A 115,343-nucleotide genomic window follows, 5' to 3' on the forward strand; every position below is an offset into this window, starting at 1 on the left:
AACCCTAACGTGGGGGTGGGTGCTTATTTAAAGCATGAGAAATACTATATTTCTCTATCGGCCCCAAAGATCCTCGAAACTAAGCGGGCACGAGAAGAGGAAGGCATAGTAACTACGGCGGCAGACAGGGTGCATATGTACTTAAGTGGAGGATATGACTTCAGGCTGAACAGCACGTTGGAATTAAAACCTTCTGTTATGCTGCGATATGTGCATGGCGCCCCCGTTTCGGTAGATTTTACAGCCCTTATGAACATTCATAACAACTTTGAGATTGGAGCAGCTTACAGGACCGATGAGGCCATTAGCGGCCTTGCCCTGATCAAGGTGATCGACTGGTTTGACTTTGGTTACGCCTATGAATCTTCCCTGCGTTCGGAATTACAAAATGCCAGCAATGGCACCCATGAGCTGTTTGTTAGGTTTACACTGAAGGATTAGTAGAAAGTTTCTGATCTTGATTAAGCTTCAGGATTTATTTTAGAAATAATAAAGAAGAATCTGCTGTGGTAGAAATACCCGGCAGATTTTTGTTCTTTAAGGCTGAAGCAAAAAACTTCCGAAGAAAAAAAGCTGCCCGATTTTGACATTTTTGATACCTTAACAAAATCATAAAAAATGTAATATTGTTATATGATAAAAGCAGTAATCATTGATGATGAGCTTAATGCCCGTGATTTGCTGGAGAAAACCCTTGACAGGTATTTGCCTAACCGGGTCAATATTGTGGAGAAATGCAATTCGGTAGATTCGGGGGTGACGGCAATTAGGAATCATGCGCCAGAGCTGGTTTTTTTGGATATTCAAATGCCCGAAAAGAATGGTTTTGAACTCTTCAATTATTTTGATAAGATCAATTTTGAAGTCATTTTTACCACGGCTTTTGATAGGTTTGCTATTAAAGCAATAAAACGCAGTGCGCTGGATTATTTGCTGAAGCCAATAAATCATCTTGACCTGGCTGAAGCTTTAAAAAAATTTGAAAAGAAAAACGAAGGCAACGCTGCACAGAAAAAACTGTCTTTACTGCTGGAGAACCTCAATGTCAATGACCAGAATGTGAGTAAAATTGCATTCCCTACGCTTGAAGGTTTTGAACTGGTGCACACCAATCAAATTCTCTATTGCAGGGCCGAAAGCAATTACTGCAACATAAAGAAGATTGACGGCAGCACAAAAATGGCTTCAAAGACTTTAAAATACGTAGAAGGAATACTTCCGGAGCACGCTTTTAAGAGAATCCACAAAAGCTATGTGATCAACCTGAATTATGTGGTGAGGTATCACAAAACGAATAAGGAGATAGAATTAACAAATGGAGAGAAACTTCCGGTTTCCTTTCGAAAAGAAGAAGAGTTTATAAATGCCATTTTACAGAACCACTAGGTCTTTCTTCTTACTATTCTTGTGGTGTAATTTAGCGCTCTCTCAAAATTATCCTGTAAAACACTTTACCTCGGCAAATGAGCTGCCCAATAATGCCGTGCGATCGCTACTTGTAGATAGTGATAAGGTGCTGTGGATTGGTACCGAGAACGGCGTGGTTAAAAAAGAAAATGGTGTCTTAAAATACTATTTTGAAGAAGATGGCTTAGCTCTCAACAGCTGTTGGGCCATTGCTGAAGACAAGAACGGCAATTTGTGGTTTGGCAGTTACGGCGAGGGGATCAGCATCTATGATGGCTTCGATTTTAAGCTTATTTCTGAAGAAGACGGGTTGATCCACAATGAGATCACCAAACTTTTTTCTTGCCAAGACCAGGTTTTTGTGGGGACCAGCGATGGGGTTTCCATGATTGATATCAACACTTTTAAAGTAGTTTCCATGGAAAATCCGCCGGGTAAAGAACTTTTTAGGGTACAGGATTTTTTTAGCTACAACAATGAGATCTATGTAGCCACGTACAATTTAGGCATCTTCAGAATTGATGAGCAGCAGGATGAAGCGGCTCTTGTGAAAGTCAGTGATCACAAGTTTATTTACTCTGTTCTGGTAGATAATGACAGTATTTACAGCAGTAACAAAGAATTCTTTACAAAGCAGAAGCTGGCAAACTATGTACAGGAAAAGGATCTTGCTGCCGAAAAATTGGGCACTTCCATCATCTGGGATTATGTAAAAACCGGGCAGGACAGGATCTTCGCGGCGGCCTGGGGCATATATGATACCAACGGTGGGATCTATGAAATAGTAGGAGAGCGGCTGGTCTCAAGAGCATCCGAATTCAATATTACCAGCAAGGAAGTTATTTCCCTGGCCTACGATCCCGATTTTGAAAAGCTGTACGTGGGCACCAGGAACGACGGACTCTTCGAGATTGCACTAAATCCGCCAATCACTTTTCATGAATCTGCCGGCAAAAGAACTTTGGGGTTTGCCAGAACAAAAAATGCTTCTGCAGTACTGCGGGATGATGCTATTCTTGTCAAAAATGGCAAAAATGAACAAACAATTAGCTTGCTTCAGCTTAAAGAATGGCAGGAGGATTATGTGCAAACCACCAGCCTGCCACTTCCCAGGCACGAAGATCATTTTTACGAACTTGATTATTCTACAGTAGCTGAAGACATTAAGTTTTACGACATCAAAGTTCACCAGGATATGTTTTGGGTGAACACCAATATTGGGGTGTTTGCAATCAAGGCTTCAGGAGAATTGGAGCGCTATTTACCCCTGCATTCCGAAGAGATCAATTTTACGCCTGAAGGCAAACTTATAGAAACCAATCCGTATGGTGGGGTGAGGGTCTACAGCGACCTGGATGGGTTTAAGTACACCAGGTATGATCAGGAAGACAGGCATACCCCTACCATGATTGTAGGTAGCCTCCAAAAAGGGCAAAAAACTTATATGTTGTCCATTTTTTCAGGGCTTTATACCTGGCAAAATGGCCACTTTCTTTCCTATTTCAAAAAAGGCATATGGAAAGAGAAAAAATTAAAACACATTACCCAGTTAGGTGAAAACCTGGCGATTTCAAATGAATTTGGAGATGTTCTTATTGTAAATGATGCAGCTGCTTTCAAGGTCTTAAAGAAGATCCCGCGGGCTAAGATTCAGGGGAATACCATTTCTTTCCTGGAGAATTACCGTGGAACACTTATTATTGGCACCGAAAAAGGACTCAATCTTTACAAAGATGAACGGTTTATTTTTGTAGACCGGGAGCAGGGGCTCGAGCAGCCATTGTTGAGTGCTGACGTGAGAGAGAATGTGCTTAGCATTGGAAGCGACAACGGGTTTTATGAGCTGGATCTCGATGTGCTTATTGAACCAAAGATGCTGGTTGATGAGATTGAACTGAAGGAAGTTTTTGTTAATAACCACAAACTTGCACGGTTGCCGGTAACAATTGAAGACAGGATACAACTGGCCCATAATGAGAATACGCTGCTGCTGAAGTTTAGTACAAAAGCACATCCCTTTCCTCATAAACTGAAGTACAGGTACCGGTTGAACAAGAATGCCTCCTGGAGCCTTGCCACTTCAAAACCCGAAATATTTTTGCCTTCCCTGCCTCACGAAAATTACAGTATTGAAGTACAGGTTTCAGATGAAAGTACCGGGATCAGTTTCACGAGGCCTTTGCTGAACATGTCTATATTTCCCCCTTTTTGGAAGACCTGGTGGTTTGGTGGCCTGCTGGTGCTCATTGCCGGAACGGGAATTATGGGGATCTATAAATTTCAGATAAGGCAGAACAGGAAGTTTGAAGCGCAAAAAGGCCTTATTCAGAAGCGCCTGGAAGAGACTAAAATGGAGGCCCTGCTTGCACAGATGAATCCGCATTTTATCTTTAATGCCATGAATTCCATTCAGTACTACATCATGGACAATGATATAGAGAAAGCCACTGAATTCCTGGGAGATTTTTCGAAATTGATCAGGTTAAACCTCGACCATTGTACCAGGCCCAAAATCCTGTTAATTGAAGAAATTGAATACCTGCAGGCCTACATCAGGGTTGAAAATACAAGGTTCAATAATGCCATTCAGGTAATCTTTGAGGTAGATCCTTCGATTGATGCTTATGAGCTAGAAATTCCTACCATGTTGCTGCAGACTTTTGTAGAAAATGTCTTTGTACATGCTTTCCCACAAAGCATTAAAAATCCGCTTTTAAAAGTTTCCTTTGAATTGCTTTCAGAGGGTTTGCTGCAGTGTAAAATTGAAGATAACGGGATTGGTTTTTCAAGCGGCCAAGGCAACAGGTTGCATGAATCTAAAGGGGTCAATTTGGTCAGGGAGCGGGTGGCACTTCTGGGTTACGAGGTGGAAGAGACTTTACAGGTAACTTCAGTGAAAAATGAAGGCACTTTGATACTCCTTAAATTAAAAGTTTAACGCTTACGTTCAAATTCCATACGTTTACTAAATGCTTTAATTCCCTCTTGCTAAATCCTTTAGTTTTGTGGTGAATTAAGGAAAGATACAGTTGCTGTTCCCGGGATTATTATAAGTAGGGGTTGTAATTTTTTTGGAACATGCGAACTGTTCTTTTCCTAATTTTTAAAACTTCCTGTCTACAACATTACCAACTACATTTTTTTTTAATAGTCAGCATAACTGAAGCCTCTTATTGCCCATTAGAAATTGGGGAATCGTACTCAATCAGTTCTTGACTATATGCGAAGAAAGGGTTCAACTTTAGGTAAAAGTCAAACCCCGGTATTTTGAAACTTACACAGTTTACGAGATAGTGTCTATCTTGACAATATTTCCTTCACTTTCTGTTCAATTCCTTTATCTGCCTTAGTCAAAGCATTTTTAGCTAATGCGACATTTATCCGATGATTAGAAAGATTGGTAGCATTAGCCAGCCAATCTTCCATTCTCATTTTGCCTTTGGATTGATTAATTGAACGCAAAGTAACGGCTACGTTTTCAGGACAATTTACCACCTCTGCAATTTCCGCATTGGTTAAGCGGTCGCTATATGCCATAAATACAGATTCTGATGAACGAATGTGTTCGTAATCATAGCGATCACCACCACGCAAAGTTTCCCCTGTGTAGCAATCGGTATAAAGTGCTCTACCATCTCCTCCTCTTATCAATGCTTCCTGGTGCATTTGTGCCTTTACTTTAGAGAATAACAAATCTATTTCCGTACGGTGGTATGGGCGGGAGGGGTTGTGCATTTTATTTACCTTGTTTTTTTGCGCTTTTATCTTCTCTTTAAATGTTGTCAATAACATTAATCTTCGAAGCTTCTGCAATGACCACTACAATTATCTCTATGCTTAATCTTATTTTTAAGCTCCTTCATATAGCGGAAGTAACACCACTTCCTCCCCCTCCTTTTTAATACTTTTTAAAATAATTTTTGGTGGCCCGGGAATTGAAGTGGTGGCAGTAAAAAATGTCTATATAAACAGTTTAACTATGAGATCGGAAGTAGTAACTTAAGATTAAGATTTTTCCAATCTCTTTTTTCTGAGGATAACTGATCCTTAAATTCTTGAATAACATCCTTTACTGAATACATCGGAATTTTATTTTTAAAAGTAGGTGCAAATCCGTCAAGAATAAACATAATAACAGCCGGTATGATGCTAACAGGCAATAGGGCCATCATCGCAGCGTTCACGGCAATCTTTCCAAAGACTGTTTCAGCTTCATTTTCCTTCTGCTCTTCCAGATGAAGAGAATATTTCAAATCAGCCGCCAAATCAACCTCAACGGTATTTACTATGGTATTCTTATAGAATTTTTCTGCTTCTGTCGTTATCCTCGCCAGTTCCTCCGAAAAAATTTGGTTTTCACTTTTTACTGTTTTATTCAAGGAATTTTGAACAATATCTAAATCTTCTTTGGATACGTGTCCTAAAAAAGACTTTTTTTCAAGTTCGTATGCCAGAGTATTAATAAGCCTTTTCTTAAGAGCCTTCCTCTTTTCTAATGTTTTCGAGTCCATGAGAAATGTGATCCGGTCAGCTAATGATTCAGCTGTGGAGCGTTTTATTTGCTTGATCAGGGCCTTCTTGCCAAACGGTTTTTCGACGCTTTTTAATGCTGCAAAGCCTTTCGTTTTTTCAACATTATTTACCAGAATTGATTTCACTCCAAGTATACGATTCACTTCCTCAGAAAATTCCTTGGCACCTCTGGAGTCTCCCTTGGTGATCACGATGACAGGTTTTAATTTTTCCTGTTGAATTGCTTTTATGGTATTAATTTCATAATCTTCAATTCTCTTTCCTTCTCCTGAGATACAGTAGACAACGGTATGAAGCCATTGTTTCACATCCTTTTCCCGCTGCTTATCTTTTTGAAATTCCTCGAATTCATTTAACCATGTTCTTTCTTTCCCAGCTTCAAGGCCCCAAGAGTCATAAATATTAACTTTGTGCCCAGAAATTTCACCTTGTTCTAAATGAAAACCTTTAAGAGTTACAGGTTTTCCGACTCCAACCGCAGCTTTATTTATTCCGAAAAGATAATTAAGGAGAGAACTTTTTCCAACGCCAGATTTCCCAATAATCGAAATATTATATCCCTCCATTATTATTTGATTTTTTCTTAAAAAATTCCTTGAAAAGTTCAGCGAAAATGGTGTCAAAATTCTCCAACAAATTGTTCGCTTTTGTAGTGTCTCCATTTAGGATTTGCTTATTTAACCTAAACATCAATTCAGAGGTCGCTTTTCCCATTGCGTAAGTAATCACAGAAGCTACTGCGGCGTTAATCATTCCTCCAAGTACAGTTCCTATTCCTGGAATTAATTTTATGAGATTTCCAGCCAAACTACGGCCAAGATTCGAAATTACTAAGGAGGCACCGGAGGTCGCCATAAAGTTTTTGGCAATATCTTGGTAATTACTGAAATCGTATGCGTAAAGAATTCGCGCAATCATTCCAGCCTGGCTGGCAATTAGTACTGGTGCATCTGAAAACGGTATAGGACTCATGCCTACAAATGCATTTCCTGTGGTATGTTGTAAAATAATTGAATCAGCTTTTCTGCGCTTAGCATCTATGTTGATCAATTGAGCACTAATAAAGGCGAGTTCAAGTGATTTAGATAAATTTCTAGAGGACCAGTCCACCACTTTGGAAAGGTTTAGGTTCTCTTCCGCTTCGAGAAATTCTTTCTTATCAGTGGTGAAAAATGGCGACTCAGTAGAAGAATATGCAATTTTAAAGTTGAGGCGGTTGTCCATTGCCTTTACCATTGCTTCTAGATCCTCCTCATTAACTTCATCACATTTGCTAAAAATAAGAGCCACGGGTATACCATAACCCTGAAGTTTCTGGTGCAGGTCTTTATCATAATCAGTAATTCTAGCTGAACTGGCAGAAATAACATGCCAAATCAAGTGGATTTGTTCTTCAACCGGTTTATTAATGTTCTCCTTAACAAAGTTTAGGATGGTATTTTGAAATTTTTCATCTGCGCCTATTTCAAAACCTTCTGTATCGAATAGGTTTATTGGCTTCCCAGGAGTTTCGATTTTATGGATTCCTCGTGTTACAGGTTGCCCCGCTCCAACGGGTGCAGTTCCTTCTCCAAAAATTTGATTTACAATTGTACTCTTGCCTACACCTGTGCAACCAACGATTAAGATGTTAGGTCTTTTTACTTCCTGTTCTATTTTTTTAAACTCTTCCTCAAATTTGGCGGAAATTTCCTTTTGACTGTCTGCTGTGACCATAATCGTTTGTTTTTATTAGTTTATAATTATTGATTCTTTTTCTATCTATTTATATTTCTTCTTCAGGTTTTAAACAATACCAAAGGAGCTTTAAAGATGGATTTCCCCTCAATTCTCTGCCACAATTTATATTCTGTTTTCAGCGTGATTAAATTTTATTAAATTCAAAAAAGCCCGTATTCAAATAACCTTCTGTCTTCAAATCCAGCCCGTGTACTCTAATAAATGCATTTTGCATTTTCTCTTTTTCCTCCAGAGGATTTGAAAACATGGAAGTTACTTGTATGGTAAGACCTCCATCTATATACTGTCCTCTAACATTGATGGAATGTTTAGTTTTTATTTCAAATGTTGCCATTTTTTCAAGCTGCTTAATTTATGGTTCCGACTTTTTTTGCAGTTGACCATGTGGAATGTAAAGCACCTATGATCTCTTGCTTTCCAATTATACTCCCCTGATTCCTCTTATATCCCAGCACCTTCATTCCTTCCGGAACTTCAAAGGATCGAAGATTCTCTTCCTTGTTAAATTTTATTTTCTCAGGAAACAGGACCTCAACCTCATCAAAAGCTTTAAATCCTTCTGTGATTATTATCTCCGGTTGAAGAGCTTCTATTAACTGCTTCATCCACACCCTTGCTAAGTGAAAAATATTTTTGCTTAATTCTTCAGGAAGTATCTTCAGTAGCCGTTTGAAATCAGCAACATTGTCTGTCGCCCAATAGTAAAAGTTCGTTTTGACCGTGTGGTATTGCAGATCCTCTTCCCTGCCTGCCTGCCGGAAAAGAGATTTCGTCTGCTCTGCAAGCGCATGAGTATTGAGATAATATTCCAAAGCTTCCATAGGTTGAAACCCTTCTACTATCCTGCCATGCCAGTTATAATATCCTCCTCCGGGATTAAATCCTATCAACATGATCTTGGGCTGCTCAATCAATGGACTGAACAACAGCTGGCAGCCTTTGTATAAGGATTTAATTTCGGGATTGTTCTTTGCGGCTGCAAGAATTTGTTGATGCACAAGAATAGCCCCTTCAGAAATCTCTGAATAATAAAGTTCCATAGAAGTAGGTTAGGAGATATTAAGGTAGGGGCTTAAAATCATGTTAATTATAGATAAAATATCAATCTTTTTAATTTGTTTATTATCTCAAATATCCATTTATAAAGCTGTTGTGGCACAGCTTAGCTATTGATCATAAACCTAAAAATTATGTTAAAGTAAAAAAATCTCGTTTAGTAAACGTGCGGTATTTAAATGTTATCGTAATTGAAGATTCCTCCGTCGTCGGAATGACAAAGCTGATTTATTGATTTCCATTAAGAAAATCACTATAATTCTTCAATAGGCCTCTTATCTGCTCCGCCGCCACAGGGTTTGCAGAATGGACTTTGAATTTCTGTTTACGAAGATCCAAACCCGATTCATAGACCAATCATTTAGCTGCGGCATAACCATCTGGTGCCACTTCTCCATTTTCATTCAGCCCCAGGTCATTGTCGAAACTAATAAAAGAGGGCAGGCCATTTTCCTGAATATATTTTACAAATTCAGTATAGCTCCTCACCACAAAAAATGCAGCGGCTGCAGGTTCAGCATAGATCATGTCGGGAGACCGCAGGTCGTCTAGGAACAACTTTGACATAATAGCTTACTAAACATTATTCATTATACCTTATACATTAAACAATTATTTAAACCCTACCACCTTCCGCACCGGACTCTTATACTGCTCTTCTTCGCTAATGTTGTAGATCTCTGCCAAAGTTATTTCTTTATCGGTAGTGTATTCTGAATTTTGTTCTTTGAATAAAAGATTTGCTTTTTCGGGAGCCAGGGCTTTGAATTCATAAGCCGATTTTAAGCGGCCTTTTCTTTTTAGAGCAGGATCTATGTTTTGAACATCGGTATTAAAAGTGGCAATTATTTGTATTCCCAAAGATTCTCCTAAAATACCGTCGGTAATATTCAGGATCATGGCCAGGTTTGAATTGCGTTGCCGGTCACGGGAGACAATCAATTCTTCTGCATCTTCAATAACGAGGATGGAGTTTGGATTGTCTATAAGGTATTTGGTCATGGCCACATTATCGAGGTTCTGCGCCATCTGCCCGGGCAGGAAGACTATTTCTTTTTTGATGAGTCCGCACAGGTACCTGATGTAGGTGCTTTTACCTGTTCCGGGTTTGCCGTACAACAGGTGAAGTCCGCTTTTGTTATCCTCCTGTAGGATCTTCAGCATCCTTTCATGAAAACCGGGAAAATCATGGTTGTAGCTTAGGTTTAGGTTGAGATCTGGCTTGGCAAAATCTATCTTTTTATTGTCCAGCCCATGGGGTTGCATGATGATGAGGTTGATTTCGGCTTTGTGCGGTTTTTCCTTTTTAAATACTTTAATAAAATCTATTAACTCAAGCAGGAGAGAAGCATTCTCATTGTGGAAATACACGGTGACTTCGTCTGCATCCTGCTTAAGCATAATCTGCTGCTTCAGTATAAATATAACATCAGCTTTATACTCCTCTTTTTCAAAGTTTCGCATAAAGTGCTTTCCCAGAATTTGCTCTTTAAATTTTGCCTGGAATTCAGGATAAAATTTTTTAATATCGCATGCCGAAAAGCTGTAATAGCTGGGAACTTTTCCGAAGTAACCCAGGTACATCTTCGGTAAATGATAGAAGTTCATCAGGTGATTCACATGCTGCAGGTTGAAATCGGGTAAGAATTCAGGCTCGGTTTTATTTCCGTAGTTCATGGCTATTGGTGTTTAAGATAATTCCGTCTCCACAACCTTCCGAAGTCCCCCTACATTCCCGCAGAATTTTAGCAGAGACGGATTATATTTTAAAAGAACCTGCTGTTCTTTGATACAAAGATGATGGGAAGCGACGCCAAAACATGACGCTCAAAGATGTCATTTATTAATACCTTTTTAGAGCCTGCTGTAATTGAGATTTGATTTCTTCCTTTAATTTTTGGGGTTTAAGCACCTTAACCTGGTCACCGTAAGAAAGAATTTCCATCCTAAAATCGTAAGTGGGCCTGATATAATACCTGAACCTCATCTCCCTGTCATTCTTTAACAACAACTCCTGACTGTGATGCAACGGGAGGGATTGCACATATTGGCCTTCGCGGGGAGTGAAAGACAACAGCACTTCTTCAGCAGCTTCATTGGTGCCATTAATGATCCCAAAACTATCGCGGAATTCTTCGTGTACGTTGTAATCTATGGCCAAAAATCTATGTTCGGTAATGATCAGCTTCTTCATACGGTCAAGAGCAAAATTCTTGACCTGCTCTTCATCTTCAGCTATTAAATACCAGCGGTTTTTGGCTTCTTTTAGGGCAATGGGTTTCACACTCCGGCTGCTTACGGACTCATCCCAATACTTGTAATAATCAAAATTTACAACAAGCTTGTTCTGGATGGCGTGGATTAATCCTGCCATATGTTCTGTACCCAAAGATTTCCGCTCCTCAAAAAGGAGGATTTCAGCAAAGCCTTTAGACAGACGAATGGCATTAACGATCTCAAAATTCTCCCGGAGTCGGCGGGAATGCATACCCTCTATGTCATCCTGTATAGAATATTTGTTGGTGCTTTTATCTGAAGCTATCGTAATATCATAAACCCTCTCAATATTCTTTATATCCCTTTGAAAGGTGCGGTGAGAGGTAAGTAGATTTTCTTCTAAGGCATCACGGGCCTTGCCTATCTCTCTTTGCACCTCTTCATAACTCATAGGCCTTATTCTCAAAACAGAAATGATCCTGTTGTACCGTCTAATGGTTTGGGCTAATGACATAATTTAAGAACAGATTTTTGAAAAGAAAGAGGCTACCTGTTCCTCAAACAAATCTACAGGAATGCGATGTCCCAGTAACGGATCAATCTTGATCTCCAGTTCATGATCCTGCAGGTGCCTGCCCAAAAAAGCCAAAGTTTCCTGCGGATTCACAATCTCATCCCTGCCGCCAAGCAGAAGTTGCTTTGAAGCATTACCTCTGCGGAATTTTGCTTCCGGAAGCATAAGGCTCCACGGGTATTTCGACAAAGGCGGATTAAATAAGAGGGCCGGCCTGCCAATCCAGTTGGAAATAATGTATCCGTTCAAAGCTCCCATACTGCTGCCTATAACCACATTGAATTCAGTTTCAGGGTAGGGCTGAAGGATCTCGATTGGCTGAAGGTGTTTTTGGGAATAATTAATATTGGGTGCGTGAACCTTGCCATACCTCTCTAAAATGGCATTTTTAGCCTCGCTTAATTTGCTGTTCAATCCGTGTAGATAAAGAATGTGCATAGGTGTTAGCTTGTTTACTAATGTAAATAAATAAAGAGAAGACGACAAAAAGTGTCGTGAGTAAAATTTTTTCTGAAAATTAAGCTATTTAGCCTCTGCTGAATTTATTTATAATCCCCTAGAATTTGTTAATTCTATTAACTTTTGAGTAAGCTTTTTTGATATATTTGATCTGAAATAACAGAATAGGCCCTACCTATCCTTCTCAAAACTACGCACATGCATAATCTAATGTTTACCTCCTGTTACAGGAGGAACGTCGCGCGCATCTTCTTATTTGTAGGGCTCATTTTAGTTGCCGGTTGTTCTAAGGATGACGACGAAATTTCTGAAACCGGAGATCTTTTTTATAAAGATGCATTGACTTCTGCCAGCATGCAGCAATTGAATGGGGTATGGGCTATTTATGAAGTAGCATTTGAAGGCAAAACTGCAGGTGTGCCTGCAAATTATGAGGAATGCGGTCGGGATTTTTTTCAGTTTACCACCAATAATGTCTACCGCGATTACTATCATATCTCCAGCTATGAATGCGAAAAAGAGGTGCAGAACCTGAGCTATGACCTGGAAAAGGGCGTGATCAAGCTGCGTAATGACTGGGGCTCTTCCGAAGAAATGGTTATTACCCAGCTCACTGCCGATAAACTGGTGTTTAAGATGAAGGTGGAAATAGATGATGACCCTGAACTTGAGATAGTCAGTTTTATGGCACGTAAATATTCCCCGCCCAATGACATCGACCTGTATTCCTACACTTTTGGGAATGAACTTACCGACGAAAACCGGAACGAGATCAAATATACCTGGCAGGCCTATGACGGCTTCTATAAGTTTGACAGTTATGAGATCTATAGAAGTGCAGCGGGCTGTAGCAAAGCCAATGCCCAACTGGTAGCGACGATTAAAGACGGGGCTCAAACTTCTTTTATAGATGTAAATCCGCCTGCATCTCAGGAGATATGTTATTATATCAAGATCTTTAATGAAAAAGGTTTGCTGGGGGAGAGTGGCTTGGTTGAATTTTTTACCAAGAACCTTCGACCTTCACAGGTAAATTTTGTGAATGCCGAAGTGCAAAATGGGGAGGTGAAACTTGATTGGGAGCCGTTTGAAGGGAATTATTTTTCACATTACAAAATAGCCGTTCGTAACTATGACGGCGGTTCAGGTTATGCTTTTCAGGAGTATCCTGTGGGAATAATTGAAGACAGGGAAGTGACGAGCTTTATAGACAAAACCCCTCCTCATCTTAAGGAGCCTGTATATGCCATTTATGCCTATGATATCTTCGGAAATGTGAGTTCAGAACAATATTCCGATAAAAATAAATGGAAGCTAAGCTGGTCGCACCCTGAAGTTATGGATTTCGATAACATAAAGTTTGCAACCCCTGCTCCAAATGCTTCCGAAATATATTTCTACGGAAGATCGGAGACCGGCCAGAGTCAACTAATCAAATACAATTATCGGGACCATGTAGTTACAGCCACCGCCAATAAACAACCCGAAGCAATGACCAGCATACATATGCAGGTACATAACAGCGAAACCGGGAATGAGCTGTTTTTTGCCCAGGGAAATGCACTTGCTGTATATGACGCCAGTAACCTTTCTTACAAGTATGAACTGAAGCTTGAAGGCATACCTTTCTTCTTTGATTTTGCGTATCTGGGCAATGGTATTTTCAGCTTTACCAATAGCACAGATATCTACACGTTTAAACGTACAAATGGTAGCATGGAATTAATTTCCCAAAAGTCTCACTTTACAACGCACTTCGGAAATACAGCTTACCACCTGTTGCCTCTCAAAAATGGCGAAATTCTGGTAGGGCATTACCAGGAGCCCAAAAGTTATAAATTTTCTATCGATGCCCAGGGCAAAATCTCTGATGGGCAGCTTGTGAATATTCCTATAACATCACGCCCACAGAAGACAACTTTATACAGTCCCAATCAGAATTATGTGATCAACTTACTGGAAAACAAGCTTTTTTCTACGCTGAATTTTGATGTGCAGGAAACATTTGAAACCCCATACTTTCCGTCAGGAATAAGCAGAGATGGGAATCTGATCCTGGGCTCAAATAATGATCCGCAGGAAAATATTTCAACCGAATCTATCCACGAAAAGAAAGCCAGGATCTATAACCTCACTACAAATAAAGTGACTACTGTAGAAACCAAGGGATATCCACATTTAATTTTCGAGAACCACCTGGGGCAGATCATTAGTATCTCCTCCGGTTTCAAAAGAGAAGACCTTGAAAGTACCGCACCTAAACCAGATATTTTTGTCGAGATACTGGAATTTTAGTGGTCAGTGATCGGTATTCAGTAATTAGAATTTAGTATTGAGAATTTAGTATTGAGTATTGAGTGAAGTGTCAAATTCCGATGGCGCGGATTTGTAATCCGTGACGTGTGCAGTTTATGTAGTGATTAGTAGTCGTTGTTCAGTAATGAGAATTATGTATAGAGTGATTTTCTGGGATTAAAATTATCTCTCATTTTTCCTTTTATCTGCCAAAATCAGCGAAATCTGCGGGAAACAAAAGTGTCAAATTCCGATGGCGCGGAATTGTAATCCGTGACGTGTGCAGTTTATCTAGTGATTAGTAGTCGTTGTTCAGTAATGAGAATTAAGTATAGAGTGACTTTCTGGGATTAAAATCATCTCTCATTTTTCCTTTTATCAGCGAAAATCAGCGAAATCTGCGGGAAACAAAAGTGTCAAATTCCGATGACGCGGATTTGCAATCCGTGATGAGTCTAAAATTTAGTAATCAGTTTTCAGTATTCAGAAAAATCAACAGAAGCTCAATTTGTGCTGAGGTGTCAAAAATGTCATTTTGAAGAAGTTTTTTTAAGCTGAGAATTTTGTGTTGAGTATAGAGTATTTCTGGGATTAAAAATCGTCTCTCATTTTTCCTTTTATCTGCGAAAATTAGCGAAATCTGCGGGAAACAAAAGTGTCAAATTCCGATGGCGCGGAATTGTAATCCGTGACGAGTCTTACAGTTTAGTGATCAGTGATTAGAAAAAAGAAGAAGCTCAATTTGTGCTGAGGTGTCAAAAATGTCATTTTGAAGAAGCCTTTTTTAAGCTGAGAATTAAGTATAGAGTGACTTTCTGGGATTAAAATCGTCTCTCATTTTTCTTTTTATCAGCGAAAATCAGCGAAATCTGCGGGAAACAAAAGTGTCAATTCCGATGGCGCGGAATTGTAATCCGTGACGTGTGCAGTTTATGTAGTGATTAGTAGTCGTTGTGGGATTAAAATCATCTCTCATTTTTTCTTATAGCTGGAATCCTTCCTATTGACATAAATAATGGCAATGAATTTTTGCCCTTTTTGAAAGGCAATTAAAATTTGTGGTGGGGAATCCAGGGGCATAGGTAAATCTTGAAAAACACTTCTTCTCCTTTAGCTTTACGGGCAAAACAACTTTATCCTAATCGGGTTTATTTCCTTCTTCCGGGTTTTTAGATCTCGCTCATAAATATTTCTAGATTAACTGCTGATTAATAATGGCAGGATAGTTGTAAAGCCTCTATTTAAAATAGTAGTTCTTTTATATTTGAAAGTTTTACTATTAATTTGCAGAGTAAAAATTTATATATGAAGCACTTACTATCTCAAATTAAAATTGAGGTCAATGATAAGCTTTACCTTAAAGACCCCGAATCTACAGACCTGGGCAGGAGAATTATTCAACATAGTATCCTGCTTATTGATCGCATGGGCTTTGAACAATTCACCTTTAAAAAGTTAGGAAAAGAAATTAATTCTAACGAAAGTTCGGTTTACAGGTACTTTGAGAATAAACATAAACTACTCTTGTACCTTACTTCCTGGTATTGGGCATGGAAAGAATATCAACTGGTCTTTTCTACCGCCAATATTGTTGATGCCTCTGCAAAGCTCCAAAAGGCCATGCAGGTACTCACCCGGCAGGTAGAAAAAGATGCTGTGATATCTCATATAGATGAAGTTGTGCTTAGCAGGATAGTAGTGAACGAATTTTCAAAATCCTATCTTACCAAAGAGGTAGACAGGGAGAATAAAGAAGGCTTTTTTGCAGTTCACCATCGGCTTGTGTTAAGGCTTAGGGAGATGATCCTGGAGGTGAGAAGCGATTATCCTTATCCTTCTTCTCTTGCAAGTACAATTCTCGAGGGTTCTCTTCACCAGTTTTTTCTGAAAGAACACTTTCCTTCATTGACAGAGTGTAGTGAAACTATTCTGCCTTCAGACTATTTTACTCACATGGTTCTAAATGTTTTAAACCTGAAAAATAATGGCTAAAGAATCAGCCTCTCCTTTAAAGCGACTACAGGGATTACTCAAACTTGATAGAAGGGATATTTTACAAACCTTCTATTATGCCATTTTCGCCGGACTACTCAACCTCTCGGTTCCACTGGGAATCCAGGCTATAGTTAATTTTATTCAGGGCGGAAGAATAAGTACTTCCTGGATAATTCTCGTGGTGCTCGTAACTGTCGCAGTGGGTTTTGTAGGGGTTCTTGAACTCATGCAGCTCCGGATTGTTGAGAACATTCAGCAAAAGATATTTACCCGTGGCTCTTTTGAATTTGCCTACAGGTTTCCGAAGATAAAAATGAACGAGTTTAAGAATTCGTATCCGCCAGAGCAGGCCAATCGTTTTTTCGATATTCTTTCAGTTCAAAAAGGAATTTCGAAGTTATTACTCGATTTTCCTGCGGCCCTGGTTCAAATCGTTTTCGGGCTCATTCTGCTGTCGCTGTACCATCCTCTTTTTATCATTTTTGGACTTCTGCTGGTAAGTCTTATTTACCTTGTGTTTAGGTTTACGGCTCGCCGCGGCATGGAGACCAGTCTTGAGGAATCAAAGAGCAAGTATAAGGTGGCGCACTGGCTTCAGGAAATCGCGCGTTCTCTGCTCAGCTTTAAACTATCGGGTAATACCAGTCTTTCACTTGTCAAAAATGACAAATATACCATGAAATATTTGGCGGCCCGCGAAAGTCATTTTGGGGTGCTGCGCATTCAGTATATTAAAATGATCGTATTTAAAGTGCTGGTAACCGGTGGCCTTCTTGCAGTGGGAGGGCTCCTGGTACTTAATCAGGAAATGAATATTGGGCAGTTTGTGGCAGCCGAGATCATCATTCTTTTAATAATGAGCTCTGTTGAAAAACTTACCCGCGGGCTCGAATCTATTTACGACGTGCTCACTTCTCTGGAAAAACTTGGAGGGGTGCTGGATATGAAAATTGAGAAACAAACGGCAGAGAATTACCTTTCTCAGGATGAACCGCTTTGCATTGAACTTTCTAATGTTGATTATCGGGCTGAAGATTCAGACCTGGTTATTCTGAAGGATATCAACCTGAAGATACTTCCGGGGGAAAAACTTATTGTGTCTGGTAGTAACGGAAGCGGGAAAACCAGTCTTTTAAAGCTGATTTCGGGTGTAACCGAAGCCTCTTCAGGCCATGTTTATGTTAATGATCTTTCAATTAAAAGCCTTCATATCAATGGCTTTAGAAGCAGGGTGGGAGTTTACTTTCCCGAAGAAGTACCCTTTGAGGCAAGCCTGCTTGAAAACCTCAGTTTTGGCAGCCCAGGTGTAAGCGAAAAGGAAGTGATGGAGGTGATAAAGGTGGTGGGGCTTTCACAATTTCTAAAGCTGCAGTCAAACGGCCTCAACAGTGTGATCTATCCTGAAGGAAAATTTATGTCAAACCTGGAGCGAAAAAAGATCATCCTGGCACGGGCTATTCTTAAAAAACCTGAACTCCTTATTCTGAAAGAACCTCTTGAGCTTTTCAATAAAGAAGAGGCTACCAGGCTTATTGGGTTTTTAGCCGATAAAAAACACAAAAGGTCTATAGTAGTGGCCAGTAGAAATGAACTTTGGGAAAATGTATGTAGTAGAAAGATCGTACTGGAAAACGGAAGGATCAAAGAAACAATAGAGTTAGAACATGCTTAATATATCAAAATATCCTGTAGGCAATGAGGTAGACCTTAAGAAGTTTGAAGCAGGAAAAAGGGCACTCCACAAAAGGCACTATAAATACTTCAATAGGTTTTTGTTAGCCGCTTTTATAGCCTTGTTGATCATCCTCTTTCTGCCCTGGACGCAAAATGTAAGTGGCAAGGGCTATGTCACCACTCTTATGCCCGAACATCGGCCTCAAACCATTCAATCCCCAATTCCGGGGAAGATTGAAAAATGGTATGTGCAGGAGGGGGAGTTCGTGCAAAAAGGAGATACAATTCTTCATATTTCCGAAGTAAAAGGGGAGTATTTTGACCCTTTACTGGTAGAAAGAACTGCCGAGCAGCTAAACGCAAAATCGGGTTCTGTAGAGTCCTATTCCGAAAAAATTAAGGCGCTTTCCTCTCAAATTAATGCGCTGGGAAATGAAAGGGAGTTAAAAAGACAGCAGGCTTTAAACAAACTGCGACAGGCCCGGCTAAAGCTGGAAAGTGACAGTATAGATCTTGAAGCTGTAAGGGCTAACCTCGATATTGTGCAGGCTCAGTTTGAACGAACCCAACAGTTGCAACAGGAAGGGCTTAAAGCACTGCCCGATGTTGAGGAAAAAAGGCAAAAGTTGCAGGACTCCCGGGCAAAACTAATTTCCCAGGAAAATAAACTGCTGGCGAGCAGGAATGAAGTTATCAATGCCGAACTTGAAATTAACAGGATAGCCGCCGAATACAGTGATAAGGTTTCTAAGGCGCAAAGTGATTTGCATACGGCGCGTTCCAACCAGTATGATGCTGCGGCCCAGGTGAGCAAGCTCCAAAATGACTATAGCAATTACTCTATTCGCAACCAGATGTACTATGTGCTGGCCCCTCAAAAAGGTAATATTAATAAGGTCTTAAAAGCAGGTTTGGGTGAAACTTTTAAAGAAGGAGAGAGGTTGGTGGAGATTATGCCGGCCGATTTTGATTTGGCAGTAGAGACTTATTTGAAACCGCTTGATGTGCCTCTAATGCACGAAGGTGAGAAGGTAAGGGTGCAATTTGAAGGCTGGCCTTCAATAGTGTTTAGCGGTTGGGAAAACCTTTCCTACGGAACTTATGGTGCAAAGATCGTTGCCGTAGATAATTTTATAAGTCAGAATGGAAAGTACCGTGTTTTGTTGGCACCAGATCCCGAAGATGAGCCCTGGCCTAGAGGGGTGAGAATTGGTTCGGGGGCAACAACCCTGGCCCTGCTTGATGAGGTGCCTATCTGGTATGAAATATGGAGAAACCTTAACGGCTTTCCACCAGATTATTACCAGCCTGAAGTAGTTGTTGAAAACCAGGAAAAGCAGAAGTGATGAGATTTATTTTGGCCATTGCATTATTCCTGCAAGTTTTTGTTTTAAAGGCACAGGAAACCACAACTCAGGTTTTGAGCTATCCAGAATTTTTAGCTTATGTGAAGCAGTATCATCCTATGGTGAGACAGGCAAACCTTCAGCTTGAAATGGGCGAAGCCGAACTTTTAAAAGCAAGAGGTGCTTTTGATCCCAAGCTGGAAATAGACTACAGCCGCAAGGAATTTAAAGGCACCGAATATTATGATCTCTTAAATTCCACTTTTAAAATTCCCACCTGGTATGGCGTAGAATTAAAGGCCGGCTTTGAGCAAAATGAAGGTGTATATCTAAATCCTCAACGCACAGTTCCTCCCGAAGGCCTGTTTGCTGCCGGTGTATCATTATCTATCGCCCAGGGCTTGATTATGGACAAAAGACGGGCGGCACTTCGTTCAGCCAGGGCCTTAAAGGAGCAAACAGAAGCAGAACAAAACCTCATGATAGCCGAAGTACTTTTTGAAGCTTCCGTGGCATATCTCAATTGGGCAAGGCTCCAAAAAGAACTTGAAGTGTACCAGGAATTTGTGGTCAACGCCCGGCAAAGATCAGAGGGTATTGGGAAAAGTGCTGCCTTTGGTGAGATCGCAGCTATAGATACTGTTGAAGCAGGTATTGCGCTTCAGGAACGCCTGCTTCAGTTAGAGCAGACAAAGGTTAAACTGCTAAAACAAAAGCTTGAAGTTTCCACATTTCTTTGGCTCGATAATAATGTGCCGGTAGAATTACAGCCTGGAACTGTACCTGAAGTTGACTTCTTACATGACCAAGTTCTTGAAGTGCAAACAAAAAAAGGTGTGAAAAATGCCATTTTTGAAGGGCATCCAAAATTAAGGGCCCTGGAGGCAAAACTGAAATCGCTAAGAGTGGAGCAACGTTTGAAGGTTAACAACCTTTTGCCAAAAATAGATTTGGAATATAACTTCATTACTCCGGAACCTGAACTCATTGATAATTTTGATACTTCAAACTATAAAGCCGGTTTAAATATAAGTTTTCCACTTTTTCTTCGGAAGGAGCGCGGCGAGCTGAAGTTGGCCGAATACAAAATTGAAGATGCTTCCCTTGAACTGGAATTGAACCGCCGGCAAATAGAAAATAAGGTCGACGGATTAATGCAGGAGCTGGATTCTTATGTAGAGCAAATAAGGTTAACTTCAGAAATGGTAGAAAATTATGAGCGACTGTTAAATGCCGAAGAGCGAAAATTCAGTTTTGGAGAAAGTTCCCTTTTTCTGATCAATTCAAGGGAGACAAAGCTAATACAAGCCCGTTTAAAACAAACTGAGCTCTTTACAAAGTTTCTAACCACTAGGGCTGAACTATATCGCAGTCTTGGGGTAATACCGGATATGGATGCAGAAATTCAGCAATAATAAAAAATGGAATCTGGAAAATCATAACATTGACTTTCCGGATTCCGTTTTAATTTTTCAAGAGCCAGATGCAATGCTCTGAATGCAATCAATATAATCGTGCTTCTGAATCTTAAAATTTATTCAACTCGTACCTTAATCCTAAATTGAACCAACGCGTAGGCATAGGTACAGCGCCTGCTTCGGTATATTCAGCATCAAAAAGATTAGTTACCTCTGTAAATAAGAGAAGCTTTTGCCAGTTGTAATTCACACGTATATCTGTAACGTTATAAGCATTAGCGAGTTCCCGCTGTAGCCATCGGTTTTCTACCTGTAGGGACAGGTTGTCAATTCTGTAGGAAATTCCTGCAATAAATTGATGTTTTAGAGACTCCAGGACATATTTTGACTGGATCCCTTCTGAACTTCTAATGCTTGGGTCCAGATAATTATAACTTAAGCGGTACCCCAAAGACTGGTTGTTTTTCAGGTAAAAATTCTGTTGTATCCTGGCATAAACCCCCTGCGTGTTGTTCTCACCAAAGTTTACCGGGGAATAGGGCTGTGAGGTATCTTCTCTTACCCAGTCTATGAAATCGTTAATCTCCCGGTAGAAGTATCCCACCTGCAGGTTTAAATTCTCTTTCTGGTAATGAATGTTACCTTCGTAATTCCAGGCGTCTTCGGGTTGTAGCGAAGCATTTCCTATATTTCCGGGGCGCTGGTCCAGGTAGAGATCTGTAAAGGAAGGGATTCTTTGGCCGGACCCTATGCTGGTAGAAAGTTTCCAGTGATTATTGATGAGATAGGCCAGGTCTAATCCGGGATACAGTTGCCAGCCAAAATCGGTGTTGTAATTGGCGTAAACTCCCGCCGTTCCTCTAATCTTCTCTCCAAGGCGGCTTCTTATTTCGGCATAAGCACCATGGTTATCACGCTTATGTTCCCCAATGTTTGAACTGTTGATTGTTTCCAGTCGGGATTCCCAGCCAAAGCCAAGGGTGCCCAAGTTGGTTACAAGACTGCTGTTAAGTTCAAGCATGAGGGCGTTGGTGTAGTGTATGGAGCGGCCTTTGCTAAGGTCATCTTTAAAATACCGGTAGTCGTCTTCACCATAGCGATTGCTTATTCGGGGTGAGATCATAAAGTCGCCCCACTGGTGCCTTGAAGAAAGGCTGAAAATAGACGATTTCACAAGCTCTTCCGAATTACGGTCACCGGGGGCGGCGTAAAAGCCATTGGCGCCAAATTGGCTGTCTGCATAACCCGCCATAGCCTGCAGTTTGTTGTTAATATCAAGGTCAATTTCACCGTTATAAAAAAGTCGGGTGTTTTTTGAAGCCGAATTATAACGCTGCCCGTTGTAGTTGGTCTGGGCCAGGGATAAAAGGTGTCTTTGATTTTCATTTCCGAAGTTAGCGGTAACTTCTGCACGCCCCCCGGCATAAATACCAGATCCGTCGCCCTCTTCTTTTTGTTTAAAAGAGCTTCCCGCCTGCGCAATAGCAGTGATCGAGGAATGGCGTTCTTTTTTGGTGACAATATTAATGGCACCCGTGAGGGCGTTGATCCCGAAAACCCTTGCCGCCGCACCTCTAAGCACCTCAATATGGTCTATTGCGCTTAGCGGAATGGGGATATTCATCATGTTGTGGGCAGTTTGCGCATCAATCATTTTTACGCCATTGATAAGCAGTATGGTTTGTTCGGAAGTGCCGCCGTCAATAGAAATGTCGGTTTGAGTACCGAAAGGACCGCGCTGCCTTACGTCAACTCCGCTGATGTAAGACAAAACTTCATTGATAGATTTTGCAGGAAGCATTTTAATTTGTTCCTGGGTGACCACCTGTATATCCCGTGCGGCCTGGCTAAAAGGAATCCTGATCCTGTTTCCGTGTATTACTACTTCCTTTAGCTCATTTTCTGGATTTTCCTGATTCTCGTGTTCAGGAGATGTCTCCTGTTGTTGTGCAAATACAGGGAGGCTGCATAAGACACCCACTGCAAAAATTATTTTTTTCATTTAATTATATTCAATTGGGGTGCAAAGATTAAGGTTTAAGGGGTAACTTTGCTAGTCCGATTTAAAAATAATGAGTAGTCCGGTTAACATTGCTTTCCATTCCTTTGTCAAAATAGATCGCAGTAAAAAAGATCCGGTCTATATGCAAATAGTGTATCAATTTATTAATGCGGTTAAAACAAACCTTCTGGAAGATGGCGATCAACTTCCCGGAAGCAGGAAAATCGCAGAAGACCTGCAAGTTCACAGAAAAACAATTATGGCCTCCCTGGTGGAGCTGCAAGAGCAGGGGTGGATAAATAGCATTCCCAACATAGGTACTTTTGTGAAAAATGCGGAGCTATCTTCGGTGGCGGCCATCGGTTCCGGAGCTTTTAGGTCACCCCCGGAAAAGGCTGCCTTTACTTTCAGGAAACAATTTATTCTGGATACTCCTTTATTAGAGCATCGTGAAGATCTTTATTTCACAGATGGAACACCCGATTATGGGATCATCAAAGGGGAGGAATTAGCTCGTTTTTTCGCCTCGGTACTTAGAAAGGCCAATTGGTTCAATGAATTGCAGCAGGCAACCGGAGGTAATCTGTTTTTTAGAGACCAGCTCAGTTATTACCTGAATATCACCAGGGGATTTCATCTTTCCAGAAAATTTTTGTTGCCTATTTCGGGAAGAGAGCAGGTTTTTTCCATCTTATCGCGGTTACTTATAAAAACCGGGGATATTATTTTGGTGGAGAACCTGAGTTATTTTCTGCCAAATATGATTTTTGGTCAGGCAGGTGCACAGTTAAGGACGATTCCTGTGGATGAGGACGGGATGAGGGTTGATTATATCAGGGAGCACTTTAAGGCCGGTGATATTAGGGCCGTTTACCTCAACCCTCGTTGCCAATACCCCACTACAGTTCCTCTTTCTGAAGAGCGAAAGGCAGCTTTGCTCCAATTAGCAGAACAATACAACTTTATTGTGATTGAAGATGATGACGACTTTGAATTTTCCCTCCCAAAAGACAGGTCGGCATCACTCTATAGAAAGGACGGCGGAAACCGGGTTATCTATATCGGAGCATTTGGAAGGTTCCTCACCCCCGGATTTCAAATGCACTTTTTGATCGCCCCAGAAGACTTTTTGGAAGAAGGAAAAAAGTATATTAATATTTTTGGCAGACCCAATTTCTTAATGGAAAAGACGCTGGGAGATATTATTCATCAAGGGGATGTACATCGGTATCAAAGGAAATTTCACAGCGTAATTAGTGAAAGAAAAAAAATCTTTGCCCAATTACTCCATACCCACTTTAAAAGCGAAATTACATTTAGTGTACCTTTATCAGGCCTGGCTTTCTGGGTCAAGTTTAATCGATCATTTTCATTGAATCATCTTCAAAAAAGAGCAAGAAAAAAGGGCCTCCTCATTCCGGGTATATGTCTTTATCAAAATCAAAATCTTATTGCTTTAAGATTGGGATTTGGCCATCTCAGCAAAAAGGAAATGGGAGAAGCTGTAAGATTACTTGCTGAAGTATATGGAGAATTGGTTTCTGAGGCTTCGTTGCAAGGATGAATGAATAATTGGAAGTTTCAAAAGGCCAGCGCCTTCCCCTATGTTTTAGAACTTTTGTTTTTTCTAATAAAATTGTAAATCAGATTGAATGGACTTTCTAAACTGGTGTCAGGATTTTGTTAAAGCAATTAAAAAGATTTCATCGGCCTCACCCAGTTGAGCACAATAGTTGAAAAGCGGGTAAATAAGAATACCAAAGCCCCAAAGAGCGTAGGCAGCATAGTAAATTTAAGACCTTGAGCGAAATCCCGCGGGGTGGTATCTTCAAAAGAACTAAGGTAGTCAAGGGTTTCAATAAGCTTGACCAATTGTCCAAAAACTCCCAGTACAAGGGCAAAAAGTCCGATAGAGTTAAGCAGGATGATCGTCCTCGCAATTTTAGGATCTTTTTTTCTCGCTAAATATATTCCTCTGGCCAGGAGAAAGATTCCCAGCATCCAAACGATTAGGATAAGCATCATAATGAAAAAACCACCTTCTTCGAACCTGTCTCCAATAAGTCCAAAAAATCCTTGTTGCGCCTGCTGTTGTACTGCTAATATCATAAATTTAGTTTTTTTATTTGTCTATAGCCAAATCTACTGCTTATTCCCGGCAGAGTTTTTCTAAAGATGCCAATTACCGGTTTCCCGCCTTTTTTAGCAGATTTTATACCTCTTGTGGTAGTGATGTCAAGTATCAGAGTTAAATCGGGCAAAAAACCTGCTGTTCATCGCAGGAGTCTAAAAGATATCTGAAATTAATCGGATATTGTAAAATCTATGACAGCCAAAACCATTGCATTTATTTTATGGAGAAAAATTTTGCTGCACGGCCTTTTCTGGTTTCTGGTGCTTATTTTTTTCTCTTACTTCCTTGGTACGACAAATGATCAAGTTAAATTTTTAGGCTCTTTTGGGATTTTCCTCCTACCGGTAACTATAGCCACCACCTACACTACCATCTATTATCTCATCCCAGGCTTCCTGCTGAAAAAGAAATACCTGTTGTTTAGTCTTTATAGTTTATATACTCTGGTGCTTTCTGCTTTTGCCATTGTGATCTCCATTTTTTATGGATTAGTTTTTATCATGGATATGAATTACAGCGGAATACCTGCTCCCGGGCGTAGTCTATTATCTATGATGGTGCTTGTATATCTTGTGGTGGTATTGGTGAGTGCTTTTACTCTGTTGAAGCAGAATTATTCTTCTATAGCTGAAAACTGGGCCCTGGAGAACAAGTTTCTCCAGGCGCAGTTAAAGCTTAAGGAACAGGAGCTGCATTACCTGAAATTACAGGTGCACCCTCACTTCCTATTCAATACCCTTAATACGCTCTATGGTCATGCCCTCAAACAAAGCGCAGAAACTCCCGATATGATCCTAAAACTTTCCAACCTGCTTGATTACCTGTTGTATCAGGCAGATAAACCTCTGGTAAGCCTTCATAGCGAAATTGAGCATATAAAGGATTATATCGCCCTGGAGCAAATAAGGTTTCGCAGTAATTTACTCATAGATCTGGATCTACCGTCTCCCGTTAAAAATATTGATATAGCTCCTATGCTGCTTATTCCGTTTGTGGAGAACAGCTTTAAACATGGGGATGTGGTCGATGGGAAACTCTGGATCTTAATAAGTCTCAAAGCAGATGAGCAACAATTGAGCTTTACCATAAAAAACTCGGTAACAGGTAATAAGAATGGACTGGGATTGAAAAATTTAGAGAAACGTCTGCAGTTGTTGTATCCCGACCGGCATTCCTTTTCCGTAGAGAAAAATGATAACACTTTTCAAGCTCATCTCTCTTTAATTCATTCTAAGGTACAACGATATGACTAAAAAAATTTCCTGTATCATAGTAGATGATGAGCCCACGGCCAGAGAGGTAATTACCACACATTTGGCGAGGATCGAACATGTGGAAGTTCTTGGTTCCTGTGAAAGTTCCGGGGAAGCTTTTGGTTTAATAAACATCCATAAAGTAGACCTGATCTTTCTGGATATTAATATGCCTGAGATTTCAGGATTATCTTTTGCCCGTTCCATAAATCCTGAAATTAAAATTATTTTCACCACCGCCTATCGCCAATATGCCGTAGACGGTTTTGATCTACAAGCCGTGGACTATCTATTAAAACCAATCTCTTTTGAACGATTATTTAGAGCTGTTAATACCTTTTCCAGTATTTATTTTAGCAGAGGTGAGCAGCAACTTTCCCAAAAAAATGAAGTGTCGAAGGATTTTATGTTTGTACGGGCAGACCGGAAGATGATCAGGATCAATTACGAAGACATTTGTTATATAGAAAGCTTAAGCGATTATTTAAAGATCCATACCCGCAGCGGCTCTACAGTAATTCGAGAAACTATTAGCAACATAGAAAAAGAACTTCCAAATCCCGATTTCATAAGGATCCACCGTTCTTTTATTGTCTCCCTTGCGGCTCTGGATTCCTATACAAATGAATACTTGGAAGTAGCCGGCAAAGCTCTGCCGATTAGCAGAAGCTACAAATCTACCGTACTTGAGAAACTGGAAAAGTGGGCGATGGAATAGTTGCACATGAAGGTGATTACGTATGTCAGGAAATCTTCAGGTTCAATGGTCGCAAGTGTGAAGATACTTCTTTAAACGAAAAAAACCTGCTCAAGCAAAATGCCTGGCAGGTTTTTCCTGTTTTAATCCGCAGCTTAGCTGCGCCTGATTGTGGAGTCGGAGGGGTTCGAACCCTCGTCCAAACAAGCAATTCAGAAGCTTTCTACACGTTTAGTTTTCGCTTATTTTTCGATGTACAGCCGGCCGAAAACCACCAACTGCACACTTATCCTCAATTAAGTTTCAAAACTGCATCAAGGTCCTGCAGTCTCTATATTTACTTTGTCGGTGCCTCTGGTGTGAGTGCCGTAAATCAAGGCCCTCACGAGACATCTTGGCTCCCTACCTTGTAGGGACTAGAGTAATCCTACTATGATTCAGATTATGCTGCCAAGGCGTAGTTATTCTCGCCGTTTAAAAAGTGTGAAAAATGAGATTTACGAGCTATTTCCCAGCGCTCGACGTGCTTACAACTCAATTAGACTCGCTGTCAAAACCAAGTCGACCCCATTATGTAAAGAACTTCTGCAGTAATATTGCATATTTCATGCCAAACCTATTAGTCGTAGGTTGAGCATAAGAGTAACAAAAATAGACATTTTAGATTACAAATAACATGATTCGCTCTTGTTTCTGTTTCCTTTCAAATCTTTCGGGGGTTTATTGTCAAAATAAGTGGAAGAGGAATGTGGAGATACAAGATTATTTATTGTTTTTGCCTATTAGTAATGCCAGATGTTTCTTATATAGTTTACTCTTATGGCCTGTTAAATGATTCATTCCTGCCTCTTGCAGCGCAGCTTTCTATTATCTTTTTCCCACTCCTAATAATTCCTATCTTTGAGAAAATCCAAACATTTTAAAAAGCTATTTCAGTATGATAAAATTTGCCCTTATAAAAGAGCGAAAAACTCCCCCAGATCGTCGTGTGGTATTTTCTCCTGAAGAACTCAGGGAAGCTGTGAAGCAATTTCCTGATATCCAGTTCAAGATAGAAAGTTCAGACATCAGGATCTTTACAGATGAGGAGTACAGGCAGGCAGGTTTTGAAGTAACTGAAGATATTTCTGACTGTGATATCATGCTGGGGGTTAAAGAGGTGCCACTACCTTATTTAATCCCCGATAAAAAATACTTTTTCTTCTCTCACACCATTAAAAAGCAGCCCTACAACCGGGATTTATTGCGGGAAATTCTTAAAAAGAATATAGAACTTTATGACCATGAAGTTATTATAAATGAAACTGGCGGCCGGCTCATTGGCTTCGGAAGATATGCAGGGATTGTAGGAGCTTACAATGGATTTAGAGGCATAGGTCTCAAAAATGGCATTTTTGAACTCCCTAAAGCTGAAAGTCTGCCAAACCTCAAAATTATTCAGGATGAACTTAACAAAATTTCTATCCCGCCCCTTAAAATTGTGCTTACAGGCAGTGGGAAAGTGGGGGAGGGAGCTAAGGAGATCCTCGAACATTTAAAAATACCAAAGGTGGGTGTAGAGGAATTCCTCAATTCCGAATATACCCATCCCGTTTACTGCCAGATTGACGTGCTGGACTATAACAGGCGTAAAGATGGAGCCCAGGGCAGTAACAGGGAATTTTACAACCACCCAGAACTTTATGAAAGTAATTTCAAAAAGTTTGCTAATGCGGCAGATTTTCTAATAGCCGGGCACTTCTACGGGGAAGGTGCCCCGATCTTTTTTACTGCTGAAGATGCAAAATCCCCAGATTTCAGAATTAAATATATTGCGGACATCTCCTGTGATATTGACGGTCCCATTCCCAGCACTATTCGTCCTTCTACCATCGTCGAACCATTTTACGGTTATAATAAACAGGAAGAAAAAGAGGTTGATTTTAAGGATGAAGATGCGATCCTGGTGATGGCTGTAGATAATTTGCCGTGTGAATTGCCCCGGGATGCCAGTGAAGGTTTTGGGCAAATGTTCCTGGAAAATGTACTCCCCGCTTTTTTTAACGGTGATAAAGACGGAATTTTACAACGGGCGCAAATGACCAAAAATGGCAGTTTGACCCCCCGGTTTAGTTACCTCAAAGATTACGTAAAAAGAGAAGAATCAGAAATATGAAAAAATATACCATGAGCCTAATGATCCTGCTGTTCGCAGCAATCCCGGTAAAAGCCCAGCTACAGGTGATGAGCTATAATATTAAGTATGCCAACGAGAATGATGGAGAGAACAGCTGGTCAAACAGAAAAGATGATCTGGCGGCCCAACTCAGGTTTTATGAGCCGCATATCTTTGGAGTCCAGGAGGCGTTGCAGGGGCAGCTCGAATTTTTAGAAAATGAACTCGATAACCAATACCAATTCTTCGGAAAGGGACGTGACGATGGGGCTCAAAAAGGGGAATTTAGTGCCATATTTTTTAAGGCTGATGATCTTGAACTTTTGAAGGAGGGAACCTTCTGGCTTTCTTCAACGCCCGAAACTCCCGGAAAAGGTTGGGATGCCGCATATCCAAGGGTGTGTACCTATGGGAAGTTTAGAGTGAAAGATTCAGGAAAAGAATTCTGGGTTTTTAATACACATTTTGATCACGTAGGGAAAGAGGCAAGACGGCAGAGCGTTCGATTAATCCATAACAAGATCTCAGAATTAAATAAAAAGAAATTGCCGGTAGTATTAATGGGAGACCTCAATTTGGAACCTGACACAGAAGAAGTAAATTACCTGGCTTCTCATTTTAAAGATTCTAAAAAAGTCGCAGATCACACTTTTGGACCCGAAGGTACTTTTAATGCGTATAAATTCCATGAACCCGTCACCACGCGAATAGATTATATTTTTACCGACGGTGAAGTGCAGGTGAAGAAATATGCCGTATTGAGTGATTCAAAGGATTTACGTTATTTTTCAGATCACCTTCCGGTAATGGTAGAATTGAAATTAAAATAAATATCCGGTATAAATAAAAAAGAGGGCCTTTGAGGGCCCTCTTTTTGTTTGTGTGATGTTCATTTCTGAAATAGCTTCAGAAGAAGCTTCAAAAATGACATTTTTGACAACTATTTTCCTATTAAGTCGGATTAATAGGATCGTTTGGTCCTGCACCTGCCGGCCCGTTTTTATCAGGATTTCGGGGAGGATTGGGTTTTGAAGGATTAGATCCCGAATTGTCACCTGGTTTGTCACCTGAAGTATCCCTGGAAGTTTTCGGGGTACTGGCATTTCCGGCGCCGGTACCTTCTGGCGGAAATTTCCTTTCGGTGTTTCGCACATCAGGGTTGTCCCGGTTTGTGTCCCGGGCATCGGCTGCTTCGCTTCTAAACTTCTGAATAATATCTCTAAAATGCTCCCCGGCTGCCTCCCGGCCACCAAGACCGTAACTTAAAGCTACTGCAACGGCTATGGCACCAAGTATCAATCCGAAGGCAAGTTCTACAATTTCATTGGCAATCCCCATGGTTCGTAAGGCGATGGCAATGAAAAGAGCGAGTGATGACCAGCGAATAACGCCTGCAATAAAGTGATTCTTGCTTGAGCGCGTCATCGTGTTATATATAAGGAGAGAAATATAATTTCCTATAGCAAGAATGACAAGACCAAAGAGGATTTGACCCGTGATCTCCAAAATTTGATGAAGTATTTCAGTAAGTCTCGAAAGTCCTAAGATCTCTACAGCGGTAATAATTCCGAAGAAAACCAGGAAGAAATAAATGAGGTTTGCCACGAGTTTTGAAAGCGATTGTCCTGCTCCTATCATGTTATGGATCTGGATCTTTTCAGCCGTGCGGTCCAGCCCCATGCTTCTGAAGAGATCTTCCAGGAAATTGGCGAGATATCTACCACCCCAAACAAATACCAGTAGAATGAGGGCAGCGATCACTATTTCTCCTATAAGTTCTGTAAAGCCATAAAGGATGTCATTGGCGGGTTCGGAAATGGCATCCAGGCGCAGGGTGTTGAAAGCCTGAATGAGAAATGGAATAAAGATGATTATAAATACCAGTTTGCGAAGTATGTTCACAAGTTGGTCTGTGTCTTTAAACCCGGTTTTATCTATCATCCTGTCTAGCAATCCGCCGCCAATGTGAACAAGATTGGCAACAAATTTTGCCAGCACATAACCAATAAATCCAATTAAAAGGGCTCCAATTAAATTGGGAATAAAGAGCAGGAACTCGTTGAGCATATTTTCAAGGGGTGCAAGCACCTCACTTATTCCTAAAACCTCTAAAGCGATTAGGAGAACAATGATCATGATTAAATAATAGAAGATATTCCCAACAAAAACATTGGTGTCATCTATATTATCCCCACCAAAAATTTTTTCATCCCAGGAGGTTTTGCGAAGCAATTTCACCACCATAACTTTAATGCCTTTAGCAATAAGCCAGCCAATGAGAAGTACCAGCAGCGCCCCCAGGAGGTTGGGCAGGAAATAGGCAATGCGGTCTCCTATGTTTTCTAATTGTGTGTCCATAATTTATTGTTTTTTTAAGATAGTTAGTATTTGAAGGTAGATTAAAAAGAGCTTATGCCACAGTTACTTAACAAGAGTTTAAAAAAAATTTTACGGTTGTTGTTAATATTTTTTTACCTAAAATATGAAGAGATAGTAGAGACGAAATTAGGAGTGGTAAGGGCTGAAAGGAAATGCCAGATTTCAGAAAAAATCTCAAATTTTTTTTCAACAGTCTTTAGTTAATAAGAAAGCTGCAGGCCCTCTTTTAAAACTGCTGAATTAAAATAACTTTACTCCTCTTTCAAGTTAAAACAAAAACAAACGGCCATGGTTGAAGAATTATTTAGTACCCAGACTTATACCTATGATGAGGTACTGCAAGCATGTTTAAAATATTTTAAAAATGATGAGCTTGCAGCCACTACCTGGATAAATAAGTATGCAGTAAAAGACAAAAAAGGAAAATTTTTTGAGTTGACTCCCGATGATATGCACAGACGTATGGCGAGGGAATTTGCCCGGATGGAGGCAAAATATGCCGATCGTGTAGCGGGAAAAGAGAACCTTTCTGAATACGGAAAGACAAGAGAATTCTTAAGTGAAGAACGTATTTTCCAGCTTTTCAAGGATTTTAAATACAGCATTCCGCAGGGTAGTGTCATGGCGGCCCTTGGGAATGACCAAATGATAGCTTCTTTGTCTAATTGTGTGGTGGTACCACCTGTTTACGATTCTTACGGCGGAATTTTACATACAGACCAGCAGTTGGTGCAATTGTTTAAAAGGCGTTGCGGGGTAGGTGTTGATCTTTCTGGTTTACGCCCCAATAATGCACAGGTCTCAAATGCAGCCGGAACCACTACCGGAGCAGTTTCTTTTATGGAGCGGTTTTCTAACACCACCAGGGAAGTAGCTCAAAATGGCCGACGCGGAGCTTTGATGCTAACTATTGATGTAGCGCACCCCGATGTTGAAGATTTTATCACCATAAAGCAGGACCTTAAAAAAGTAACCGGAGCCAATATTTCTCTAAGGCTTTCAGATGAATTTATGCAGGCGGTAACCGATGATGCCGATTTTACCCTGCGCTGGCCAATTGACAGTCCGAACCCTAAATACACTAAAAAGGTTAGGGCTAAAGAGCTTTGGGATACCATCATAAGATGTGCGCACAATACTGCCGAACCAGGATTGATCTTTTGGGATAAGCAACATACCTATTCAACATCTTCCTTCTATCCCGGGTTTAAAAACAGTTCTACAAATCCATGTTCAGAGATTGCCATGCAGGGAGGGGATTCCTGTAGATTGATCGCCGTTAACCTATATAATTTTGTAGATAATCCTTTTACTGAAAATGCTTCTTTTAACCATGAGAAGTTCTATAAAGTGATCTATGAAACCCAGCGTTTGATGGATGATCTTGTAGATCTTGAATTGGAAGCGGTAGAAAAGATTCTTGCTAAAATTGATAAGGACGAAGAGCCAGATTTTATTAAGAAAAATGAAATAGATACCTGGAAGTTACTTGCTGAAAATGGCAAAAACGGAAGACGTACCGGTTTAGGATTTACTGCCCTTGCCGATGCAGTTGCTGCCCTTGGAGTGAAATTTGATACCGATGAAGCTCTTGAAGTAGTTGACAAAATTATGCAGACAAAGCTGAAAGGAGAATTTGACAGTAGTATCGATATGGCGATCACAAGAGAACCATTCAAGGTTTTTGATCCTGCTATTGAAGAGAAGTCAGACTTCGTGCAGATGATGAAGAGAGAATTCCCGGGGCAATATAACCGCATGATGCAGCACGGAAGAAGAAACATTTCTATTAGTACCGTAGCTCCTACAGGAAGTCTTAGTATGCTCGCTCAAACTTCTTCAGGAATTGAGCCAGTTTTCATGTTGTCTTACAAGAGAAGAAGAAAAGTCAATGCTTCAGAAAAGAACGCGAAAGTGGCCTTTGTTGATGATACCGGAGATGCTTTTGAAGAATTTACCGTATATCACCCAAAAGTAAAGACCTGGATGGATGCTTCAGGCAAAGAAGCTATTGAAGAAAGTCCTTATGCAGGTGCCACTGCTTCAGAAATTAACTGGCAAAAACGTGTAGAAATGCAGGCTTTGGTACAAAAATATACCACGCATTCTATAAGCTCTACAATCAACCTTGCCAGTGATGTGACTACAGATAAGGTAAGTGATATCTATATTGAATCCTGGAGACAGGGACTAAAGGGAATTACAGTTTATCGCGATGGTTCCCGAAGCGGTATCCTTGTTTCTTCAGATGATAAAAAGGATAAAAAAGCCGATGCAGTTCAAAATGTATTTGCTGAAACTTATGCCCCAAAACGTCCTAAGAAACTTGAATCAAGGATCATTCGTTTCAATAACGAAAGTGAAAAATGGCTTGCCGTTGTCGGGATTCTGAATGATCGTCCTTACGAGATCTTTACCGGTAAAATGGAAGATGTTTTCAACCTGCCAAATTGGGTAGAAAAAGGATATGTGATCAAAAACAGGGATGAAGATGGAAACTCAAGGTACGATTTTCAGTTCTGTGATAAGCACGGCTATAAAGTGACCATTGAAGGATTGTCAAGATCTTTTAATGAAGAATACTGGAACTATGCAAAATTGATTTCCGGAGTGCTTCGTCACGGAATGCCAATCCCATACGTAGTTGACCTTATTAACAACCTTAACCTGCTTGACGAAAGCATCAATACCTGGAAAGCAGGAGTTGTACGTGCTCTTAAGCAATTTGTCCCCGATGGTACACCTGCCGCCGACAAAGAATGCGGCGAGTGTGGAGATCCTGACGGAATCATTTTTTCTGAAGGTTGCCTGGTTTGCAAAAGCTGTGGCTACTCTAAATGCGGGTAAGGATTTAATTTTGTCCCCCGGTAAATAGGAAAACCCCGCTTCTGAAAAGGAGCGGGGTTTTTGTTTTATAGATCTAAATGAAATTGTAAGAAACCTCACAGGTTTTTGAAACCTGTGAGGTTTAAAAAGTTTCTCAAGATGGCACGGATTAGCAATCCGTGCCGATGTCCTGTACTAATGAATTCAAATTGTGAATATTCTAACCGGGAACTTAAAAAGAATAATAAGAGTATTCTTAACAAAAAGACCTAACAGGTTTTTCAAAAACCTGTTAGGTCTGAAGAATCTCTTAGATGGCGCGGATTTGCAATCCGTGCCGATGTGTAATCCGCGACGAGATTAATCTTAAAAAGAATTTATGGTCTTTCTAATCGCTGTCAGGTTGCTTAACAATCTCTCTAAATACTGAATGTCCAGCATATTGGCCCCGTCACTCTTTGCGTTGGCAGGATCAAAATGAGTTTCGATAAAAATTCCGTCGGCTCCGGTTGCAATTCCCGCACGGGCAATAGTTTCGATCATGTCGGGCCTTCCGCCTGTTACGCCGCTGCTCTGGTTGGGCTGTTGCAGGGAATGCGTTACATCAAGAACGGTAGGCGCAAACTGGCGCATGGTAGGTATTCCCCGGAAGTCAACGATCATGTCCTGGTAGCCAAACATGGTCCCTCTGTCGGTTACCATCACCTGCTCGTTATTGCATTCCTGAACTTTGGTGACTGCATGTTTCATACTCTCCGGACTCATAAACTGGCCTTTCTTCAGGTTCACTACTTTTCCTGTCTCGGCGGCCGCCACTACCAAATCGGTTTGGCGTACCAAAAATGCAGGAATCTGCAGTACATCCACATATTCTGCAGCTAAAGTAGCATCTTCGCGTTCATGAATATCTGTAACAGTAGGAACACCAAAGGTTTCAGAAACTTTCCGAAGAATTTTCAGGGCTTTTTCATCCCCAATCCCGGTAAAGCTGTCAATGCGGCTGCGGTTTGCCTTTTTGAAGGAACCTTTAAAAATATAAGGAATTTGCAGTTTGTCGGTAATGCCCACAATGGTTTCGGCTATGCGCAAAGCCATATCTTCACCTTCAATAGCACAAGGGCCGGCAAGCAGGAAAAAATTTCCGGAGTCGGTATGTTTTATCTGAGGTATCTTATCAAGTTGCATAGAAAAAATTTTACTGCAAAGATACCTTTTTTAGAACGTTATGTGGAAATGCCTTTTTTAAGACCCTTTTTTGCTTCCGTCTATTTCTGCGGAAGGATCTTCGCTCTCTTCTTCCTCGAACGGCGGCTGAATTTCATAACCCAAAGCTCTTATTATTTTATTGTTGTCATAATAAAAATGAGCTGCACTTACCTTATTTCCCTCAAATTTGAGAGCTACATGGTATGGAAAGCTTATAGTTTCTCCATTGGGGTAGCTAAGGGTGTTGGTACCCCAATGCAGTACCCAATTTCCCTTCCTGGCACCTTCGGCTATAGACACTCCCAGCCACACACCATCTTCGGATAATACAGGAGTGGCAGATTCCCGCCCTTTTTTCCAGTACTTTATGGTCTGGTCAATTGTTAAGCTGTCATAACTGCCAAGGTTGTGAAAAATGGCATTTTCAGTAGCGTCTTGCCTAAGGGTTTCCCAGTTTCCGGTTTCATAGGCTTTCACAATTTCTTTCGCTGTTTTCACCAATTGATCCTGCATGGGAAAATCAAGACTTGGCTGGCCATCTACCTGCGCCATACCGGGCTGCACATTGGCAACTGCTAAGAGCAGGCTAAGGCATAACAGCAGTATTCTCTTCTTCATTCTTCCTTTCGTTCTCATAGCTTTTGTTTTAGGTTATACCTTTTAATTAATATGCTGAATACTAATCACTTAAATTTACTGAATTATACGCTCAAAAGGAATTTCATATTCTTAAAATATGAGAAAGCTCAGTTTTAGGGCATGTCTGGGGCAAATCCTCAACCTCTTCTACACGCTTAAGATGTATAAAATCTACAATAAGTTGCCTAACTTTTTAGTAGACAGTTGTTTATGGTTTTTATAAATAAAAATTTAATTCAAAGCACAGCTGTTTTAAATGGAAAAAATAAACGTACCTTTGCAGCCTTTAAAAATCAGGCGTTTATATGACAGCTATCAAGAATATCGCGATCATCGCACACGTTGACCACGGAAAAACCACCCTGGTGGACAAAATAATGTACCACTGCAGGCTTTTCAGGGAAAACGAAAATACCGGAGACCTTATCCTGGACAACAATGACCTTGAAAGGGAACGGGGCATCACTATTACTTCCAAAAACGTATCTGTAGTTTACAAGGATACCAAGATCAACATTATTGATACTCCTGGTCACGCCGACTTTGGAGGAGAGGTAGAAAGGGTGTTGAACATGGCAGATGGCGTACTACTTTTAGTAGATGCTTTTGAAGGGCCTATGCCGCAAACCCGTTTTGTACTTCAAAAAGCAATTGACCTTGGATTGAAGCCATGTGTGGTGATCAATAAAGTTGATAAAGAAAACTGTACACCCGAAGAAGTTCATGAAAAGGTTTTTGACCTTATGTTTGAACTTGGGGCCGAAGAATGGCAGCTTGATTTTCCTTCAGTATATGGTTCAGCCAAGAATAACTGGATGAGCGACGACTGGAGAAACCAAACCCAAAATATTGAACCGCTTCTTGACATGGTGATCGAACATATTCCTTCTCCAAAAGTTGAGGAAGGTTCTCCACAAATGTTGATCACTTCTCTTGACTTTTCTTCCTTTACCGGAAGGATCGCCATTGGTCGCCTTCAACGTGGGACTTTAAAAGAAGGTATGCCTGTTGCCCTTGTGAAAAGGGACGGCACTATCAAAAAGACAAGAATTAAAGAATTACACACTTTTGAAGGTCTTGGCCGTAGAAAGATAGAAGAAGTACACGCCGGGGATATTTGTGCTATTGTGGGGCTTGAAGGATTTGAGATTGGAGATACTGTAGCCGATTTTGAAAATCCTGAAGGTCTTAAAACCATTGCTATTGATGAGCCAACAATGAGCATGCTCTTCACCATCAACGATTCTCCTTTCTTCGGAAAAGACGGAAAGTTTGTTACTTCAAGACACATAAAGGAGCGCCTGATGAAGGAGCTTGAAAAGAACCTTGCCCTTAGGGTGCAGGAGACTGATAGTGCCGATAAATTCATGGTCTTTGGCCGTGGAGTTCTTCACTTATCTGTGCTTATTGAAACCATGCGTCGTGAAGGTTACGAACTTCAAATTGGTCAGCCACAGGTAATCATCAAAGAAATTGATGGTGTGAAGTGTGAGCCCATTGAAGAGTTGACTATAGATCTTCCTGAAGATGTTTCAGGAAAAGCAGTAGAGATGGTGACCATGAGAAAAGGGGAGATGTTGAGTATGGAAGGAAAAGGAGATAGGATGACTATCCAGTTCCAGATCCCATCCCGCGGAATTATTGGTCTTAGAAATCAGCTATTGACTGCAACTGCCGGAGAAGCTATTATGGCACACCGCTACAAGGAATATCAGCCGCTTAAAGGTGGTATTCCTGAGCGCCAGAATGGTTCTTTAGTTTCTATGGAAAAAGGTAAAGCAATTCCTTACTCTATTGATAAACTTCAGGATCGTGGAAAATTCTTCGTTGATCCGGGAGAGGATATTTATGAAGGGCAGGTAATTGGAGAGAACTCACGCCAGGATGATATGGTAGTGAACATCACCAAAACCAAAAAACTTTCGAACGTACGTTCATCGGGAGCCGATGATAAAGCGAAGATCGTTCCTGCAATAAAATTCTCTTTAGAAGAGGCCTTGGAATATATTCAGAAAGATGAATATGTAGAAGTAACACCAAAGCACCTGCGCCTTAGAAAGATTTATCTTACAGAGAATGATCGTAAAAGAAATAAGACTATTTAAGATTAAATAATTTTATATCTTAAGGCCTGTCAAAAACGCGATTTTTGACAGGCCTTATTTTTTTATAGAACTCCTCAATCTAAGCATCATTCAGGAATGGAAATTTTAGGAATATCGTATATAGAATGGATTGGATACCTGGCATCTTTTTTTCTGCTGCTGTCCTTCCTAATGAGAAATATAACCACCCTTAGGTACATCAACAGCCTTGGATGTTTGTTCTTCGTTGCTTACGGAATTTTACTCGATTCCTGGCCGCTCATCATCACTAATGGTGCTATTGTACTAATCAATATCTATTATCTTTTTATTAAACCGAAGGAAAGTTAGAAGAACGAAGGTAGACTTACGAAGTACGATTTTTAGAAGTGCGAAGGTAGACTTACGAAATTAGACTTACGAAATATGATTAGAATTATGAATTTATATGACCTCTCAAAAATGTCATTTTTGGAAGGTGTTTAACTGATTTACTCTGAAGCATTTATAATAGTAAATAACAAAAATGGTAACTTTAATATAAAATAATAAGTGATGACTTCAGGAGATTTGAGAAATAAGGTAAGAGAATATGTTGACACAGCAGATGTAAGACTTCTAAAAATGCTTGAAGCTATAGCGGAAACATATGAAAATGAGGTGAATGAGCCTATTCTTGATGAAGATCAATATCAAATTTTAGATTCACGGAGAGAGGCGCATCTAAAAGGCGAAAGTAAGTCCCTTTCCTGGGAAGAAGTAAAGCGAAAAATTAAGTCTGCTAATTCCTAAATGGAATTTCATTTAGAAATAAAAGAAGAAGCAGCACTTGAAATAGCGAAAGCTTATCTCTACTATCAGGATAAACGATTGGGTCTGGGGGAAGAATTTTTAGATCATTTAAATATTTATTTCAATAGAATTGCTTCTCACTCTGAGCATTTTCCGCAGAAAAGAAAGCCGTATAAAGAAGCTTTCCTGAAACGATTTCCATTTCTGGTTGTTTACGAAATTATTGAGGACAGGATAATTGTATATTCTGTTTTTAATACATGGCAGGATCCCCGGAAAAAGAGGAAATAAAGACGAGGTGAATTAAAAATGCACCATAAGGTTCAAAGTAGAAGGATTACTACAGTCGCTCTACGAATCCCACTAAACAGGTTGGGTTGTATTATTCAAATTTAAAATTCAGTCACTGGAATCTGGTACTATAAAACAACCTTGAATTTTGCACCTTAAACCTTAAACCTTGAGCCTTTGAATTATACAGTTTTCTGAACCACCTCAAACACTTTTTGCCCGTCGCACTTCAGGGTTTTTGAAGGGTATTTAAGCAGTAATGCATAATCGTGAGTGGCCATAAGTATGGTCTTTCCGTTTTTGGAGATTTGCTGCAGTACTTCCATAACTTCTACAGAGGTCTGCGGATCGAGGTTTCCGGTAGGCTCATCGGCCAGGATAAGTTCGGGGTCATTGAGCAGGGCACGTGCAATGGCAATACGTTGTTGCTCCCCACCAGATAACTGGTACGGATTTTTAAAACCTTTGGTACCCATCCCTACCTTTTTTAGCACCTCTTCGATCTTGGCATCCATGGCAGCTTTGTCTTTCCAGCCGGTAGCTTTAAGTACAAAGAGCAGGTTGTCATTTACATTGCGATCATTCAGTAGTTTAAAATCCTGAAACACCACTCCCAGCTTTCGGCGTAGAAAGGGAATATCTTTTTCGCGCAGGGTGCGCAGGTCGTAATCTACAATACTTCCTTCTCCTTTGGTAAGTGGCAGATCGCCATAAAGGGTTTTCATGAAGCTACTTTTCCCTGTCCCGGTCTTTCCTATGAGGTAAACAAATTCCCCTTTTTCAATCTCGATATTTACTTCAGAAAGAATAAGCGTCTCCCGTTGGTAGATCGCAGCGTCTTTTAGGTATAGAACAGTATTTGACATGAAAAATGACATTTTAGAGAGGTAAAAGTAAGAAAGAGAACGTAAATATGAGAGCTTGAGTTGCTTTTCTTCTATTGAATTTTTTTCAGCTAAATTTTAGGTTTCATTTAACTAGAATGCATAATTTATCTTACAATAAAGGCGTTATTACCTTAGAGTTTCTTATATCTTTGAATCATCAACAAAATAAAATCTACGAATGAAACATTGCAAAATCTGCCTTTTTGTTGTTTTTGTTTTCTTTTCAGTTTCCGGTTTTTCACAACAATCTGCCATTCAAACAAATGCATTGGCCGATTATAACCGCGCTCTGGAATTATACAACAATGGGCAATACCTTGCCGCGCAAACCCTCTTTGACGAAGTACAGGATGAAGTGGACGATGAAAGGGTTAAAGCCAACGCCGCTTATTATATCGCCAATGCTGCGATTCGCCTGAACCAACCCGGGGCCGATGCGCTCATGGAAGATTTTGTGCAGCGATATCCTACCAGCACTAAAACAAATGCAGCTTACCTCGATGTTGCCGACTATTATTTTGAAACAGGAAAATACTCTCTTGCCCGCAAATGGTACGATACTGTAGATCAAAGAAACCTGAGCAAGGCCGAAAAAGAGCGATTTAGCTTCAATAACGGGTATGCTTATTTTAGGGCCAAACAATATGATGAGGCCAAAGAATACCTTAACAAGGTGAAAGATTCAAAAAAGTACGGCAGCCAGGCCAAATACTACCTCGGATTCATGGCTTATGAAGGCGATGACTATGAGCAGGCAAATGCCCTTTTTGAAGAAGTAGAAGATGCCGAACGCTATGAAGAAGACCTGTCTTACTTCCAGGCCGATATGAATTTTAAGCAGGGGAATTTTGAAAAGGCCATTGAACTTGGGCTGGAGCAATTGCCCCGTGCCGATCGCCGCGACAGGTCTGAACTCAATAAGATCATAGGCGAAAGTTACTTCAACCTTGGGCAGTATGATAAAGCTATTCCTTATTTAAAGGAATACCAGGGGGAAAGAGGTAAGTGGAATAATACAGATTACTACCAGTTGGGTTACGCTTATTTTCAGCAGGGAGATTATGAAGCCGCGATCTCAGAATTCAATAAGATCATTGACGGTAAAAATGCCGTGGCCCAAAATGCATATTACCACTTAGCTCAATCTTACCTAAAGACCGATAAGAAGCAACAGGCCCTCAATGCGTTTAAAAATGCAAGTGAGATGGATTTCAATCCGGAGATCAAGGCCGATGCTGCTCTTAATTATGCCAAGTTAAGCTACGAGATTGGAAACAGCTATGCCAGCACACCACAGGTTTTGATGAATTACCTGGAGGCTTACCCCAATTCACCTGCTAAAGAAGAGATTAATGAATTGCTCATCAATTCTTTCATTACTTCCAAAAATTATGAGGAAGCAATGCGCCTGCTTAAAGGAAATCGTAATTTCCAGAATAACGTGGTGTACCAGCAGGTAGCTTTCTACCGCGGACTCGAACTTTATAAAGAGGGAAACTATAGAGAGGCCGAAGAATACTTTGACCTGGCTTTAAGCGAAAGACGCGATCCAAGATTTACTGCCTTGGCCACTTTCTGGAAAGCCGAAAGCGATTTTAACCTCCGCAACTTTCAGGATGCACTTGTAGGGTATCGCGAATTTGCCGGTATGAGTGGCGCACAGGGAGTTTCAGAAAAAGAAAACCTGGACTATAACATTGGTTATGCATACTTCAAACAGCGCGATTACGATCGTGCAGTAGAATATTTTAAGCGTTATTCCAATGATACTTCCCACGATAAGGCAAGAAGGAATGATGCTTTTGTGAGATTGGGAGACAGCTACTTTGTAAACAGTAGCTACTGGCCGGCAATGGAGGCTTATAACTCGGCCATTGCATTGAACGGTAACGAGAATGATTACGCTGCTTTTCAAAAAGCAATCAGCTATGGGTTTGTGCAGCGAAACGAAACTAAAATAGCGTCTTTGAATGAATTTCTTCAGAAGTATCCGCGTTCGTCCTATCGCGATGATGCGGCTTATGAGCTGGGGAATACTTATGTCGCCATGAACAATACAAGCCAGGGAATGCAGGCTTATGACAGGCTTATAAGAGATGTTCCCGGAAGTACTTTTGTTCCGCAGGCTTTACTGAAACAGGGGTTGATCTATTACAACAACGATCAGTCTTCTCAGGCTTTGGAGAAAATGAAAAAAGTGGTAGCCGATTACCCGAATTCTGCTGAAGCAATTCAGGCAGTAAGCACTGCGCGCCTCATATACGTTGACATGGGCAGGACCGATGAGTACGCAAACTGGGTTAAAAACCTGGATTTTGTGGAGGTGACCGATGTAGACCTGGATAATACCACGTTTGAATCGGCAGAGAAACAATATCAAAACAACAATACTTCAGCAGCAATTACTGCACTTGAAAAATATCTTAGTTCTTTCCCTAACGGAATACATGCTGTGCAGGCCAATTTCTACCTGGGGCAGTTACACTTCCGTGAAGGAAATAAGCAGAAAAGTATTCCGTATTACAAGTATGTGATACAAAGATCGGCTTCAGAATATCTTGAGCAGTCTTTGGCAAGGCTTTCTGAAATCTATTTGGAGAACAGGAATTATTCCGAAGCTATACCGCTGTTAAAGCGGTTGGAGAGCCAGGCATCGTTTGCTCAAAATACCATTTTTGCCCAGTCTAACCTGATGAAGTCTTACCTGGAAGAAGGTAGTTACAACGAAGCAGTAACTTATGCCGAAAAGGTATTGTCAAATCCTGATGCCGAAACCGATGCAAAGAATGATGCGCAGGTAATTATAGCCCGTGCCGCCATGCGTACAGGAAATGAAGAGCGTGCAAAACGCGCTTATGCCGAAGTGCAGAAATCGGCCACCGGAGAATTGGCTGCCGAAGCTTTATACTATGATGCATACTTTAAAAATAAAGCAGGAAACCATCAGGCTTCTAATGACGTGGTACAGCGACTTGCGCGTGATTACTCCGGATATAAATTATATGGTGCTAAGGGGCTGGTGCTCATGGCTAAGAATTTCTACGCTTTGGGTGATGCTTACCAGGCAACTTACATCCTTGATAACGTGATCAATAATTTCGCGCAGTTCCCCGAAGTTGTACAAGAGGCCAGGCAGGAACTTGCCCGTATAAAAGCAGAGGAAGCTAAAACAAATGCTTCTGTAGAGACCAACAATTAAATATTACATAAAAACCTTCCCATGAAAATTAAATCGTTAGGTGTTTTTATCATATTTCTGGTTTTCACCGGCTTCTCGTATGCCCAGGATCTTGGGAGCGAGATGGTAGAAGTGGTAAAACCCTATACCCCCACAGTAAGTGATGCTTTTAAGATAAAAGAGACTCCAAAGATCTCAGATTCTGTGAACCTGGAGAAGAGGCCTGTTCAGTACAGTATATTTTCGGTACCTGTGGCTTCTACTTTTACGCCTGCAAAGGGTAGGGCTACGACGGTAGAACGTCAGCGTCCGCCAAAGTTGTTTGACAATTACATCACGCTTGGCTTTGGAACTTACACCAGTGCCCTCGCTGAGTTTTACAGCAATATCGAGGTTACCCGTACCGATAATTTTGGTATTTTTCTAACCCATAATTCGGCACAGGGAGGCATTGACGGTGTAGAACTTGATGATCATTACTACGATACCGAACTCAATCTTAATTACTCTTCCCGAAAAAGGAACCTTATTTGGAATACAGATTTTGGTGTAGAGCACAGGTTGTTTAACTGGTATGGAGTTCGAAGCGATGAAGTGAGCCAGGAGGTTATAAATAATCTTGAGCCACAGCACAATTATTACAGTGTGTACGCAGGCGGAGAAATTAATTGGGAAAAGTCCTTTTTTGACAGGGCAGAGGCTAAGTACAGGTATTTTGGGGATGATTTTGAATCTACCGAGCACCGCCTTACTTTTAAACCTACTCTTGAGATTCCTATTGGTGGCGAATTGTTTCACACCAATCTGATTTTCGATTATCTAAACGGATCTTTTGCTCCTTATTTTGATGACGGTGAAGATCTTACTTACAGCTATATGAACCTGGGGGTAGCTTCGAGCCTTCTTATTCTGCGCGATGACCTTACCCTTAACCTCGGAGCGGCGATTTATTATAGCTATGATTCAGAGAACAGCGACAGCGGGATTTACGTTTACCCTCAGGTGACTGCCAGCTACCGTGCCGCAGGCGATTATTTTATTGCCTATGCCGGCCTGGAAGGGGAGTTGCGACAAAATTCTTATTACGAGTTTACTAAAGAGAATCCTTTTCTTTCACCTGCAGTTGATATAGCCCCTACAGATCAACAGTACAATGCTTATGTGGGTGCTAAAGGAAAATTGTCAACAAATATAGGCTACAACACGCGCTTAAAGTACATGGCCGAAGATTACAAGCCTCTCTTTAGATCAAATCCCAATGAAATGACTGAGCCGGGAACTAAACCCGAATATGCTTATGGTAATTCTTTTGGAGTTGTTTATGATCAGGTCAATACCATCTCCCTTTTTGGAGAACTTGATTTTGATGTGAACAGTGACTTTAACCTGCGTGTTAATGGGGAGTTTTTCGTTTACGACACCAGTAATGAGGAAGAAGCATGGAACCTTCCAACTTTTAGAGCCAATTTGATTGGAGATTACCAGATCACAGAAAAATGGTTTGCAGGTGCAAATGTTTTTTTTGTGGGCGAGCGTAAGGATTTTGAGATATACCAAACCAGTGATGTACTCAATTCCGTAAGAACAGTAATAGTGAGCCTGGATTCTTATTTTGACCTTAACCTTAATCTGGGGTACAGGTTTAACGACAGGCTTTCAATATTTGCCCGGGGGCAAAACCTGCTGGGAGATAACTATGAAAGATGGGTAGACTATCCTGTGCTGGGAATGCAGGTTATGGCAGGAGCTACTTATAAGTTTGACTTCGGAAGATAACAAACAGAAAATACACCATATAAAAAAAGCCGGTTCTTACCGGCTTTTTTTATGGAAAGGCCCCCAGTAATTTTAGGCAATCTTAACAATTAGATAACATTGGAATAAAAAGAGGTTTTATGGAAGTGTATAATTTTGCAGCGCAAAAAAAATGTAAAAAAGACAGTTTTATTCGCATTTTTTAGCAATTTTTGAAAACCCTATAATAATCAAATGGCAAAAACTAAATTTAAGAGGATAAAGAGGAATCGGCCGTACTTGAACGTGCTCGATTTTATGGTACAGGAAAAGACATTTCTTGCCATAGTAATTGTAGGACTTGTTCTGGCGGGTATCCTCACCGGTTACGGTCAGGCCGGGATGTGGCTCGGGTTCTTTTTCGCTGCCTACGCTACCGTAGCCAATGACAGTATACAGTCGCTGGGTACCTTTATCGAAAGTAACAAGAACAGGAAATGGTGGGTAATGTGGATCTTCATCGGGAGTATTTTCCTTGCGGTGGTCACCTTTAGCTGGATCTATTTTGACGGTGATGTGACCTATCAACGCCTCCTCAACCCCGATGGCACTACTAAATATCCGCACCCAGAGAACTTCAGCTTTTTCCAAATAATTGCACCCCTGGTACTTCTTATCCTTACCCGTTTAAGAATGCCGGTTTCTACCACTTTCCTTATTTTAAGTGTGTTTAGCGCCGATACGTCGGGGATCACTTCCGTAGTATGGAAATCCTGGACCGGGTACATCATGGCGTTCATCCTGTCATTCCTGGTTTGGTACCTGTCGTACAATACCATCAAAAAATATTTTAAGAGCCGTAAATTCAACCAGAGCTGGAATATAGTGCAGTGGGTAGTGAGCGGTACATTGTGGGGGGTTTGGGTGATGCAGGATGGTGCCAATATCGCCGTCTTCCTGCCAAGACAACTCGACCTCTTTCAATTCATCATCTTTGCATTGACCATCTTTACAGGTCTTGGACTTCTTTTCTACCTGCGGGGAGACAAAATTCAGAAAGTAGTAAGTGAAAAAGCGAGGATTTCGGATGTTAGGGCGGCAACCCTCATTGATGCCACTTATGTGATTTTGCTTATCTATAAATTATTTATTAGTACGGTACCCATGTCTACAACCTGGGTTTTTCTTGGAGTCATTGGCGGTAGAGAAATCGCCGTGAGTTTTGCCCGTACCAAAAAAGGTAAGAAACACCGCAAGAAGGCCGGTAAGATGATCTTTAGAGATTTCGCTTACGCCATGATAGGTTTATTTGTTTCTATTGCCCTTGCTGCTGCAGCCAATGCCGATATTCGTAAGGCCATAGGTGAGGCAATTGTGGGCTGGTTCTAAACTTCATGTGCCCAAAACTTTATAAATGCGCTTCTGTTTGGAGCGCATTTTCTATTTTTACCCTAAATCTCTTCACATGATCAAAAAAGCACTATTTCTAATTCTATTCTTCGGAATGTTCTTCGGATGTAATGACAACGGGAAACAAGAAGCCGATCTCCTGGTAATCAATGCCAATATTTATACTGTAGACGATCAGTTTTCTACTGCGGAAGCATTCGTAGTCAAAGACGGAAAGTTCCTTGCTGTTGGTACTTCAGCTGAAATGCAGGAGAAATACGATGCCCCTGAAGTATTGGATGCCCAGGGAAAGACTATCCTTCCCGGATTAATTGATGCGCACGCACATTTCTACGGACTCGGCAGTTCCATGCAGGCTGTAGATCTTACCGGCACTACCAGCTTTAAAGAAGTAGTTGCACGAATAACAGCATTTCAGGAAGAAAAAAAATCCGATTTTATAGTAGGCCTTGGGTGGGACCAAAATGACTGGGAGATAAAGGAGTTTCCAGTAAAAGATACGCTTGATGTTCTTTTTCCAGATACTCCGGTTGCCATCACACGAATTGATGGTCACGCCTTACTCGCCAATCAGGCGGCACTCAATGCAGCTAATATTACAGCAAACACTCCTGCAGAAGGTGGAGAAATCGAAAAGAAGAACGGCAAACTTACCGGGATCCTTATAGACAATCCCATGGCATTGGTAGAGAATGCAGTTCCCGAAGCCAGTGTTAAAGATCAAACCGCAGCTTTACTGGATGCTCAAAAAGAGGTTTTTCAGTATGGTTTAACTACCGTTAATGATGCAGGATTAGATCGTGCTACCATGGAATTGATAGACAGCCTGCAGCAGGCTGGGGAGTTGGAAGTGCGCATCTACGCAATGATAAGCAATACAAAAGAGAACCTGGATTACTTTCTTGACAGGGAGCCTCTAAAAACGCCCAGATTAAATGTACGTTCGGTGAAATTTTATGCCGACGGTGCCCTGGGGTCAAGGGGAGCTGCATTAAAAGAGCCTTATTCCGATAAGCATAACCATTACGGCGCTTTACTTTCTTCGGTGGCCGATTTTAAGAAGACAGCCGGTAGAATTGCAAATTCGCCTTATCAAATGAATACCCATGCCATTGGAGATTCGGCCAATGTTGTGGTGCTAAAGACTTATGATTCTCTGCTTTCAGACGCTGGAGATCGCCGATGGAAGGTTGAACATTCACAAATAATTGCCCCCGAAGATTTTAAATATTTCAGTAAAAATATAATTCCGTCAGTGCAACCTACCCACGCTACAAGCGATATGTATTGGGCTGGAGAAAGGCTGGGCGAAGAGCGGGAAAAAGGTGCTTATGCCTATAAAAAACTGCTCGAAGAAGCCGGAATAATCGCTTTGGGCACAGATTTTCCCGTTGAGCAGGTGAGCCCATTCCTCACCTTCTATGCGGCGGTGGCACGTAAGGATACAAAAAATTATCCTGAAGGAGGTTATATGCCCGAGCAGGCACTTTCTCGGGAAGAAGCCTTACGCGGAATGACAATTTGGGCAGCTTACAGCAATTTTGAAGAAGATGAAAAGGGATCGATAGAACCTGGAAAGTATGCCGATTTTGTCATTTTAGACAGGGATATCTTGAAGGTTTCTGAAGAACAAATCCCCGATATGAAAGCCAGTGCTACTTATCTTGACGGAAAAAAAGTTTATGGAAATTAGAAGACTTTAGAGAAATGCGAATTTTAAAAGTACGACTTTAGAAGTACAAGTAGTAGAAAAAGGACCCCTTAAAAGCACATTTTTGAGGGGTTTTTTGTGAGTTATAACGAACTAAGTAAATGTTTATCTGATGCTACCCGAAGTTTAATAAGCAGTGGAACGAGCCTGGATCTTTCCCTAAAACAACAATGATCTTGAATCCAGCAGTTACTTTCCTCCATTGGCCTTCAGGTCGAGCTTGCACTGCTCGTCAAAGTCTAGGATATTTTGATCATTTTCAAGAAAACTGAGAGGTGAGGAGCTAAATTCAATGGCCGCTGCCATTAAACATCCCTCAACGCTGCAGTGCGCCCGGGAGCCTTTATCGGGATCTTCATGTTCACTCTGTGCGGGGCTTCCGTTGTTCACCAGGCCAAAGAGGTGCCCAAATTCGTGATGCAGGGTCACTGTTTGAATCTCGCTTTGGGAGGCGCTGCCTGCCATATCACTCAATTCCTGATTGTCAAAAATAACCAGTGAGGTATTGAGGTAAGCTTTTCCTAGAATGCGGAAGTTGGCTTTACTATCCTCACTTTTGTTGTCGGCAAAAAAGATAAATACTCCTAATTTATCATCTTCAGAAAAAACGCTGCGGTGCTGTTTTTCAACCGTTTTAATTTCTTTGATGGAATAGGATCCCATTTGAGGGCTTACAATCGCGCGGGTTTTGAGGCTTATGCCACCCGGCTTGTGGGTATAGCGTTCAAGAAAGTTTGTTAGGCTTTGCAATACCTGGTCTTCGGGCTTATGGCCCATCACGTAAACCACGTCTAGTTCAATGCGGGTAAAAGTTTCATCGCTTAAAAAATCCCGTGCCGAAGCGCCCAAAACCAGATTATTACTGTACACCGAAGGTTTCTTGTCGGCATCATCAATGCTGCAACCCGTTAAAACGAATAACAACAAGATGCAGGCGGCATGGAAATTTTTCTTCATTCTACTTTTTTACTGTAAGCCTTGCCAGGTAATCATAATGTTCGCCTTCATATATTTTTTCACAGTTAAAGCGGTGCTTGTCAGCTGCTAAAGATAATGATTCAAAATCAAGGTACAACCAGTCAAAACTATTGGAGGTTTCAGCCTTATAGCTCAATCGGTAGGTGAGTTCGCCGTAGTAACCGTTTGTAGTATCCACCCAAACGCCTCCGTCTTCATCGGTATCAAAAAGGTAAATAAGGTCTGAAGAATCAATTAAAACCTGGCCATTTTCAGCAAGAAGATTCTTTAGCTGCTCAAAAAAGGCATCCAGGAACTTCATTTTTCCTACGATACCTGTTCCATTCATCAGCAGTAAAATTGTATCGAATTTTTCTTCGGAAAGATCTTCAAAAGCAATATTTCTGGCATCCGAAATTCCGCGTTTGCGACACACTTTTATAGCTCCGGCTGAAGTATCTATAGCTGTAACTACAAGATTGCGCTCCTGCTGAAGGTACAGGGAATGACTACCCGCACCGCAACCTACATCCAGCACCTTTCCCCGACACAATTTGAGGGCTTGCTGTTCAAGTGGCGGCATTTCTTTATAACTTCTGAAGAGGTAGGGCACCGGAATCACATCATCATCAAAGTCGGGCGAATGCACAACAATATCGGTTTCATCAGCTTTCTCGAAGAAAGCAGTTATTGCTTTTCCGAAGATATCGGGATTATTTTTTGGCTTGTTCACGTGTTGGTTCTGTTTATCTTTGCGGCATGCAGGATGAATTAAATGGGCTTCCGCAAAAGGCCAAAGATAAACATACAGAGAATAAGAAATTTTTTTCGCGTCTTAAAAAGAAGCCGCCGCGGCATCTTGACCTGCAAATGCAGGAGTTGCACGAAGAAGAATTTAGCCGAACCGATTGTCTTACCTGCGCTAACTGCTGTAAAACCACCGGACCTCTGTTTACCAATAAAGACATTGAGCGCATCTCAAAGCACCTGCGCCAAAAGCCACAGCAGTTCATTGACCAGTACCTCCGCATAGATGAAGATAATGATTACGTGCTTCAGGAAGTGCCCTGTGCTTTTTTGGCTCCCGACAATTATTGCCTCATCTACGATGTACGGCCCAAGGCCTGCAGTGAATTCCCTCACACCAACCGGAAAGACTTTCACAAAATCTCAAACCTCACCATTAAAAATGTCGCTATTTGCCCGGCAGCTTTCAGGATTGTGGAGGAGATGAAGAAGAGACTGCCTTAGTTTTTGTTGCGGGTCTTGTTGTTGCGGGTTGCACGTTGTCTTTGTTGCAAGTTGAATTGTTGAGGAGTATTGTTGCACGTTGCGGGTTCCGAATTCCGAGTTCCGAGTTCCGAGTTACTTCATGTACGTGCCTACAAAATTCTTATCTTTTAATTTTCAATTAAAATAAAGATTATGGCAAATTCATATAAAGAGCTGGAGATTTTTCGCACCTCATTAGCTTTATTTTACAAGGTTCACACATTAAGTTTGAAATTACCTAGACACGAGCTTTATGAATTAGGAAGTCAAATTAGAAGGTCAGCAGATTCAGTAAATACAAAAATTGTTGAAGGTTACGGAAGGAGAAGGTACAAAGGAGATTTTCTAAAGTTTCTGGTTTATTCACATGCAAGTAATGATGAAACTATAAATTATTTGGAGAAAATCCTTCATCTTTATCCGGAAATAATGGAAGATCAACATTACCTGAAGAATGATTATAACGACCTGGGTCGCAAAATAAATTCCTTTATAAAATATGTTGAGAAATCCTGGAAAACCTAAGAACAAAGATTAAAAGTTTCTGATTAAATAATTCTGCGGTATAAACCTGAACCACGAATTCCGCAACCCGAAACTCGTATCCCGCAACATAATTATTTCCGGCAGGAAAACTATCAACCTAAATCAACCTGCAACCGTGCAACCCGCAACCCGCAACATATCAAACCTGCAACCCGCAACTTTCAAATCCCGCACTTCGCAACTAATACAATAAATACTTCTCTCTTACTGTTTTAAACTCTTCTAAACCAGGTTTCCAGGTTTCGCGTATTGCCTCTGCGGTCATTCCGTTTTCAATTTGCTTCTGCAGTTCTTTGGTACCGGCGAGCTTTGTGAAAAACGCGTTGAAAAATTCCTCTTTTTGAGAGCTGTGATTATAAGCTTCTATAAGCCATTCAAGGTTAAGATAATCCAGGTGTGCTGCATTTGAGAGATCTCTTCCGTAGCAGGTCTTGTTTAGGTGCTTTGGAGATTTGGCACCTTCATTAGGCTCGGGGACATAAGTGAATGGAAATTCGTCCTGTGAAAGGTAAGGAGAGCCAAATACCTGGAACTGCTTACTTGTGCCACGACCTGCATTAACGTTAGTTCCTTCAAAAAAACAAATGCTGGGGTACAGGTTAATTGATTTTGCATTAGGAAGGTTTGGAGAAGGTTTCACAGGAAGATCGTAGGGCATGCTGTGAACATAATTTTCCATTTCAATCACTTTTAGATCGGTTTGCTCGCCGTTCTTCAACCAGTTCTCGCCATTAGTCATTTTTGCGTATTCTCCAATGGTCATTCCGTGTACTATCGGGATGGGATGCATCCCCACAAAACTTTTGTACTGCGGGTCAAGCACCGGCCCGTCCAGGTAATGACCGTTTGGATTTGGTCGGTCAAAAATGATCACTGTAATGTCATTTTCGGCAGCGGCTTCCATGACGTAATGCAGGGTAGAAATATAGGTGTAGAAGCGCACTCCCACATCCTGAAGGTCAAAAATCAGAACGTCAAGGCCTTCCAGCTGTTGTGCTGAGGGTTTTTTGTTATCTCCATAAAGGGAAATTACCGGCAGGCCGGTATTTGGGTCTTTTCCGTCTTCAACCACTTCGCCTGCATCGGCTGTACCCCGGAATCCATGCTCTGGGGCAAAAACTTTAACCAAATTCACGTCGAGGGCCAAAAGAGTGTCTACAAGATGTACATTTCCTGCTTCCGTAGGAATAATACTTGTCTGGTTTCCTACCAGCCCAACTTTCTTACCTTCCAAAAATGGCAAATAATAGGCTGTTCTTTCAGCACCCAGCTTCAGCTCTTTTGAAATTTCGGCAGGGGACTCGTTTTTGGCTTCAGCAGAATTAACTGAAGGATTTCCTGAATTGTTTCCGCAGGCGGTGGCGGTAATAACTAGGAATAAAAATGTACTTTTGAAAAATCTAAAACTCATAGCTACTCTTGAATTTGGAATTGTTTATCGCCAGGCGCCTTATTAGTGCGAAGCAGCACAAAAATAGCATATCGGCACCTATAATAAAAATAGCAATTGTTGCAATTGCTATTGGTGTGATAATGATGCTGGTAGCTTTTGCTACAAGCCTTGGACTGCAGCAGAAGATAAGAGAAAAGATGTCGGCTTTTACCGGTCATATCACCATTTCGAGCTATGACAACAACAATTCACAGGTTTCTTTAACGCCTATCTCGACCGACCAGGATTTTTATCCAGAATTCACCAGTGTAGATGGAATTGATCACATCCAGGCCACGGCCTACCTGGGCGGAGTAATCAGGACTGAAACCGATTTTGAGGGTATCATCGTGAAAGGGGTTGGGCCCGACTTTAACTGGGAATATTTTGAAGATTTCCTGGTAGCAGGTAAAATGCCCAATGTTAGCGACGGGCTGAATAATGAAGTGCTTATTTCCCGCTACACTGCAAACCGGCTGGGTTTGGAAGTGGGAGACAAGGCAGTCACTTATTTTTTAAGGGATGAAACCAGCAGAACGCCATTAATAAGGGCTTTTGAGATCACGGGAATTTACAATTCCGGCTTTCAGGAGTTTGATGAGCTCTATATGCTGGGCGATATTAGGCATGTGCAGCGAATTAACCGCTGGGAAAAAGATGAAGTCGGTAATTTCGAGGTTTTTCTTGAAGATTTTGGTCAGCTGGAAGAGAAAGGGCAGGAGATCTATGAGAATACCGGATCATTTCTCGATACCCGCACCATTAAGCAGCAGTATTATTCCCTTTTTGAATGGTTATCGCTTTTCGATTTTAACGTCGCGCTTATCATCGGGATCATGATCCTGGTGGCAGGCATTAATATGATCACCGCTCTTTTGGTGCTTATCCTGGAACGCACACAAATGATTGGCATTTTAAAAGCCCTGGGCAGCAGCGACTGGAGTGTAAGAAAGATCTTTTTATACAACGCCGGATATTTAATCCTGCTGGGTCTTTTCTGGGGAAATTTAATAGGTCTGGGGTTGTTATTTGCACAAAAGTACCTCAAGCTTATTCCGCTAAACCCCGAAACTTACTATGTGACCGAAGCACCTGTGTACATTGGCTGGGAGTACATTGTAGCAGTTAATTTAGGTACCCTCTTTTTGTGTATGCTAATGCTGCTTATTCCTTCTTTTATCATTACCAGGATCTCCCCGGTAAAGGCCATGAAGTTCGATTAAATAAGAGGTGTCAAAAATGCCATTTTCGGCATCCCTTTTGCAATCTTTCTAAAGCTGCTTTTTTTCTTACCTTTGCAGCCGAAAATTTGAGATATGGAATACGCTGAAAATATACTAGGTACCATTGGAAATACGCCTCTTGTTAAGATCAATAAGCTTACGGAAGGTATAGATGCTTTGGTGCTGGCAAAATATGAAACTTTCAACCCCGGAAATTCGGTAAAGGACCGTATGGCGGTGAAAATGATTGAAGATGCCGAAGCTGCCGGACTCCTTAAGCCGGGGGGAACCATTATTGAAGGGACTTCGGGAAATACCGGAATGGGGCTTGCTCTTGCCGCTATAGTGAAGGGCTACCGAATGGTTTGTGTGATGGCCGACAAACAGTCTAAGGAGAAAATTGACATTTTACGAGCCGTAGGCAGTGAGGTTGTGGTTTGCCCAACCGATGTAGCGCCCGACGATCCTCAATCTTACTATTCCACTTCTAAACGCCTTTCGGAAGAGACGCCGAATTCCTGGTATGTGAACCAGTACGACAACCTTTCCAATACCAAAGCCCACTACGAGAGTACCGGGCCCGAAATTTGGAAACAAACCGATGGAAAAGTGACACATTTTGTAGTAGGTGTGGGTACCGGCGGAACTATTTCGGGAGTGGGAAAATACCTGAAAGAGCAAAATCCAAATGTGAAGGTTTGGGGGGTTGATACCTATGGTTCGGTATTCAAAAAATATCATGAGACTGGCGAGTTTGATGAAAAGGAGATTTATCCTTATGTTACAGAGGGTATTGGGGAAGATATCCTTCCGAAGAATGTAGATTTTGACATTATTGACGGTTTTACCAAGGTAACCGATAAAGATGCAGCGGTTTATACCCAAAGACTGGCTAAAGAAGAGGGGATGTTCCTTGGGAATAGTGCGGGAGCCGCTATAAAAGGATTACTTCAGCTAAAAGAACATTTTAAGAAGGATGATGTGGTGGTAATCTTATTTCACGATCACGGCAGCCGCTATGTTGGTAAAATGTTCAATGATGAATGGATGCGAAAAATGGGATATATTGATTAAGAATATGTTCACTGGAACCTAACACCAGGACTTACTGATTTAAATATTAAAGAGCTGTCTTACTTTAGGCAGCTTTTTTTATTGCTGAAGATTTCCTGCCTGCTTCCATTCCCTGAACCAGCCAAAAAGTAATTGCACCTGAAAAGTACAAAATCACATCTATTACATCTGAGGTATATCTTGTAGAGTTGTCGGGAAGATAAAGCTCAAAATAAATAGAATAAAGTGCCGCGAGAGAGCATGCTGAAAAAAGGGAAATTTTGATACCCTTGTTTCTGCTGAAGCTTCTAATGATAAACAGGCATATACTTAAAACTATGGGCATGCATAAAAGATCATTGAGGTGAGAAGTGAAAAATTCGGGTAAATCAACTGCTAGCTTTATTAAAGCCATATTCAGAAGAAAGGCTGCGAGGCAAATACCAAAAAGCAGATAGATATTTTTCATACCAGGAACAGAGCTGTAACAAAAGCCAGTGCGCCTCCAATAACCATTACTGCCAGCCAAATATTAAATCCTACTTTTTTGAGCAGAGACATGAATTTATTTTCCTTTTTTGGAGGTTTTTCGGCTTTATTATCCGGGTTTTGCTCTCCCGGTACAGGTGGTGTGGCTTTCATGGGCAAGGTTTTGAGTAAGATAAAATATTTAGCTGAAAATTAATCGAGCAGCAACCTCTTTAACCGTGAATTAAGAATTTCCTGGAAATTATCCTCTCAAAAATGCCATTTTTGCTGATCATTTCTGAAAAAGTTCCCGTCAGTATTTGTACTGCTGCTGTTGAATAGTATATTTTAGTGACTTAAAACTGAAACTGATGAAACAAATATCCATACTCTGTTTAATGCTGATGCTGTTTGCGGGATGTAAAGAGAATTCTTCAGAAAATATTACAGTAGTAGAGCAACAGCCATTGCGGTACCTGGCTTTGGGAGATTCTTATACTATAGGGGAAAGTGTAGCGCCCGAAATGAGATGGCCTGTGCAGCTTGTAGAGCAATTAAGAGCCGATGGGTTTGAAATTGAAGATCCCAGGATCATTGCCACTACCGGATGGACCACTCAGGATCTTTTAAAGGCTATAGATGCGCAGCTAAACAATGAGAAATATGATCTTGTTTCGGTGCTCATTGGTGTGAATAATCAGTACCAGGGAAAATCTATAGAAACTTATCGGGAAGATCTTAATGAAGTTTTTAAAGAAGCCAGTTCACATTCGGTTAATGGAGCAGAAGGAGTTTTTGCAGTGAGTATTCCCGATTATGGAGTGACGCCATTTGGTGCCGAAAATGCTGAAAAAATTGGACGTGAAATAGATGAATTCAATGAAGTTTTTAAGGAAGTAGCTTCAGACTTCAATGTAGAATTTTATGATATTACGCCCATTTCCCGTGAAGCAATAGAACAACCTGAATTAATTGCCGATGATAATCTTCATCCCAGTGGGGAAATGTACCGCCGGTGGGTAGAGAAATTTTATCCGGAGGTAAAGCAAAAGTTACTTATCGAAAATTAACATTAGTTGTAAGGCCAATCTGTCATTTTATTTAGTTGTTTATCAGTAAGGTATGTGAATATTGTATACTTTTATTTGATGCGGGAAGATTATCTACACTATTTATGGCAGTTTCAGAAGTTCGATCTACAGGAGATGAAAACTGTAGATGGCGCTGTGGTTAGTGTCATCTCGCCAGGTCTGCACAATGAGCTTTCAGGTCCCGATTTCCTGTACTCAAGGCTGCGGATAAATGACCAGGAATGGGCGGGAAATGTCGAAATCCATATTCGTTCCTCAGATTGGTACATGCATGGGCATGAAACCGATCCTGCTTATGATAATGTGATTCTTCATATTGTCTGGGTTCATGACGTTGATATCTTCCGAAGAGATAATTCACCACTTCCGGTCATGGAGTTGCAGTCCCTGGTCTTGCCTGAAAGCCTTGATAGCTACAACAGGTTGTGTGCAGAAGATCATGTGAAATGGATCAATTGTGAAAAGGAGCTGCCCGATATTGATGATTTTGTAATAGATAATTGGCTGGAGCGGCTATATGTAGAAAGACTGGAGAAAAAATCTTCCCTCATTTCAGAACTCCTCTCAAAAACTGCCGGAGATTGGGAGGCGGTGCTTTTTCAAATGCTGGCGAAAAACTTTGGGCTCAATATAAACGGGGAGGCTTTTTTGAGTATCGCAGGATCTATTCCTTTTCCGGTAGTAAGAAAAGTGAGAGCAAATGCTCTCGAAATGGAAGCATTGCTGCTAGGGCAGGCGGGGCTATTGGAAAAAGATCTTGAAGAACCTTATTTTTTAAAGTTAAAAGAGATCTATCTCTATTTGCAACATAAGTTTGCCTTGTGTAGAAAAGGAGTTCTGCCTGTTAAATATTTTCGTCTCAGACCTGATAACTTTCCTGAAATTAGATTGGTGCAGCTCGCAGCAGTATACTGTGAACATACCGCGCTGTTTTCGAAGCTTCAAAAATGTCAAAATACGCAACAGGTTCACGAACTTTTCGAAGTGCGATTAAATGAATTCTGGAATACGCACTATACCTTTTCGCGCAGGCACACTGCGAGAACAAAGAAACCAGGGAAGAAGTTCCTGGATCTTCTCATCGTGAATACTGTGGTTCCTGTAAAATTTGCCTACCTTAAAAGTGAGGGGAAAGAGGCTTTTGAAATAGTGGCTCCCCTTATAGAAGCCGTTGCTGCAGAAGAAAATGAAATCGTCAAAAAATTTAAAACCCTAAGACCATCTATCGTGAAGGATGCACTAAGATCACAGGCCTTACTGCAGTTAAAAAAAGAGTACTGTGACAGGAAAGCCTGTTTACATTGTGCAGTAGGCCTGGAAATCTTGCAACAGCAACCACATTTTTAATATATTTGTGATATGCAGAGATGGGTGAACCAAATAAGGAACTTTTTTGAGAGACATGGGTTTTATGTTTCTTCGCGCTTCGCCGATAAACTTGGGATGAGAGCTAAAAACGTAAGGTTGTTCTTTATCTACCTTTCGTTTGCCACTTTTGGGATAGGTTTTGCTGTTTACCTCACATTTGCTTTCCTCCTCAGGTTCAAGGACATGATCTACTCAAAACGCACATCAGTTTTTGATCTTTAGAGGGGCCTAAATTTCTCTTAAGTCTTATGGGTTAACGTTTTCTTTGCATTTTAACTTCATAAAATTTGAAAACGTTAATATTTTTAGCATCTTGCTTCGCCGAAAATTCCATTTAGTATTATTCTAAAATCCTTTTATGAGAAAGTCGATACTTTCATTATTATTCTGTGTATTCTTTTTAACTACTTATGCCCAAAACCTTGATGTTGAAGTCCAGGTTGAAAACCCTTCAAAGGTGATCAATGACGGCTTTGCTGAACTTCAGGTACAGGGGGGGGCGCCTCCTTATCAGTACAAATGGTCCAAACAGGACACACCTTTGGATGCCCCGCGGGCAGAAGGTCTTATTGAAGGTGTAGATTATACGGTAACCGTTACCGATGCCAACAACAACAGTGTTACCAAAACAATTAAAGTACCGGCAAAAGCCATTACAGAACATTTCAATGGCACCTTTGCTCCTATTGTGGAAAGCATGGGTAGCGTGCTATTTTGGGATCCATTCTCAGCTATTGGAATTTATGATCCTGTGGTCTATGCTGATATTAAAAGAGTAGCAGCGCCAAATTGGGAAGCCCGTACCGATAGTCGATTTCTTCTGAAAGAATGGCTTAAAGCCGAAGGAGAGCGTGTTGAAGAAGGCGAGCCTATTGCTGTTGTGCTGCAGGATGGCGAAGAAGAAAGTATTGCCTATGCAAATGCTACGGGTACCCTCGAGTATTTAGTGAAGGAGGGAGGAATGATCTATAATTCAGAGAATGTTGAAGATGTTATTGAGCAGGGGGCACATTATCTTGCTGCGATAAGATATGATCAGCCTGTACCATTACTTCATCCTAATGGAGATTTACAGAAAAAAGATATCCCATTCATTGTAATATGGCTCGTTTTAGGAGCATTGTTTTTTACATTAAGAATGGGCTTTATAAATATTAGAGGATTTAAACATGCTCTTGATCTTGCTAAAGGGAAATATGACGATCCAAATGCACCCGGGCAGGTAACACACTTCCAGGCACTCGCCACTGCAGTGTCGGGTACGGTAGGATTGGGTAATATTGCCGGGGTGGCTGTTGCTATTTCTCTTGGTGGAGCCGGAGCTACTCTCTGGATGATCCTTGCAGGTCTTCTGGGTATGTCATCTAAGTTCGTGGAGTGTACCCTGGGGGTAAAATACCGCTTTATAAATTCTGAAGGGCGCGTTTTTGGAGGTCCTATGAACTACCTTAGGTATGGACTTGAAAAGAGAAATATGGCCGGATTGGGTAAATTCCTGGCGGTTTTCTTTGCTATTCTTGCAATTGGAGCCTCCTTTGGAGGTGGAAACATGTTCCAGGCCAACCAGTCTTTTGTAATTCTTGCGGGTGAGTTTCCGGCGCTTGTTGGTAACGGGTTTATCTTCGGGGTGGTAGTTGCAATTCTTGTGGGAATTGTGATCATAGGTGGAATAAGCAGTATTGCTAAAGTAACAGGGAAAATTGTTCCAATTATGGCAGCGGTCTACATTGTAGGAGCTCTGGTTGTAATTGGTGTAAATATTGAAAATATAGGTCCGGCGTTTGCTGCAATCTGGGATGGAGCCTTTAGCCCCAGTGCCTTAAAAGGTGGGGTGATTGGTGTATTGATTGTCGGGTTCCAAAGAGCGGCTTTTTCTAACGAGGCCGGGGTAGGATCTGCCGCAATTGCGCATTCTGCCGCCAAGACAAACAATCCGCCGTCTGAAGGTTTTGTGGCGCTTCTTGAGCCTTTTATCGATACAGTTGTAGTGTGTACCCTTACAGCACTTGTGCTTATTTTTACAGGTATGCACGAGGTTGAAGGAGTAGGAGGAGTAGAATTAACGTCTACCGCTTTTGGTAGTGTGATCTCGTGGTTCCCTTACGTCCTTGCCGCCGCAGTATTCCTGTTCGCTTTCTCAACAATGATCTCCTGGTCTTACTACGGAATGAGAGCCTGGACTTTTCTCTTCGGAAAAAGCAAGAATATGGAATTGCTCTATAAAGCACTCTTTCTTGTGTTTGTAGTAGTGGGAGCATCGGTGAGTCTTGGTGCTGTTCTTGACTTTTCAGATATGATGATCCTTGCCATGTCTTTCCCTAACATCATCGGGCTTTACATCATGTCTGGTGAGGTGAGAAAGGATCTTAGAGAATACTCAAGAAAATTGAAAGCCGGCGAGCTTTTTCATAAGCCTGAAAAAGAGCGGGTGAAAAAAGCCTCTTAAGGCCTAACTTACATAATGAAAAACTGGAAATCCCATTTTGTTTTCACCAGAAGTCAACAGAATGGGATTTTTGTTTTGGTAGCTATCATCATTGCCCTGCAGGGGATCTACTTTTTCATTCTTTTTTCTTCGGAAGACCTTCCAGACCCTGAAGAAGAAAAAATTGTCACTGAAATGCAACGTACGGTTGATTCATTGAAGCAGGTTGCGGCTGAAAGAGATGAGGTGGCAGTAGCGCCTTTCAATCCCAATTTTATTTCAGATTATAAAGGCTATTTGCTGGAGCTTTCTGTAGCTGAAATAGACCGGCTTCATGAATTCAGGGAACGCGATCTATGGATCAATTCTGCTGAAGAATTTCAGGAGGTCACGGGAGTTTCAGATTCTTTGCTGAAGATATTGGCGCCTTCTTTTCAGTTTCCCAATTTCCGCAGAAATACTTCCGAAGAAAACAGGGTGCCAAAAAAGGCATTTTTGACACCTCTTTCCAAAGCTGATATTAATACCGCTACGGCCGAAGACCTGCAACGGGTTAATGGGATAGGGGAAAAACTTTCTGCCAGGATTGTGAAATACCGTAATTCGCTTGGCGGCTTTAGAGGTGAGGTGCAGCTTAATGATGTCTACGGCCTCTCTCCAGAAGTTGTGGAAAGGCTGCTGCTGCACTTTGAGGTGCAGCAATGGCCCGGAGAACGGCTGGATATTAATAAGGTGAACCTTATGCAGCTCACCGGCATCCCATATTTAAATTACGAGCAGACCCGTGCCATTGTGAAGTTTCGGGAAGAGGCAGGAGAAATAAAGAGCCTGGAAGAACTTGGGCAGATTCCGAATTTTCCTCTGGAAAAATTAGGCAGAATTGCCCTATATTTGAGCATTGACCAGAAAAACTAAGTTTTTCGCATTCCCAGAAAATTTTCAGGTTTAAAAAAAACATTCAGAAATAAACTTTATGAACAGCAGATATTTTACAGAAGAACACGAATTATTCCGCAAAAGCTTTCAGGAATTCCTTCAAAAAGAGGTGGTTCCGCATATCGAAAAATGGGAGGAGACAGGGACTATTGAGCGCTTTATCTGGGAGAAATTTGGAGAAATGGGATATTTCGGCCTCAACTATTCCGAAGAATATGGAGGATTAAATCTCGATATTTTCTATACTGTGATTTTTCTTGAAGAGTTACAAAAGATCAATAGTGGCGGATTTGCAGCGGCTATGTGGGCGCATGCATATCTTGCAATGACGCATCTTGACAAAGAGGGAGATCACCGCATCAAAGAAAAATATCTGGCACCCAGTATTAGCGGAGAAAAGATTGGCTGTCTTTGTATTAGTGAGCCTTCTGGCGGGAGTGATGTTGCCGGAATGAGGACTACTGCGGTTAAAAAGGGGGATAAATATCTCATTAATGGCTCCAAGACTTTTATTACGAATGGAGTCTATTCAGATTATCTTGTTGTAGCTGCAAAGACTGCTCCCGAGCTAAAAGGGAAGGGTATGAGCATTTTTGTGATAGACCGTGAAACTCCCGGTATTTCGGCCACAAAACTGAATAAACTGGGCTGGAGGGCATCAGATACTGCCGAGATTGCTTTTGATAATGTAGAAGTACCAGCTTCAAACCTTATGGGGGAGGAGGGGAAAGGCTTTCCTTACATCATGCAGCACTTTGCTTTTGAAAGGCTAATTATGGGGATCAATGCCCACGCCCGTGCAGAGTTTGCCTTAGATTATACTTTGAAGTATATGAAAGAAAGGGAAGCTTTTGGAAGAACCATTGATAAGTTCCAGGCTCTGCGTCACAGCTATGCCGATATGGCAAGCGAGGTGGAGATGGCAAAAGAATTTAATTACTCTATTGCCGAAAGGATGCACCGCGGGGTTTATGTGGTTAAAGAAGCCAGTATGTCTAAGCTGCTTTCTACAAAAATAGCCGATGAGATTATTTATAAGTGCCTTCAGTTTTTGGGGGGATATGGCTACATGGAAGATTATCCATTAGCGCGGTTGTTGAGGGATAGCCGCCTGGGGCCTATTGGAGGCGGGACTTCAGAAATTCTTCGCGAGATCATCGCTAAAATGGTGATTGACGGGAAGGAATACAAACCGGCAGCCAAATAGTCCAAGGTTTAAGGTTTTGGAATTTGGTGCTTGGAATTTGGATTTTGGTTCTTGGATTTTTTTCAGAAATAAAACAAATTAAAATTGCGAGTTTACAATTAACGATTATCTTTGCAGCTCGAAAATAATTTTTAAAGAAAGGAGGTGACACTATGTTAATTATACCAGTTAAAGACGGAGAGAATATTGATAGAGCGCTGAAGCGTTTCAAGCGTAAATTTGATCGCACAGGAACAATGCGTCAGTTGAGAGATCGTCAGGCATTTACAAAACCGTCGGTAGAACGTAGGGCTCAAGTCCAAAAAGCTGCTTACATTCAGCATCTAAGAGATCAGGAAGAGATCTAGTATCAATTCCTAAGCCTGAGTTCTTAGGTATATAATATTAACTGTTGATAGATAAAGTTTTATAACTTTGTTTGTCAACAGTTTTTTTATGCCCCAAAATATTTACACTTCATTTTTTGATTACCTGGAACTGGAAAAAAAGAATTCGGTTCACACGGTCACGGCATACCGGGCCGATCTTCTTTCTTTTGCCGGTTTTATCGCTGAAACTTACGGGCAGGAGGATCTCAAGCAGGTGAATTACTCCCAGGTGCGTAGCTGGATTGTGCAGCTGGTTGAGCAGGGCATGTCCAATAATAGTATTAATCGAAAGGTATCTTCTTTAAAAGCTTTTTATCGTTTTCTTCAGAAGTCAAAGCAGCTGGAAACTTCTCCTTTAGCAAAACACAGGGCTTTAAAGACTTCACGCAACCTGCAGGTGCCATTTTCTGAAGGAGAAATGGAACAGGCCCTGGGGCAGGTGCAGGCTGAAGGTTTTGAAGAAGTTAGAAATAAACTGATGGTTGAACTTTTCTATTCAACCGGGGTAAGGCGAAGTGAGCTCATAAATATAAGGTTGCAGGATGTCGATATGACTACGGGTCTTCTAAAGGTAAAAGGTAAAGGGAATAAAGAGAGGTTTGTGCCACTTTTACCTGGTATTGTGAATACATTAAAGGGGTATCTCAATGAGAGGGAAGGTGTCAAAAATGCTGTTTCAGAAGACTTTTTATTTTTGACAGCAGCAGGCGTTAAAACCTATGATTCGCTTGTTTACCGTACAATAAATAATTACTTTAGAGGTATCTCGAGTAAGCTAAAGAAGAGTCCGCATATCCTGCGACACTCCTTTGCCACTCACTTATTGAACCAGGGTGCTCATTTAAATGCTGTTAAAGAACTTTTGGGGCATTCCAGCCTTGCTGCTACCCAGGTTTATACTCATAACAGCATGGCTGAGCTTAATAAGGTCTACCGCAATGCGCATCCAAGGAACAACAAGAAGGGGTTATAGAATTTGTCTAATTAAAAACTTCAATTTTTATGAAAGTCAATGTGCAATCCGTGAACTTCCACGCCGATCAAAAACTGGTTAACCTTATTCAGCAAAAGCTTGACAAACTTGAAAATCATTTCGACAATGTAATTTATGCCGATGTGTACCTCAAAGTGGAGAAAGCGAGTGATAAGGAAAATAAAATTTCAGAAATTTTACTAAGTATTCCGGGAGATGAAATAATTTGTAAAAAAAGGGGCAGGAGATTTGAAGTAGGTGTAGATGAATGTGTTAGTTCACTTGAGAGGCAGCTTCAAAAGCGCAAGCGCAAATTTAATGTGCAGGTAGCTTAAAATATTTTTCATCAAATGTTTTGAGAACAAATATTAATTTATACATTTGCAGTCCGTTAGAAATAGCGGACTTTTTTTATGAAAAAGAAAAAGTTTTGCCGATGTAGCTCAGCTGGCTAGAGCAGCTGATTTGTAATCAGCAGGTCGTGGGTTCGAGTCCCTCCATCGGCTCTAAAATATTGAAGTGAAAACGCAAGGGTGTAGCCTGGAAAAACAGAGTTTTGAAAAGTTACAGAGGGATGAGAAGTTTATCCCGAGCGAAGTCGAGGGGAGTCCCCTCCATCGGCTCTAAAAAGTCAAATTTTATTTGATTTTTAAAGTTCTTGAGATTTTGAAAAAAAGCTTTGGTTGCTAAATTAATTTTCTATTAATTTGCGGCTTCTAAAAATAAGCCATTCCAAAGCGATGGTTCTGTGAAATACTGAAAGAATTAATTGGGGAGATACTCAAGCGGCCAACGAGGACAGACTGTAAATCTGTTGTTTTTTAACTTCGCAGGTTCGAATCCTGCTCTCCCCACAAAAATTGAATTCCAGATAACAAATTCCAAACACCAAGTTGGGATTTGGTGCTTGAGGCCTGGAGTTTGAAAATTGCGGGAGTAGCTCAGTTGGTAGAGCGTCAGCCTTCCAAGCTGAATGTCGCCGGTTCGAACCCGGTCTCCCGCTCCAAATCTTTCCTGGTTTAAGATGCTTGTATAAGGGTCTTGATTTTGGAAGAAAAGAGGAGCTTAGAGCTGCAAAGTGAAAGTGACTCATTATAAATTCTTCGGGTGTTGAACTTCGGTTCTATTTCCCGGGAACCAAAGAAGAAAGGTTCTTCTTTTAACGGAGGTTTTCACGCTATTAGCGTGTTTTTCTGTTAACCGGAAGTAGGGCCTGGATTTTTGAATCCTATAGTCGTCTCCCCAGAAAAGCTTGGTGGAGGCTTTTTTGCCGACGTAGCTCAGGGGTAGAGCGTTTCCTTGGTAAGGAAGAGGTCACGGGTTCAATTCCCGTCGTTGGCTCTGAGGTTTGTGTAAAATTGAACACTAATATATAACTAAGATTAAATAAGTATTAATTATGGCAAAGGAAACTTACGATCGGTCCAAGCCGCACCTAAACATAGGTACTATTGGACACGTAGATCACGGAAAAACAACTTTAACAGCAGCGATTACTAAGGTAATGGCTGATGCCGGTTATTCAGAAGCTAGATCTTTTGATCAAATTGATAACGCACCGGAAGAAAAAGAAAGAGGTATTACAATTAACTCTTCACACGTTGAATATTCAACTGAAAAGCGTCACTACGCTCACGTTGACTGTCCTGGTCACGCCGATTACGTAAAGAACATGGTAACTGGTGCTGCTCAAATGGACGGTGCTATCCTTGTGGTTGCGGCTACAGATGGTCCGATGCCACAAACTCGTGAGCACATCCTTCTAGGACGCCAGGTAGGTATTCCAAGAATCGTTGTGTTCCTTAATAAAGTTGACCTTGTTGATGATGAGGAGCTACTTGAGTTAGTTGAGATGGAAGTAAGAGATCTTCTCTCTTTCTACGAATATGATGGAGATAATGGTCCTGTAATTTCTGGATCTGCTCTTGGAGCACTTCAAGGTGAGCAGCAGTGGGTTGACACTGTACTTCAATTGATGGAAGCTGTTGATAACTGGATTGAATTGCCAGAGCGTGATGTTGATAAGCCATTCCTATTGCCTATCGAAGATGTATTCTCTATTACTGGTCGTGGTACTGTTGCTACAGGTCGTATCGAAACTGGTGTTGCTAACACTGGTGATCCAGTAGAGATCATTGGTATGGGAGCTGGAAAACTTACTTCTACAATTACTGGAGTTGAGATGTTCCGTAAGATCCTTGATAGAGGTGAAGCTGGTGACAACGTTGGTATCCTTCTAAGAGGTATTGAAAAGACTCAGATTTCAAGAGGTATGGTAATTACCAAGCCAGGATCTGTAACTCCACACGCTAAATTCAAAGCTGAGGTTTATATCCTTAAGAAAGAAGAAGGTGGACGTCACACTCCATTCCACAACAACTACCGTCCACAGTTCTACGTACGTACAACTGACGTAACAGGAACAATTAACCTTCCTGAAGGAGTTGAGATGGTAATGCCAGGTGATAACCTTACTATTACTGTAGATCTTATCCAGCCAATCGCAATGAATGTTGGTCTACGTTTCGCTATCCGTGAAGGTGGTAGAACAGTAGGTGCTGGTCAGGTTACTGAAATTTTAGACTAATATAGTTTAGTATAAAAGTCAAGGTATTCACTCCGGTGAATATCTTGACTTATATTTACGGGTTTAGCTCAGTTGGTAGAGCACTGGTCTCCAAAACCAGGTGTCGGGAGTTCGAGTCTCTCAACCCGTGCATAAAGAGTGGTCGATATAAACCTCTTTTTTAATAATAGTGATCAATCACATGGCCACCGAGAATTCTTTCCACTACAAGGGGTGATATAACGGGAGCCGGTGCTTAATGACTTATTAAGCTGAAAAAATTAATACCATGGCAGGAATATCAAATTACATTTCGGAGTCCTATAATGAATTAAAGAACCACGTGACCTGGCCAGCATGGGCAGAAGCTCAAAAGTTGACTGTGGTTGTGGTTGTGTTTTCAATAGTGTTTGCATTGTTGATCTGGGGTGTAGATACTGTTTTTAGCGGTGTTATAGAGCAATATTTTGAGTGGATTAAATCATAAATAATATTGCAATGGCAGAGGTGAAAGATAAAAAATGGTATGTAGTTCGTGCCGTAAGCGGACAGGAAAATAAGGTTAAGGAATATATAGAGCGGGAGATCGCTCATGAAGGCCTTGAAGATTTTATTGAAGAAGTTCTTGTTCCAACCGAAAAGGTTATTCAAATAAGGAATGGCAAAAAGGTGAATAAGGAACGTGTTTACTTCCCTGGTTACGTAATGATCCTTGCTAATATTGGGGGAGAGATTCCTCACATTATTAAATCAATCAATGGTGTTATTGGGTTTTTAGGAGAGACAAAAGGAGGAGATCCTGTGCCGCTAAGAAAATCTGAAGTTAACCGAATGTTAGGTAAAGTGGATGAGCTTTCTGTAAAGGCAGACAATGTTGCGATTCCTTTTACTATTGGTGAGACTATCAAAGTAATTGATGGTCCTTTTAACGGTTTTAATGGTACGGTTGAAAAGATCAATGAAGAAAAGCGTAAGCTTGAAGTGATGGTGAAGATTTTTGGAAGAAAAACTCCGCTTGAACTGAGTTACATGCAGGTAGAAAAAGTATAATAACTGTTACACTATATATTTTTGGATAGTTTTAGTATGCTTCCACTAACAAAACTATCATCTTAAAATTAATAAAATGGCAAAAGAAGTAAGTAAGGTTGTTAAGTTACAAGTTCGCGGAGGTGCTGCTAACCCATCACCACCAGTTGGACCAGCTTTAGGTGCTGCCGGAGTTAATATCATGGAGTTCTGTAAGCAATTTAACGGAAGAACCCAGGATAAACAGGGAAAAGTATTGCCTGTTGTTATTACAGTGTACAAAGATAAATCTTTTGACTTTGTAATTAAAACTCCCCCGGCTGCAGTGCAAATTTTGGAAGCTGCGAAAGCTAAGAAGGGTTCTGGTGAGCCAAACCGTAAGAAAATAGCTAGTGTTTCTTGGGATCAGGTAAGAACCATTGCTGAAGATAAGATGCAGGATCTAAATGCATTTACTTTAGAATCTGCAATGAAGATGGTAGCTGGAACAGCAAGATCTATGGGAATTACTGTAAAAGGACAGGCACCTTTTTAATCCAAAAAGAAATTAGAAATGGCAAGATTGACTAAAAAGCAAAAGGAAGCACAATCTAAGATTGAAAAAGGTAAGACTTATTCGGTGGCAGAGGCTTCGGCTTTAATAAAAGATATAACCAATGTGAATTTTGATCCTTCTGTGGATATCGCTGTTCGTTTGAACGTAGATCCACGTAAGGCTAATCAAATGGTGCGTGGCGTAGTAACTTTACCACACGGTACTGGTAAAGACGTTAAAGTATTAGCTCTTGTAACTCCCGATAAGGAAGCAGAAGCTAAAGAAGCTGGCGCAGATTATGTTGGTTTAGATGAATACCTTGATAAGATCAAAGGTGGCTGGACAGATGTTGATGTAATCATCACTATGCCCAGCGTTATGGGTAAACTAGGACCTTTAGGACGTATCCTTGGGCCAAGAGGCTTAATGCCAAACCCAAAAACCGGAACTGTAACTATGGATGTTGCCAAGGCAGTATCTGATGTGAAAGCCGGTAAGATCGATTTCAAAGTAGATAAGACTGGTATTGTTCATGCCGGTATTGGAAAAGCTTCATTCGAAGCTGAGAAAATAGCAGGTAACGCAAGAGAATTATTAACTACCCTGGTTAAATTGAAACCTACGGCTGCTAAAGGTGTGTATATTAAAAGTATCCACATGTCAAGCACAATGAGCCCTAGTGTTGAAATTGATACTAAAAGGTTCACTGAGCAATAATATTATTGGATTATGACAAGAGAAGAAAAATCAAGAGTAATTGAAGATTTAACTGCCCAGTTAGCTGATAATACCACTATTTACCTAGCAGATATTTCAGGCTTAAATGCATTGAATACATCAAACTTGCGTAGAGCTTGTTTTAAAGCGAACGTAAAGCTGGCGGTAGTTAAGAACACACTTTTGGCTAAGGCCATGGAAAGTTCAGGTAAAGATTTTGGAGAACTTCCTTCTATTTTGAAAGGAAATACTTCCATCATGTTTTCTGAAACTGGAAATGCACCAGCTAAAGTAATTAAAGAATTCAGAAAAAAATCTGACCGCCCTTTACTAAAAGGCGCGTTTATTGAAGAGGCTATATTCATTGGAGATGATAAACTGGATACCCTGGTTAACATCAAATCTAAAGAAGAAGTTATTGGAGATATCGTTGGACTGTTACAATCACCTGCCAAAAATGTTATTTCGGCACTTAAATCTGGTGGTGGTAAAATCGCAGGAATTCTTAAGACTCTTTCTGAAAAAGAAGAGTAAGCATAGTACGCACTTTTTAACAAATATAAATTACATTACATTTTAAAAACGATAGAAAATGGCAGATTTAAAAGATTTTGCAGAACAATTAGTTAACTTAACAGTTAAAGAAGTTAATGAATTAGCTGATATTTTGAAAGAGGAATACGGTATCGAGCCTGCTGCTGCGGCTGTTGCTGTTGCTGGTGGTGCTGCTGCTGGTGGTGAAGAAGCCGCTGAAGAGCAGTCTGAGTTTGACGTAATCCTTAAAGCTCCGGGTGGATCTAAACTAGCCGTAGTGAAATTAGTAAAAGAACTTACCGGTCTTGGCTTGAAAGATGCTAAAGAATTGGTAGATGGTGCTCCAAAACCAGTAAAAGAGGGAGTTTCTAAAGACGAAGCTGAAGCATTAAAAGCACAGTTAGAAGAAGCAGGAGCTGAGGTTGAGCTTAAATAAGCTAAACCCACAGACACATATAGGTTTAGACCCGGAGATTAGGTTCTCTGAGGTCTAAACCATTTTGCGTATATAAATATTTCTTGTTTATTTCGCGCCCATTTTATTATAATAACATAATTCCGTCCATTGATGTTAGCAACGCAAACTGAAAGATTGAGTTTCTCTTCTGTTAAGAACAGGCCTGCTTATCCCGACTTTTTGGATATCCAAATTAAGTCATTCCAGGACTTCTTTCAATTAGAAACGAAATCAGAAGAAAGAGGAAATGAAGGTTTATACAATACCTTCATGGAGAACTTTCCCATTACGGACACCCGTAACCAATTCGTACTAGAATTTTTAGACTATTTTGTGGACCCGCCAAGATACTCCCTTCAGGAGTGTATCGAGCGTGGATTGACCTATAGTGTACCGCTTAAAGCACGGTTAAAGCTTTATTGTACAGACCCGGAACATGAGGACTTTGAAACTATTGTTCAGGATGTGTACCTTGGGACGATTCCTTACATGACCCCAAGCGGGACCTTTTGTATCAATGGAGCTGAGCGCGTAGTCGTTTCTCAGTTGCACCGGTCTCCCGGAGTATTCTTTGGACAATCCTTCCATGCAAACGGGACAAAACTTTATTCTGCCCGTGTAATTCCTTTTAAAGGATCCTGGATTGAATTCGCTACCGATATCAATAGCGTAATGTACGCCTATATCGATAGGAAGAAAAAATTACCTGTAACTACACTTTTCCGTGCCATTGGATTTGAGCGCGATAAAGATATTCTTGAAATATTTGACCTTGCTGAAGAGGTTAAAGTTTCTAAAACCGGACTTAAAAAAGTCCTTGGCCGTAAACTGGCCGCACGTGTATTGAACACCTGGTATGAAGATTTTGTTGATGAAGATACTGGAGAGGTTGTTTCAATTGAGCGTAATGAGATTGTATTAGATCGTGATACTGTTCTTGATAAAGACCATATTGAAGAGATATTAGAGACCGGATCAAAAACTATCCTGCTACACAAGGAGGATAACCAAACCGGAGATTACGCTATTATCCACAATACATTACAAAAAGACCCAACCAACTCCGAAAAGGAAGCGGTTGAGCACATATACCGTCAACTTCGTAATGCAGAACCGCCAGATGAGGAAACTGCACGTGGAATTATTGACAAACTGTTCTTCTCAGACCAACGTTACAACCTTGGGGAAGTAGGTCGTTACAGAATGAACAAGAAACTAGGTCTTGATATCGCTATGGATAAGCAGGTGCTTACCCGTGAAGATATCATTACCATTGTAAAATATCTTATTGAACTTATCAATTCAAAGGCAGAAGTTGATGATATTGATCACCTTTCTAACCGTAGGGTAAGAACAGTAGGAGAGCAGCTGTCTCAGCAATTTGGTGTAGGTCTTGCCCGTATGGCACGTACCATTCGTGAAAGAATGAACGTACGTGACAACGAGGTATTTACTCCAATTGACTTGATCAACGCGAAGACCCTGTCTTCTGTGATCAACTCATTCTTTGGTACCAACCAGCTGTCTCAGTTCATGGACCAGACCAACCCGCTTGCAGAGATCACGCATAAGCGTCGTCTTTCGGCTCTTGGGCCTGGTGGTTTATCAAGAGAAAGAGCAGGGTTCGAGGTACGTGACGTTCACTATACGCACTACGGAAGACTTTGCCCTATTGAAACACCAGAGGGACCAAACATTGGTCTTATCTCCTCACTTTCAGCTTATGCTAAAGTGAATTCAATGGGATTCCTTGAAACTCCTTACCGTGAAGTAATCAACGGTAAAGTGAATGTTGCCGATGAGCCAAGGTATCTAAGTGCCGAAGAAGAGGAAGATAAGATGATCGCCCAGGCGAACATCGCAATGAGTGATGATGGTACTATTGAAGCCGATAGAGTTATTGCACGTGAAGAAGGTGACTTCCCTGTTGTAGAGCCATCTCAGGTTCACTACATGGACGTTGCACCAAACCAAATCGCTTCTATCTCTGCTTCGTTAATTCCATTTTTGGAACATGATGATGCGAACCGTGCCTTGATGGGATCTAACATGATGCGCCAGGCAGTACCTCTTTTAAGAGTTGATTCTCCTATTGTTGGTACAGGGCTTGAAAGACAGGTAGCTACAGATTCCCGTGTATTGATCAATGCTGAAGGTGAAGGAACTGTAGAGTACGTTGACGCACAAAAGATCATTATTAAGTACGATAGAACTGAAGAAGAGCGCATGGTAAGCTTTGACTCAGATTCTAAAACTTATGAACTGGTTAAATTTAGAAAGACAAACCAGGGTACTTCTATCAACCTGAAGCCTATTGTAAGAGTAGGAGACAGAGTGAATAAAGGACAGGTGCTTTGTCAGGGGTACGCTACCGAAGCAGGGGAACTTGCTCTTGGACGTAACATGAAAGTTGCCTTCATGCCATGGAAAGGGTATAACTTTGAGGATGCGATTGTGATTTCAGAAAAAGTTGTTAGAGATGACATCTTTACTTCTATTCACATCGATGAGTATTCTCTTGAAGTTAGAGATACCAAACTTGGTAACGAAGAATTGACTAATGATATTCCAAACGTTTCTGAAGAGGCTACAAAAGACCTTGATGAGAATGGAATGATCAGGATTGGAGCCGAAGTGAAGCCGGGAGATATTCTTATTGGTAAGATCACCCCAAAAGGAGAAAGCGATCCAACCCCTGAAGAAAAACTTCTTAGAGCAATCTTTGGTGATAAAGCCGGTGATGTAAAAGATGCTTCTCTTAAAGCTTCGCCTTCATTGAGAGGTGTGGTAATAGACAAGAAATTGTTTGCCCGCGCTATTAAAGATAAGCGTAAGAGAGCTCAGGATAAAGAAGATGTTGCGGCACTTGAGAAAAAATATGAAGCAAAATTTGCCATTTTAAAGAGTGAACTTGTAGATAAGCTTTTCGCTATTATTGGAGGTAAAACTGCCCAGGGTGTAATGAACGACCTTGGAGAAGAGATCCTTCCAAAAGGTAAGAAGTATACTCAAAAAATGCTTAATTCAGTTGATGATTATGCTCACCTTACACAAGGTACGTGGACTACAGATGACCACCTGAACGCTTTGGTGGCCGATCTTCTTCACAATTACCGTATTAAGGAAAATGATATTCAGGGTAACTTAAGAAGAGAGAAATTCACTATTTCTGTAGGGGATGAACTTCCTTCTGGTATTATCAAACTTGCTAAAGTTTACATCGCTAAGAAACGTAAGCTTAAAGTAGGGGATAAAATGGCAGGACGTCACGGTAACAAAGGTATTGTTGCCCGTATAGTTCGCCAGGAAGATATGCCTTTCCTTGAAGATGGTACACCTGTTGATATCGTATTGAACCCACTTGGGGTACCTTCACGTATGAACATTGGACAAATCTATGAGACTGTTCTTGGATGGGCCGGACAAAAATTGGGTAGAAAATATGCTACTCCAATCTTTGATGGTGCGACTATAGATCAGATCAATGAATTGACAGATGAAGCGGGAATTCCAAGATTCGGTCATACCTATCTTTATGATGGTGGTACTGGAGATCGTTTTGACCAGCCTGCAACTGTTGGTGTGATCTACATGCTTAAGTTGGGCCACATGATTGATGATAAGATGCACGCACGTTCTATTGGGCCTTACTCATTGATCACGCAGCAGCCGCTTGGAGGTAAAGCTCAGTTTGGTGGACAGCGTTTTGGAGAGATGGAAGTTTGGGCGCTGGAGGCATACGGTGCTTCGGCAACCCTTCGTGAAATCTTAACTGTGAAGTCTGATGATGTAATAGGAAGAGCCAAAACTTATGAAGCCATTGTAAAAGGTGAGCCAATGCCAGAACCGGGACTACCTGAATCTTTCAACGTACTTATGCACGAATTGAAAGGTCTGGGATTAGATATTAGATTAGAAGAATAAAGCTTTGTTGTGCAGGGCGAAAGTCCTGCACAACATTTACAATAATTAGATAGCACCATTTATTATGGCTAGAAATAATGATAAGAATACAGTACAGAGGTTTAACAAGATCTCTATAGGTTTAGCTTCTCCAGAGTCGATTCTTGCCGAATCACGCGGGGAGGTCCTAAAGCCTGAAACTATCAATTATCGTACGCACAAACCCGAGAGGGATGGTCTTTTCTGTGAGCGTATCTTTGGTCCTGTAAAGGATTACGAATGTGCCTGCGGAAAATACAAAAGAATCCGTTATAAAGGGATCGTGTGTGATAGATGTGGTGTAGAGGTGACCGAAAAGAAAGTGCGTAGAGATCGCGTGGGGCATATCAACCTTGTGGTTCCTGTTGCACACATCTGGTACTTCCGTTCTTTACCTAACAAAATTGGTTATCTGCTTGGTCTTCCGTCCAAAAAACTGGACATGATCATTTACTACGAGAGATACGTGGTAATTCAGCCGGGTATTGCCAAGAATGAAGATGGATCGCCGTTGAAGAAGATGGATTTTCTAACAGAAGAAGAGTACCTCAATATCCTTGATACCCTTCCGCAAGAAAATCTTTACCTGGATGAAAATGATCCAAATAAATTTATCGCTAAAATGGGTGCCGAATGTCTTATTGACATCCTGCAACGCATTGACCTTGATTCTCTTTCTTATGAATTAAGACATAAAGCGAATAACGAAACTTCAAAACAACGTAAAACTGAAGCCCTTAAAAGACTTCAGGTTGTTGAAGCACTTCGTGATGCAAATAAAAACCGCGAAAACCGTCCGGAATGGATGATTATGAAAGTAATCCCAATCATTCCGCCAGAATTGCGTCCATTGGTGCCGCTTGATGGAGGACGTTTCGCAACTTCAGATTTGAACGACCTTTACCGTCGTGTGATCATACGTAACAACCGTTTGAAGAGATTGATGGAGATCAAAGCTCCTGAAGTGATCTTGCGTAACGAAAAGCGTATGCTTCAGGAATCTGTAGATTCGTTGTTCGACAACACCAGAAAATCTTCAGCAGTAAAAACTGATTCCAACAGGCCGTTGAAATCCCTTTCTGACTCACTTAAAGGTAAGCAAGGACGTTTCCGTCAAAACCTGCTTGGTAAGCGTGTGGATTATTCAGCACGTTCGGTAATTGTTGTTGGACCTGAATTGAAGTTTTACGAATGTGGTCTTCCAAAAGACATGGCAGCCGAGCTTTACAAGCCTTTTGTGATCAGAAAATTGATTGAAAGAGGTATTGTTAAGACAGTAAAATCTGCCAAGAAAATTATAGATAAAAAAGAACCTGTTGTTTGGGATATTCTTGAGAACGTGTTGAAAGGGCACCCTGTGTTGCTTAACCGGGCCCCAACCCTTCACAGACTTGGTATCCAGGCATTCCAGCCTAAACTTATTGAAGGTAAGGCAATACAGTTACACCCATTAGCGTGTACTGCATTCAACGCCGACTTTGATGGGGATCAAATGGCTGTTCACCTTCCGCTAGGGCCAGAGGCTATCCTTGAGGCGCAGCTGTTAATGTTAGGTTCTCACAATATTTTGAACCCGGCTAACGGTTCTCCTGTAACTGTTCCTTCTCAGGATATGGTACTTGGTCTATATTACATGACCAAGTCAAGGAAATCTACCGAAGAAAGACCGGTGAAAGGGGAAGGGCTTACTTTTTACTCTCCCGAAGAGGTGGTTATTGCTTACAACCAGAAAATGGTTGAACTTAATGCCATTATTAAGATAAGAACAAAAGATTTCAATGAGGCCGGTGAACTAGTCTACCAAATCATTGAATCTACTGTTGGAAGAGTGTTATTTAACCAGGCAGTACCCGAGAAAGCCGGGTATATCAATGAAGTACTTACTAAAAAATCACTTCGTGATATTATTGGAAACATCCTTAAAGTTACAAGTGTTCCCGAAACTGCTGAATTCCTTGATGCTATTAAGGAAATGGGTTATGGATATGCATACCGCGGCGGACTTTCATTTAGTCTTGGGGATATTATTATCCCTGCGGAAAAGCAGAGCATGATTGATGATGCAAACCAACAGGTAGAAGGTATTATTGCCAACTATAACATGGGTCTTATCACCAACAACGAACGTTATAACCAGGTTATTGATATCTGGACTTCTACAAACGCCGGCTTAACGGAATTAGCGATGAAGCGTATTCGTGAAGACCAGCAAGGATTTAACTCTGTGTTTATGATGCTTGACTCTGGTGCGAGGGGATCTAAAGAACAGATCCGTCAGTTAACCGGTATGCGTGGATTGATGGCCAAGCCTAAGAAGTCTACTTCAGGTGGTGGTGAAATTATTGAGAACCCAATTCTTTCTAACTTTAAGGAAGGTCTTTCGATTCTTGAATACTTTATCTCTACTCACGGTGCCCGTAAAGGTCTTGCCGATACGGCCCTTAAAACTGCCGATGCTGGTTACCTTACCCGTCGTTTGGTTGACGTATCCCAGGATGTGATCATCAACGAAGAAGATTGTGGTACTTTAAGAGGTGTAGATGTAGCTCCATTGAAGAAGAATGAAGAGATTGTAGAGTCACTTGGAGAGCGTATTCTTGGTAGAACAGCGCTTCATGATGTGTACAATCCTTTAACTAACGAATTGCTTGTAGCTTCGGGTGTTGAGATCGATGAAGATATCGTTAAGAAGATCACCGATGCGCCAATTGAAAGCGTAGAAGTGAGATCTGCTCTTACATGTGAGGCTAAAAAAGGAATTTGTGTGAAATGTTACGGCCGTAACCTTGCTACCAATAAAACGGTACAAAAAGGAGAAGCGGTTGGAGTTGTAGCTGCCCAGTCTATTGGAGAACCTGGTACACAGCTTACCCTTCGTACCTTCCACGTGGGTGGTATTGCAGGAAACATTTCTGAAGAGAATAAATTGATCGCGAAGTTTCCGGGAATTGCAGAGATCGAAGACCTTAAAACTGTAACAGGAGAAGCTCCTGATGGTAGTGTGGCCGAGATCGTAATCTCCAGGACTTCAGAATTAAAACTGAAAGATGAGAAGTCTGGAATCGTGCTTAGTACAAGCAACATTCCTTATGGATCACAGATATTCATCAAGAACGGAGACAAAGTTTCTAAAGACGATGTAGTTTGCCAGTGGGATCCTTATAACGGGGTGATCATTTCAGAATTTGCCGGTAAGATCAAGTATGAGAATATCGAGCAAGGGGTAACTTATCAGGTAGAGATAGATGAGCAAACCGGATTCCAGGAAAAAGTAATTTCTGAAAGCCGTAATAAAAAGCTTATCCCAACGCTTCAAATCCTAGGTAAGAAAGACGAAGTAATTCGTTCTTACAACCTTCCGGTGGGAGCTCACCTTATGGTGGACAATGATGAGAAAATTGGTGTAGGTAAGATTCTTGTGAAAATTCCACGTAAATCTTCAAAGTCTGGGGATATTACAGGAGGTCTTCCAAGGGTAACCGAGCTTTTCGAGGCGCGTAACCCATCTAACCCTGCTGTGGTAAGTGAGATTGACGGGGTTGTTTCCTTCGGAAAGATCAAACGTGGTAACCGTGAGATCATTATCGAATCTAAACTTGGAGAAGTTAAGAAGTATCTTGTAAAGCTTTCTAACCAGATCCTTGTTCAGGAGAACGATTATGTTCGTGCCGGAATGCCATTATCTGATGGTTCTGTTACTCCTGAAGATATCCTTTCAATTAAAGGGCCAAGCGCTGTACAACAGTATCTTGTGAATGAAGTTCAGGAAGTTTACCGACTACAAGGGGTGAAGATCAACGATAAGCACTTTGAAGTAGTTGTGAGGCAAATGATGCGTAAGGTAAGAATCGTAGATCCGGGAGATACTATCTTCCTTGAAAACCAATTGGTGCACAAGGATGATTTCACCGAAGAAAACGATGAGATCTTTGGAATGAAAGTGGTTGAAGATGCGGGAGATTCAGAAAATCTGAAGCCTGGACAGCTTATTTCGCCAAGAGACCTTAGAGATGAGAATTCAATTCTTAGAAGAGAAGACAAGAATCTTGTTACTGCAAGAGATGTAGTTGCTGCAACTGCAACTCCTGTACTACAGGGAATCACCCGTGCGTCTCTTCAAACCAAATCATTTATTTCTGCAGCATCCTTCCAGGAAACTACGAAGGTGTTGAATGAAGCAGCTGTAAGTGGAAAGGTTGATCTACTTGAAGGACTAAAAGAAAATGTTATCGTTGGTCACAGAATCCCTGCTGGTACAGGTCTTCGTGAGTACGAAAACATCATTGTTGGTTCTAAAGAAGAATTTGACGAAATGCTTGAAAAAAAGCAGGAAGTAAATTATAACTAAGAAAAAAGGCCGCGAAAGCGGCCTTTTTTTACTTAAAGAGTAGACCTCACAGGTTTTTAAAACCTGTGAGGTCTTTTTATTTTCCTTACTTTTATAGGTAATAAAAAAAACAACTGATGAGCGACGAAAATAACAATCCAAAAAAGTCTAAAAAAGGGCAAATCAATATAGAACTTGATGAGAAAGTAGCCGAAGGTATCTACTCAAACCTTGCCATTATAAATCATTCGGTTTCAGAATTTGTAGTCGATTTTGTAAGCATCATGCCCGGTACTCCCAAGAGTAAAGTAAAATCCCGGATAATCTTAACACCCCAACACGCAAAACGGCTACTCAAAGCTTTGGCTGACAATGTGAACAGGTTCGAAAAAGCTCATGGGGAAATTAAGGAATACGACCAACCTAATATTCCATTAAATTTCGGGCCTACAGGGCAGGCTTAATCAATTTAAGATTAGGTGTCAAAAATGTCATCTTTGAACTCCAAAAAAACCGAAGTGAAAGCTTCGGTTTTTTTAATTAATGTATTTAGTAAATAATCTTTTAAGCATCTTTGATTCAAAATAATATAAGGAAAAACTTTTTATTTTAAGACTGGTTTATTTGTTATCAGGTCTACTAAAATAGTATTTTTTAACATTATCTTCACATTTGGAATTTTTAATATAATCCCGATGCGTACTTCTGTATTTTTCTCATTGTTCTTCCTTGTTTTTTCTGCAATGCAAGCCCAGCAGGATAGCCTGCAACAGGAAATTCTCGATTACTCAAACACTACATCTCAAATCATTTCTCGCGGAAGAAGTTTGTTGCTTGACAAATTTATGGAACGGGACCTTCAAAAAGTGAGCGAGGTAAGAGATTATCTTGTAAACGAAGTTCAAAATGACGATTATCTTGCGCTATATCCCAGTGAGTACTGGTTATTACTTTATTGGACAACAGACTATGAGGAGCTTTTGCACAGTATTACAAGCTTTGATGATGAAGATTGGGAAAAAATGTCCCGGCAAATTCCACCCACTTATGACAGGTTGTTTATCAAACTTCGTGAAAGTACTTTGAATTCTGTAGACCATGTAAAAAACAGGTTGAGAGCGGCAGATCTAAAAACTGTAGATCAGGATTTTTTACTGTTGTATCTTGAATATCTTTTAACAGATTCCGAAGAGGTCTTACAGGAACAAAAACGGATCAATTCATTAGCCGATGAGTTTCTTGCCAACCATCCTGATAGCGCCTATGAGAATTATGTTCGGGAAAACATCCGCTATGTTTTTATTCCTTCTAAATGGGGTTTTGGTTTTGAATTCTTTTCCGGTTATGGATTATTTACTGGTAATCTTTCAGAAGACTATCAAAATAGCATCCCAATGGGAGTAGGTTTTGATATTGAGTACAATAAAATAACTTTATATCTTCGGAATTATATAGGTTTCAGTTTTACCAAAAAAGAGCTGCCTTCCGATACCAAGATCTGGAAAGAAAATTCGCAAGTGAGGGTGTTACTTCCCGAAGCCTCTCTTGGATATGCTGTTATCGATAATAACCGTCTCAAAGTTTCCCCTTTTGCAGGCATAGCCTCTACATCTATAAGTCCTACAGAATATGATATTGAAAAACAACCGGAAATTGAAGACGCCGGTCACGATTTTACCACAACCTATACCGCAGGAATTAATGCGGACTTTAAACTTAACTGGGGCACAGGACTCTTTAGACTAACTGACTCAAAACACAGCTACTGGTTTGTAAGGTTAAGATATGGCTTTTCTGCTCCTCAGTTCAGGGATGGATATTCGGGAAATATGCACTACCTCACGCTTGGTTTGGGTGGATTGGGGAGAGGTTCAAAGCGCCAGTTGTAACCAATAATAATTGGAGGGGAGGTGAAGCAGGCAATAAAGTGATGACTTTTAAGGTTATATAATTTGTAGTTTGAAGAAAAATACAAATATGGCCGAAAAAATTACAAATTATAGCGACTTCTATCGCTTCTATCTTACCGAGCATCAAAATAAAACCAGCAGAATTCTGCATTTTACGGGAACTTTCCTTGTTTTTGTAATGCTTTTTTTGGCCATTATTAATGGCTGGGGGTGGGAATGGATCTTTCTTCCTCTTGTAGGTTACGGCTTTGCCTGGGTAGGCCATGCCTTTTTTGAAAAGAACAAACCTGCGACCTTCAAATACCCTTTTTGGAGCCTTATATCAGACTTTAAATTATTTTTCGACATTCTCTTCGGAAGAAAACATTTCGACTCCCGAAAAGATCAGGCATGAGAAGAATTTATCTTACTATCATGCTGCTGTGCCTGGCTTTCTATGGATATGGACAGGAAAAATCCCTGCTGAAGGGAAAGATCCTGACACAAGAGGGGGAGATCTCCTCTATCAATATCATCAACCTTACTTCAGAGTTTGGAACAACAAATAAGGCCGATGGTCGGTTTGAAATTGAAGTCAGCGTTAATGATACGCTCCTCTTTTCTTCGGTCCAGTATGAACCTATAGAAATTGTCGTGACAGAAGAGGTATCAAAAAGGGCATTTTTGACTGTTCTTCTTGACGAAAAAATTGATGAGCTCGGGGAAGTTAACATCAGTAATATTAGTCTTAGTGGCAATCTCGCAAACGACCTTCAAAATATTCCCACGCTTACCCAGGCCGATATCGGTTTCCCAATGTCTGATGTTTTGCCTCCCACCTCGGTTGAAAGAAAATTAATGACAGCTACCTCGGGTCTTGATGGGCTTCTGAATACGTTAAATGGCAAGATCAAAATGCTGAAAAAGGCCGCAGCCTGGGAAGATCTTTCTCAAATAGTTGATGCCGGCGAAACCGCCCTGCCTGCGTCTTTTTTTGTAGATCTTGGTATTACTGAAGATCAAATACGGGATTTTGTTTATTTCTGCGCAAAAGATCCCGATTTTGTTTCTCACTTGCGTGAAGATATGCGTCTGGAACTGCTGCAGTTCTATGAAACAAAGGCACCCGAATTTAAAGCAGAAAGACTGCAGGAAGAACAAATAACTTCAGAAGAGTAAAAATGAGATCTTTCTGCTTCCTGGTTTTCTTTATCGTCTATTTTTCCTCTTTTGGTCAGGAAAGATCTCTGTTGAAGGGCAAGATCCTGACACCTGATGCCGAAGTTTCTTCCATTAATATCATCAATTTAACTTCAAAACAGGGAACAACGAATAGTTCTGAAGGTTTATTTGAAGTAGAAGTCAGTGTCAATGATACGCTTCTGTTTTCTTCGGTTCAATATGAGGTTCGGGAAATTACAATCACAGAAGAGGTGCTGAAAAAGCCATTTTTGACAGTGCTTCTCGTGGAGAAAGTTGATGAGCTTTCCGAAGTGAACATCAGCGATATTGACCTTAGCGGCAATCTTACCACAGATCTAAAAAACATCCCGACACTCACCCAGGCCGATCTTGGTTTTCCTATGAGCGATACGCCGAGGCCCACCTCAATTGAACGAAAGTTGAAAACAGCCTCAAACGTAAGCACCACTTCAAAATATAATCCCCCCGGGAATCTCAACGTAAGTCTCGACGGAATAATAAATCGCTTGAATGGCAAAACTGCAATGCTTCAAAAAGCTGCAGCCAATGAAGATCGTGCTCAAGCGGTAGATGTGGGAGTAGCAGCCCTTCCAACTTCCTTTTTTGAAGATCTTTCTATTCCGGAAAACAGAATTCGGGATTTTGTGCATTACTGCGCCGAAGATGGGAACTACTACCGACTTTTGTCTGAAACTAAACGCCTTGAACTTGTAGAATTCTTCCAGTTAAAAGCACCCCAATTCGTGAAGGAGCGATTGTAATTCTTATTGAAAGACTGCATTAAAAAATAAATACCTTCCAAAAATGGCATTTTTGGAAGGTATTTCAGTTTAAGATCTAAAATTCCGAAGTAAAGTGGAATTTTATATTGGGATATTTTTGCTGCGCCATTTGTAGTGAGAAAGCAGAGTCGGCAAGAAAAACCAGCTGCCCCTGTTTGTCTATAGCCAGGAATTTTTGTTTTACCCTTTTAAAATCTTTGAATTCTTCACTTTTTGGATCGTTTGGTTCTACCCAGCAGGCCTTGTGAACGTTCAGGTTCTCGTAGGTACACTTGGCACCGTATTCATGTTCAAGGCGGTATTGGATCACCTCAAACTGCAGTGCCCCAACAGTTCCAATTACTTTACGGCCGTTAAGTTCGAGCGTAAATAACTGTGCCACCCCTTCATCCATAAGCTGGTCAATTCCTTTTTCCAGCTGTTTTGATTTCATAGGATCGGCATTGTTGATATACCGGAAATGTTCTGGCGAGAAGCTTGGTATTCCTTTGTATCGCAGTTCTTCCCCTTCAGTTAAGGTATCTCCAATTTTAAAGTTACCAGTGTCGTGAAGTCCAACAATATCTCCGGGATACGAAACATCTACGATCTCTTTTCTTTCAGCAAAAAAGGCATTGGGGCTTGAGAATTTAAGCTTTTTGTTGTGCCTTACGTGCAGGTAAGGAGTATTTCTCTCAAACTTTCCGGAAACGATCTTAATGAATGCCAGCCTGTCGCGGTGTTTGGGGTCCATGTTGGCGTGGATCTTAAAAACAAAGCCCGTAAAATTATCTTCGGAAGGTTCCACTTTTCTGATATCGCTGTCTTTTGGCCTTGGAGGAGGCGCGATTGTGATAAAACAATCCAGCAACTCCCGCACTCCAAAGTTATTTAGGGCAGAACCGAAAAATACAGGTTGCAGGTTTCCGGCCAGATAAGCCTCTTTGTCAAAATCGGGGTAAACCCCGTGCACAAGTTCAAGCTCATCCCTTAAAGTGCCGGCGGCCTTTTCGCCAATAAGTTTATCAAGTTCGTTAGATTCAAGATCCGAAATCTCAACGGTTTCTTCAATATCCCTTCTCGGGTCGCCCGTAAACAGGTTTACGTTTTGTTCCCAGATGTTGTAAATACCTTTAAAATCGTAACCCATCCCAATGGGGAAACTAAGTGGAGTAACGGTAAGGTTAAGTTTTTGCTCAATCTCATCGAGTAATTCAAAAGCATCTTTTCCTTCCCGGTCAAGTTTGTTAATGAACACGATCATGGGGATGTTGCGCATACGGCAAACTTCCACCAGTTTTTCAGTTTGTTCCTCAACCCCTTTTGCAACGTCAATAACAACAATTACGCTGTCTACGGCAGTAAGGGTGCGAAAAGTATCTTCAGCAAAATCCTTGTGTCCCGGGGTGTCAAGAATGTTGATCTTGGTTCCCTCATATTCAAAAGCAAGTACAGAAGTGGCTACCGAGATCCCTCTTTGCCGCTCAATTTCCATGAAGTCACTGGTTGCCCCTTTTTTAATCTTGTTCGATTTTACCGCTCCCGCCTCCTGAATAGCTCCACCAAATAGCAGTAGCTTTTCGGTTAATGTGGTTTTACCGGCATCGGGGTGGGAAATGATCCCAAAGGTCCTTCTTCTCTTGATCTCTTCTGAAAACTTCATACTTGTATTTAAGGCTGCAAAGATAATTATTTGATCGTGAAATTAATGCTATACGCCTTCACTCGTTTTACTTCTTTTCTGAAGTCTGAAAAAATGGATTTCCCGCCTGATTTTGTACATTTGAAGCTCAAATTTTGCGATGAAAGAAGAACAAGTGATCCTGGTGAATGAAAAAGATGAGCAAATTGGGCTCATGCCAAAGATGGAAGCTCATGAAAAAGCTTTGCTGCATAGGGCATTTTCGGTCTTTGTCTTTAATGACAAGAACGAGCTCATGATCCAGCAGCGCGCATTGGGTAAATATCATTCCCCCGGGCTTTGGACCAATACCTGCTGCAGCCACCAGAGAGAAGGGGAAACCAATATTGAAGCAGGTAAGCGGCGTTTACAGGAAGAAATGGGGTTTTCTACAGAATTAAAAGATACTGTTTCTTTTATTTATAAGGCCCCTTTTGACAACGGTCTTACCGAACACGAATTTGATCACATTCTTGTGGGCTATTATAATGAGGAGCCAAATTTAAATCCTGAAGAAGCACATGCTTATAAATGGGTGTCTCTTGAAGATTTGAAGAAGGATATGAAAGACAATCCCGAAATATATACGGCCTGGTTTAAAATTATTTTTGATAAATACTACAAGCACATCCAGCAATGAGAGTAACGGTAAACAGGAAGGCGCATTTTAATGCGGCGCACAGGTTGCATAGAAAAGACTGGGATGATGAGAAGAACCGCCGGGTCTTTGGGAAGTGCAGCAATCCGCACTATCACGGTCATAATTATGAGTTAGTGGTGGCCGTTACGGGAGAGATCAATCAGGAAACAGGTTTTGTTATGGATCTTAAAAATTTGAAAGAATTGATCTATGAGAAGATCGAAGTGCCTTTTGATCATAAGAATCTCAACGTAGAAGTTCCGGAATTCAAAGACTTAAACCCCACTGCTGAAAATATTGCTATTGTAATATGGCGTAAGCTGCGACTAGAGCTGGAGCCACATCTCGACCTTGAAGTGACCTTATATGAAACCCCCAGGAATTATGTCACTTACAAAGGAGAATAATTTTTTTGTAAAAAACTGTTTTTTGAATTGAGAAATAGTGTAAATTCGCACCTGAAAAATTACGCGAAAGATGGCGAATAGAAGAACATTAAAGAGAGATATGAATTACGTCTTTGGAGACATCATTGAGGCGGCTTATCTGCACCAGATTACCCACCCTGATGAAGATCCTTCTAAATCTGAAAAAGTTGTCGATGAGGCGATATCAGATTTTGACGAATTGATAGGAAAGATGAACCAAAAAGATATTGAGAATAAAAAACAACATTTTAGAGGTATAGAGAAGGAATTTGAGGTTAAAGCCAAAGTCCTTGTAGAAAAAATAAACGCTTTATAGTAATAAAGCATTCGCCGATGTAGCTCAGCTGGCTAGAGCAGCTGATTTGTAATCAGCAGGTCGTGGGTTCGAGTCCCTCCATCGGCTCAGAAAACCTCTCAATTTTTTGAGAGGTTTTTTTTATGAAATTATGTGAAGGACGATAAACTCCTGCGCGAAAGAAGCTTCTTCCTTTCTAAGGATAAAAAGCTTCATAAGGCTAACTTTTTGGGAGGTGATTTATACGAGTGATTGTTTGAAATGCAGCTATTGAAACTACTTTCTTGCCATTCACTATATAGGCCGGGTGCATCCAATTTAATACTTTCTTCAAGTACTGCCATTGGGTAGTATATTAATGAGCTGCAATTACTCACCAGGTTTTAAATGAAGACCTCACAGGTTTTTGAAACCTGTGAGGTCTTATTACGGCTAGCGCGGATTTGTAATTTATCCCGACTTTTACTTATACTTTTCAGCTGTAAGTTCGGCTATTTGTACAATTACTTCCACCGCTTTCTGCATACTTTCTACCGGCACATATTCATATTTTCCGTGGAAATTATGGCCACCGGCAAAGATATTAGGGCAGGGAAGGCCTTTAAAGCTAAGTTGAGCTCCATCGGTACCACCACGAATTGGTTTGATGATTGGCGTGACATCTGCTTTTTTCATTGCAGCCTCGGCAAAATCAACAATATGCATCACCGGTTCTACTTTCTCTCTCATGTTGTAGTACTGGTCTTTTACTTCTACAGTCACACAATCTCTTTCATATTGGCTGCATATCTCTGCTGCAAGATCTTTGATCATTTCCTTACGGGCTTCAAAATGCTCCCGGTCATGGTCGCGAATAATGTAATGAAGCGTGGTTTCTTCCACATCGCCTTCAATTGCGTTGAGGTGAAAAAAGCCCTGTCTGTCTTCAGTATGTTCAGGAGTCTCAAGGCGTGGCAGGGAGTTAATAAAATCCATAGCAATATACATGCTGTTTATCATTTTATCCTTGGCATAACCCGGGTGCACGCTTTTTCCGCTTACCTTCACAACGGCACCGGCTGCATTGAAATTTTCAAATTCCAGTTCACCAACCTGGCTACCGTCCATAGTATACGCCCATTCTGCCCCAAATTTCTCCACATCAAATTTGTGTGCACCGCGACCAATTTCTTCATCGGGCGTAAAACAAACCCGGATCTTCCCATGTGGAATTTCTGGATGTTCAATAAGATACTTCATGGCTTCCATGATCTCGGTAATTCCTGCTTTGTCATCGGCACCCAGTAGGGTGGTACCATCGGTAGTAATGATGGTTTGTCCTTCGTATTGTAGGAGGTCATCAAAATATTCGGGTGATAGAACGATGTTCTTTTCTTTGTTCAGTATAATGTCTTTTCCGTCATAATTTTCGATGATCTGCGGATTCACATTTGTTCCCGAAAAGTCGGGCGTGGTATCAAAATGAGCTACAAAACCTATTACCGGCACATCATGTGCAACATTTGACGGCAGGGAGGCCATTACATAGGCATGTTCATCTATGCTCACCTCCTGCATGCCCATGGTCTCTAATTCGGCCTTTAATTTATTGGCTAAATCCCACTGTTTCTCTGTGCTGGGAGTTGATTCACTTGTTTCGTCACTTTGAGTATCTATCTTGACATAGCTTAAAAAGCGGTCAATGATTTGCTGCTTATTAGTCATTTTTAAGGTAGTTTTCCCAAAAGTAGCGATATAAAAAGTAGGTTCAAAACCTTTTCTATTTTCATACTTTTTTATGCAGCTTTGTGTTAATTTTGTGCAAAACCCACTTCATGTATCAAAAGATAATCCGGCCCCTGCTTTTCAATATTGATCCGGAGAAGGTGCATTATTTCACCTTTTCTGCTCTTCGGAAATTGTTTCTTCTTCCCGTAAGCCAAAAACTTGTTCGAAAACAATTTGTAGTTGAAGATAAAAGGCTGGAGCGGGAAGTCTTCGGAATAAAATTTCCTAACCCCGTAGGCCTGGCTGCCGGGTTTGATAAAGATGCAAAGCTGTATAAAGAACTTTCTAATTTTGGCTTCGGATTTATTGAAATAGGAACCTTAACGCCAAAACCTCAACCGGGAAATGAGAAAAAAAGGCTTTTCAGGCTAAAAGAAGACAAAGCCATTATCAACAGGATGGGCTTTAATAATGGAGGGGTGACAGAAGCGGTAGAAAGACTGAAAAAGAACAACGGAGTTCTTATTGGCGGAAATATTGGTAAAAATAAAGTCACGGCCAATGAAAAAGCTGTTGATGATTATTTGATCTGCTTTAATGCCCTTTTTGAGCAGGTAGATTATTTTGTGGTCAATGTAAGTTCTCCCAATACACCAAACCTTAGGGAGCTACAGGATAAGGAACCGCTAACTAAGCTACTCAATACCCTGCAACAGGAAAATTTAAAGCGCCCGGTGCAGAAACCAATCCTGCTTAAAATCGCACCCGATCTTACAGATTCCCAGCTCCTAGATATCATAGATATTATAAAAGAAACCGGGATTGCCGGAGTTATAGCCACCAACACCACCATTTCCCGCGAAGGTCTCACTTCAGCAGACAAAGATGAAACAGGAGGGCTAAGTGGACAGCCGTTAGCTAAACGTGCAACAGAGGTTATTCGTTTTCTTTCAGAAAAAAGCAATAAAGCATTTCCAATTATTGGAGTAGGAGGCATCATGTCTCCCGAAGATGCTATTGAAAAACTTGAGGCAGGGGCCGCTTTAGTACAGCTTTACACAGGTTTTATTTATGAAGGGCCGCAGTTAGTGAAGAAGATCAATCAGGCAATTCTAGCACGTTCCTAGTGGCGGGAGAACTCATAGCTTTTCTTGCAGCTGCCGCGCTGCTCACCCTTTCTCCCGGCCCCGATATAATTTATGTATTGGTCCAGGGTATGACCAATGGGAAAAAACACGGAATTGTTACTGCCCTTGGCCTGGTAAGCGGAATTATCGTTCACACCAGCCTTGTGGCTTTTGGGATTTCAGCAATAATTAAGCAGTCCGAAAATTTATTTCTAATGATCAGGCTCTTGGGAGCGGCATATTTATTCTACCTGGCCTGGAAGGTCTACAAAAGCGATTCGACAATAACCGTCAAAGCGCCGGCTGCCGAGCAAAAGAAGGAATTAGCTGCCCTCTTTAAAAGGGGATTTTTAATGAATGTTTTAAACCCTAAAGTCGCCATTTTCTTTCTCGCCTTTTTCCCGGGATTCCTTTGGGATCCACAAGGCAATACCGTTTACCAGTTCTACGTTCTCGGTTTTCTATTCATGCTTCAGGCTTTCCTTATTTTTTCAGCCGTTGCTATTCTTGCAGGAAAAATTTCTGTCTATCTTCAAAAGCACCCTGCCTCAGGCCAGATTTTTAAGTGGGTGCAGGTGGTGGTCTTCGTTGGGATTGGCGTGTTTATATTGGTATAGAGTAGAGATTATTAAGTAGTTATAACTGAGAAGAGGGTATTATCCTTTAGCAGTTAACCCTTAGCTTCTTTCTGATAAGATGGCGCGGATTTGTAATCGGTGCCGGGGTAAACATTAAAATAAGGCCCTGAAACAAGTTTATGGCGAAAAACTTCTACTTCCTACTTCAGAATCTCAATTCTCATATCTCAATACTAAATTCTATATTTGACTCATGGGGAAATTAAAAATTATTGAATGTCCGCGAGACGCTATGCAGGGAATTAAAAACTTCATTCCTACAGAAAAAAAAGTTCAGTACATTCAGTCTTTATTGCGCTGCGGATTCGACACTATTGACTTCGGAAGTTTTGTTTCTCCAAAAGCGATTCCTCAAATGGCCGATACTGCTGAAGTTTTATCTAAACTCGATCTTTCGAGAACACAAAGTAAGCTGCTGGCCATCGTTGCGAATACACGGGGCGCCCAGGATGCTTCCCAACATCCTGAAATAGACTATTTAGGCTATCCTTTTTCGATTTCTGAAAACTTCCAGATGCGAAATACCCATAAGACCATAGCCGAATCTGTTGAAACCCTGCAGGAGATCCTCAATATCGCCGATGCTTCGGGTAAAGAAGTGGTGGCATACCTGTCTATGGGTTTTGGAAACCCTTACGGAGATCCGTGGGATGTGGAGATTGTGGGGGAGTGGACAGAAAAACTCTCCGGAATGGGTGTAAAGATCCTCTCGCTCTCAGACACTATTGGAAGTTCCACCCCCGATATTATAACTTATCTGTATTCAAATTTAATTCCGAAGTATCCAAAAATAGAATTTGGGGCACACCTTCATACCACTCCCGCAAAATGGTTTGAAAAAGTAGATGCGGCTTATAAATCGGGTTGCAAAAGATTTGATGGTGCGATACAGGGATTTGGTGGCTGCCCAATGGCAAAAGACGAGCTTACAGGAAACATGCCTACAGAAAAATTACTGTCTTACTTCACTTCTAAAAAAGACGATACCAATGTTAAAATGATGAGCTTTGAATCATCTCATAATGAAGCAACAAAAATATTTTCAACTTACCATTAGAAGAGTAGTGTTTCAAAATTTATATCTATAATTGCACTCTAAAATGCCATTTTTGAAGCGTAATTATATCTGTTTTTTTGTTGCCCTTTTATTTTTTCCGGGTGCTTATTCTTCAGTTTATGTTGAGTGGCAACAGGAGCAGGATTCTGTTGCATTTTATGTAGATAAAGGGTTTTCTATGCTTAACAATGATTTTTTAACAGCGTTAAAAATCCTTGAGAAAGCAGATGCTCTGGCTGCAGCATCCAATGACCCTGAAGATAGGGCAGATGTGGCTTATGCTTATGGCTATGCCTACTATGTAAAAGGGAACTACGATCTTTCTCTTCAGCATTATCTGGAGGCCTTAGAGATCTATCAGGCAACCGGAAATCAACTGTCCATGGCAAAAAGTCTGGTGGGGCAGGGGCTAATTCAGCAGGGGATTGACAGGAATAGAGCGGCAATTAATCTTTTTAATGAGGCTATTGATGCTTATAATGAATCTGGTGATCCTGCAAGGGCAAATCCTGCCTATCTTAATATTGCCATCTCACAAATTGAAGTGGAGGAATACGAAAAGGCGCTGGATAACCTTCAAACGGCGCTGGAGCTTTCTAAGAAGGCCGGGCGCATAGATGTGGAGCACCTTGCACTAAACCGAATTGCCCAGATCAACTTTTTCCGTGGGAATTACGACAAAGCCATAGAATTTTATTTTCGGGTGCTCAACCATCAAACCGAACCTAGTAACTGGGAAAAATCTTTTGCTCATGCAGGGCTGGCCCAGGTTTACGCTGCACAGGAAAAGTATGAGCAGGCAGAAGAGATGGGTCAAAAAGCACTTGTTTTTGCCAGGGACCTTCAATCTATTTGGGACCTGGAAAGGAATACCGGGATCTTATCAAATGTTTACCAAAGCCAGGGGAAAACTGCTGAGGCCTTTGAGTATTTGGCATTAAATCAAAAATACCGTGACTCCCTTTACAATCAAAATAAACTGCGGGCCATAAATTTACTCCAGCTGGAGAGCAAAGAAGGGGAGAATTTAAAGCTGCAGTTAGAAAAAAAAGCGGTAGAAAAACAGCTTTTTACCAACAGGATATTTCTTGGTATCCTGGTACTGGCAGTTTTATTGTTATTGATCCTGGCCTTTATGTTTAGAAAGAACATTCGGCAAAAAGAGCAATTTACTACGCAACTTCAAAAAAAGAACCAGACCATTTCTGAGCAAAATCGCCTTATCTCCAGGCAAAATGAAGATCTTTCAGAAATGAACGAGGCGAAAAACCGTCTTTTTTCAATCCTTTCTCATGACCTGCGTTCTCCATTGGCTTCTCTAGAGCAATTGCTGGGGCTTATTAAATCGGGTGATTTTACACCAGAAGAGCAGGCATCTCTACTAGATGAAATGCTGGTGCAGGTTTCAGGTACTTCTTCAATGTTGCAAAACCTTTTGCACTGGGCCAACTCACAGCTGGAGGGTAGTAAAGTGAACATAGAAAAAGTTGACCTTCAGCAAAAGGCATCAAAAATTATAAAGGCCTATTATCTCATTGCCAAACGTAAAAACATCAAATTTATTCAGCAACAAGTTGAAGACCTGTCCCCTGTAATGGTAGATCGCGGTCATATTTCTGTTATTCTGCACAACTTACTATCAAACGCCATAAAGTTTACCCGCGAGGGAAAAGAAATCAACATCAGCTTTGAAGAGCGGGAAGAGACTGTGCTTATGAACATACTTGACGGGGGAGAGGGAATATCACAGGAGAAAATTAATGAGATTAAAAAATTTAATAACCGTATGATCTCAGAAATTGGTACGAGTATGGAAACAGGTACCGGAATTGGCCTTATGCTGGTCAAGCATTTTCTAGGAATTAATGAAGCTACACTTGATATCAAAAATCATCCAGGTAAGGGAGCAGAGTTCATTGTAGCTTTCCGGAAAGCCTGAAAATGAATTAATCAAATATAATTCTCTCTTCTGGCGAAAAGAATGTATATTTGCACGCAATTAAATCTTAATTGCCATGATCGCACACACCTCCAGGATCCTGGGCGAAGGACTCACTTACGATGACGTACTCTTAGTCCCTGCCTTTTCAGAAATCCTTCCCCGCGAAGTTAATATTCAATCTAAGTTTACCCGCAACATTGGCCTCAATGTGCCTATTGTTTCCGCAGCTATGGATACTGTGACCGAATCACGTATGGCTATTGCCATTGCACGTGAAGGAGGAATTGGTGTTTTGCACAAAAACATGACCGCCGAAGAGCAGGCGCTCAAGGTGCGAAAAGTGAAGCGGGCAGAAAGTGGGATGATCATTGATCCTATCACCCTCCCAATTACAGCAAAGGTGAAAGACGCTAAAGAAAATATGCGGGAGCATAGTATTGGTGGTATTCCCATTGTTGATGAGGATGGAAAACTACTTGGAATAGTGACAAATCGCGATTTGCGGTTTGAAAAAAATAACAACAGGCCAATTTCGGAAGTAATGACTTCTGAGAATTTGGTTACAGTAGCCGAAGGCACTTCCCTTGAAGATGCCGAAGTGATACTGCAGCAGAACAAGATTGAAAAACTGCCCGTTGTTAATTCTGAAGATAAACTTGTTGGCCTTATCACCTTCAGGGATATTACAAAGCTTACCCAAAAACCTATTGCCAATAAAGATTCCTTCGGAAGGCTGCGCGTAGCCGCTGCCATAGGCGTTACCGGTGATGCAGTTGAAAGGGCCGAAGCTTTGGTGAAAGCAGGAGTGGATGCTATTGTTATAGACACCGCCCACGGGCACACTAAAGGAGTGGTGACAGTACTTAAGGAGGTGAAAAGAAAATTCCCCGACCTGGAAGTAGTGGTTGGAAATATTGCTACTGCCGAGGCTGCCAAATATCTTGTAGAAGCTGGAGCCGATGCTGTAAAAGTAGGAATTGGTCCAGGATCAATATGTACTACAAGAGTGGTTGCCGGGGTAGGTTTTCCACAATTCTCGGCCGTACTGGAAGTTGCAGCAGCCATTAAAGGCAGCGGCGTTCCTGTAATTGCCGATGGAGGAATTCGCTATACAGGAGATATTCCAAAAGCTATTGCTGCCGGAGCCGATTGCGTGATGCTGGGTTCACTTTTGGCAGGTACCAAAGAATCGCCGGGAGAAACTATAATCTACGAAGGAAGAAAATTCAAATCTTACCGCGGAATGGGATCTGTAGAAGCTATGAAACAAGGCTCTAAAGATCGATATTTTCAGGATGTGGAAGATGATATCAAAAAACTGGTGCCCGAAGGTATAGTAGGAAGAGTGCCTTACAAAGGGGATCTTTATGAAAGTATCCACCAGTTTATAGGAGGCCTGCGTGCCGGAATGGGTTATTGCGGGGCAAAAGATGTTGCTGCCTTGCAGGAATCGGCTAAGTTTGTGAAGATAACAGCTTCAGGAATAAACGAAAGCCATCCACATAATGTAACGATCACGAAAGAATCACCTAACTACAGCAGATAGTTCATAGTTCAGGAGTTTGTAGTTAAGAGTAGATAGCAAAGCCCAAAAAAAAGGAGGGTCTCAAAAATGGCATTTTTGAGACCCTCCTTTTTTTAGCTGTGTCAATGATTTCAGAGATTGACCTTCAGTCATTGCAGCACTTCTGACTGCTGATCACTAAATTTATTCTTTCACTACAATTCCTAATTTATCAAGAACTTTCATGGTAATATCAAATTCTTCAGCAGAATAGGCCAGGCTATTTCCGCCGGCATGGAAGATCTGGGTGTAATTCTCTTCCTGGATCACCTGTAGCATGGCAGCATTAATCTTCTCATAAAGTGCCTTGGTAAGTTCATTTCTCTTCATCTGCATCATTAGGCTGGCTTTTTGTCGAAAACCTTTTATGTCATTTTCAAGCCCCATGATCTCTGATTCTTTTGTTTTTCTGTCTTCTTCAGAAAAGGTTGTGCTGTTTGCCTGATAGTCTTTTACCAGGGTTTCGTACTTAGTAACGTTTGATTCAAGTTCTTTTTGAAGATCTTCATTGTAGGTTTTGAGTCCTTCGTTGACCTGGGCCATTTCAGGCAATTGGTTCAGGATATAATCGGCATCTATGGTTCCTATTTTTGACTGTGCAAAGGCTGTTAGACTAAGGAAGGTAAAGCTTAAAACTAAAAGATATTTTTTCATGATTTTGTTTTGATTTTCGCAAATATAAAGGAGCAGAGGCATTTATGAAGATTTTAAGAAAATATTTTTTTATTAATCTTCATAAAGCTGTCCGCGATGAGGTTTTAGAGCGTCACGAACCGCCGGCATTTCATCGTTAGTCACTACCAAAAAGGCAATGGCATGTGTTTCAGATAATTTTTCGCTACCCAAAATATTTATTGATAAAGCGTTGTTATTAAAGAATTCCTGTAAGTGATGAGCGTGATGTTTGGCGGTAATTTCGGAATCAGGGCCACGAAAATCCCAGATAAGTTTTAGTTTGCGTTCTTTAGACATGAGATGAAATTTGGCTTCTTTGACTTTAGCATAGCGAAAGCCACGCCAAAAGTAAAATTTTTGTGAAATTCTTTCGTTTTATCTGCAGGTTGGTATACTGTTTGGAATTCGTATTTTTGCGAACTCATAATATTTAAGACTAATTTGACTGTCAAAAAAAGACTTTTCTTCTTACTGTTTTTGGGCTTTTTAACCGGAAGCTGCAACCTGCTCAATGAACCCGAAGAGAAAGAGGTCATTGCACGCGTAAATGATGCATATCTGTACAGGGATGATGTAGCTACTTTAATTTCGGCCAACACTTCTCCTGAAGACAGTACACTTTTGGTAAATAACTTCATTACCCGATGGGCCACTCAAAAATTGCTGCTTGACAGGGCGCGGGTTAATTTGAGTAGTGAACAGCAGGCAGAATTTGATCGCCTGGTGCAGAACTACAAGAACGAACTTTATGCTAAAGCCTATACCGATGCTATCGTGGCCCGGGAACTCGACACCAGTATTTCAAGAGAGGCAGCCGAAGCTTATTACGAAGAAAATGGAGAGAATTTTTTTCTTAATGAGAACCTTGTGAAGGTGAGGTATATCAATATCACCAAGAACAACAAGGACTTTGAAACTATAAAAAAACGGTTTATCAGGTTTAACCAGGAAGACAGGCAGGCATTGCTGGATATGGCCATTCAGTTCAATTCATATTCGCTCAATGATTCTGTTTGGGTTAAAACAAAACAGGTTTACGATAAAATTCGGCCTTTAACGCCTCAGGACAATCCTGAATTCTTAAAAAACAAAAATTTTATGCAGCTTGAAGACTCATTAGGAGTATATTTGGTCTCTGTTGAGGATGTTAAGCTGCGCAATGAACAGGCGCCCCTGGAGTATTCCTTGCCGGGTATAAAGCAGATCCTGCTTAATAAAAGAAAGCTGGATCTCATTAAAAAATTAGAAAAAGACATTACACAAGATGCTATTAAAAATGACGAATTTGAGATCTATAATTAAATCACTGGGCCTATTATCCCTTATCGTGGGCGGGAGCAATGTTCATGCGCAGGAAGTAATAGTTACCGACAGTACCGCAATTGGTATTGAATCGGAAATTCAGCAAAAAATACAGGACAGGAGTGGCCGTTTTAAGGTAGATGGTGTAGCAGCAGTAATTGGTGATTTTGTTGTGCTTGAAAGTGATATTGATAAGATGTACCTTGAGCTTCAAAGCCAGGGCGTTTCTACTCAAGATGTGACCAACTGCAACCTTGCAGGGAGGTTAATGGAGAACAAGCTTTACGCTCACCACGCCATACAGGACAGTATCATAGTTTCTGATGCCGAGATCAATGCCAATATTGATCAGCAATTGGCTTATATGACCCAACAGGTAGGTTCTCTTGAAAAAGTACTCGAGTTCTATAAAAAGGATAGTGAAGCTGATTTTAGAGCTGAACTTTTTGAAATTAACAAGCAAAACAGGCTTGCTTCTGAAATGCAACGTAAAATTGTTGATGCTGTAGAGATCACACCTGAAGAGGTGAGGGCATTCTTTACAGAGATTCCCGAAGACGAGCGTCCTGTGTTTGGGGATGAGGTTGAAATTGCACAGATCGTAGTGAAACCGGAAATTCCGCAGGAAGAAAAAGATGAAATTATAGCACGACTGAATGAAATGCGTGCAGATGTACTGGAGAATGGAGCCAGCTTTGCTACAAAAGCGGTTTTGTATTCTCAGGATCCAGGTTCGAGATCTTCGGGAGGAAAAATTACGCTTACACGTCAGGATCCTTTTGTAAAAGAATTTAAAGATGCTGCATTTTCCCTTCAGGAAGGGGAGGTGAGCAAACCCTTTAAGACTGAATTTGGTTATCACATTCTTATGGTCGATAAAATTCGTGGGCAGCAGGTAGATGTGCGTCACATCCTTTTAATTCCTGATGTTACCGAAGAGACCAAGCAAAAAGCTTTTGACGAAATCGAAAATGTAAGAGAAAGGATCAGTAATGAGGAAATTTCCTTTGCCGATGCTGCCAAAGAAGTTTCAGATGAAAAAGAAACTCGTGAAAGCGGAGGAAAGTTAGTAAATCCTACCACTGGTGATACTAGGTTTGAACTTACCAAAATTGATCCGTTGCTATACGAGCAGGTTGTCAATCTTGAGAAGGGAGAGGTTTCGAACATTATCACAGATCAGGACAATACCGGAAGACCTTTTTATAAATTAATCACTGTTACTAACAGGTACAAAGAACATAAGGCAGACTATGCCCAGGACTTTAACAAGATCAAAGAACTTGCACTTAGGGATAAGCAGCTTGAAGCTATTGAAAAATGGCAGGCAGAGAAGATCAAGGAGACGTATGTTAAGGTGAATGGAGAGTATAGAGATTGCGAATATTCTAGCAACTGGCTTAAGAAATAAATGACATTTTTGGCAGGTATGACAGATGTAGAAGCGGTAGAAAATCTGGTTAAACGGCATCAGCAATTGAGGCAGGAAATCGCCAAAAGAATTGTTGGCCAGCAACAAGTTATAGACCAGATCCTTTTATCTGTTTTTTCGGGAGGTCATTCCCTGCTTATTGGAGTTCCAGGCCTTGCCAAGACCCTGATGGTTGATACCATAGCCCAGGCCCTTGGGCTTAATTTTAAAAGAATTCAGTTTACTCCAGATCTTATGCCGAGTGATATTCTGGGCTCGGAGATATTAGATGAGAACCGGCATTTTAAATTTATAAAAGGTCCTGTTTTTGGCAATATCATTCTTGCTGATGAGATCAACAGAACTCCGCCTAAAACCCAGGCCGCTTTACTGGAAGCCATGCAGGAACGGTCGGTAACCGTGGCCGGTCAACACTATAAATTAGACTTGCCCTATTTTGTGCTCGCAACCCAAAACCCTATTGAGCAGGAGGGAACTTATCCATTACCCGAGGCGCAGCTTGACCGGTTTATGTTCGCCGTCAAACTGGAATATCCCTCCTTTGAAGAGGAAATTGAGGTAGTGAAGAATACTACATCAGATGAGGTAAAGGAAATAAATCCTTTATTTACCGCTCGTGAAATTGTCGATTTTCAGCATCTGATTCGACGCATACCCGTGGCCGATAATGTTGTGGAATATGCGGTAGACCTTGTGGGGAAAACCCGTCCCGAAGGAAATAGAGCTACCTCTCTTGTAAAGGAATATGTAGATTGGGGCGCCGGACCACGAGCTTCTCAAAATCTCATTTTAGGAGCCAAAGCTAATGCAGCGGTAAGAGGAAAATTTTCACCCGATATTGAAGATGTACAGGCAGTGGCCTTTGGAATTCTTAGACATAGGGTGATTAAAAATTACAAAGCCGAAGCCGAAGGAATTTCGGAAGAGCATATTATCAAGAGTCTGCTCTAAGATTTTTAAGGTTCATACAACTTCTTCTTCGTGTACATTAAAGTTACTTCCGAAGTATAGTGCGCAAATTATTTACGGTTAATTAGATCACTTCCCTGCCTATCTCCACGTATTGTTTGCTGAATTACTCATAATCTTCCATCTATGCGATTCAGGAGCAGCTTCAAAAGACTGTCTCTCTTGTTGTTTAAAAGTGTTGTTGTACACTTGTTTTTGCTGAAAAAATCATCGGATGGAGGGTGCTTATTTTTCAGAAAGGATAAAATAAAGCTTCATATTTACCATATTCTTGTTTTTATGCTAATTTTATACCATTAGCTTGTTTTTATATATAGTTTTTTCATGAACTGCTAAATTATCTTCAGGTAATTTTCAGGTTTGGTTATAATTTTTTAAATCGGGCAGGAATTTGTAATTTTGCAACACTTCAGAATATTAATAAATTCAAGATATGGCATACGATATTGATATGATCAAGAAGGTTTACAGCCAGATGGGCGAGCGCGTTAATGCCGCACGTGAGGCTGTTGGTAAACCTTTAACCCTTTCAGAAAAGATCCTTTATTCTCACTTGTGGGATGGAAAACCGACTCAAAAATTTACCCGAGGTAAAGATTATGTAGAGTTTGCGCCAGACAGGATTGCCTGCCAGGATGCAACTGCTCAAATGGCTTTGCTGCAATTTATGCAGGCTGGGAAAAAGAACGTGGCCGTTCCTACTACAGTACATTGTGATCACCTGATCCAGGCAAAACTTGGAGCACAGTTTGATTTACCTAGCGCAAAAAAATCCAGTGATGAGGTTTTTGACTTTCTTGAATCTGTTTCAAATAAATATGGAATTGGATTCTGGAAACCGGGAGCGGGAATTATTCACCAGGTAGTACTGGAGAATTATGCCTTCCCTGGAGGAATGATGATTGGTACCGATTCTCATACGGTGAATGCCGGTGGTCTTGGAATGGTTGCTATAGGTGTTGGTGGTGCAGATGCTGTAGATGTTATGGCAGGAATGGCATGGGAGCTAAAGTTTCCAAAGCTAATAGGTGTTAAGCTCACAGGTAAACTTTCCGGATGGACTTCATCAAAAGATGTGATCTTAAAAGTAGCTGGCATACTTACCGTTAAAGGTGGTACTGGAGCGATCATCGAGTATTTTGGTGAAGGTGCCGAGTCAATGTCGGCTACCGGAAAAGGAACTATTTGTAACATGGGAGCAGAGGTTGGAGCAACTACTTCTACCTTTGGCTATGATGAATCTATGGCGAGGTACCTTCGTGCGACAAATCGTGCCGATGTTGCAGATGCTGCCAATGAAGTGAAAGAACACCTTACCGGTGATCCTGAAGTTTACGCTAACCCAGAGCAGTATTTTGATGAAGTGATTGAGATCAATCTTTCTGAACTTAAGCCTCATTTAAACGGGCCTTTCACACCAGATCTTGCTACGCCAATTTCAGAAATGGCTGAAAAAGCCAAAGAACATGACTGGCCAATTAATGTAGACTGGGGCTTGATAGGATCATGTACCAACTCTTCTTATGAAGATCTTACCCGTGCTGCTTCTATTGCCAAACAAGCAGTAGATAAAAAAATAAAAGCTAAATCTGATTTTGGTATTAACCCTGGATCTGAACAGATTCGTTTTACTGCCGAAAGAGATGGTTTGTTACAAATTTTTGAAGATCTTGATGCCACTATTTTTACTAATGCCTGTGGGCCATGTATTGGACAGTGGGATAGAAGTGACCGTAAAGGTGAAGAGAAAAATACTATTGTACATTCGTTTAACCGAAACTTCTCAAAAAGGGCAGATGGTAACCCTAATACCCACGCATTTGTAGGATCGCCTGAAATGGTGGCTGCAATTGCAATTTCAGGAAGATTGGATTTTGATCCTTCCAGAGATACGCTTCTTAATGAAGATGGGAAATATGTGAAACTTGATGAGCCAACAGGTCTTGAATTGCCTCCAAAAGGCTTTGATGTTGAAGATCCTGGATATCTTGCTCCTACCGAAGATGGTTCTAGTGTAGAGGTTAAAGTTAATCCTAACTCTGAAAGGTTACAGTTACTTGATCCATTCCAGCCTTGGGACGGTAAAAATTTAACGGGAGCAAAACTTCTTATTAAAGCTCACGGAAAATGTACTACAGACCATATCTCTATGGCGGGACCATGGTTGCGCTTTAGAGGTCACCTTGACAATATATCAAACAACTGTCTAATTGGTGCTGTGAACGCCTTCAATATGAAAACCAACTTCGTAAAGAACCAGATTACCGGTGAATATGATGGTGTGCCTGCAACCCAACGAAAGTACAAAGCTGCGGGAATACCTACAGTGGTAGTTGGAGACCACAATTATGGCGAAGGTTCTTCCAGAGAACATGCTGCTATGGAGCCAAGACATCTTGGTGTTAAAGTAGTGTTGGTGAAATCTTTTGCCCGAATTCACGAGACCAATTTGAAAAAGCAGGGTATGTTAGGAATTACTTTTGCTAATGAAAGTGATTACGATCTAATCCAGGAAGATGACACTTTCAACTTTATCGATCTTGAAGGTTTTGCGCCAGATAAGCAGCTTACAATAGAAGTTGTGCATGCAGATGGCTCTAAGGATACTATTAAGGCAAATCACACCTATAACCTACCTCAAATTGAGTGGTACAAGGAAGGTTCTGCTCTTAACCTTATAAAGAAGCAGAACGCTGCTTAGAAAAAGTTTTTAATTTATATAAAACTCCCGCCAGCGCGGGAGTTTTTTGTTTAGGTACATACTAAAAACAGAAAAAGCAACCCTGTTTAGAATTGCTTTTTCCGAGATAGTAGATGAGAACTCCGGAGGTTTATTTCCGGAGTTTTTTATCAGTAATTTTTGCCCCCCAGTAAAAATTACTATTTGTTCTCATCTATTTATGGCAGGGATTCCAATTTATTCTTGTGTTTAAAAAGAACATCAAGCGTTGAAGAGGGAATATCCTGATTATAAAGTGTTTGGTAATACAATTTAATATTTTTTTTCTCTTTTTCATAGCAAACCTTCAAATTTAAATTGTTAAAGGTGTTGCGAGCCAAATAATCCAGCTTAAGAAATACCGGTAAGAAATTTAAGACTGCAGTTCCAACTGCAGAAGCCTGAATAGAATTTTTAATATTAAAGAGCAGTTTTCGTAATTCGATTTTAGCCTTTTCCCTTATCTCAATAAGTTTGGCAATATTCTCAGCCATGTCTTTATCTTCTTGTTTTAAGTCGTAGTAAAGGACATAATACATTTGAAGTAGATCGTCGTTGGAGAGATCTAATTTAAGTAGCTGAGAGTATAACTGAAACTGCATCTTCGGGTGAATAAAATTGTCTGAGATAAATGTAATATTTATTTTCTCTCAAGAAGATGCTAATGATGTGATTAACAGAATTTTAGTCTTTTTTGTACGAAGTCGCGTAAGAAAAGTGAAAATTGTAAAAAAAATAAGAAAGGGGAAATGGAAGCGGAGAAAGAAGTAATTATTTCGAAAAGTGCCCAGAGCGGGACTCGAACCCGCACGCTCTAATGAACACATGGCCCTCAACCATGCCTGTCTACCAGTTCCAGCACCTGGGCTTTCTTTAAGATTTCTTTAACGAAATTTATTCTCCGTGTGAAGAAAATCAATGGTTATACCTTTTTGGGTTTTCCACTAATTCCTTGAAGAAAGAAGTGACCTGGCTGGGACTCGAACCCAGGACCCTCTCCTTAAAAGGGAGATGCTCTACCAACTGAGCTACCAGGTCAATATTTATAAGAACTTTGTTCTGTGATCTGGCTGGGGCTCGAACCCAGGACCCTCTCCTTAAAAGGGAGATGCTCTACCAACTGAGCTACCAGATCTTGTTACTTGCATTTTTGCCAATGCGGGTGCAAATATACCCACATTAATTTATTTTTCAAGAAGAAATTGACATAAATTTGAAGATCATTTTAAAGTAGAGATTAAACTCCTTAAAAATCATATAATTAAGCATGAAAATTATTCTTATAGGATACATGGGTTCTGGTAAAAGTTCTGTTGGAAAGGCCCTTGCTACTCATTTATCTGTTAAATTCCTGGATCTGGATGCCAAAATATGTGCAGAAGAAAATAAGACTATTCCTGAAATCTTTTCGACCAATGGTGAAATTTATTTTCGCAGAAAGGAAGCAGAGGTGCTTAAAAAGCTTCTGGAGAGGGAGGAGAGTTATGTTCTTTCCCTGGGAGGAGGTACTCCCTGTTACGGGAAAAATATGCAGTTGATCAAAAATACGGCGTCTGTTACTTCAATATATCTCAAAACCGGTCTGCTTCAGTTGAAGGAAAGACTAATAGTTGAAAAAGATAGCCGGCCATTAATACAAGACCTCAAAACTCCTGAAGTTCTTGAAGATTATATCCGAAAGCATTTATTTGAGCGCACCTTCTACTACAATCAGAGTGACCTTACGGTTTTAACTGATAGTAAATCTGTAGAAGAGGTAGTGCATAAGGTTGTGGAAAGTTTAGACTAGCTCCACTTTATCTTCTCCCGGCTTAAAATGTACTTTTACTGTTTCGTGAATCGAAGTTGAAAGAGAGATGCCTTTAAAATCGGCTTTTACAGGATATTTTTTATGGCTCCTGTCAACCAGAACTGCAGTTTTGAACCGTTTAAGCGGAACATCCAGAAAGTGCCTTATTCCGTAGATCAAAGTGGTGCCCGAGTTTAAAACGTCATCTATTAATACAAGGGCTTTATTTTCATAATCCTGAGGTGACAAACTACTGGTGACGGCCTGCAGCGGATTCTTTTTATTCACTTTCACCTCACAGAGCAGTACTTCAAGATCAGAAATTTCCTGTAGTACTGCCTGCAGCTTTTGCGCAAGCTGAAAGCCACTCTTGGCTATCCCCGCCAGGATGATCTGGTCTTCTTCAAGGTTGTTTTCGTAAATCTGGTAAGCGATCCTTCTTATTTTATGGTTGATCTGCTCATTGTTGAGAATCAAAACAGAATTTTTCTCCATGGGATGTTTTTTTAGATACTAATTGTATGGTAAAGTTAATCAATCATCGTTGTCTTCAGGATCAAACCAGTCATCCAGCTCCCTTCTATCTTTCTTGGTAGGTCGGCCGGTACCTTTTTTTCGGTAATAGTCCTGGGAATATTTAAGCAGTTCTCTTTTTTCGAGTTCTTCCTGCGGAGTGATATCATTGATGTAAAGGTTAACTAACTTGGCACCCACCCGGCTTTTGGGAATATCCAGTACTTCTATCTGGTAATTAATTTGATTTTTCCTGACCTGAATTTGATCTGTCGCGAAAACTTCTCTGGAAGGTTTAACAATAGCCTCGTTCATTCGTACCTTTCCCTGTTTACACGCTTCGGTTGCTACACTTCGGGTTTTAAAATACCTCACGCACCATAAAAATTTGTCTACTCTCATCTTTGTGCTGTAAAATTCCTTCTATCTTCAGCAAAAATACAAGAATATTGTATCTTGCGGCCCTAAATTACCTATTGATGAAACTGAATAAATTTTTGTTTTTATATGTGCTTGCCGGTATCTCTTTAATGTCATGTGATAAGGATGATGACAGTCCCGAAGTTGTTCCTCCAAGAGATAGGGGAGAACAGGAGTTGGCAGACCAGGCTGCGCTGGATGCCTACCTGGATACTCACTTCTATAACTATGAAGAATTCGAGGCTGCTCCCGAAGGTTTCGACTATAAAATTGAAATTGATACCATTAACGCAGATAATGCCGGTAAAACTCCACTCAGTGAGTCGCCGTTGCTCGAGACAAAGAACTTTAACTATGAAGGGGTAAATTATACGTACTATGTTTTAAAGGTTCGCGAAGGAGCAAGCGAGATGCCGCAGCCAAAATTTAGCGACTCGGTTTTTGTTTCCTATAAGGGGACTCTTTTGAACCGCAGCACTTTTGATTCTTCACAAAATCCTGTGTGGTTTGATCTTGTGCAAACCATACCCGGCTTTGGCCTTGGGATTACAGGATTTCGTGGTGCTTCTGGTTTTGAAATACAGGAAGATAATACCATAGAATGGAAAAATGATTATGGGGTAGGTGCTGTATTCCTGCCTTCTGGCCTTGCTTATTTCAACGCTTTTAGAGGAACTATTCCATCTTACAGTCCGCTTGTTTTTGCCTTTAATTTATACGGAGTAAATGAGGCAGATCATGACCGTGACGGAATTCCGTCATGGAGGGAAGATCTTAATGAAGATCAGCTGTTAATTAATGATGATACCGACGGAGATTTAGTGCCGAATTACGCTGATGCAGATGATGATGGCGATTTTATTCCTACCCGGGAAGAAATTTCTGATGAAAACGGAAATATTATTTTTCCTTATCCCGATTCAGATAACGATGGAACACCAGATTATCTGGATCCAAATAACTAAACAAAAAAAAGCCCCGAAAAGGGGCTTTTTTGATGCTTATAATTTAGTTCTTTTACAGGCTTAAGGAAAGTCCAAAAATGATCTGGCTGGGCCTCGTGTCTACCCTCTGCGGACCATTCCTACTGCCATCAAGTTGCATGAATTCTGCTTCATTCTCTTTTAGTGCTCTTTCGTATCTCACATCAACTCCTATTTTGCCTAATTGAACTCCTGCACCTAGCTGTGCACCAATGGTGAATTCCTCTTTGACGTCTCCCAGGTCAAAACCCTCAAAATCGTTATCTACCATGTATTGAAGGGTGGGGCCTGCAAAGATCTGGACAGGGCCAAGGATTTTGGTACCCACTAAAATGGGGAGGTCTATTTTAGAAACATTGTATTCTGATTCCTGTTGATTGAATTGATAGGTGCTTTTCGTGGTGGTGTAGACCAGTTCGGGTCTTAAGAAGAAGCCAAGGAGGTTTGCCTGGTAGAAAACGCCAAAATGATATCCCATCTTGCTCTCTCCGCCTTCCAGTACATCTTCACCGGCATTAGAAAAGTCGTTATAGGTGAGTTCTCCATTATCGGCATAATTTATACCGCCTTTTACTCCAAATCCACTTTGTGCTATTGCTGTGGAAGTAGTTACAAACATTAAAATAAAAAAGTACTTTTTCATACAAGCTTTGTTTTAGAAGTTAAGTATAAAACGGAATATAAATATTTTTATTTGCTCAAAAATAAAGCCTCTCAAAAATGTCATTTTTGAGAAGCTTTAGAATAGTTTTAAGCTGAAAAAATTATTTCCTTTTGATGACCTTCTCTGAAGCCTTTACAATAGCAGCAGCATTTAATCCATACTTTTCCATAAGTTGCTCGGGTGTACCACTTTCACCAAAGGTATCCATGGTAGCAACGAATTCCTGCGGGGCAGGGTGATTATGTGTCAGCGTACGGGCAACACTTTCCCCAAGCCCTCCAAGAATATTGTGTTCCTCGGCAGTGACTACACAGCCGGTTTTTCCTACAGAAGCTAAAATTGCAGCTTCATCTAAAGGTTTGATCGTGTGTATGTTGATCACTTCAGCTGAAATTCCTTTCTCTTCAAGTTGTTCAGCGGCTTGTAGTGCTTCCCAAACCAGGTGGCCTGTTGCGATGATTGTCACATCTTTTCCTTCGTTCAGTAAAATAGCTTTTCCTATCTCGAATTTTTGATCTGCAGGAGTGAAATTTGCCACTTTTGGACGCCCAAAGCGTAAATAGACCGGCCCATCATATTCTGCAATAGCAATGGTAGCTGCTTTTGTCTGGTTGTAATCACAAGGATTGATTACAGTCATTCCCGGCAACATTTTCATGAGTCCTATGTCCTCAAGGATCTGGTGAGTCGCACCATCTTCACCAAGAGTAAGGCCTGCGTGAGAGGCGCAAATTTTCACATTCTTTCCTGAATAGGCTATTGATTGTCTTATCTGGTCATAGACCCTTCCGGTTGAGAAGTTGGCAAATGTTCCTGTAAAAGGAATTTTTCCTCCAATGGTCAATCCGGCAGCGATGCCCATCATGTTAGCTTCAGCAATACCAACCTGGAAAAATCTTTCAGGGTTTTCATCGATGAAATCCTGCATTTTTAAAGAGCCAACCAAATCTGCACAAAGAGCAACCACATTAGGATTGGTTCTGCCAAGTTCGGTGAGTCCGGCTCCAAAACCAGAGCGCGTATCGTTTTTACCTGTATCTGTATATTTTTTCATAAGCCTCTCCCGACCCCTCCAAAGGAGGGGAGTTAGGGCGTTTATTTAAGTGTTAATATTTTTCATTTTTTGAGATCAAGCTCCTCTCCTTTGGGGAGGTTGGGTGGGGCTAGTAGTCTCCTAAGGTTTCAGGGTTTTGAGCAAGGGCTTTCTCCAGTTGCTCATCATTTGGAGCAACTCCGTGCCACTTGTGGCTTCCCATCATGAAATCTACGCCGTGCCCCATTTCGGTATTTAGCATAATTGCGACGGGTTTTCCTTTCCCGGTAAGGCTTTTAGCTTTATTAAGGCCTTCGCGTATTTGGTCGATGTCATTTCCTTTTTCAATCTCCAGCACTTCCCAGCCAAAAGCTTTAAATTTTTCGACAAGGTTCCCCATGGGTAAAACATCATCTGTACAACCATCTATTTGCTGATAATTGCGATCTACAGTGGAGATTAAATTGTCTATTTTTTTTGCAGCTGCATACATGATTGCTTCCCAGTTTTGGCCCTCCTGTAACTCGCCATCACCATGAAGGGAGTATACAAGGTGTGAATCGCCATTTAGTTTTTTTGCGTTTGCTGCGCCTAATGCTACAGAAAGTCCCTGGCCTAATGAGCCAGAAGCTATTCTTACCCCTGGCAGGCCTTCGTGGGTTGTGGGGTGCCCCTGAAGACGGGAATCAATTAATCTAAAGGTGTTGAGTTCTTCCACAGGAAAATATCCGCTACGGGCAAGAACACTGTAGAACACCGGGGAGATATGGCCGTTGGAAAGGAAGAACAGGTCTTCATCAATTCCGTCCATATCAAATCCTTCTTTGCGGTGCATTACTTCCTGATAAAGGACGCTTAAAAATTCGGCGCAACCCAAAGAGCCTCCGGGGTGTCCCGAATTTACTTTGTGAACCTGCCTTACAATGTCCCTTCTCACCTGGGTGACAAAATCTTGTAGTTGTTGTGTGTCTGACATCTGGTTTTTATTAAATGTCCTGCAAAAATACTATTTTATCAATGCTTTGGAAATCAACCCGACTCAATTCTTCTAAAAGCTTTGAACAATTGTTTGAATAATTGTTGAGACTTTTAAATCTCTCATATTTCTTCGGAAGTTTGGTCAAAGCTGGCGTAGATTTGCAATCCGTGCCGGGAAGTTCGATCTGTTTTGCCACAGATGTACAGATATTTTTTCATCTATTTTTTCTAAGCCTTTTTTAGATATTTCACAATGCTGGCGCGGATTTATAATCCGTGCCGAAACTAAACCTTTAGCTGGTGCGGATTTGCACCGTTCCGGGAAGACTCTACTGGAGTTTTGCCACAGATACACAGATGTTATTTCATTTATCTTTTCTAAGCCTTTTTCAGATATTTCACAATGCTGGCGCGGATTTGCACCGTGCCGGGGAAGACTCGGTCTTAAATTTTGCCACAGATGCACAGATATTTTTTCATCTATTTTTTCTAAGTCTCTTTCAGCTATTTCCCAAAGCTGGCGCGGATTTGCAATCCGTGCCGAAACCCAGCCCTTCAGCTGGTGCACATTGCAATTGGGCCGGGTTGATTTCCGTAGAACTTTAGAAAATTTCTGCGGGCTATCCTCTAATCCCTGCCAACGAAAAATACCTATCTTTGCGCCCATTAAAATTGTTTATGAAATTTGAATTAGCAGTTACCGATACGGGTAGCAGTGCCCGTGCAGGTGTGATCACTACAGATCACGGAATCATTGAAACTCCCATCTTTATGCCGGTAGGCACAGTGGCTTCTGTAAAGGGTATTAGTCAGAAAGATCTTAAGGAAGAGGTGAATCCCGATATTATCCTGGGAAATACATACCACCTGTACCTGCGCCCACAAACCGAAATTCTGAAAAAAGCCGGTGGGCTCCATAAGTTTATGAACTGGGACAGGAACATTCTTACCGATAGTGGCGGGTACCAGGTATATTCTCTTGCCGACAGAAGGAAGATCAAAGAGGAAGGTGTGCGGTTTAAATCTCATATTGATGGCTCTTACCACAATTTTACTCCCGAAAATGTGATGGAAATTCAGCGCCTTATTGGTGCTGATATTATCATGGCCTTTGATGAATGCACCCCATATCCCTGTGATTATCGCTATGCGAAGAATTCCATGCACCGCACTCATAGGTGGCTGGACAGGTGTATCACTCATTTTGATAAAACGCCACCTTTATACGGTTATGCCCAGGCGCTCTTTCCTATTGTGCAGGGAAGTACTTACAAAGATCTACGGGAAGAGTCGGCGGAGTATATAGCTTCAGCAGGAGCAGAGGGTAATGCCATTGGTGGACTTTCTGTAGGGGAGCCGGCAGAAGAAATGTACGCAATGACCGAGGTGGTCACCAATATACTTCCGAAGGAAAAACCACGCTACCTTATGGGAGTGGGAACTCCAATTAATATTCTTGAAAATATTGCTTTGGGAGTAGACATGTTTGATTGTGTAATGCCTACCCGAAATGCCAGAAATGGAATGCTGTTTACGGCTCATGGCACAATTAATATCAAGAACAAGAAGTGGGAAGATGACTTTAGCCCTATAGATGAATCTGGCGCTACCTACGTTGATACTTTTTATACAAAGGCTTACCTTCGTCACCTCTTTACTGTGAACGAAATGCTTGGCAAGCAAATTGCTACCATGCACAACCTTGGCTTCTATCTGTGGTTGGTTCGCGAGGCAAGAAAACATATCTTAGCCGGGGACTTTGCTTCCTGGAAAAGCAAAATGGTACAGCAAATGGACAAACGTTTATAATTTGAAGATCCTTGATTGGTACATACTAAAGAGATACCTGGGGACATTCGTGTTAATGCTGCTCCTCTTTATTCCTATTGGAATAACGGTAAATCTTGCCGAAAAGATTGATAAGATCCTTCAGAACGAAGTGCCTTTTTGGGAAGTAGTGAACTATTATATTGATTTTACCATCTACTTTGCGAACTTACTTTTTCCTTTGTTTCTGTTCCTCTCGGTGATTTGGTTTACTTCAAAGCTGGCTCAGAACACCGAAATTATCGCATTTTTGAGTAGTGGGGTTTCCTTCTGGCGTTTTCTTCGCCCATATATGATTGGGTCTACAATAGTGTGTGTCGCAGCCCTTGTCTTGGGTATGTATCTTGCTCCCAGTGCAAGTAAAGGTTTTAATGAGTTTAAGTACACTTACCTAAAAAGGGGTAGTGATGTGCAGGAGACCAGTGATGTCTACAGGCAAATTAATGATAATGAATTTATTTATGCTTCTCACTTTCAACCCCGAATTAATTCGGCTCAGAATTTTACCCTGGAGCATTTTGAAGGAAATAAACTTAAATATAAAATAAGTGCGTCAAGGCTAAAATTGAATGAAGAAGATTCTACCTACACCCTTACCAACTACCACAAAAGGATTATTGGTGAAGATGGAGATATATTGATTTCAGAAATTAGTAAAGATACTGTGCTGCCATTTGATTTTGATGAACTTACACCGGTGTCTTATATGGCAGAGACACTTAATTACAATGAACTCGAAGCTTTTATTGAGCAGGAAAAAGGTAGGGGTTCTGGAAATATAAATCGCTATAAAGTGGTGGCTTACAAACGCTGGAGTCTGCCGGTTTCTGCCTATATTCTTACCATAATTGCTGTTGCGGTTTCTTCTATGAAACGCCGCGGCGGAATGGGAGTGAACCTTGCGCTGGGAATTACTTTGGCCTTTATTTTCATTTTTATGGATAAGGTGTTTGGTACCATTGCCGAGCAAAGTACCTTCTCACCGTTGTTGGCTGTATGGTTCCCAAATATGTTCTTCGGAGTTTTAGCTGCTTACCTGCTCTGGAATGCTAAGCGATAAAGTTAAGGCTTACCTGCACTTTCACTTCATTGTGTTTATCTGGGGGTTTACCGCAGTCTTAGGCGCATTGATCACCTTAGATGCCGTACCATTGGTGTGGTACAGGATGTTATTGGCCAGCGGCTTTATCTTTCTTTGGATAAAGTGGAAGAAAAAGAACCTGAAGCTGGCACCGGGAAGAATTAAAGTGATGCTAATTGCCGGCGTGGTAATTGCCGTTCACTGGTTAACCTTCTTTGGGGCCATTAAGGTTTCCAATGTTTCCATTACCCTCGCTCTACTTTCTACAGGGGCTTTTTTCACCTCTATTCTTGAACCAATTTTTTACAAACGTAAAGTTATATGGTATGAGATCCTTTTAGGAATAGTGGTGATTTGTGGGTTGTATATTATTTTCAAGGTAGAGACAGAGTACGTTCTTGGAATCCTGCTTGCGCTACTTTCTGCTTTTCTTTCTTCAGTTTTCTCCCTTATTAACGGCAAATTGGCTAAGCAGGAAGATGCCTCTGTAATTTCATTTTACGAACTGCTTACTGGTGCCGGTGCCATCACCGTTTATCTTCTTTTTCTTTCTTTCTTCGGAAATAGCAGTAGCTCTGGGTTTAGCGCAAATTTCTTTAACGTTTCGGCGGCAGACTGGATTTACCTGTTTATTCTGGCTTCCATCTGCACCGCCTATGCTTTTATAGCTTCTGTAGCCGTTATGCGGCACTTGAGCCCATATACCATAATGCTTACTATAAATTTGGAACCTGTGTACGGAATTCTGCTTGCCTTTTGGGTCTTGGGAAGTGATGAGGCTATGAATCCGGGGTTTTATTATGGTGCAGCAATCATTCTTATTACCGTAATCCTGAATGGCTTTTTGAAGACAAGGAGAAAATTCAAAAAACTGCCGAAAGCTAGCTCTTAAGTTTCTTATATTTGTAAGCTAATTAAAAACAACCCATAGCTCATTATGGAATATTTAGATTTTGAATTACCTATAAAAGAGTTGGAAGAGCAGTACCAGAAAGCTTGTGCCATTGGTAAGGAAAGTGATGTTGATGTTACAGCTACATGTCGTCAAATTGAGAAGAGACTCACTGAAACCAAAAAAGAGATCTATAAGAATCTTACCGCCTGGCAAAGGGTTCAGCTTTCACGCCATCCAAACCGCCCCTATACATTAGATTACATTAACGCTATTTGTGGTGACACTTTTCTGGAACTTCATGGAGATCGAAATGTAAAAGATGATAAAGCCATGATTGGAGGCCTTGGAAAAATTGGCGATCAAAGCTATATGTTTGTGGGGCAGCAAAAGGGATTTAATACAAAAACCCGTCAGTACCGCAATTTTGGAATGGCAAATCCTGAAGGTTATAGAAAAGCGCTCCGTCTAATGAAATCTGCCGAAAAATTTGGGATCCCTGTAGTTACTTTTGTAGATACTCCGGGAGCCTATCCAGGTCTTGAAGCTGAAGAAAGAGGGCAGGGAGAAGCAATCGCCCGAAATATACTTGAAATGACCAGGCTTAAAGTTCCAATTATCGTGGTGATTATTGGTGAAGGAGCCAGTGGTGGCGCTTTAGGTATTGGTGTGGGTGATAAAGTACTCATGCTCGAAAATACCTGGTACTCGGTGATTTCACCCGAATCCTGCTCGTCTATTCTATGGCGAAGCTGGGAGTACAAAGAAAGGGCAGCCGATGCTTTGAAACTTACTGCTAAGGATATGAAAAAGCAAAAGCTCATAGACGAGATCGTAAAAGAGCCAGTTGGTGGTGCACATAGCAACAGGGAAATGACATTTTCTATAGTAAAAGATGCCATTTCTGAAGCTTATGAAGACTTCAAAAACTTATCACCAGATGAACTGGTGAAAAAAAGAATGAACAAGTATTCCCAAATGGGAGTGTTTAAAGGTTAAATCCTTATTACATAAGACAGGAAAAAATCCGGAGAGAAACTCTTCGGATTTTTTTGGCCTTATCAACAAAATTTTTAAGTTATGAACAGTTAAAATGTTCATAACCTGTGAACTAAGTAAAGCCCTTTTCGGCTAAATTCTATACTCTATTTCTCTACTTTCGTAACATGGAAAAAGTCAAAGCCCCTCAAAATTATAATTTTAATCCCGGGAATGTCATCAATCTCGAGAAAGGGAAAATTCCGCCTCAAGCTGTTGATTTAGAAGAAGTTGTGCTTGGAGCCATGATGATTGATAAAAGAGGTGTTGACGAAATTATCGATATTTTACATCCCGATGTTTTCTATAAAAGTGCCCATCAATATATATTCGAAGCCATATTTAAGCTGTTCGAGAATTCTGAACCGGTCGACTTATTAACGGTTTCCAATCAATTGAGGAAAGATCAGAAACTGGAGCAGGTAGGTGGCGACTTTTACCTGGTGCAGCTCACCCAAAAAGTGTCTTCTTCTGCTCACATCGAGTTCCATGCGAGGATCATTCTTCAAAAATATATTCAGCGTAGTTTAATAAAGATTTCCAACGAGATCATCGAAGAATCATACGATGAAACAACCGATGTTTTCGATCTTTTAGACACTGCCGAATCTAAACTTTATGAAGTAACGCAGGGAAACATAAAAAGATCTTCAGAAACTGCACAAGATCTTGTGATGCAGGCAAAGAAAAAGATCCAGGAGATTTCCAACAAATCAGGTCTTTCAGGGATTCCTTCAGGATTTGAAAAGCTCGATAAGCTTACTTCCGGATGGCAACCCAGTGACCTTGTGATTGTGGCTGCCCGTCCTGGTATGGGGAAAACGGCCCTCACACTTTCTATGGCCCGAAATATTTCTGTAGGCCAGAATATTCCGGTAGCCTTCTTTTCCCTGGAGATGTCTTCTGTACAGTTGATCACCCGTTTAATTTCTTCTGAAACCGGTTTGTCTTCAGAAAAACTGCGTACAGGAAATCTTGAAAAACATGAGTGGGAACAGCTTAACGTAAAGGTGAAGGGTCTTGAAAAAGCACCGCTCTTTATTGATGATACACCTTCCCTGTCTATTTTTGACCTTAGGGCAAAGGCGAGGAGGTTGGCTTCTCAACACGGTATTAGGTTGATCGTGATCGATTACCTTCAGCTTATGACTGCCGGTGGTAGCCAAAAAGGAGGGAACCGGGAACAGGAGATCTCGACGATCTCCCGAAACCTTAAGGCCCTGGCTAAAGAATTGAACGTGCCGGTAATTGCGCTCTCGCAGTTATCGCGGGCGGTGGAAACAAGAGGGGGGTCAAAAAGGCCACTTTTGAGTGACCTTCGGGAATCGGGTGCGATTGAACAGGATGCCGATATCGTTTCGTTCATCTACCGGCCAGAATATTATAAAATAGAAGAGTGGGATGATGAAGAGCGTTCTCCAACAGATGGACAGGCAGAATTCATTGTTGCCAAACACAGGAACGGTGGACTTGAGAATATTAGGCTTAAATTTATTGGACATTTAGGTAAATTCGATAACTTAGATGACTTTGATTCCCCTTCTGAGTTCCATTCAAAGATGAATGACAATGATTCTGGAGATTTTGGATTCAATACTAGCCATTTCCCGAGTGCCAATGAAGCCTTCGGAAGCTCGATGAATGATGACTTAAATGATGACGACAGCGACGTACCTTTCTAATAAAATCTCATCTCTCCGGAATTTTTCCGTAGAGCTTTTTACTAAAAACATATCTTTAAAAGCCGGAAATAGTACAACTTTTTCCGGCTTTTGCATACTGTTATTTTTCCTGGTGTTTTCTGCTTCAGCTTTTGCATCGCAGATCCTTATCCCTATGGATGCCGAAAGTCAGCGTAACCATCTCAAGGCTTATGGCATCACTTACTGGATGCTCGACAAAGATGTAAAAGTGCAGTGGCTGCTCAATTATAGGGGCGGTTCCTTTTTAATGCCCGATTCCGAAGAACTCCGCAGAGAATGTAAGATCCGTGGTGTTTCTTATGAGGTGATTAGTGATCAAAAAACTTCAGATATTCTTGAAGAAATCTCGAACCCATCTAAAAATATGCAGGCTGTATTACTTGAAAAAGCCCCTAAAATTGCAGTGTATTCTCCACAGGGAAATAAGCCTTGGGATGATGCTGTAACTATGGTGCTCACCTATGCCGAAATTCCTTATGAAACCATTTATGATGAGGAAGTTCTTAATGATGCCCTACTGTTGTTTGACTGGCTGCACCTGCACCACGAAGATTTTACGGGCCAATACGGAAAATTTTATCGCAGTTACCGCACTGCTCCCTGGTATATTGAAGACAAGAAACAGGCCGAAGCTTTGGCTGCCAGGTTGGGATATGAGAAAGTTGCTGAAGAAAAACTTGCAGTTGCACTGAAAATTAGGGACTATGTGGTTGGAGGCGGTTTCATGTTCGCCATGTGCAGTGCCACCGATAGTTTTGATATTGCGCTTTCGGCAGAAGGGGTAGATATTGCAGAACCTATGTTTGACGGTGATCCCAGCGATGCCAATTATCAGAAAGAGCTGAATTTTGAGAAGAGTTTTGCCTTTGAGAATTTTATCCTGGAAAGAAACCCAATGGTGTATGAGTTTTCCTCAATTGATATGACGGGGAAACGGCAGGTGCCTATGGATGTAGATTACTTTAGCTTGATGGAATACTCGGCAAAATGGGATCCAGTACCAACTATGTTAACCCAAAACCACACCATGCTCGTCAAAGGATTTATGGGCCAAACCACAGCTTACGATCCTGCTACCATCAAGCCCACTGTGCTGGTAATGGGGCAGAGCAAGATCAATGGGGAAGCAAAATATATCCACGGAATAAAAGGTAATGGCTTTTTTACCTTTTATGGAGGTCATGATCCCGAGGATTACCAACACATGGTAGGAGATCCAAAAACCGAACTGGAACTACATCCCACTTCCCCCGGATATCGTCTTATTCTCAACAACGTGCTTTTTCCTGCCGCCAAAAAACAAAAACAAAAAACCTGAGAAGACCCTTTCTAACCAACTATGGAAAAAACCAATAACTACAACAAGAAGATCACCAAAACGATTTTTATAGCCTTGCTGATGCTTTCAGCGCTTGCGCTGCTTATTTTTCACGCCAATTTCTTTCTCTTGGTCTTTGCCGGTATCTTCTTTTCTACTTTGCTAAATTTCTCTTCCAACTGGATAGTGAGCAAATCTAAAATGCCCTATTGGCTGGCGTTATTGCTGGTGCTTCTGTCCATGACGGGAATCCTGGTGTTGATCATTGTACTCATAGGCCCTTCTATGGTACAACAGGTGAAGGAAATGACAAACACTTTACCGCAATCTCTTAACAATTTGAGAGAGGAGATAAGGCAGACTTCCGTTGGGCGTAGTTTATTTGAAGAATTACCTTCAGATCTTGGTGCTTTAATTGAAAATCGGGAAAAAGTAGTGTCGAGAATTGTGGGGTCTTTTTCAACCACTATCGGGGCGATTGCGAACTTTTTTATCATCATCGTAACCGGAATCTTTCTGGCTTCCAGTCCAAAGATTTACACCCACGGATTTATAAGGTTATTTCCAATAAATTTCCGTCCGCGTTTAATTGAGGTGATGGATAAAACTCAGCGTTCTCTCAGCCTTTGGATGATGGCCAAGCTCATTTCTATGCTGGTAGTTGGAGTATTTACAGCTATAGGCCTGGAAATTCTTGGCATGCCCATGCCTTACGCCCTCGCGTTAATAGCTGCATTATTCTCCTTCATTCCCAATATCGGTCCCTATCTCGCCCTTGCGCCGGCAGTATTGATCGCACTCATGCAGGGAGGTAATATGTATATTTATGTGCTCATACTTTACTTTGGTATTCAAATAGTAGAAAGCTACTTAATTACGCCAATGATCGAAAAAAAGATGATGCACCTGCCTCCCGCACTTACACTTTTCTGGATGGTACTTTTAGGGTTGATAACCGGAATTTTAGGGCTTATCATGGCCACGCCCATCCTTGCCGCACTTATAGTAATTATAGAAGAATTATATGTGAAAGACCATCTGGAGGCTTCCGGTAACCCCGAAAATGAGGTTGATAAAAAGCCGGTAGCGGTTGAAGCAGATCACGACGACTCCGATTCAAAATAATATTTTCTTATGAAAATTGATGCGCACCAGCATTTCTGGCAGTATGATGCTGAAAAATATTCATGGATTTCTGATGAAATGGCCGTGATCAGAAAAGATTTTTCTCCGGAAGATCTTGAGCCTTTGCTGTCAAAAAGGGGATTTTCGGGATGTGTTGCTGTACAGGCCGATCAATCTGAAGCAGAGACAGAGGTTCTGCTGAAAATGGCAAAAAAGCACGACTTTATTAAAGGAGTGGTTGGCTGGGTAGATTTAGGTTCCCCTGAAGTTGAAGAACGCCTGAAGCACTATTCAAAAAACACATTTTTGAAAGGTATACGTCACACCGTCTGGGACGAAAAAGGGGAATTTATGATGTCTTCTGAATTTCAGCACGGAATATCATTTTTGGCAAATCTCGGTCTCACTTATGATATTCTTGTTTTCGATTAT

General features: G+C 41.0%; 102 protein-coding genes, 9 tRNA genes and 1 other RNA gene (1 of these 112 running past the window's edge). 77 read left to right on the top strand and 35 right to left on the bottom strand.

Annotated features, from left to right (window positions below; genetic code table 11):
• The 3 genes from OQ279_RS10530 to OQ279_RS10540 form a co-directional block, all read left to right on the top strand.
• The coding region (locus OQ279_RS10530; RefSeq protein WP_266069855.1) for a PorP/SprF family type IX secretion system membrane protein at nt 1-441 on the top strand (441 nt) is incomplete at its 5' end.
• Nucleotides 442-633: 192 nt separating this feature from the next.
• On the top strand, nt 634-1,386 hold the full coding sequence (locus OQ279_RS10535; protein ID WP_266069856.1) for a LytR/AlgR family response regulator transcription factor: 753 nt from the start codon (nt 634-636) through the stop codon (nt 1,384-1,386).
• Entirely contained in the window at nt 1,364-4,345 is a 2,982-nt protein-coding gene (locus OQ279_RS10540) for a sensor histidine kinase (RefSeq protein WP_266069857.1), read from the top strand. Before OQ279_RS10535 ends, OQ279_RS10540 begins: the two co-directional genes overlap by 23 nt.
• A gap of 359 nt (nt 4,346-4,704) precedes the next feature.
• Here OQ279_RS10540 and OQ279_RS10545 read toward each other — a convergent pair whose 3' ends face one another.
• From OQ279_RS10545 to OQ279_RS10585, 9 genes are all read right to left on the bottom strand, one after another.
• Nucleotides 4,705-5,193, bottom strand: coding sequence for a hypothetical protein (locus OQ279_RS10545; RefSeq protein ID WP_266069858.1), 489 nt, complete (start codon nt 5,191-5,193; stop codon nt 4,705-4,707).
• A 191-nt stretch (nt 5,194-5,384) separates the two neighbouring features.
• Entirely contained in the window at nt 5,385-6,506 is a 1,122-nt protein-coding gene (locus OQ279_RS10550) for a GTPase (RefSeq protein ID WP_266069859.1), read from the bottom strand.
• Complete coding sequence (locus OQ279_RS10555) at nt 6,493-7,656, bottom strand: YcjF family protein (protein WP_266069860.1); 1,164 nt, start codon at nt 7,654-7,656, stop codon at nt 6,493-6,495. Before OQ279_RS10555 ends, OQ279_RS10550 begins: the two co-directional genes overlap by 14 nt.
• 148 nt (nt 7,657-7,804) lie before the next feature.
• Nucleotides 7,805-8,014 (bottom strand): DUF6140 family protein, encoded by a 210-nt coding sequence (locus OQ279_RS10560; protein WP_266069861.1) that lies wholly within the window; start codon nt 8,012-8,014, stop codon nt 7,805-7,807.
• A gap of 13 nt (nt 8,015-8,027) precedes the next feature.
• Nucleotides 8,028-8,720 carry a hypothetical protein gene (locus tag OQ279_RS10565; protein ID WP_266069862.1) on the bottom strand — a complete coding sequence of 231 codons (693 nt, stop codon included), beginning with the start codon at nt 8,718-8,720 and terminating at the stop codon, nt 8,028-8,030.
• A 373-nt stretch (nt 8,721-9,093) separates the two neighbouring features.
• On the bottom strand, nt 9,094-9,303 hold the full coding sequence (locus tag OQ279_RS17910) for a cyclic-phosphate processing receiver domain-containing protein (protein ID WP_306419781.1): 210 nt from the start codon (nt 9,301-9,303) through the stop codon (nt 9,094-9,096).
• A gap of 45 nt (nt 9,304-9,348) precedes the next feature.
• Nucleotides 9,349-10,413, bottom strand: a complete 1,065-nt coding sequence (locus OQ279_RS10575) for an AAA family ATPase (RefSeq protein WP_266069863.1) — start codon at nt 10,411-10,413, stop codon at nt 9,349-9,351.
• Between the two features lie 166 nt (nt 10,414-10,579).
• Nucleotides 10,580-11,467, bottom strand: coding sequence for a helix-turn-helix transcriptional regulator (locus tag OQ279_RS10580; RefSeq protein WP_266069864.1), 888 nt, complete (start codon nt 11,465-11,467; stop codon nt 10,580-10,582).
• 3 nt (nt 11,468-11,470) lie between these two features.
• Entirely contained in the window at nt 11,471-11,965 is a 495-nt protein-coding gene (locus tag OQ279_RS10585; RefSeq protein ID WP_266069866.1) for a YqiA/YcfP family alpha/beta fold hydrolase, read from the bottom strand.
• A gap of 219 nt (nt 11,966-12,184) precedes the next feature.
• Here OQ279_RS10585 and OQ279_RS10590 point away from each other — a divergent pair, with 219 nt between their 5' ends.
• The 5 genes from OQ279_RS10590 (at nt 12,185) to OQ279_RS10610 (ending at nt 20,711) form a co-directional block, all read left to right on the top strand.
• A complete protein-coding gene (locus tag OQ279_RS10590) occupies nt 12,185-14,281 on the top strand; it encodes a lipocalin family protein (RefSeq protein WP_266069867.1) in 2,097 nt (698 codons plus the stop codon).
• Nucleotides 14,282-15,586: 1,305 nt separating this feature from the next.
• A complete protein-coding gene (locus OQ279_RS10595; RefSeq protein ID WP_266069868.1) occupies nt 15,587-16,273 on the top strand; it encodes a TetR/AcrR family transcriptional regulator in 687 nt (228 codons plus the stop codon).
• Nucleotides 16,266-17,948 carry a peptidase domain-containing ABC transporter gene (locus OQ279_RS10600; protein ID WP_266069869.1) on the top strand — a complete coding sequence of 561 codons (1,683 nt, stop codon included), beginning with the start codon at nt 16,266-16,268 and terminating at the stop codon, nt 17,946-17,948. Before OQ279_RS10595 ends, OQ279_RS10600 begins: the two co-directional genes overlap by 8 nt.
• On the top strand, nt 17,941-19,296 hold the full coding sequence (locus OQ279_RS10605; RefSeq protein WP_266069870.1) for an HlyD family secretion protein: 1,356 nt from the start codon (nt 17,941-17,943) through the stop codon (nt 19,294-19,296). The genes OQ279_RS10600 and OQ279_RS10605 overlap by 8 nt, the downstream gene beginning before the upstream one ends.
• Nucleotides 19,296-20,711, top strand: coding sequence for a TolC family protein (locus OQ279_RS10610; protein ID WP_266069871.1), 1,416 nt, complete (start codon nt 19,296-19,298; stop codon nt 20,709-20,711). Before OQ279_RS10605 ends, OQ279_RS10610 begins: the two co-directional genes overlap by 1 nt.
• A gap of 112 nt (nt 20,712-20,823) precedes the next feature.
• Here OQ279_RS10610 and OQ279_RS10615 read toward each other — a convergent pair whose 3' ends face one another.
• A complete protein-coding gene (locus OQ279_RS10615; RefSeq protein ID WP_266069872.1) occupies nt 20,824-22,716 on the bottom strand; it encodes a TonB-dependent receptor plug domain-containing protein in 1,893 nt (630 codons plus the stop codon).
• Between the two features lie 70 nt (nt 22,717-22,786).
• Here OQ279_RS10615 and OQ279_RS10620 point away from each other — a divergent pair, with 70 nt between their 5' ends.
• A complete protein-coding gene (locus tag OQ279_RS10620; protein ID WP_266069873.1) occupies nt 22,787-24,280 on the top strand; it encodes an aminotransferase-like domain-containing protein in 1,494 nt (497 codons plus the stop codon).
• Between the two features lie 128 nt (nt 24,281-24,408).
• Here the strand turns inward: OQ279_RS10620 and OQ279_RS10625 are convergent, their stop codons facing one another.
• On the bottom strand, nt 24,409-24,825 hold the full coding sequence (locus tag OQ279_RS10625; RefSeq protein ID WP_266069874.1) for a MotA/TolQ/ExbB proton channel family protein: 417 nt from the start codon (nt 24,823-24,825) through the stop codon (nt 24,409-24,411).
• A gap of 216 nt (nt 24,826-25,041) precedes the next feature.
• Between OQ279_RS10625 and OQ279_RS10630 the strand changes: the two genes are divergently transcribed.
• Both OQ279_RS10630 and OQ279_RS10635 read left to right on the top strand, forming a co-directional pair.
• Entirely contained in the window at nt 25,042-26,103 is a 1,062-nt protein-coding gene (locus OQ279_RS10630; RefSeq protein ID WP_266069875.1) for a sensor histidine kinase, read from the top strand.
• On the top strand, nt 26,096-26,821 hold the full coding sequence (locus OQ279_RS10635; RefSeq protein WP_266069876.1) for a LytR/AlgR family response regulator transcription factor: 726 nt from the start codon (nt 26,096-26,098) through the stop codon (nt 26,819-26,821). Before OQ279_RS10630 ends, OQ279_RS10635 begins: the two co-directional genes overlap by 8 nt.
• 148 nt (nt 26,822-26,969) lie before the next feature.
• Here the strand turns inward: OQ279_RS10635 and ssrA are convergent.
• Nucleotides 26,970-27,369: a transfer-messenger RNA gene (gene ssrA / locus OQ279_RS10640) on the bottom strand.
• Nucleotides 27,370-27,737: 368 nt separating this feature from the next.
• Between ssrA and OQ279_RS10645 the strand changes: the two genes are divergently transcribed.
• The gene (locus OQ279_RS10645; protein WP_266069878.1) at nt 27,738-28,955 is read left to right on the top strand and encodes an NAD(P)-dependent oxidoreductase; all 1,218 of its coding nucleotides are present in this window, start codon (nt 27,738-27,740) and stop codon (nt 28,953-28,955) included.
• Complete coding sequence (locus tag OQ279_RS10650; protein WP_266069879.1) at nt 28,952-29,785, top strand: endonuclease/exonuclease/phosphatase family protein; 834 nt, start codon at nt 28,952-28,954, stop codon at nt 29,783-29,785. Before OQ279_RS10645 ends, OQ279_RS10650 begins: the two co-directional genes overlap by 4 nt.
• 121 nt (nt 29,786-29,906) lie before the next feature.
• Here OQ279_RS10650 and OQ279_RS10655 read toward each other — a convergent pair whose 3' ends face one another.
• Nucleotides 29,907-31,313, bottom strand: coding sequence for a mechanosensitive ion channel (locus tag OQ279_RS10655; protein WP_266069880.1), 1,407 nt, complete (start codon nt 31,311-31,313; stop codon nt 29,907-29,909).
• Nucleotides 31,314-31,622: 309 nt separating this feature from the next.
• Between OQ279_RS10655 and OQ279_RS10660 the strand changes: the two genes are divergently transcribed.
• Entirely contained in the window at nt 31,623-34,181 is a 2,559-nt protein-coding gene (locus OQ279_RS10660; RefSeq protein WP_266069881.1) for an adenosylcobalamin-dependent ribonucleoside-diphosphate reductase, read from the top strand.
• Between the two features lie 345 nt (nt 34,182-34,526).
• Here the strand turns inward: OQ279_RS10660 and kdsA are convergent, their stop codons facing one another.
• Complete coding sequence (kdsA, locus tag OQ279_RS10665) at nt 34,527-35,345, bottom strand: 3-deoxy-8-phosphooctulonate synthase (protein ID WP_266069883.1); 819 nt, start codon at nt 35,343-35,345, stop codon at nt 34,527-34,529.
• Nucleotides 35,346-35,402: 57 nt separating this feature from the next.
• Nucleotides 35,403-36,002 (bottom strand): nuclear transport factor 2 family protein, encoded by a 600-nt coding sequence (locus OQ279_RS10670; RefSeq protein WP_266069884.1) that lies wholly within the window; start codon nt 36,000-36,002, stop codon nt 35,403-35,405.
• A 308-nt stretch (nt 36,003-36,310) separates the two neighbouring features.
• Between OQ279_RS10670 and typA the strand changes: the two genes are divergently transcribed.
• The 4 genes from typA (at nt 36,311) to OQ279_RS10690 (ending at nt 39,172) form a co-directional block, all read left to right on the top strand.
• Complete coding sequence (typA, locus tag OQ279_RS10675) at nt 36,311-38,110, top strand: translational GTPase TypA (RefSeq protein WP_266069885.1); 1,800 nt, start codon at nt 36,311-36,313, stop codon at nt 38,108-38,110.
• 96 nt (nt 38,111-38,206) lie between these two features.
• Complete coding sequence (locus OQ279_RS10680) at nt 38,207-38,440, top strand: uroporphyrinogen decarboxylase (protein WP_266069886.1); 234 nt, start codon at nt 38,207-38,209, stop codon at nt 38,438-38,440.
• A gap of 204 nt (nt 38,441-38,644) precedes the next feature.
• The gene (locus OQ279_RS10685) at nt 38,645-38,881 is read left to right on the top strand and encodes an addiction module protein (protein WP_266069887.1); all 237 of its coding nucleotides are present in this window, start codon (nt 38,645-38,647) and stop codon (nt 38,879-38,881) included.
• Nucleotides 38,882-39,172, top strand: a complete 291-nt coding sequence (locus OQ279_RS10690) for a type II toxin-antitoxin system RelE/ParE family toxin (RefSeq protein WP_266069889.1) — start codon at nt 38,882-38,884, stop codon at nt 39,170-39,172.
• Nucleotides 39,173-39,354: 182 nt separating this feature from the next.
• Here OQ279_RS10690 and OQ279_RS10695 read toward each other — a convergent pair whose 3' ends face one another.
• Nucleotides 39,355-40,038 (bottom strand): cell division ATP-binding protein FtsE, encoded by a 684-nt coding sequence (locus OQ279_RS10695; protein ID WP_266069890.1) that lies wholly within the window; start codon nt 40,036-40,038, stop codon nt 39,355-39,357.
• A gap of 199 nt (nt 40,039-40,237) precedes the next feature.
• Here OQ279_RS10695 and OQ279_RS10700 point away from each other — a divergent pair, with 199 nt between their 5' ends.
• From OQ279_RS10700 to OQ279_RS10715, 4 genes are all read left to right on the top strand, one after another.
• Nucleotides 40,238-43,258, top strand: coding sequence for a tetratricopeptide repeat protein (locus OQ279_RS10700; protein WP_266069893.1), 3,021 nt, complete (start codon nt 40,238-40,240; stop codon nt 43,256-43,258).
• 21 nt (nt 43,259-43,279) lie between these two features.
• Nucleotides 43,280-45,013 carry a TonB-dependent receptor gene (locus OQ279_RS10705; protein WP_266069895.1) on the top strand — a complete coding sequence of 578 codons (1,734 nt, stop codon included), beginning with the start codon at nt 43,280-43,282 and terminating at the stop codon, nt 45,011-45,013.
• Nucleotides 45,014-45,226: 213 nt separating this feature from the next.
• A complete protein-coding gene (locus OQ279_RS10710) occupies nt 45,227-46,360 on the top strand; it encodes a hypothetical protein (RefSeq protein ID WP_266069897.1) in 1,134 nt (377 codons plus the stop codon).
• A 76-nt stretch (nt 46,361-46,436) separates the two neighbouring features.
• The gene (locus OQ279_RS10715; protein WP_266069899.1) at nt 46,437-48,074 is read left to right on the top strand and encodes an amidohydrolase; all 1,638 of its coding nucleotides are present in this window, start codon (nt 46,437-46,439) and stop codon (nt 48,072-48,074) included.
• A 207-nt stretch (nt 48,075-48,281) separates the two neighbouring features.
• Here the strand turns inward: OQ279_RS10715 and OQ279_RS10720 are convergent, their stop codons facing one another.
• Together OQ279_RS10720 and OQ279_RS10725 are read right to left on the bottom strand one after the other, a co-directional pair.
• Nucleotides 48,282-49,049, bottom strand: a complete 768-nt coding sequence (locus OQ279_RS10720) for a hypothetical protein (RefSeq protein WP_266069901.1) — start codon at nt 49,047-49,049, stop codon at nt 48,282-48,284.
• 1 nt (nt 49,050) lies between these two features.
• Nucleotides 49,051-49,782, bottom strand: a complete 732-nt coding sequence (locus OQ279_RS10725) for a class I SAM-dependent methyltransferase (protein ID WP_266069903.1) — start codon at nt 49,780-49,782, stop codon at nt 49,051-49,053.
• 26 nt (nt 49,783-49,808) lie between these two features.
• On the opposite strand from OQ279_RS10725, the gene OQ279_RS10730 reads away from it, so the two are divergent.
• Complete coding sequence (locus OQ279_RS10730; protein ID WP_266069905.1) at nt 49,809-50,300, top strand: YkgJ family cysteine cluster protein; 492 nt, start codon at nt 49,809-49,811, stop codon at nt 50,298-50,300.
• 174 nt (nt 50,301-50,474) lie between these two features.
• The gene (locus OQ279_RS10735; protein ID WP_266069907.1) at nt 50,475-50,846 is read left to right on the top strand and encodes a four helix bundle protein; all 372 of its coding nucleotides are present in this window, start codon (nt 50,475-50,477) and stop codon (nt 50,844-50,846) included.
• 202 nt (nt 50,847-51,048) lie between these two features.
• Here the strand turns inward: OQ279_RS10735 and OQ279_RS10740 are convergent, their stop codons facing one another.
• Nucleotides 51,049-52,278, bottom strand: a complete 1,230-nt coding sequence (locus tag OQ279_RS10740) for an exo-beta-N-acetylmuramidase NamZ family protein (protein ID WP_266069909.1) — start codon at nt 52,276-52,278, stop codon at nt 51,049-51,051.
• Nucleotides 52,279-52,286: 8 nt separating this feature from the next.
• Here OQ279_RS10740 and OQ279_RS10745 point away from each other — a divergent pair, with 8 nt between their 5' ends.
• Both OQ279_RS10745 and OQ279_RS10750 read left to right on the top strand, forming a co-directional pair.
• Nucleotides 52,287-53,522, top strand: a complete 1,236-nt coding sequence (locus OQ279_RS10745; protein WP_266069911.1) for an ABC transporter permease — start codon at nt 52,287-52,289, stop codon at nt 53,520-53,522.
• A 93-nt stretch (nt 53,523-53,615) separates the two neighbouring features.
• Nucleotides 53,616-54,596, top strand: coding sequence for a PLP-dependent cysteine synthase family protein (locus OQ279_RS10750; RefSeq protein WP_266069913.1), 981 nt, complete (start codon nt 53,616-53,618; stop codon nt 54,594-54,596).
• A gap of 64 nt (nt 54,597-54,660) precedes the next feature.
• Here OQ279_RS10750 and OQ279_RS10755 read toward each other — a convergent pair whose 3' ends face one another.
• Nucleotides 54,661-55,044, bottom strand: a complete 384-nt coding sequence (locus OQ279_RS10755; protein ID WP_266069915.1) for a hypothetical protein — start codon at nt 55,042-55,044, stop codon at nt 54,661-54,663.
• On the bottom strand, nt 55,041-55,217 hold the full coding sequence (locus OQ279_RS10760; protein ID WP_266069917.1) for a hypothetical protein: 177 nt from the start codon (nt 55,215-55,217) through the stop codon (nt 55,041-55,043). The genes OQ279_RS10755 and OQ279_RS10760 overlap by 4 nt, the downstream gene beginning before the upstream one ends.
• Nucleotides 55,218-55,414: 197 nt before the next feature.
• Between OQ279_RS10760 and OQ279_RS10765 the strand changes: the two genes are divergently transcribed.
• From OQ279_RS10765 to OQ279_RS10900, 28 genes are all read left to right on the top strand, one after another.
• Nucleotides 55,415-56,113 (top strand): SGNH/GDSL hydrolase family protein, encoded by a 699-nt coding sequence (locus OQ279_RS10765; RefSeq protein WP_266069920.1) that lies wholly within the window; start codon nt 55,415-55,417, stop codon nt 56,111-56,113.
• A 54-nt stretch (nt 56,114-56,167) separates the two neighbouring features.
• A complete protein-coding gene (locus OQ279_RS10770) occupies nt 56,168-57,481 on the top strand; it encodes a DUF2851 family protein (RefSeq protein WP_266069921.1) in 1,314 nt (437 codons plus the stop codon).
• Nucleotides 57,482-57,493: 12 nt separating this feature from the next.
• Nucleotides 57,494-57,724 (top strand): PspC domain-containing protein, encoded by a 231-nt coding sequence (locus OQ279_RS10775; RefSeq protein WP_266069923.1) that lies wholly within the window; start codon nt 57,494-57,496, stop codon nt 57,722-57,724.
• Nucleotides 57,725-57,860: 136 nt separating this feature from the next.
• Nucleotides 57,861-59,948: an amino acid carrier protein gene (locus tag OQ279_RS10780; RefSeq protein ID WP_266069925.1), complete on the top strand. Its 2,088-nt coding sequence runs from the start codon at nt 57,861-57,863 to the stop codon at nt 59,946-59,948.
• Nucleotides 59,949-59,963: 15 nt separating this feature from the next.
• Complete coding sequence (locus OQ279_RS10785) at nt 59,964-60,842, top strand: ComEA family DNA-binding protein (protein WP_266069927.1); 879 nt, start codon at nt 59,964-59,966, stop codon at nt 60,840-60,842.
• A gap of 58 nt (nt 60,843-60,900) precedes the next feature.
• A complete protein-coding gene (locus tag OQ279_RS10790; protein ID WP_266069929.1) occupies nt 60,901-62,070 on the top strand; it encodes an acyl-CoA dehydrogenase family protein in 1,170 nt (389 codons plus the stop codon).
• A 152-nt stretch (nt 62,071-62,222) separates the two neighbouring features.
• The gene (rpsU, locus tag OQ279_RS10795) at nt 62,223-62,417 is read left to right on the top strand and encodes a 30S ribosomal protein S21 (protein WP_266069931.1); all 195 of its coding nucleotides are present in this window, start codon (nt 62,223-62,225) and stop codon (nt 62,415-62,417) included.
• A gap of 88 nt (nt 62,418-62,505) precedes the next feature.
• Nucleotides 62,506-63,411 (top strand): tyrosine-type recombinase/integrase, encoded by a 906-nt coding sequence (locus OQ279_RS10800; RefSeq protein ID WP_266069932.1) that lies wholly within the window; start codon nt 62,506-62,508, stop codon nt 63,409-63,411.
• 29 nt (nt 63,412-63,440) lie between these two features.
• Nucleotides 63,441-63,746 (top strand): ribosome hibernation-promoting factor, HPF/YfiA family, encoded by a 306-nt coding sequence (gene hpf, locus OQ279_RS10805; RefSeq protein WP_266069934.1) that lies wholly within the window; start codon nt 63,441-63,443, stop codon nt 63,744-63,746.
• Between the two features lie 97 nt (nt 63,747-63,843).
• Nucleotides 63,844-63,917, top strand: a tRNA-Thr gene (locus OQ279_RS10810).
• Between the two features lie 265 nt (nt 63,918-64,182).
• Nucleotides 64,183-64,265 (top strand) — tRNA-Tyr (locus OQ279_RS10815).
• A 76-nt stretch (nt 64,266-64,341) separates the two neighbouring features.
• Nucleotides 64,342-64,417 (top strand) — tRNA-Gly (locus tag OQ279_RS10820).
• A 263-nt stretch (nt 64,418-64,680) separates the two neighbouring features.
• Nucleotides 64,681-64,752, top strand: a tRNA-Thr gene (locus OQ279_RS10825).
• Nucleotides 64,753-64,810: 58 nt separating this feature from the next.
• Nucleotides 64,811-65,998 (top strand): elongation factor Tu, encoded by a 1,188-nt coding sequence (gene tuf, locus OQ279_RS10830; protein WP_266069935.1) that lies wholly within the window; start codon nt 64,811-64,813, stop codon nt 65,996-65,998.
• Between the two features lie 57 nt (nt 65,999-66,055).
• Nucleotides 66,056-66,128: transfer RNA gene (locus OQ279_RS10835), tRNA-Trp, on the top strand.
• 138 nt (nt 66,129-66,266) lie between these two features.
• On the top strand, nt 66,267-66,464 hold the full coding sequence (gene secE, locus OQ279_RS10840; RefSeq protein WP_266069936.1) for a preprotein translocase subunit SecE: 198 nt from the start codon (nt 66,267-66,269) through the stop codon (nt 66,462-66,464).
• A gap of 11 nt (nt 66,465-66,475) precedes the next feature.
• Nucleotides 66,476-67,027 carry a transcription termination/antitermination protein NusG gene (gene nusG, locus OQ279_RS10845; protein ID WP_029035716.1) on the top strand — a complete coding sequence of 184 codons (552 nt, stop codon included), beginning with the start codon at nt 66,476-66,478 and terminating at the stop codon, nt 67,025-67,027.
• Nucleotides 67,028-67,103: 76 nt separating this feature from the next.
• A complete protein-coding gene (rplK, locus tag OQ279_RS10850; protein ID WP_266069938.1) occupies nt 67,104-67,541 on the top strand; it encodes a 50S ribosomal protein L11 in 438 nt (145 codons plus the stop codon).
• Nucleotides 67,542-67,559: 18 nt separating this feature from the next.
• Nucleotides 67,560-68,258, top strand: a complete 699-nt coding sequence (gene rplA / locus OQ279_RS10855) for a 50S ribosomal protein L1 (RefSeq protein ID WP_266069940.1) — start codon at nt 67,560-67,562, stop codon at nt 68,256-68,258.
• A 12-nt stretch (nt 68,259-68,270) separates the two neighbouring features.
• Entirely contained in the window at nt 68,271-68,792 is a 522-nt protein-coding gene (gene rplJ, locus OQ279_RS10860; RefSeq protein ID WP_266069941.1) for a 50S ribosomal protein L10, read from the top strand.
• Between the two features lie 58 nt (nt 68,793-68,850).
• Nucleotides 68,851-69,228: a 50S ribosomal protein L7/L12 gene (rplL, locus tag OQ279_RS10865; protein WP_266069942.1), complete on the top strand. Its 378-nt coding sequence runs from the start codon at nt 68,851-68,853 to the stop codon at nt 69,226-69,228.
• Between the two features lie 132 nt (nt 69,229-69,360).
• Entirely contained in the window at nt 69,361-73,173 is a 3,813-nt protein-coding gene (rpoB, locus tag OQ279_RS10870) for a DNA-directed RNA polymerase subunit beta (RefSeq protein ID WP_266069943.1), read from the top strand.
• A gap of 64 nt (nt 73,174-73,237) precedes the next feature.
• On the top strand, nt 73,238-77,539 hold the full coding sequence (gene rpoC / locus OQ279_RS10875; RefSeq protein WP_266069944.1) for a DNA-directed RNA polymerase subunit beta': 4,302 nt from the start codon (nt 73,238-73,240) through the stop codon (nt 77,537-77,539).
• Nucleotides 77,540-77,655: 116 nt separating this feature from the next.
• Nucleotides 77,656-77,982, top strand: coding sequence for a DUF3467 domain-containing protein (locus OQ279_RS10880; RefSeq protein ID WP_266069946.1), 327 nt, complete (start codon nt 77,656-77,658; stop codon nt 77,980-77,982).
• 231 nt (nt 77,983-78,213) lie between these two features.
• Nucleotides 78,214-79,407, top strand: coding sequence for a hypothetical protein (locus OQ279_RS10885; protein WP_266069947.1), 1,194 nt, complete (start codon nt 78,214-78,216; stop codon nt 79,405-79,407).
• An 88-nt stretch (nt 79,408-79,495) separates the two neighbouring features.
• A complete protein-coding gene (locus tag OQ279_RS10890; RefSeq protein ID WP_266069949.1) occupies nt 79,496-79,822 on the top strand; it encodes an Mpo1-like protein in 327 nt (108 codons plus the stop codon).
• Nucleotides 79,819-80,586, top strand: a complete 768-nt coding sequence (locus tag OQ279_RS10895; RefSeq protein WP_266069950.1) for a BamP family beta-assembly machinery protein — start codon at nt 79,819-79,821, stop codon at nt 80,584-80,586. Before OQ279_RS10890 ends, OQ279_RS10895 begins: the two co-directional genes overlap by 4 nt.
• Nucleotides 80,587-80,588: 2 nt before the next feature.
• Nucleotides 80,589-81,371: a BamP family beta-assembly machinery protein gene (locus tag OQ279_RS10900; RefSeq protein WP_266069951.1), complete on the top strand. Its 783-nt coding sequence runs from the start codon at nt 80,589-80,591 to the stop codon at nt 81,369-81,371.
• 76 nt (nt 81,372-81,447) lie between these two features.
• Here OQ279_RS10900 and OQ279_RS10905 read toward each other — a convergent pair whose 3' ends face one another.
• Entirely contained in the window at nt 81,448-83,034 is a 1,587-nt protein-coding gene (locus OQ279_RS10905) for a peptide chain release factor 3 (protein ID WP_266069952.1), read from the bottom strand.
• 139 nt (nt 83,035-83,173) lie between these two features.
• Between OQ279_RS10905 and idi the strand changes: the two genes are divergently transcribed.
• From idi to OQ279_RS10925, 4 genes are all read left to right on the top strand, one after another.
• Complete coding sequence (gene idi, locus OQ279_RS10910; protein WP_266069953.1) at nt 83,174-83,692, top strand: isopentenyl-diphosphate Delta-isomerase; 519 nt, start codon at nt 83,174-83,176, stop codon at nt 83,690-83,692.
• A complete protein-coding gene (locus tag OQ279_RS10915) occupies nt 83,689-84,099 on the top strand; it encodes a 6-pyruvoyl trahydropterin synthase family protein (RefSeq protein ID WP_266069954.1) in 411 nt (136 codons plus the stop codon). The genes idi and OQ279_RS10915 overlap by 4 nt, the downstream gene beginning before the upstream one ends.
• Nucleotides 84,100-84,169: 70 nt before the next feature.
• Entirely contained in the window at nt 84,170-84,436 is a 267-nt protein-coding gene (locus tag OQ279_RS10920) for a hypothetical protein (protein WP_266069955.1), read from the top strand.
• 13 nt (nt 84,437-84,449) lie between these two features.
• Nucleotides 84,450-84,523: transfer RNA gene (locus OQ279_RS10925), tRNA-Thr, on the top strand.
• A 354-nt stretch (nt 84,524-84,877) separates the two neighbouring features.
• Here the strand turns inward: OQ279_RS10925 and pepT are convergent.
• Nucleotides 84,878-86,119 carry a peptidase T gene (gene pepT / locus OQ279_RS10930; protein WP_266069956.1) on the bottom strand — a complete coding sequence of 414 codons (1,242 nt, stop codon included), beginning with the start codon at nt 86,117-86,119 and terminating at the stop codon, nt 84,878-84,880.
• A 110-nt stretch (nt 86,120-86,229) separates the two neighbouring features.
• Between pepT and OQ279_RS10935 the strand changes: the two genes are divergently transcribed.
• From OQ279_RS10935 to guaB, 5 genes are all read left to right on the top strand, one after another.
• Nucleotides 86,230-87,249, top strand: a complete 1,020-nt coding sequence (locus tag OQ279_RS10935) for a quinone-dependent dihydroorotate dehydrogenase (protein ID WP_266069958.1) — start codon at nt 86,230-86,232, stop codon at nt 87,247-87,249.
• Nucleotides 87,249-87,866 (top strand): LysE family translocator, encoded by a 618-nt coding sequence (locus OQ279_RS10940; protein ID WP_266069960.1) that lies wholly within the window; start codon nt 87,249-87,251, stop codon nt 87,864-87,866. Before OQ279_RS10935 ends, OQ279_RS10940 begins: the two co-directional genes overlap by 1 nt.
• 214 nt (nt 87,867-88,080) lie before the next feature.
• The gene (locus tag OQ279_RS10945; protein ID WP_266069962.1) at nt 88,081-88,944 is read left to right on the top strand and encodes a hydroxymethylglutaryl-CoA lyase; all 864 of its coding nucleotides are present in this window, start codon (nt 88,081-88,083) and stop codon (nt 88,942-88,944) included.
• A 52-nt stretch (nt 88,945-88,996) separates the two neighbouring features.
• Nucleotides 88,997-90,883 (top strand): ATP-binding protein, encoded by a 1,887-nt coding sequence (locus OQ279_RS10950; RefSeq protein WP_266069964.1) that lies wholly within the window; start codon nt 88,997-88,999, stop codon nt 90,881-90,883.
• Between the two features lie 76 nt (nt 90,884-90,959).
• A complete protein-coding gene (guaB, locus tag OQ279_RS10955) occupies nt 90,960-92,432 on the top strand; it encodes an IMP dehydrogenase (protein ID WP_266069965.1) in 1,473 nt (490 codons plus the stop codon).
• 162 nt (nt 92,433-92,594) lie between these two features.
• Here guaB and OQ279_RS10960 read toward each other — a convergent pair whose 3' ends face one another.
• Nucleotides 92,595-93,104, bottom strand: coding sequence for an OmpH/Skp family outer membrane protein (locus OQ279_RS10960; protein WP_266069966.1), 510 nt, complete (start codon nt 93,102-93,104; stop codon nt 92,595-92,597).
• 72 nt (nt 93,105-93,176) lie between these two features.
• Nucleotides 93,177-93,422: a hypothetical protein gene (locus OQ279_RS10965; RefSeq protein ID WP_266069967.1), complete on the bottom strand. Its 246-nt coding sequence runs from the start codon at nt 93,420-93,422 to the stop codon at nt 93,177-93,179.
• 144 nt (nt 93,423-93,566) lie between these two features.
• Here OQ279_RS10965 and OQ279_RS10970 point away from each other — a divergent pair, with 144 nt between their 5' ends.
• The 4 genes from OQ279_RS10970 to OQ279_RS10985 all read left to right on the top strand — a co-directional run bounded on the left by OQ279_RS10970 (nt 93,567) and on the right by OQ279_RS10985 (nt 99,529).
• Nucleotides 93,567-94,427: a peptidyl-prolyl cis-trans isomerase gene (locus OQ279_RS10970; protein ID WP_266069969.1), complete on the top strand. Its 861-nt coding sequence runs from the start codon at nt 93,567-93,569 to the stop codon at nt 94,425-94,427.
• On the top strand, nt 94,402-95,838 hold the full coding sequence (locus OQ279_RS10975) for a peptidylprolyl isomerase (RefSeq protein WP_266069970.1): 1,437 nt from the start codon (nt 94,402-94,404) through the stop codon (nt 95,836-95,838). The genes OQ279_RS10970 and OQ279_RS10975 overlap by 26 nt, the downstream gene beginning before the upstream one ends.
• A gap of 18 nt (nt 95,839-95,856) precedes the next feature.
• A complete protein-coding gene (locus tag OQ279_RS10980; RefSeq protein ID WP_266069991.1) occupies nt 95,857-96,810 on the top strand; it encodes an AAA family ATPase in 954 nt (317 codons plus the stop codon).
• 451 nt (nt 96,811-97,261) lie between these two features.
• Entirely contained in the window at nt 97,262-99,529 is a 2,268-nt protein-coding gene (locus tag OQ279_RS10985) for an aconitate hydratase (protein WP_266069971.1), read from the top strand.
• A gap of 197 nt (nt 99,530-99,726) precedes the next feature.
• Here OQ279_RS10985 and OQ279_RS10990 read toward each other — a convergent pair whose 3' ends face one another.
• From OQ279_RS10990 to OQ279_RS11005, 4 genes are all read right to left on the bottom strand, one after another.
• On the bottom strand, nt 99,727-100,149 hold the full coding sequence (locus tag OQ279_RS10990) for a hypothetical protein (protein WP_266069972.1): 423 nt from the start codon (nt 100,147-100,149) through the stop codon (nt 99,727-99,729).
• A gap of 182 nt (nt 100,150-100,331) precedes the next feature.
• Nucleotides 100,332-100,415 (bottom strand) — tRNA-Leu (locus OQ279_RS10995).
• A 97-nt stretch (nt 100,416-100,512) separates the two neighbouring features.
• A tRNA-Lys gene (locus OQ279_RS11000) sits at nt 100,513-100,585 on the bottom strand.
• A 24-nt stretch (nt 100,586-100,609) separates the two neighbouring features.
• Nucleotides 100,610-100,682 (bottom strand) — tRNA-Lys (locus OQ279_RS11005).
• Nucleotides 100,683-100,814: 132 nt separating this feature from the next.
• Here OQ279_RS11005 and OQ279_RS11010 point away from each other — a divergent pair.
• A complete protein-coding gene (locus OQ279_RS11010) occupies nt 100,815-101,336 on the top strand; it encodes a shikimate kinase (RefSeq protein WP_266069973.1) in 522 nt (173 codons plus the stop codon).
• On the opposite strand, the gene OQ279_RS11015 is transcribed toward OQ279_RS11010, so the two are convergent.
• Complete coding sequence (locus OQ279_RS11015) at nt 101,328-101,831, bottom strand: phosphoribosyltransferase family protein (protein WP_266069974.1); 504 nt, start codon at nt 101,829-101,831, stop codon at nt 101,328-101,330. The genes OQ279_RS11010 and OQ279_RS11015 overlap by 9 nt on opposite strands.
• 39 nt (nt 101,832-101,870) lie before the next feature.
• A complete protein-coding gene (locus tag OQ279_RS11020; RefSeq protein ID WP_266069975.1) occupies nt 101,871-102,251 on the bottom strand; it encodes an RNA-binding S4 domain-containing protein in 381 nt (126 codons plus the stop codon).
• A 77-nt stretch (nt 102,252-102,328) separates the two neighbouring features.
• Here OQ279_RS11020 and OQ279_RS11025 point away from each other — a divergent pair, with 77 nt between their 5' ends.
• Nucleotides 102,329-103,234: an FKBP-type peptidyl-prolyl cis-trans isomerase gene (locus OQ279_RS11025; protein WP_266069976.1), complete on the top strand. Its 906-nt coding sequence runs from the start codon at nt 102,329-102,331 to the stop codon at nt 103,232-103,234.
• 52 nt (nt 103,235-103,286) lie between these two features.
• Here the strand turns inward: OQ279_RS11025 and OQ279_RS11030 are convergent, their stop codons facing one another.
• The 4 genes from OQ279_RS11030 to OQ279_RS11045 all read right to left on the bottom strand — a co-directional run bounded on the left by OQ279_RS11030 (nt 103,287) and on the right by OQ279_RS11045 (nt 106,594).
• Nucleotides 103,287-103,895 carry a porin family protein gene (locus OQ279_RS11030; RefSeq protein ID WP_266069977.1) on the bottom strand — a complete coding sequence of 203 codons (609 nt, stop codon included), beginning with the start codon at nt 103,893-103,895 and terminating at the stop codon, nt 103,287-103,289.
• Nucleotides 103,896-104,016: 121 nt separating this feature from the next.
• Complete coding sequence (locus OQ279_RS11035; RefSeq protein ID WP_266069978.1) at nt 104,017-104,970, bottom strand: transketolase family protein; 954 nt, start codon at nt 104,968-104,970, stop codon at nt 104,017-104,019.
• A 109-nt stretch (nt 104,971-105,079) separates the two neighbouring features.
• Nucleotides 105,080-105,925 (bottom strand): transketolase, encoded by an 846-nt coding sequence (locus tag OQ279_RS11040; RefSeq protein WP_266069979.1) that lies wholly within the window; start codon nt 105,923-105,925, stop codon nt 105,080-105,082.
• A gap of 144 nt (nt 105,926-106,069) precedes the next feature.
• Nucleotides 106,070-106,594, bottom strand: coding sequence for a hypothetical protein (locus OQ279_RS11045; RefSeq protein WP_266069980.1), 525 nt, complete (start codon nt 106,592-106,594; stop codon nt 106,070-106,072).
• Between the two features lie 11 nt (nt 106,595-106,605).
• On the opposite strand from OQ279_RS11045, the gene tgt reads away from it, so the two are divergent.
• The 8 genes from tgt to OQ279_RS11085 all read left to right on the top strand — a co-directional run.
• A complete protein-coding gene (gene tgt / locus OQ279_RS11050; protein ID WP_266069981.1) occupies nt 106,606-107,736 on the top strand; it encodes a tRNA guanosine(34) transglycosylase Tgt in 1,131 nt (376 codons plus the stop codon).
• 1 nt (nt 107,737) lies between these two features.
• Nucleotides 107,738-108,814, top strand: coding sequence for an LptF/LptG family permease (locus OQ279_RS11055; RefSeq protein WP_266069982.1), 1,077 nt, complete (start codon nt 107,738-107,740; stop codon nt 108,812-108,814).
• Nucleotides 108,801-109,727 carry a DMT family transporter gene (locus OQ279_RS11060; RefSeq protein WP_266069983.1) on the top strand — a complete coding sequence of 309 codons (927 nt, stop codon included), beginning with the start codon at nt 108,801-108,803 and terminating at the stop codon, nt 109,725-109,727. The genes OQ279_RS11055 and OQ279_RS11060 overlap by 14 nt, the downstream gene beginning before the upstream one ends.
• 45 nt (nt 109,728-109,772) lie before the next feature.
• Nucleotides 109,773-110,726, top strand: coding sequence for an acetyl-CoA carboxylase carboxyltransferase subunit alpha (locus OQ279_RS11065; protein ID WP_266069984.1), 954 nt, complete (start codon nt 109,773-109,775; stop codon nt 110,724-110,726).
• A 167-nt stretch (nt 110,727-110,893) separates the two neighbouring features.
• Nucleotides 110,894-112,447: a replicative DNA helicase gene (gene dnaB, locus OQ279_RS11070; protein WP_266069985.1), complete on the top strand. Its 1,554-nt coding sequence runs from the start codon at nt 110,894-110,896 to the stop codon at nt 112,445-112,447.
• Nucleotides 112,448-112,601: 154 nt separating this feature from the next.
• Nucleotides 112,602-113,786, top strand: a complete 1,185-nt coding sequence (locus OQ279_RS11075; RefSeq protein ID WP_266069992.1) for an asparagine synthetase B — start codon at nt 112,602-112,604, stop codon at nt 113,784-113,786.
• A gap of 21 nt (nt 113,787-113,807) precedes the next feature.
• Nucleotides 113,808-114,911 (top strand): AI-2E family transporter, encoded by a 1,104-nt coding sequence (locus OQ279_RS11080; protein ID WP_266069986.1) that lies wholly within the window; start codon nt 113,808-113,810, stop codon nt 114,909-114,911.
• Nucleotides 114,912-114,920: 9 nt separating this feature from the next.
• Nucleotides 114,921-115,343, top strand: the 5' portion of a protein-coding gene (locus OQ279_RS11085; protein WP_266069987.1) for an amidohydrolase family protein. It continues 402 nt past the right edge of the window; the window shows 423 of its 825 coding nt (coding positions 1-423); its start codon is at nt 114,921-114,923; its stop codon lies off the right edge, out of view.

Source organism: Salinimicrobium profundisediminis (assembly GCF_026241755.1).
Classification (GTDB): Bacteria; Bacteroidota; Bacteroidia; order Flavobacteriales; family Flavobacteriaceae; genus Salinimicrobium; species Salinimicrobium profundisediminis.

What these genes read in the sequence shown, in the direction of transcription:
- OQ279_RS10535 (WP_266069856.1), top strand. Translation starts at nt 634, where the DNA reads ATGATAAAAGCAGTAATCATTGATGATGAGCTTAATGCCCGTGATTTG.
- OQ279_RS10540 (WP_266069857.1), top strand. Translation starts at nt 1,364, where the DNA reads ATGCCATTTTACAGAACCACTAGGTCTTTCTTCTTACTATTCTTGTGG.
- OQ279_RS10550 (WP_266069859.1), bottom strand. Translation starts at nt 6,506, where the DNA reads ATGGAGGGATATAATATTTCGATTATTGGGAAATCTGGCGTTGGAAAA.
- OQ279_RS10555 (WP_266069860.1), bottom strand. Translation starts at nt 7,656, where the DNA reads ATGGTCACAGCAGACAGTCAAAAGGAAATTTCCGCCAAATTTGAGGAA.
- OQ279_RS10560 (WP_266069861.1), bottom strand. Translation starts at nt 8,014, where the DNA reads ATGGCAACATTTGAAATAAAAACTAAACATTCCATCAATGTTAGAGGA.
- OQ279_RS10565 (WP_266069862.1), bottom strand. Translation starts at nt 8,720, where the DNA reads ATGGAACTTTATTATTCAGAGATTTCTGAAGGGGCTATTCTTGTGCAT.
- OQ279_RS17910 (WP_306419781.1), bottom strand. Translation starts at nt 9,303, where the DNA reads ATGTCAAAGTTGTTCCTAGACGACCTGCGGTCTCCCGACATGATCTAT.
- OQ279_RS10575 (WP_266069863.1), bottom strand. Translation starts at nt 10,413, where the DNA reads ATGAACTACGGAAATAAAACCGAGCCTGAATTCTTACCCGATTTCAAC.
- OQ279_RS10580 (WP_266069864.1), bottom strand. Translation starts at nt 11,467, where the DNA reads ATGTCATTAGCCCAAACCATTAGACGGTACAACAGGATCATTTCTGTT.
- OQ279_RS10585 (WP_266069866.1), bottom strand. Translation starts at nt 11,965, where the DNA reads ATGCACATTCTTTATCTACACGGATTGAACAGCAAATTAAGCGAGGCT.
- OQ279_RS10590 (WP_266069867.1), top strand. Translation starts at nt 12,185, where the DNA reads ATGCATAATCTAATGTTTACCTCCTGTTACAGGAGGAACGTCGCGCGC.
- OQ279_RS10595 (WP_266069868.1), top strand. Translation starts at nt 15,587, where the DNA reads ATGAAGCACTTACTATCTCAAATTAAAATTGAGGTCAATGATAAGCTT.
- OQ279_RS10600 (WP_266069869.1), top strand. Translation starts at nt 16,266, where the DNA reads ATGGCTAAAGAATCAGCCTCTCCTTTAAAGCGACTACAGGGATTACTC.
- OQ279_RS10605 (WP_266069870.1), top strand. Translation starts at nt 17,941, where the DNA reads ATGCTTAATATATCAAAATATCCTGTAGGCAATGAGGTAGACCTTAAG.
- OQ279_RS10610 (WP_266069871.1), top strand. Translation starts at nt 19,296, where the DNA reads ATGAGATTTATTTTGGCCATTGCATTATTCCTGCAAGTTTTTGTTTTA.
- OQ279_RS10615 (WP_266069872.1), bottom strand. Translation starts at nt 22,716, where the DNA reads ATGAAAAAAATAATTTTTGCAGTGGGTGTCTTATGCAGCCTCCCTGTA.
- OQ279_RS10620 (WP_266069873.1), top strand. Translation starts at nt 22,787, where the DNA reads ATGAGTAGTCCGGTTAACATTGCTTTCCATTCCTTTGTCAAAATAGAT.
- OQ279_RS10625 (WP_266069874.1), bottom strand. Translation starts at nt 24,825, where the DNA reads ATGATATTAGCAGTACAACAGCAGGCGCAACAAGGATTTTTTGGACTT.
- OQ279_RS10630 (WP_266069875.1), top strand. Translation starts at nt 25,042, where the DNA reads ATGACAGCCAAAACCATTGCATTTATTTTATGGAGAAAAATTTTGCTG.
- OQ279_RS10635 (WP_266069876.1), top strand. Translation starts at nt 26,096, where the DNA reads ATGACTAAAAAAATTTCCTGTATCATAGTAGATGATGAGCCCACGGCC.
- OQ279_RS10645 (WP_266069878.1), top strand. Translation starts at nt 27,738, where the DNA reads ATGATAAAATTTGCCCTTATAAAAGAGCGAAAAACTCCCCCAGATCGT.
- OQ279_RS10650 (WP_266069879.1), top strand. Translation starts at nt 28,952, where the DNA reads ATGAAAAAATATACCATGAGCCTAATGATCCTGCTGTTCGCAGCAATC.
- OQ279_RS10655 (WP_266069880.1), bottom strand. Translation starts at nt 31,313, where the DNA reads ATGGACACACAATTAGAAAACATAGGAGACCGCATTGCCTATTTCCTG.
- OQ279_RS10660 (WP_266069881.1), top strand. Translation starts at nt 31,623, where the DNA reads ATGGTTGAAGAATTATTTAGTACCCAGACTTATACCTATGATGAGGTA.
- kdsA (WP_266069883.1), bottom strand. Translation starts at nt 35,345, where the DNA reads ATGCAACTTGATAAGATACCTCAGATAAAACATACCGACTCCGGAAAT.
- OQ279_RS10670 (WP_266069884.1), bottom strand. Translation starts at nt 36,002, where the DNA reads ATGAGAACGAAAGGAAGAATGAAGAAGAGAATACTGCTGTTATGCCTT.
- typA (WP_266069885.1), top strand. Translation starts at nt 36,311, where the DNA reads ATGACAGCTATCAAGAATATCGCGATCATCGCACACGTTGACCACGGA.
- OQ279_RS10680 (WP_266069886.1), top strand. Translation starts at nt 38,207, where the DNA reads ATGGAAATTTTAGGAATATCGTATATAGAATGGATTGGATACCTGGCA.
- OQ279_RS10685 (WP_266069887.1), top strand. Translation starts at nt 38,645, where the DNA reads ATGACTTCAGGAGATTTGAGAAATAAGGTAAGAGAATATGTTGACACA.
- OQ279_RS10690 (WP_266069889.1), top strand. Translation starts at nt 38,882, where the DNA reads ATGGAATTTCATTTAGAAATAAAAGAAGAAGCAGCACTTGAAATAGCG.
- OQ279_RS10695 (WP_266069890.1), bottom strand. Translation starts at nt 40,038, where the DNA reads ATGTCAAATACTGTTCTATACCTAAAAGACGCTGCGATCTACCAACGG.
- OQ279_RS10700 (WP_266069893.1), top strand. Translation starts at nt 40,238, where the DNA reads ATGAAACATTGCAAAATCTGCCTTTTTGTTGTTTTTGTTTTCTTTTCA.
- OQ279_RS10705 (WP_266069895.1), top strand. Translation starts at nt 43,280, where the DNA reads ATGAAAATTAAATCGTTAGGTGTTTTTATCATATTTCTGGTTTTCACC.
- OQ279_RS10710 (WP_266069897.1), top strand. Translation starts at nt 45,227, where the DNA reads ATGGCAAAAACTAAATTTAAGAGGATAAAGAGGAATCGGCCGTACTTG.
- OQ279_RS10715 (WP_266069899.1), top strand. Translation starts at nt 46,437, where the DNA reads ATGATCAAAAAAGCACTATTTCTAATTCTATTCTTCGGAATGTTCTTC.
- OQ279_RS10720 (WP_266069901.1), bottom strand. Translation starts at nt 49,049, where the DNA reads ATGAAGAAAAATTTCCATGCCGCCTGCATCTTGTTGTTATTCGTTTTA.
- OQ279_RS10730 (WP_266069905.1), top strand. Translation starts at nt 49,809, where the DNA reads ATGCAGGATGAATTAAATGGGCTTCCGCAAAAGGCCAAAGATAAACAT.
- OQ279_RS10735 (WP_266069907.1), top strand. Translation starts at nt 50,475, where the DNA reads ATGGCAAATTCATATAAAGAGCTGGAGATTTTTCGCACCTCATTAGCT.
- OQ279_RS10740 (WP_266069909.1), bottom strand. Translation starts at nt 52,278, where the DNA reads ATGAGTTTTAGATTTTTCAAAAGTACATTTTTATTCCTAGTTATTACC.
- OQ279_RS10750 (WP_266069913.1), top strand. Translation starts at nt 53,616, where the DNA reads ATGGAATACGCTGAAAATATACTAGGTACCATTGGAAATACGCCTCTT.
- OQ279_RS10755 (WP_266069915.1), bottom strand. Translation starts at nt 55,044, where the DNA reads ATGAAAAATATCTATCTGCTTTTTGGTATTTGCCTCGCAGCCTTTCTT.
- OQ279_RS10760 (WP_266069917.1), bottom strand. Translation starts at nt 55,217, where the DNA reads ATGAAAGCCACACCACCTGTACCGGGAGAGCAAAACCCGGATAATAAA.
- OQ279_RS10765 (WP_266069920.1), top strand. Translation starts at nt 55,415, where the DNA reads ATGAAACAAATATCCATACTCTGTTTAATGCTGATGCTGTTTGCGGGA.
- OQ279_RS10775 (WP_266069923.1), top strand. Translation starts at nt 57,494, where the DNA reads ATGCAGAGATGGGTGAACCAAATAAGGAACTTTTTTGAGAGACATGGG.
- OQ279_RS10780 (WP_266069925.1), top strand. Translation starts at nt 57,861, where the DNA reads ATGAGAAAGTCGATACTTTCATTATTATTCTGTGTATTCTTTTTAACT.
- OQ279_RS10785 (WP_266069927.1), top strand. Translation starts at nt 59,964, where the DNA reads ATGAAAAACTGGAAATCCCATTTTGTTTTCACCAGAAGTCAACAGAAT.
- OQ279_RS10790 (WP_266069929.1), top strand. Translation starts at nt 60,901, where the DNA reads ATGAACAGCAGATATTTTACAGAAGAACACGAATTATTCCGCAAAAGC.
- rpsU (WP_266069931.1), top strand. Translation starts at nt 62,223, where the DNA reads ATGTTAATTATACCAGTTAAAGACGGAGAGAATATTGATAGAGCGCTG.
- OQ279_RS10800 (WP_266069932.1), top strand. Translation starts at nt 62,506, where the DNA reads ATGCCCCAAAATATTTACACTTCATTTTTTGATTACCTGGAACTGGAA.
- hpf (WP_266069934.1), top strand. Translation starts at nt 63,441, where the DNA reads ATGAAAGTCAATGTGCAATCCGTGAACTTCCACGCCGATCAAAAACTG.
- tuf (WP_266069935.1), top strand. Translation starts at nt 64,811, where the DNA reads ATGGCAAAGGAAACTTACGATCGGTCCAAGCCGCACCTAAACATAGGT.
- secE (WP_266069936.1), top strand. Translation starts at nt 66,267, where the DNA reads ATGGCAGGAATATCAAATTACATTTCGGAGTCCTATAATGAATTAAAG.
- nusG (WP_029035716.1), top strand. Translation starts at nt 66,476, where the DNA reads ATGGCAGAGGTGAAAGATAAAAAATGGTATGTAGTTCGTGCCGTAAGC.
- rplK (WP_266069938.1), top strand. Translation starts at nt 67,104, where the DNA reads ATGGCAAAAGAAGTAAGTAAGGTTGTTAAGTTACAAGTTCGCGGAGGT.
- rplA (WP_266069940.1), top strand. Translation starts at nt 67,560, where the DNA reads ATGGCAAGATTGACTAAAAAGCAAAAGGAAGCACAATCTAAGATTGAA.
- rplJ (WP_266069941.1), top strand. Translation starts at nt 68,271, where the DNA reads ATGACAAGAGAAGAAAAATCAAGAGTAATTGAAGATTTAACTGCCCAG.
- rplL (WP_266069942.1), top strand. Translation starts at nt 68,851, where the DNA reads ATGGCAGATTTAAAAGATTTTGCAGAACAATTAGTTAACTTAACAGTT.
- rpoB (WP_266069943.1), top strand. Translation starts at nt 69,361, where the DNA reads ATGTTAGCAACGCAAACTGAAAGATTGAGTTTCTCTTCTGTTAAGAAC.
- rpoC (WP_266069944.1), top strand. Translation starts at nt 73,238, where the DNA reads ATGGCTAGAAATAATGATAAGAATACAGTACAGAGGTTTAACAAGATC.
- OQ279_RS10880 (WP_266069946.1), top strand. Translation starts at nt 77,656, where the DNA reads ATGAGCGACGAAAATAACAATCCAAAAAAGTCTAAAAAAGGGCAAATC.
- OQ279_RS10885 (WP_266069947.1), top strand. Translation starts at nt 78,214, where the DNA reads ATGCGTACTTCTGTATTTTTCTCATTGTTCTTCCTTGTTTTTTCTGCA.
- OQ279_RS10890 (WP_266069949.1), top strand. Translation starts at nt 79,496, where the DNA reads ATGGCCGAAAAAATTACAAATTATAGCGACTTCTATCGCTTCTATCTT.
- OQ279_RS10895 (WP_266069950.1), top strand. Translation starts at nt 79,819, where the DNA reads ATGAGAAGAATTTATCTTACTATCATGCTGCTGTGCCTGGCTTTCTAT.
- OQ279_RS10900 (WP_266069951.1), top strand. Translation starts at nt 80,589, where the DNA reads ATGAGATCTTTCTGCTTCCTGGTTTTCTTTATCGTCTATTTTTCCTCT.
- OQ279_RS10905 (WP_266069952.1), bottom strand. Translation starts at nt 83,034, where the DNA reads ATGAAGTTTTCAGAAGAGATCAAGAGAAGAAGGACCTTTGGGATCATT.
- idi (WP_266069953.1), top strand. Translation starts at nt 83,174, where the DNA reads ATGAAAGAAGAACAAGTGATCCTGGTGAATGAAAAAGATGAGCAAATT.
- OQ279_RS10915 (WP_266069954.1), top strand. Translation starts at nt 83,689, where the DNA reads ATGAGAGTAACGGTAAACAGGAAGGCGCATTTTAATGCGGCGCACAGG.
- OQ279_RS10920 (WP_266069955.1), top strand. Translation starts at nt 84,170, where the DNA reads ATGGCGAATAGAAGAACATTAAAGAGAGATATGAATTACGTCTTTGGA.
- pepT (WP_266069956.1), bottom strand. Translation starts at nt 86,119, where the DNA reads ATGACTAATAAGCAGCAAATCATTGACCGCTTTTTAAGCTATGTCAAG.
- OQ279_RS10935 (WP_266069958.1), top strand. Translation starts at nt 86,230, where the DNA reads ATGTATCAAAAGATAATCCGGCCCCTGCTTTTCAATATTGATCCGGAG.
- OQ279_RS10945 (WP_266069962.1), top strand. Translation starts at nt 88,081, where the DNA reads ATGGGGAAATTAAAAATTATTGAATGTCCGCGAGACGCTATGCAGGGA.
- guaB (WP_266069965.1), top strand. Translation starts at nt 90,960, where the DNA reads ATGATCGCACACACCTCCAGGATCCTGGGCGAAGGACTCACTTACGAT.
- OQ279_RS10960 (WP_266069966.1), bottom strand. Translation starts at nt 93,104, where the DNA reads ATGAAAAAATATCTTTTAGTTTTAAGCTTTACCTTCCTTAGTCTAACA.
- OQ279_RS10965 (WP_266069967.1), bottom strand. Translation starts at nt 93,422, where the DNA reads ATGTCTAAAGAACGCAAACTAAAACTTATCTGGGATTTTCGTGGCCCT.
- OQ279_RS10975 (WP_266069970.1), top strand. Translation starts at nt 94,402, where the DNA reads ATGACGAATTTGAGATCTATAATTAAATCACTGGGCCTATTATCCCTT.
- OQ279_RS10980 (WP_266069991.1), top strand. Translation starts at nt 95,857, where the DNA reads ATGACAGATGTAGAAGCGGTAGAAAATCTGGTTAAACGGCATCAGCAA.
- OQ279_RS10985 (WP_266069971.1), top strand. Translation starts at nt 97,262, where the DNA reads ATGGCATACGATATTGATATGATCAAGAAGGTTTACAGCCAGATGGGC.
- OQ279_RS10990 (WP_266069972.1), bottom strand. Translation starts at nt 100,149, where the DNA reads ATGCAGTTTCAGTTATACTCTCAGCTACTTAAATTAGATCTCTCCAAC.
- OQ279_RS11010 (WP_266069973.1), top strand. Translation starts at nt 100,815, where the DNA reads ATGAAAATTATTCTTATAGGATACATGGGTTCTGGTAAAAGTTCTGTT.
- OQ279_RS11015 (WP_266069974.1), bottom strand. Translation starts at nt 101,831, where the DNA reads ATGGAGAAAAATTCTGTTTTGATTCTCAACAATGAGCAGATCAACCAT.
- OQ279_RS11020 (WP_266069975.1), bottom strand. Translation starts at nt 102,251, where the DNA reads ATGAGAGTAGACAAATTTTTATGGTGCGTGAGGTATTTTAAAACCCGA.
- OQ279_RS11025 (WP_266069976.1), top strand. Translation starts at nt 102,329, where the DNA reads ATGAAACTGAATAAATTTTTGTTTTTATATGTGCTTGCCGGTATCTCT.
- OQ279_RS11030 (WP_266069977.1), bottom strand. Translation starts at nt 103,895, where the DNA reads ATGAAAAAGTACTTTTTTATTTTAATGTTTGTAACTACTTCCACAGCA.
- OQ279_RS11035 (WP_266069978.1), bottom strand. Translation starts at nt 104,970, where the DNA reads ATGAAAAAATATACAGATACAGGTAAAAACGATACGCGCTCTGGTTTT.
- OQ279_RS11040 (WP_266069979.1), bottom strand. Translation starts at nt 105,925, where the DNA reads ATGTCAGACACACAACAACTACAAGATTTTGTCACCCAGGTGAGAAGG.
- OQ279_RS11045 (WP_266069980.1), bottom strand. Translation starts at nt 106,594, where the DNA reads ATGGGCGCAAAGATAGGTATTTTTCGTTGGCAGGGATTAGAGGATAGC.
- tgt (WP_266069981.1), top strand. Translation starts at nt 106,606, where the DNA reads ATGAAATTTGAATTAGCAGTTACCGATACGGGTAGCAGTGCCCGTGCA.
- OQ279_RS11060 (WP_266069983.1), top strand. Translation starts at nt 108,801, where the DNA reads ATGCTAAGCGATAAAGTTAAGGCTTACCTGCACTTTCACTTCATTGTG.
- OQ279_RS11065 (WP_266069984.1), top strand. Translation starts at nt 109,773, where the DNA reads ATGGAATATTTAGATTTTGAATTACCTATAAAAGAGTTGGAAGAGCAG.
- dnaB (WP_266069985.1), top strand. Translation starts at nt 110,894, where the DNA reads ATGGAAAAAGTCAAAGCCCCTCAAAATTATAATTTTAATCCCGGGAAT.
- OQ279_RS11075 (WP_266069992.1), top strand. Translation starts at nt 112,602, where the DNA reads ATGGATGCCGAAAGTCAGCGTAACCATCTCAAGGCTTATGGCATCACT.
- OQ279_RS11080 (WP_266069986.1), top strand. Translation starts at nt 113,808, where the DNA reads ATGGAAAAAACCAATAACTACAACAAGAAGATCACCAAAACGATTTTT.